The organism is Microcoleus sp. Pol11C2 (assembly GCF_036701505.1).
Taxonomy (GTDB): domain Bacteria; phylum Cyanobacteriota; class Cyanobacteriia; order Cyanobacteriales; family Microcoleaceae; genus Microcoleus.
The window spans coordinates 1-90,963 of the sequence record NZ_JAUBQX010000013.1 but is presented as its reverse complement, the minus strand read 5'-3'; the positions used below and the strand labels follow the sequence as shown (position 1 = coordinate 90,963).

At 45.8% G+C, this 90,963-nt stretch carries 81 protein-coding genes and 2 pseudogenes; 43 read left to right on the top strand and 40 right to left on the bottom strand.

Annotated features, from left to right (window positions below; translation table 11 throughout):
* On the bottom strand, nucleotides 1–3,803 hold a 3,803-nt coding region (locus QUA42_RS10630), incomplete at its 3' end, for a cadherin-like domain-containing protein (protein WP_333137258.1).
* A gap of 1,417 nt (nucleotides 3,804–5,220) precedes the next feature.
* Here QUA42_RS10630 and QUA42_RS10625 point away from each other — a divergent pair.
* The 4 genes from QUA42_RS10625 to QUA42_RS10610 all read left to right on the top strand — a co-directional run bounded on the left by QUA42_RS10625 (nucleotide 5,221) and on the right by QUA42_RS10610 (nucleotide 9,654).
* Complete coding sequence (locus tag QUA42_RS10625) at nucleotides 5,221–5,475, top strand: hypothetical protein (RefSeq protein ID WP_333035660.1); 255 nt, start codon at nucleotides 5,221–5,223, stop codon at nucleotides 5,473–5,475.
* A 4-nt stretch (nucleotides 5,476–5,479) separates the two neighbouring features.
* A complete protein-coding gene (locus QUA42_RS10620) occupies nucleotides 5,480–7,180 on the top strand; it encodes a CHAT domain-containing protein (RefSeq protein ID WP_333137257.1) in 1,701 nt (566 codons plus the stop codon).
* A 1,506-nt stretch (nucleotides 7,181–8,686) separates the two neighbouring features.
* Nucleotides 8,687–9,097 (top strand): AbrB family transcriptional regulator, encoded by a 411-nt coding sequence (locus tag QUA42_RS10615; protein ID WP_172184952.1) that lies wholly within the window; start codon nucleotides 8,687–8,689, stop codon nucleotides 9,095–9,097.
* An 89-nt stretch (nucleotides 9,098–9,186) separates the two neighbouring features.
* Nucleotides 9,187–9,654, top strand: a complete 468-nt coding sequence (locus QUA42_RS10610; protein WP_445301303.1) for a regulatory protein RecX — start codon at nucleotides 9,187–9,189, stop codon at nucleotides 9,652–9,654.
* A gap of 101 nt (nucleotides 9,655–9,755) precedes the next feature.
* Here QUA42_RS10610 and QUA42_RS10605 read toward each other — a convergent pair whose 3' ends face one another.
* Nucleotides 9,756–10,271, bottom strand: a complete 516-nt coding sequence (locus QUA42_RS10605) for a DUF4385 domain-containing protein (protein ID WP_190663473.1) — start codon at nucleotides 10,269–10,271, stop codon at nucleotides 9,756–9,758.
* Complete coding sequence (locus QUA42_RS10600) at nucleotides 10,268–10,693, bottom strand: DoxX family protein (RefSeq protein ID WP_015177615.1); 426 nt, start codon at nucleotides 10,691–10,693, stop codon at nucleotides 10,268–10,270. Before QUA42_RS10600 ends, QUA42_RS10605 begins: the two co-directional genes overlap by 4 nt.
* Nucleotides 10,694–11,563: 870 nt before the next feature.
* Here QUA42_RS10600 and QUA42_RS10595 point away from each other — a divergent pair.
* The 4 genes from QUA42_RS10595 to ureG all read left to right on the top strand — a co-directional run bounded on the left by QUA42_RS10595 (nucleotide 11,564) and on the right by ureG (nucleotide 14,397).
* Nucleotides 11,564–12,055: a DUF4168 domain-containing protein gene (locus QUA42_RS10595; protein WP_333137255.1), complete on the top strand. Its 492-nt coding sequence runs from the start codon at nucleotides 11,564–11,566 to the stop codon at nucleotides 12,053–12,055.
* Nucleotides 12,056–12,485: 430 nt separating this feature from the next.
* Entirely contained in the window at nucleotides 12,486–12,923 is a 438-nt protein-coding gene (ureE, locus tag QUA42_RS10590; RefSeq protein ID WP_333137254.1) for an urease accessory protein UreE, read from the top strand.
* A 109-nt stretch (nucleotides 12,924–13,032) separates the two neighbouring features.
* Nucleotides 13,033–13,746, top strand: a complete 714-nt coding sequence (locus QUA42_RS10585; protein WP_333137253.1) for an urease accessory protein UreF — start codon at nucleotides 13,033–13,035, stop codon at nucleotides 13,744–13,746.
* A gap of 51 nt (nucleotides 13,747–13,797) precedes the next feature.
* Nucleotides 13,798–14,397, top strand: a complete 600-nt coding sequence (gene ureG / locus QUA42_RS10580; protein ID WP_333137252.1) for an urease accessory protein UreG — start codon at nucleotides 13,798–13,800, stop codon at nucleotides 14,395–14,397.
* Nucleotides 14,398–14,467: 70 nt separating this feature from the next.
* On the opposite strand, the gene murG is transcribed toward ureG, so the two are convergent.
* Nucleotides 14,468–15,532 (bottom strand): undecaprenyldiphospho-muramoylpentapeptide beta-N-acetylglucosaminyltransferase, encoded by a 1,065-nt coding sequence (murG, locus tag QUA42_RS10575; protein ID WP_333137251.1) that lies wholly within the window; start codon nucleotides 15,530–15,532, stop codon nucleotides 14,468–14,470.
* 221 nt (nucleotides 15,533–15,753) lie between these two features.
* Between murG and QUA42_RS10570 the strand changes: the two genes are divergently transcribed.
* Together QUA42_RS10570 and QUA42_RS10565 are read left to right on the top strand one after the other, a co-directional pair.
* Nucleotides 15,754–16,659 (top strand): nuclear transport factor 2 family protein, encoded by a 906-nt coding sequence (locus QUA42_RS10570; protein ID WP_333137250.1) that lies wholly within the window; start codon nucleotides 15,754–15,756, stop codon nucleotides 16,657–16,659.
* A gap of 178 nt (nucleotides 16,660–16,837) precedes the next feature.
* Nucleotides 16,838–17,626: an SDR family oxidoreductase gene (locus QUA42_RS10565; protein WP_333137249.1), complete on the top strand. Its 789-nt coding sequence runs from the start codon at nucleotides 16,838–16,840 to the stop codon at nucleotides 17,624–17,626.
* Nucleotides 17,627–17,835: 209 nt separating this feature from the next.
* Here QUA42_RS10565 and QUA42_RS10560 read toward each other — a convergent pair whose 3' ends face one another.
* From QUA42_RS10560 to QUA42_RS10545, 4 genes are all read right to left on the bottom strand, one after another.
* The gene (locus QUA42_RS10560; RefSeq protein WP_333137248.1) at nucleotides 17,836–18,054 is read right to left on the bottom strand and encodes a hypothetical protein; all 219 of its coding nucleotides are present in this window, start codon (nucleotides 18,052–18,054) and stop codon (nucleotides 17,836–17,838) included.
* 937 nt (nucleotides 18,055–18,991) lie between these two features.
* Nucleotides 18,992–19,213, bottom strand: coding sequence for a hypothetical protein (locus tag QUA42_RS10555; protein WP_006634386.1), 222 nt, complete (start codon nucleotides 19,211–19,213; stop codon nucleotides 18,992–18,994).
* Nucleotides 19,210–20,979 (bottom strand): S8 family peptidase, encoded by a 1,770-nt coding sequence (locus tag QUA42_RS10550; RefSeq protein WP_333137247.1) that lies wholly within the window; start codon nucleotides 20,977–20,979, stop codon nucleotides 19,210–19,212. The genes QUA42_RS10555 and QUA42_RS10550 overlap by 4 nt, the downstream gene beginning before the upstream one ends.
* A 49-nt stretch (nucleotides 20,980–21,028) precedes the next feature.
* A complete protein-coding gene (locus QUA42_RS10545; protein WP_333137246.1) occupies nucleotides 21,029–21,184 on the bottom strand; it encodes a hypothetical protein in 156 nt (51 codons plus the stop codon).
* Between the two features lie 50 nt (nucleotides 21,185–21,234).
* On the opposite strand from QUA42_RS10545, the gene QUA42_RS10540 reads away from it, so the two are divergent.
* Both QUA42_RS10540 and QUA42_RS10535 read left to right on the top strand, forming a co-directional pair.
* Nucleotides 21,235–21,651 (top strand): hypothetical protein, encoded by a 417-nt coding sequence (locus tag QUA42_RS10540; RefSeq protein WP_333137245.1) that lies wholly within the window; start codon nucleotides 21,235–21,237, stop codon nucleotides 21,649–21,651.
* A gap of 287 nt (nucleotides 21,652–21,938) precedes the next feature.
* The gene (locus tag QUA42_RS10535; protein WP_333137244.1) at nucleotides 21,939–23,648 is read left to right on the top strand and encodes a pentapeptide repeat-containing protein; all 1,710 of its coding nucleotides are present in this window, start codon (nucleotides 21,939–21,941) and stop codon (nucleotides 23,646–23,648) included.
* 272 nt (nucleotides 23,649–23,920) lie between these two features.
* On the opposite strand, the gene QUA42_RS10530 is transcribed toward QUA42_RS10535, so the two are convergent.
* The 7 genes from QUA42_RS10530 to QUA42_RS10500 all read right to left on the bottom strand — a co-directional run bounded on the left by QUA42_RS10530 (nucleotide 23,921) and on the right by QUA42_RS10500 (nucleotide 33,672).
* On the bottom strand, nucleotides 23,921–24,991 hold the full coding sequence (locus QUA42_RS10530; RefSeq protein WP_333137243.1) for a patatin-like phospholipase family protein: 1,071 nt from the start codon (nucleotides 24,989–24,991) through the stop codon (nucleotides 23,921–23,923).
* 226 nt (nucleotides 24,992–25,217) lie between these two features.
* Nucleotides 25,218–25,748, bottom strand: a complete 531-nt coding sequence (locus tag QUA42_RS10525; RefSeq protein WP_333137242.1) for a peptidoglycan-binding protein — start codon at nucleotides 25,746–25,748, stop codon at nucleotides 25,218–25,220.
* Between the two features lie 300 nt (nucleotides 25,749–26,048).
* The gene (locus QUA42_RS10520) at nucleotides 26,049–28,142 is read right to left on the bottom strand and encodes a HEAT repeat domain-containing protein (protein ID WP_333137241.1); all 2,094 of its coding nucleotides are present in this window, start codon (nucleotides 28,140–28,142) and stop codon (nucleotides 26,049–26,051) included.
* Between the two features lie 216 nt (nucleotides 28,143–28,358).
* Nucleotides 28,359–28,718: a nitrite reductase small subunit NirD gene (gene nirD, locus QUA42_RS10515; protein ID WP_333137240.1), complete on the bottom strand. Its 360-nt coding sequence runs from the start codon at nucleotides 28,716–28,718 to the stop codon at nucleotides 28,359–28,361.
* Nucleotides 28,719–28,915: 197 nt separating this feature from the next.
* A complete protein-coding gene (nirB, locus tag QUA42_RS10510) occupies nucleotides 28,916–31,480 on the bottom strand; it encodes a nitrite reductase large subunit NirB (RefSeq protein WP_333137239.1) in 2,565 nt (854 codons plus the stop codon).
* Between the two features lie 301 nt (nucleotides 31,481–31,781).
* Nucleotides 31,782–32,570 (bottom strand): ABC-2 family transporter protein, encoded by a 789-nt coding sequence (locus QUA42_RS10505; protein WP_333137238.1) that lies wholly within the window; start codon nucleotides 32,568–32,570, stop codon nucleotides 31,782–31,784.
* Between the two features lie 121 nt (nucleotides 32,571–32,691).
* The gene (locus QUA42_RS10500) at nucleotides 32,692–33,672 is read right to left on the bottom strand and encodes an ATP-binding cassette domain-containing protein (protein ID WP_333137237.1); all 981 of its coding nucleotides are present in this window, start codon (nucleotides 33,670–33,672) and stop codon (nucleotides 32,692–32,694) included.
* Nucleotides 33,673–33,869: 197 nt separating this feature from the next.
* On the opposite strand from QUA42_RS10500, the gene QUA42_RS10495 reads away from it, so the two are divergent.
* A complete protein-coding gene (locus tag QUA42_RS10495) occupies nucleotides 33,870–34,679 on the top strand; it encodes a calcium-binding protein (RefSeq protein ID WP_333137236.1) in 810 nt (269 codons plus the stop codon).
* 60 nt (nucleotides 34,680–34,739) lie between these two features.
* On the opposite strand, the gene QUA42_RS10490 is transcribed toward QUA42_RS10495, so the two are convergent.
* Together QUA42_RS10490 and QUA42_RS10485 are read right to left on the bottom strand one after the other, a co-directional pair.
* Nucleotides 34,740–35,747: an NAD(P)-dependent alcohol dehydrogenase gene (locus tag QUA42_RS10490; RefSeq protein ID WP_333137235.1), complete on the bottom strand. Its 1,008-nt coding sequence runs from the start codon at nucleotides 35,745–35,747 to the stop codon at nucleotides 34,740–34,742.
* 176 nt (nucleotides 35,748–35,923) lie between these two features.
* Entirely contained in the window at nucleotides 35,924–36,727 is an 804-nt protein-coding gene (locus tag QUA42_RS10485) for an SDR family oxidoreductase (protein WP_333137234.1), read from the bottom strand.
* Between the two features lie 289 nt (nucleotides 36,728–37,016).
* Between QUA42_RS10485 and QUA42_RS10480 the strand changes: the two genes are divergently transcribed.
* Nucleotides 37,017–37,943: a DMT family transporter gene (locus tag QUA42_RS10480; protein WP_333137233.1), complete on the top strand. Its 927-nt coding sequence runs from the start codon at nucleotides 37,017–37,019 to the stop codon at nucleotides 37,941–37,943.
* Nucleotides 37,944–38,106: 163 nt separating this feature from the next.
* Nucleotides 38,107–38,964 (top strand): Hpt domain-containing protein, encoded by an 858-nt coding sequence (locus QUA42_RS10475; protein ID WP_333059334.1) that lies wholly within the window; start codon nucleotides 38,107–38,109, stop codon nucleotides 38,962–38,964.
* 138 nt (nucleotides 38,965–39,102) lie between these two features.
* Here QUA42_RS10475 and QUA42_RS10470 read toward each other — a convergent pair whose 3' ends face one another.
* Complete coding sequence (locus QUA42_RS10470; protein ID WP_333035615.1) at nucleotides 39,103–39,477, bottom strand: hypothetical protein; 375 nt, start codon at nucleotides 39,475–39,477, stop codon at nucleotides 39,103–39,105.
* A gap of 488 nt (nucleotides 39,478–39,965) precedes the next feature.
* On the opposite strand from QUA42_RS10470, the gene QUA42_RS10465 reads away from it, so the two are divergent.
* From QUA42_RS10465 to QUA42_RS10455, 3 genes are all read left to right on the top strand, one after another.
* The gene (locus QUA42_RS10465) at nucleotides 39,966–42,488 is read left to right on the top strand and encodes an ATP-binding protein (protein WP_333137232.1); all 2,523 of its coding nucleotides are present in this window, start codon (nucleotides 39,966–39,968) and stop codon (nucleotides 42,486–42,488) included.
* A gap of 123 nt (nucleotides 42,489–42,611) precedes the next feature.
* Entirely contained in the window at nucleotides 42,612–44,075 is a 1,464-nt protein-coding gene (locus tag QUA42_RS10460) for a CIA30 family protein (RefSeq protein WP_333137231.1), read from the top strand.
* A gap of 308 nt (nucleotides 44,076–44,383) precedes the next feature.
* On the top strand, nucleotides 44,384–45,262 hold the full coding sequence (locus QUA42_RS10455; protein ID WP_333137230.1) for a sugar ABC transporter permease: 879 nt from the start codon (nucleotides 44,384–44,386) through the stop codon (nucleotides 45,260–45,262).
* Nucleotides 45,263–45,420: 158 nt separating this feature from the next.
* Here the strand turns inward: QUA42_RS10455 and QUA42_RS10450 are convergent, their stop codons facing one another.
* Nucleotides 45,421–46,122: a DUF4079 domain-containing protein gene (locus QUA42_RS10450; protein ID WP_333137229.1), complete on the bottom strand. Its 702-nt coding sequence runs from the start codon at nucleotides 46,120–46,122 to the stop codon at nucleotides 45,421–45,423.
* A gap of 628 nt (nucleotides 46,123–46,750) precedes the next feature.
* On the opposite strand from QUA42_RS10450, the gene QUA42_RS10445 reads away from it, so the two are divergent.
* Complete coding sequence (locus QUA42_RS10445; RefSeq protein ID WP_333137228.1) at nucleotides 46,751–46,945, top strand: winged helix-turn-helix domain-containing protein; 195 nt, start codon at nucleotides 46,751–46,753, stop codon at nucleotides 46,943–46,945.
* A gap of 93 nt (nucleotides 46,946–47,038) precedes the next feature.
* Here the strand turns inward: QUA42_RS10445 and QUA42_RS10440 are convergent, their stop codons facing one another.
* Both QUA42_RS10440 and QUA42_RS10435 read right to left on the bottom strand, forming a co-directional pair.
* Complete coding sequence (locus QUA42_RS10440; RefSeq protein WP_333137227.1) at nucleotides 47,039–47,461, bottom strand: DUF6335 family protein; 423 nt, start codon at nucleotides 47,459–47,461, stop codon at nucleotides 47,039–47,041.
* Between the two features lie 239 nt (nucleotides 47,462–47,700).
* Nucleotides 47,701–47,907, bottom strand: a complete 207-nt coding sequence (locus QUA42_RS10435) for a hypothetical protein (protein ID WP_190734170.1) — start codon at nucleotides 47,905–47,907, stop codon at nucleotides 47,701–47,703.
* 165 nt (nucleotides 47,908–48,072) lie between these two features.
* Between QUA42_RS10435 and QUA42_RS10430 the strand changes: the two genes are divergently transcribed.
* Nucleotides 48,073–48,486 carry a peptide chain release factor 1 gene (locus QUA42_RS10430; RefSeq protein ID WP_333137226.1) on the top strand — a complete coding sequence of 138 codons (414 nt, stop codon included), beginning with the start codon at nucleotides 48,073–48,075 and terminating at the stop codon, nucleotides 48,484–48,486.
* 234 nt (nucleotides 48,487–48,720) lie between these two features.
* On the opposite strand, the gene QUA42_RS10425 is transcribed toward QUA42_RS10430, so the two are convergent.
* Entirely contained in the window at nucleotides 48,721–50,232 is a 1,512-nt protein-coding gene (locus QUA42_RS10425) for an FAD-dependent oxidoreductase (RefSeq protein WP_333137225.1), read from the bottom strand.
* A gap of 101 nt (nucleotides 50,233–50,333) precedes the next feature.
* On the opposite strand from QUA42_RS10425, the gene QUA42_RS10420 reads away from it, so the two are divergent.
* On the top strand, nucleotides 50,334–51,182 hold the full coding sequence (locus QUA42_RS10420) for an ABC transporter permease (protein WP_333137224.1): 849 nt from the start codon (nucleotides 50,334–50,336) through the stop codon (nucleotides 51,180–51,182).
* Nucleotides 51,183–51,217: 35 nt separating this feature from the next.
* Here QUA42_RS10420 and QUA42_RS10415 read toward each other — a convergent pair whose 3' ends face one another.
* Nucleotides 51,218–53,278: a dynamin family protein gene (locus QUA42_RS10415; RefSeq protein ID WP_333137223.1), complete on the bottom strand. Its 2,061-nt coding sequence runs from the start codon at nucleotides 53,276–53,278 to the stop codon at nucleotides 51,218–51,220.
* A gap of 94 nt (nucleotides 53,279–53,372) precedes the next feature.
* Here QUA42_RS10415 and QUA42_RS10410 point away from each other — a divergent pair, with 94 nt between their 5' ends.
* The 3 genes from QUA42_RS10410 (at nucleotide 53,373) to QUA42_RS10400 (ending at nucleotide 56,649) form a co-directional block, all read left to right on the top strand.
* Nucleotides 53,373–54,224, top strand: coding sequence for an ABC transporter permease (locus tag QUA42_RS10410; protein WP_333137222.1), 852 nt, complete (start codon nucleotides 53,373–53,375; stop codon nucleotides 54,222–54,224).
* Nucleotides 54,225–54,276: 52 nt separating this feature from the next.
* Complete coding sequence (locus QUA42_RS10405) at nucleotides 54,277–55,338, top strand: spermidine/putrescine ABC transporter substrate-binding protein (RefSeq protein ID WP_333137221.1); 1,062 nt, start codon at nucleotides 54,277–54,279, stop codon at nucleotides 55,336–55,338.
* 222 nt (nucleotides 55,339–55,560) lie between these two features.
* The gene (locus QUA42_RS10400) at nucleotides 55,561–56,649 is read left to right on the top strand and encodes an ABC transporter ATP-binding protein (protein WP_333137283.1); all 1,089 of its coding nucleotides are present in this window, start codon (nucleotides 55,561–55,563) and stop codon (nucleotides 56,647–56,649) included.
* A 274-nt stretch (nucleotides 56,650–56,923) separates the two neighbouring features.
* Here QUA42_RS10400 and QUA42_RS10395 read toward each other — a convergent pair whose 3' ends face one another.
* Nucleotides 56,924–59,011 carry a thioredoxin domain-containing protein gene (locus tag QUA42_RS10395; protein ID WP_333137220.1) on the bottom strand — a complete coding sequence of 696 codons (2,088 nt, stop codon included), beginning with the start codon at nucleotides 59,009–59,011 and terminating at the stop codon, nucleotides 56,924–56,926.
* A gap of 127 nt (nucleotides 59,012–59,138) precedes the next feature.
* Here QUA42_RS10395 and QUA42_RS10390 point away from each other — a divergent pair, with 127 nt between their 5' ends.
* Together QUA42_RS10390 and QUA42_RS10385 are read left to right on the top strand one after the other, a co-directional pair.
* On the top strand, nucleotides 59,139–60,713 hold the full coding sequence (locus QUA42_RS10390) for an outer membrane protein assembly factor BamB family protein (protein ID WP_333137219.1): 1,575 nt from the start codon (nucleotides 59,139–59,141) through the stop codon (nucleotides 60,711–60,713).
* A 221-nt stretch (nucleotides 60,714–60,934) separates the two neighbouring features.
* Complete coding sequence (locus tag QUA42_RS10385) at nucleotides 60,935–61,081, top strand: hypothetical protein (protein WP_333137218.1); 147 nt, start codon at nucleotides 60,935–60,937, stop codon at nucleotides 61,079–61,081.
* Nucleotides 61,082–61,089: 8 nt separating this feature from the next.
* On the opposite strand, the pseudogene QUA42_RS10380 reads toward QUA42_RS10385, so the two are convergent.
* Nucleotides 61,090–61,320: pseudogene (locus tag QUA42_RS10380) on the bottom strand (DUF255 domain-containing protein); the annotation flags it as partial.
* A gap of 862 nt (nucleotides 61,321–62,182) precedes the next feature.
* Here QUA42_RS10380 and QUA42_RS10375 point away from each other — a divergent pair.
* From QUA42_RS10375 to QUA42_RS10360, 4 genes are all read left to right on the top strand, one after another.
* Complete coding sequence (locus QUA42_RS10375; protein WP_333137217.1) at nucleotides 62,183–62,464, top strand: hypothetical protein; 282 nt, start codon at nucleotides 62,183–62,185, stop codon at nucleotides 62,462–62,464.
* Between the two features lie 368 nt (nucleotides 62,465–62,832).
* Nucleotides 62,833–63,504 carry a PEP-CTERM sorting domain-containing protein gene (locus tag QUA42_RS10370; protein WP_333137216.1) on the top strand — a complete coding sequence of 224 codons (672 nt, stop codon included), beginning with the start codon at nucleotides 62,833–62,835 and terminating at the stop codon, nucleotides 63,502–63,504.
* Nucleotides 63,505–64,537: 1,033 nt separating this feature from the next.
* Complete coding sequence (gene crtA, locus QUA42_RS10365) at nucleotides 64,538–65,374, top strand: cyanoexosortase A (RefSeq protein WP_333137215.1); 837 nt, start codon at nucleotides 64,538–64,540, stop codon at nucleotides 65,372–65,374.
* Between the two features lie 169 nt (nucleotides 65,375–65,543).
* Complete coding sequence (locus QUA42_RS10360; protein WP_333035588.1) at nucleotides 65,544–66,041, top strand: 2TM domain-containing protein; 498 nt, start codon at nucleotides 65,544–65,546, stop codon at nucleotides 66,039–66,041.
* A gap of 189 nt (nucleotides 66,042–66,230) precedes the next feature.
* Here QUA42_RS10360 and QUA42_RS10355 read toward each other — a convergent pair whose 3' ends face one another.
* The 10 genes from QUA42_RS10355 to QUA42_RS10310 form a co-directional block, all read right to left on the bottom strand.
* Nucleotides 66,231–67,313 (bottom strand): hypothetical protein, encoded by a 1,083-nt coding sequence (locus QUA42_RS10355; RefSeq protein WP_333137214.1) that lies wholly within the window; start codon nucleotides 67,311–67,313, stop codon nucleotides 66,231–66,233.
* Nucleotides 67,314–67,539: 226 nt separating this feature from the next.
* Entirely contained in the window at nucleotides 67,540–68,553 is a 1,014-nt protein-coding gene (locus QUA42_RS10350; RefSeq protein WP_333137213.1) for a CHAD domain-containing protein, read from the bottom strand.
* Between the two features lie 421 nt (nucleotides 68,554–68,974).
* A complete protein-coding gene (gene petJ, locus QUA42_RS10345) occupies nucleotides 68,975–69,313 on the bottom strand; it encodes a cytochrome c6 PetJ (protein ID WP_333137212.1) in 339 nt (112 codons plus the stop codon).
* Between the two features lie 125 nt (nucleotides 69,314–69,438).
* Nucleotides 69,439–69,939, bottom strand: a complete 501-nt coding sequence (psbV2, locus tag QUA42_RS10340) for a photosystem II cytochrome PsbV2 (RefSeq protein ID WP_333137211.1) — start codon at nucleotides 69,937–69,939, stop codon at nucleotides 69,439–69,441.
* A gap of 154 nt (nucleotides 69,940–70,093) precedes the next feature.
* A complete protein-coding gene (gene psbV, locus QUA42_RS10335; RefSeq protein ID WP_333035576.1) occupies nucleotides 70,094–70,582 on the bottom strand; it encodes a photosystem II cytochrome c-550 in 489 nt (162 codons plus the stop codon).
* A 145-nt stretch (nucleotides 70,583–70,727) separates the two neighbouring features.
* On the bottom strand, nucleotides 70,728–70,919 hold the full coding sequence (locus QUA42_RS10330; protein ID WP_333035575.1) for a translation initiation factor IF-2: 192 nt from the start codon (nucleotides 70,917–70,919) through the stop codon (nucleotides 70,728–70,730).
* 380 nt (nucleotides 70,920–71,299) lie between these two features.
* Nucleotides 71,300–72,250 (bottom strand): acetyl-CoA carboxylase, carboxyltransferase subunit beta, encoded by a 951-nt coding sequence (gene accD / locus QUA42_RS10325; RefSeq protein WP_333137210.1) that lies wholly within the window; start codon nucleotides 72,248–72,250, stop codon nucleotides 71,300–71,302.
* A 129-nt stretch (nucleotides 72,251–72,379) separates the two neighbouring features.
* Nucleotides 72,380–72,601, bottom strand: coding sequence for a hypothetical protein (locus QUA42_RS10320; protein WP_333035572.1), 222 nt, complete (start codon nucleotides 72,599–72,601; stop codon nucleotides 72,380–72,382).
* Between the two features lie 61 nt (nucleotides 72,602–72,662).
* Nucleotides 72,663–73,493, bottom strand: coding sequence for a prepilin peptidase (locus QUA42_RS10315; protein ID WP_333137209.1), 831 nt, complete (start codon nucleotides 73,491–73,493; stop codon nucleotides 72,663–72,665).
* Between the two features lie 421 nt (nucleotides 73,494–73,914).
* Nucleotides 73,915–74,175: a hypothetical protein gene (locus tag QUA42_RS10310; protein WP_333035570.1), complete on the bottom strand. Its 261-nt coding sequence runs from the start codon at nucleotides 74,173–74,175 to the stop codon at nucleotides 73,915–73,917.
* 88 nt (nucleotides 74,176–74,263) lie between these two features.
* Between QUA42_RS10310 and QUA42_RS10305 the strand changes: the two genes are divergently transcribed.
* From QUA42_RS10305 to ssuC, 9 genes are all read left to right on the top strand, one after another.
* A complete protein-coding gene (locus tag QUA42_RS10305) occupies nucleotides 74,264–75,841 on the top strand; it encodes an adenylate/guanylate cyclase domain-containing protein (protein ID WP_333137208.1) in 1,578 nt (525 codons plus the stop codon).
* 729 nt (nucleotides 75,842–76,570) lie between these two features.
* Nucleotides 76,571–77,620, top strand: coding sequence for an aliphatic sulfonate ABC transporter substrate-binding protein (locus QUA42_RS10300; RefSeq protein WP_333137207.1), 1,050 nt, complete (start codon nucleotides 76,571–76,573; stop codon nucleotides 77,618–77,620).
* 164 nt (nucleotides 77,621–77,784) lie between these two features.
* Nucleotides 77,785–78,612 (top strand): ABC transporter permease, encoded by an 828-nt coding sequence (locus tag QUA42_RS10295; RefSeq protein ID WP_333137206.1) that lies wholly within the window; start codon nucleotides 77,785–77,787, stop codon nucleotides 78,610–78,612.
* A 52-nt stretch (nucleotides 78,613–78,664) separates the two neighbouring features.
* Nucleotides 78,665–79,417, top strand: coding sequence for an ABC transporter ATP-binding protein (locus tag QUA42_RS10290; protein WP_333137205.1), 753 nt, complete (start codon nucleotides 78,665–78,667; stop codon nucleotides 79,415–79,417).
* 275 nt (nucleotides 79,418–79,692) lie between these two features.
* Nucleotides 79,693–80,514: a class I SAM-dependent methyltransferase gene (locus QUA42_RS10285; protein ID WP_333137204.1), complete on the top strand. Its 822-nt coding sequence runs from the start codon at nucleotides 79,693–79,695 to the stop codon at nucleotides 80,512–80,514.
* Between the two features lie 63 nt (nucleotides 80,515–80,577).
* Entirely contained in the window at nucleotides 80,578–81,786 is a 1,209-nt protein-coding gene (locus tag QUA42_RS10280) for an acyl-CoA dehydrogenase family protein (protein WP_333137203.1), read from the top strand.
* Nucleotides 81,787–82,126: 340 nt separating this feature from the next.
* Nucleotides 82,127–83,209: a sulfonate ABC transporter substrate-binding protein gene (locus QUA42_RS10275; RefSeq protein ID WP_333137202.1), complete on the top strand. Its 1,083-nt coding sequence runs from the start codon at nucleotides 82,127–82,129 to the stop codon at nucleotides 83,207–83,209.
* A 22-nt stretch (nucleotides 83,210–83,231) separates the two neighbouring features.
* On the top strand, nucleotides 83,232–84,413 hold the full coding sequence (gene ssuD / locus QUA42_RS10270; RefSeq protein ID WP_333137201.1) for an FMNH2-dependent alkanesulfonate monooxygenase: 1,182 nt from the start codon (nucleotides 83,232–83,234) through the stop codon (nucleotides 84,411–84,413).
* Complete coding sequence (ssuC, locus tag QUA42_RS10265; protein ID WP_333137200.1) at nucleotides 84,410–85,195, top strand: aliphatic sulfonate ABC transporter permease SsuC; 786 nt, start codon at nucleotides 84,410–84,412, stop codon at nucleotides 85,193–85,195. Before ssuD ends, ssuC begins: the two co-directional genes overlap by 4 nt.
* A 103-nt stretch (nucleotides 85,196–85,298) precedes the next feature.
* Here ssuC and QUA42_RS10260 read toward each other — a convergent pair whose 3' ends face one another.
* The 4 genes from QUA42_RS10260 to QUA42_RS10245 form a co-directional block, all read right to left on the bottom strand.
* Complete coding sequence (locus tag QUA42_RS10260; protein ID WP_333137282.1) at nucleotides 85,299–85,772, bottom strand: acyl-CoA dehydrogenase family protein; 474 nt, start codon at nucleotides 85,770–85,772, stop codon at nucleotides 85,299–85,301.
* Between the two features lie 50 nt (nucleotides 85,773–85,822).
* On the bottom strand, nucleotides 85,823–87,031 hold the full coding sequence (locus QUA42_RS10255; RefSeq protein ID WP_333137199.1) for a YeeE/YedE family protein: 1,209 nt from the start codon (nucleotides 87,029–87,031) through the stop codon (nucleotides 85,823–85,825).
* A 187-nt stretch (nucleotides 87,032–87,218) separates the two neighbouring features.
* Entirely contained in the window at nucleotides 87,219–88,196 is a 978-nt protein-coding gene (locus QUA42_RS10250; RefSeq protein WP_333137198.1) for a sulfurtransferase, read from the bottom strand.
* A 498-nt stretch (nucleotides 88,197–88,694) separates the two neighbouring features.
* Complete coding sequence (locus tag QUA42_RS10245; protein WP_333137197.1) at nucleotides 88,695–88,820, bottom strand: hypothetical protein; 126 nt, start codon at nucleotides 88,818–88,820, stop codon at nucleotides 88,695–88,697.
* 138 nt (nucleotides 88,821–88,958) lie between these two features.
* On the opposite strand from QUA42_RS10245, the gene QUA42_RS10240 reads away from it, so the two are divergent.
* The 4 genes from QUA42_RS10240 to QUA42_RS10225 all read left to right on the top strand — a co-directional run bounded on the left by QUA42_RS10240 (nucleotide 88,959) and on the right by QUA42_RS10225 (nucleotide 90,748).
* Entirely contained in the window at nucleotides 88,959–89,333 is a 375-nt protein-coding gene (locus QUA42_RS10240; protein ID WP_333137196.1) for a carbonic anhydrase, read from the top strand.
* Nucleotides 89,237–89,560, top strand: a complete 324-nt coding sequence (locus tag QUA42_RS10235; protein ID WP_333137284.1) for a hypothetical protein — start codon at nucleotides 89,237–89,239, stop codon at nucleotides 89,558–89,560. The genes QUA42_RS10240 and QUA42_RS10235 overlap by 97 nt, the downstream gene beginning before the upstream one ends.
* A gap of 87 nt (nucleotides 89,561–89,647) precedes the next feature.
* The gene (locus tag QUA42_RS10230; protein WP_333137195.1) at nucleotides 89,648–90,040 is read left to right on the top strand and encodes a carboxymuconolactone decarboxylase family protein; all 393 of its coding nucleotides are present in this window, start codon (nucleotides 89,648–89,650) and stop codon (nucleotides 90,038–90,040) included.
* 36 nt (nucleotides 90,041–90,076) lie between these two features.
* Entirely contained in the window at nucleotides 90,077–90,748 is a 672-nt protein-coding gene (locus tag QUA42_RS10225) for a 2-oxoglutarate and iron-dependent oxygenase domain-containing protein (RefSeq protein WP_333137194.1), read from the top strand.
* Here QUA42_RS10225 and QUA42_RS10220 read toward each other — a convergent pair.
* Nucleotides 90,745–90,963, bottom strand: a pseudogene (locus tag QUA42_RS10220) (IS630 family transposase); the annotation flags it as partial. The gene QUA42_RS10225 and the pseudogene QUA42_RS10220 overlap by 4 nt on opposite strands.

The following is a 90,963-nucleotide window of genomic DNA, read 5'->3' as shown; positions in this document are numbered from 1 at the left end:
ACGAACTCTTTGCCAGTAATGTCAGGAGTTGAACCGCTCACACCGTCAAAGTTAGTCGTAGTCAAATTGCCGAAAGCACCGCTGACAAACTGGAATTTGTCAGTTCCAGCAGTAAAGTCAGTAATCGTATCACCGCCTTCACCTGCTGCTTTGTAAACAAACAGATCCGCACCAGCACCGCCAGTCAGAAGATCTGCACCGCTGCCGCCGCTGAGGATGTCAGCAAACTCAGTACCAGTGACGCTGTTAGCATCAGCATTTCCGGTAAACAAGACAGGAGTGGTGAAATTGTAACCGCCAGCACCTGAACCGAAATTGTTAACTCCGGTCGGGTAAGTGTTCCCAACAGCAGTTAAATCAACAACGCTGCCTGAGTTGGTAGTAGTACCAGCAGGAGAGGCGATCGTACCTGTAAATACAAAGTCCGCCGTTCCCAGATTGCTAGCAGCCGTACCCAGATTCGCAATCAAGGTAGAACCACCCGCTTCGGTACCGTTCGAGTCAAAATACAACACCGTTTCGTTCGAGGCATTAGTAAATGCGAAGAAACCAGCAGTTGTAGAATTGCCCAGGGCTGTAGCTTGTGCAGCTTCCAAAGAGGCATAACTTCCGCCTGTGAAAATCACTAACTCTTTGCCAGTAATGTCAGGAGAAACCCCGCTAACACCGTCAAAGTTAGTCGTAGTCAAATTGCCGAAAGCGCTCGCGCTAAACTCGAATTTGTCTACCCCAACAGTAAAGTCGGTAATTTTATCGCCGCCTTCTTTAGTTGTCCTGTAAACAAACAGATCCGAACCAGTGCCGCCGCTTATGACATCCAAACCGAGGCCGCCGGTGATGGTATCGTTGCCGTCGCCGCCCTTGAGGCTATCGTTATAATTGCTGCCGACAATCTTGTCATCGCCTGCTAAACCATCGTAATTAACTCGGGCCGGAGAAGTGGTGAAATCCACATTGTCAGGGCCGGCAGTACCGACAGGAATATTTAGTGGCGGGCCCGTGAAGACAAAGTTCTTGACATCCAGGCGAACGCTCAGCGAGAAACTCGCCAGAATATCCAAGCGCCCCTGAACACCATATACCATCACGACACGGCCGGTCTCGGCATCTATAAACTGACAGAAAACAGGCACGTCTGGGTTGCCGCCCAACTGTGCAAACCGCAATACCAAAGTCGCGATGCTGCGAACAGTGATATCCGTGGTGAAGTCGAGGAAATTACCGAGGCCGATCGACCCAGGAGTAGAAGTAGCAGTAATCTCCACTTTGGTCAAGATAGAAGCGCCGATACTAAAAGCTGCGTTAGAAAGCTCTAAAACATCCTCATTGACATCAAAGTCAGCAATAAAGTCAGCTTCTGCAACTGTTTGAATGTCTTCCCGGGAAGTCAGGTAACGAACGACATCCCGTCCAGGACCCACAATTATAGTATTGGTTCCTAGGCCGCCTTCGATCGTGTCATTGCCCTCATTTCCTGTTAATACGTCATTCCCAGCACCGCCTATTACTGTGTCATCGCCGATGCCACCGTCGATCTCGTCATCCTCATCGTCGCCGTCGATCTCGTCAGCGCCATCGCCGCCTTTAACTGTGTCGTTGCCTTTGCCTGCTTTTAATGTGTCATTGCCGCCGCCAGCTTCGATATTGTCATCGTCATCGCCAGCTTCGATATTGTCACCATCATCGCCGCCGATGATTGTGTCCTTACCTTTGCCGCCGATGATTGTGTCCTTACCTTTGCCGCCTGTAATGTTATCGGCACCATCGCTGCCTACGATGTCGTTATCCAGGGTCGCAGAACCGACAATAACTTGAGGTTGTGTAGTGCCAGCAAAATTAAAGAAATTTGCCTCGACATTGAAGCTAAAACGCTGGTTGATGAGATCTCTTGTGCCGTTGCTAACTTTAAAACCAAAACCAGCCTCACCCTGATAACCTCGTGTCGCTTTGAACCTTACCAAGCCTGCGTTAATGTCTGCTTGAGTGAAGGTAAAACCGACTTGTGTTACGGCGACTCCGTTAAAGAATAGTTGGCCGGTTGTAGGATCGGACAGCTCGGTTACTGTGTAGACTGTGCCGCCAGGACCTTGCTCGTCTGCGACAACCTGCAACAAATCAGGAGTAATAATTTGCTCGTCGCCGCTGGAACCAACAGTCAAGGGCTTATTAGCTCCCACTTGCGGAGGGTTAGAAATCGGAGTGAGAGTTGGAGTTGGAGTTGGACTTGGACTTGGAGTGGGAGTTGGAGTTTGAGGATTAAGTCCCACAAAGTCGTTAGCATCGATAACCTTTGCGTCGACCTTCGCCAATCGCGCCAGCGTCTTGTCATTGAGCCGAATTTCGGTATCCTCACCGGCTTGTACAAACTTCAACTCGCTAAAGTTCAAGTCGCCAACCAGCACAAACTTGTCCTTGCCATCTTCGTAGTCAGTGATCACTGCTGAACCGCTGGCAGTAGTAGGTCTACCGATGACAAAAACGTCATCTCCAGCACCGCCGACACAGGTATGGTTGCCAGTACCGCCCATCAGCGTATCGTTGCCGTTGCCGCCCATCAGCGTATCGTCGCCGTTACCGCCGCCGCTAACGCTGTCGTCGCCGTCGCCGCCGTCTGCCGTGTCATTGCCGTCGCCAGTAACGAGGGTATCGTTGCCAGCACCGCCCATCACGCTGTCGTCGCCGGCACCGCCCATCACGCTGTCGTCGCCGTCGTCGCCTGCACAGTTGTCGCTGCCGTCGCCGCCCATCACGGTATCGTCGCCGATGCCACCGCTAACGCTGTCGTCGCCGTCGTCGCCTGCACAGTTGTCGCTGCCGGCACCGCCGAGCACGGTATCGTCGCCGGCACCGCCCATCACGCTGTCGTCGCCGTCGTCGCCTCCACAGTTGTCGCTGCCGGCACCGCCGCTAACGGTATCGTTGCCGTCGCCGCCGCTAACATTGTCGTCGCCGTCGTCGCCTCCACAGTTGTCGCTGCCTACACCGCCGCTAACAGTATCGTTATCTTTGCCGCCGTTAATGGTATCGTTGCCTGCGCCGCCCTCACAATCGTCGTTGCCCTGATCGCCCCTGACGACATCGTTGCCTTCGTCGCCCTCACAATCGTCGTTGCCTTTGCCGCCATAGACGGTATCGTTGCCGGCGCCGCCCTTAACGTCATCCTCTCCTTCGTTGCCGTGGGCCGAGTCATCGCCGTCATCACCTTCGCAGGTGTCATTGCCGGTACCGCCAAAAAGGCTGTCGTTATCTTTACCGCCATTAACCTTGTCGTTGCCTTGGCCGCCCTTAACGGTGTCGTTGCCACGATCGCCCCTTACTTCATCATCCTCATCGCCACCCTCGCAATCATCGTCATTTTTACCGCCGAAGATTTTATTTTTTTTGCGAGGGTTTCCTTTGATTTTGTCCTTGCCTTTTTTACCGTATACCTCCTCGTTATCGTCGGTGGCGACAATTACGTCATCATCATCGCTACCTTCGAGCGTCCGGCGGCGATTGATGCCGCTGCCATCGTCTAAGTCATCTATGTCGCCCACACCTTCTTCTAGTACGCCGGTAGATTCCGCCATTTGGCTGTCATCAGTAGTACCTTCTTCCTGTACGCCGTTAGACGGATCTGGAGATTGAGTGGTGTTAAAGCCGTCGGTCTTTTCGGCGAGCGCGTCGTTAATTAACTTGGCTAAATCATCATCGGAAATTGTAGAGCTGTCGTCGCCTAAATCCCCGACAGGATTTTGTGTTTCATTTTGAGCGGGAGAACGTTTTCCCGGTGTTTCTTCTAATTTCAAGTTTTCGTCTGCCATCGTTGATATTTCCCAAAAAATGGTAAGCTTCTTAGAATCAATTTATCAGCAAACAGGAGGCTGCAGAAGAAAAATTTTTAACTTCATGCTTTCGCCTGCTAGAGGAGCTGGTTTCCTCATCTTTACTATTATAGATGCCACTTAAACCGCAAGGTTTTTTTCGCTCTGTTGCGAGTTTTATATTCGGCAATTGCGTACCAAAATTAATTGAGCCGCAACCTACACTGTAATTACTGCGCCGAAGCGCCGAGCATTTGAGATGTTCTCGGTATTTTCTACAGTAAGCTGGGCTGAATGGCCCCTGATTGTAGATTTTCTACGTAATTTCTACAGTGAATTAGCTGAACTTAAACTCGCAACTGACAACTCCTAAATAACTACCCAAAACCTGTATCCCCCAAATTTTTCCCTTGCATTTTTTCCGAGCTTTGCTGGGTGTATTGAATTTTTGTAACACTCCCAGCTTTCACAAATCCTTCCCTGACTTAGGATTTGAATCTCTTGACTAAACGACAGCACCTTCTTAATTTTAGTTCCCGATGATTAATTAAAAATTTAGATAATTCGTCCGGGCAAATATTTGTTCTAATTTTCAGTTGCACAAATTTTTCTCGATTTGAGTAAACCTCACGAACTGAGAAAAATTTTTTTTCGGATCAATACTAAGAATTATGCCAAAATATATCTATCTCAAGAAGGATTGCAAAATTTGCCAAAAAGTAGTAAAGGAGCAGAATTCGTTTTTGGTGACAGTTGCAAGCTCGATCGGCATTTTGAGCGGGCACGACCCACGGCGAGGCTGCCCAACCCTGTTGTTTTGTAAAGGCTTCGCTACCAAATCCAATAATTCTCCGAGAAACCGGCCTGATGAGGCATAATCCTCTAGATGCCAAAAATCATGGTTGCTGGAGAGTACCGGAATAATTTGATTGCCGTTGTATTGTTGAGAGTTCTTGGCTGCTGACGTTTATTTTTGCTGCTTAACTTTAACTAGATTAAGAGAGTTAAATTAAAAGTTTTCTATATCATAAAAGCGGGAAATTAGCAATAAGTTATTAGCAATTATCGATGATCAACTATCGATTACCGATCGCCACTGAGGTCTTAAGGATGAGGGCGGAGGGCTTACGGATGAGAGGCTAGGGCTGACCAATTAATTAATTGACACAAAATCAAGATTACACATGGGGGGTTGGTGGTAGAGGATAAGCGGTAAAGACCGATCGACCGATCGCCAAAAAAAATAAAATACTCAACTTTCCCTGCGATATTACCCTGAAACCGGTTGGCGAGAGCCGAAGTAATTTTAATAAGAACTAGAGATCCGCCTGGTAAAGTGCCTCCAATTTAACTTTACTCAGCAATGAGAAACTCAAGTTCACGACGAATCTAAAGGGGTCTGCGGTAGAGGTGCAAAATGTTAAAGATACAAAGATTGCAGAAAATTCGGCTTTCACCGAGCCACAGGGCAATCAAAACTAATAAACTGTTATTAAAGTACAACTTTTATATCCTCAAAGTGTTTGAACAAATATATATGACCCTAGCGATCGCCCGATCGGGGGAAGCGCATTCAGAAACTTTGATTGAAAAAGTAAAAATTATTTTGCCGATCGCTATTGCTAGCCGCAAAAACGCAGGCAAATTCAGAATTAAGGCGGGAGGGCGCTAAATCCGTGAGCCAGGAATTTCAACTCTCAGTCACTCCAGTTGGAGACGACGAATATCTAGTGCGGACTGAAAGGGTTGCACCCGGTGTACCCTTAGCCGAACAACAAGTCCGCTGGCCCATCAATGAATGGCTTGCACTCTCTGCTCAACTGATGAACGACCCGCTGGTGGGCTTGCTCCAAGGAAAAGCAGTACAGGGAAGCAGTTTTGCTGGTCGCGGGATCTCCCGTTCGGGACACAACTCAGGGCCGAATTTAGTAGCCCTCGGGCAACAATTATACAGCGGGCTGTTTCAAGGAAACTTGCGCGATAGCTGGACTTGCGCTCAAGGCATCGCCCAGCACCGTCGAGAAGTCCTGCAACTGCGACTCGGACTCAAAGGCCGGCGCTTGCCGCGGCTGCCGTGGGAAGTTCTGCACGCCGGCGATCGCCCTTTGGCAACCGGCACCGATGTCGTGTTTTCTCGCTACCAACCAGGTACAAGTTTGTTCAAACAAACCCGGATACTGCCTAGTAGCGGGCCGCTAAAAATTTTAATGGCGATCGCCTCTCCGAGCGATCGAGACAGCTTGCAGCTCAAGCGAGAAGTGCTTCACCTGCAACAAGAACTCCAAAACCGCAGCGCTAATCCTCTCAAAAACAGCCCGCATTCTCCGGAAATTCAACTGACTATTCTCGAACAGCCCGATCGAGAACAACTTACCCAAGCCCTAGAACAAGGACACTACCAAGTCCTGCACTACGCAGGCCACAGCAACTTAGGTTCCAGAGGTGGCGAACTCTACCTAGTCAGCAGCCGCACCGGCTTAACCGAAACCTTGAGTGGCGACGACTTAGCTGGATTGCTTGTTAACAACGGTATTCAGATGGCCGTGTTCAACTCCTGCCGCGGCGCCTACGGCGACCCCTCAGATCTCGCGGACGACAGCCCGGAACGGAACTTAACCGAAGCTCTAGTGAAGCGGGGCATTCCGGCAGTGCTAGCAATGGCCGAAAGCATCCCCGACGATGTCGCCCTAACTCTGACGCGGTTGTTTTACCGCAACCTCAATCAAGGCTATCCAGTTGATCTCAGCCTGAGCCGGGCCAGAGCTGGGCTAATTTCTGCCTACGGTTCTCACCAGCTATACTGGGCTTTGCCCATTCTCTACCAGCACCCGGACTTTGACGGCTATTTGATCGGCGCCCCAGCCCACAGCGGGACATCCGGTTCTATGGTGCACATAATCGCGTCGGGAACGCAACCGGCGCTCGCGGGTACAGAATGGAAGGCTCCGTCTTCGGTTTCGGCGATCGCCCAATACCCCCCAATCCCAGCCAATCGATCGCATGAGTCAGACAATTCTGACGGCGAAGTCTGGGAATACTTTCCCGACCAATTAAAAGATCGCAGGGATTGGGTTCACCAGAACGAGCGACCCGATGCTACTAATTCACCAAACTCACCGACGGCTTCGCCGTCCTCTATTCCTAATTCTGAGTGTTCGGCGATCCAAGCAACTCGCGCCGCTGCAGCGACTCAGAAACCGTTAAAAAAACCGGGGTTGAAAAAATCTGTCGCCCTGATGCTTTGCTTGTTCCCCGTTGCTTTGAGTGCTGGCTTTTTTGGGTGGCGGTACTCGAACCAGCGAAGCACGAAACCAGAAGAGTTACTGCCGGCGGTACGGACTCCCCTGTCGCAAAATTACCTGCAACAACGTCACTAAAAGCGATCGCCCACTGCAATGCGGAATTTAGACCCTCTTGGCATAGCTCCAAAGTGGGTGGGGTTTTTGCTGGCCGTTCGTTATAGGCTCCCGCTGGAAAAGTGATCAAAAGTATGCTGCTCGATCGAATCTCGGACTTACCTTCATCAAGCCGGTTTTTACCGAAAATAAGCAGCAGCGCAACCAAGCATCTAGGAAGAAACCGGGTTCTCGTCGAGAGAGTAAGCCCGGGACTGCTTGATATGAAATTAGTCAGTAGATTGTAGATTTTAGACTTCGGCTTGAAGCCTGAGTCGAAGGATTGGAGATTTTAAATTTACTCGACAGACAAATATGGGAACTGGAACAAGACTCTAAAATTTTGATCTCTCCACGACAGGAGTCGGTGGCTTGTATGTGTTTTTGGGCGGGCTGATTCGGCACCAGGAGCATTCGTCATTCGGCACAAGACAATAAAAGCCATAGTTGCAACCATTAAGAACGTCCTCACCGTCACCGCGCTTGCTATATTTCACAATAATTAATTATGGAAGTGGCTGTAAGTTTGACGCGCCCCTCAAGTTGGTACATAAATTTTGAGAGTATGGCAGTTTACAGGCCACGAGTCGAAACCAATACATTTCCATCGAAACTCCATGCCGGGAACCGCCGCTAATTTGTAGTGCATCAAACATTTAAGCAGTTGTGCATTTAACTCGGTCTTTTTCAATTCCCCTGTGGAAATAACCTCAAATTCTCTGGATTGGGGCCGGAGGAGGAGGATTTTCCCGAGTTCCCCCTAGAGATCTACAGATTCCTGGCGAAGTGTTAAGAGTCGCCAAGCAATCTCACCCGATCAAAATTATTCCCCTCTTAGTGGCTGCCCGATGTTTCTGCCGCGCCCATTGAGTCGGGTTTTAGCTTCAACCCGTTCAAAGAAGAGGTGAAATTTCCTTCAATTTTTACCTAATTGCCTTCCCCACACTGCGTTCTGTAGAAGTTATATGCTCAACACCTTAATAGAAGATTGCTCGTTGGTATTTGGGGTTTTGAGGGGATTTCCAGCCCGAAAAATAGAATTTACAAGTAGCTGGCAGTGACATTGAGAACAAGTGCTGCCTCGTCTTGTTGAGGTAAAAGTTAACCCCGCGCCGGTAAATGCTTTCGGCAGATTTGCAATGGCCGCGTTCTAGGTATTTCCATTCAGGGCTGTCTTATTTTGACCTTGACCGCAGACACAATCGGGGATTGGTGAATGCAGGGAACAGACTTTAGTGTAAAAAAGTAAAGCATTTAATTTGCGACAATAATTCCCCGCGCGATCTGTCCGAGGCTTAGACAAGCATTTGGGCCGCGAGGTGCAAATTGATCGCCCTTCGAGCATCCTTACTTGCACCCCCGGTCTTGAGGCCACAGAAATTTATCCAGAATCTTAATATTCAGAATTCTTAGTATTGACAGTGAAACAAAGTTAATCTAATGTGTTGTAATTGATATAAGTAAAGTCCAATAAGCGAGGTACGGTCAATGGCAGAAACAGCTACAGCACCCTTAACAGGAAAAGGTCTGCTTCAAAAAATCAAAGGCAGTGATTTGCCACGCAGAGAACTTGCAAAGCTTTGCGGCTACTTCACGGTCAGCAAAAGTGGAGAAACCCGGATTAATCTGGCTGAGTTTTACGATGCAGTGTTAGCTGCTAAGGGCATTGAGCTAGAGAAGTCTAAAGCAGACGGACGCGGGCGAGAAGCAAGTTATCGAGCTAGCGTTCACAAGAATGGTTCGATCGTGATCGGGGCAAATTATACCCAAGAAATGGGATTAAAGCCGGGAGACGAGTTTGAAATTAAGCTCGGATACAAGCACATTCGCTTGATTCAGATCGATGTGGACAGACCGGATGTGGATGTGGATGATGAAGAGGAGGATACAGAAGAATAGAGGCGATCGCGATGCAGTCAGCCGATAGCAAGGCGACTGGATTTGGCTTCGCTACATGAGTATTTGCGCGCCACCCTTCGATTTAACTGATGAGCTGTCTTGACTATTTCTATTTTCTCTTGTCCCGCAAAGACTACAGTGCCTCTGAACTTCGCAAAAAGGGGCAAGAGAAAGGTTTTGGCAATGAGGAAATATTGGAGGCGATCGCGCAAATTCAAGACCGCGGCTATCAGTCCGACACTCGCTTGGTGGCAAACTCGATCGCCTCTGCAGCAGGCAAATACGGGAAGTCAGCCATCAAGCGCAAGTGCCTGCAAAAAGGAATTACCAACGATTTGTTCGAGCAAGTCTGGGAAGAAGAACTTGCCGAAAATCAGGACTCCGAAGCAGAAAAACTGGCCGAATTAAAAGCCAAAGTCATGCGGAAATACAAGATCGATACTTGGGGTAAAGCAGATCCGAAAACCAAGGGCAAAGTCTTGAATTACCTGCAATACAGGGGCTTTAATGCCTTTGAAATTTGGCGACAGTGGCAAACAGAAGAAGATGACGAGTAAATAGTAGGGCCACGCAAATAGGTGTGGCTCAGATAGGCAAGCACAACTACACTGCTGCCGACGGGGCTAAAGTGTAAGTTCTGAGTTTTTGTAAATGTATGTCAATCCTCAGCGTTGACTAAATAAGATTCGTACATCTGTCGGTGTCTGGCTAAAAGCTCGAGATATTTCTCGTTGATTTTGGCAAGCATCCATTTCTCTTGAAAAATGGCGGCCGATTCTGCTTTCACCGGATCTGCTTGTAGCGGCAAAATATCTTTTCGAGCTGCGGTTTGCTCTGCAACAGACTTCAGCTTCTGAGGGTTTTGCTGGTATTTTCGACCGCTTTTGTGGTTGGCGTAGCGACGCGATCGAGTATACCCCATCTGCAAGAACTTGCGGGCCATATCGGCTCCCACAAAATCTTCGCGATCGAGATACTCTAAAAACAAGGAGTAAATTTTGCTGCTGGACTCTCTGGCAATTTCAGGAGTCTTAAATCTCCAGAAAGGCAGAATTTCTCCTTTGTAGGGTTCCACCAACAGCACTCCCTGTTCTCCTTTCCCTACCCGATAAAGTTCCGGGTGCTGTCGAAAGTCGATGTTCTTAAAATCCAAAGAGTAGTCGAACTGCTTCATCGGGCATTTTCTGTTCTATCGGGAACTATAGAAGCCCGGGGTTTCCCTTCGTCTGGTTGGGTATAAACCCAGGCCCAAGCAATCAAGACAGCTTGAAAAGGCAGCCTGAACCAATACAGTAATTGGTTGTGGGGAATCCCTTCTATCGGAATGTTGTTGACGGCTTGATTGATATTAGCTGGAAACACGGCAATAAACAAGGCAATTAATCCCCACGCCGCCGCCCTGCTCACAGGAGGAACTAACAGCCCAATTCCGCCCAAAATCTCGAAAAAACCGCTGATATAAACCAAGGCTTCCGGGTAAGGAAGCTGGGGTGGCACAATTCTGATAAAAGGTGCGGGTACTGCAAAGTGCAGCACGCCTACAATACTGATAGCTACTGCGAGAATAACTCGCCAAATTTCTTTTTGACTTTTCATGGGCAAGGGGTAATTAATAACTGTTAAAGTTCTGCGATAATGCTTGCCAAAATTCGCTATCTGCGAGCGATATGACAATAAAACTGAGGCACAAAAATTCCAGCTTTCCGGGTTTGTCTGCTCTTGCTGATGGCTGTAACGATTTTATTTCGTATAAACACCAGGTTTCTGGGTAACTCCCAGACAATTTTTCACCCCCCCAAACTGGAGGACGTGAGAAATGGAATCGAAGGCCTAGGCGTTGACTGCCAAAAACAGATAGCGCACATTTTGATAACAAGATTTTAATCTCTAGTACCCTGTTGCTGTCTCTATCTTCGGGTAGTGAAACATGATTTTTGTTCTGGCTTTGGCTTCGTCACCAGCCAAACCAGTGGGGGATTTTCTTGATCGACAAATGCACCATCGCTTAACATTAAATAAATCATCGCCGCAATTGATGAGTGCGATTGCTGCTAAATTTGACCTAGCCTTCCAGGCGCTTCCCTAACCTTGGGGAACCCTAGCGGGAAGATAGCTTTGCTAGCCCGTACCTTGAGTAGCTTAATTAAGGCGAGTAATTTGTCAATAACTTTTAGAATTATTTAATATTTGCGCTTTTAGAATTATTGGGAGAGGCAATTCGGGAACGCTCTGTAATTAAAATGACTATCTAAAGTTTGAATTTTGTCAACTTCCGACAGATGTTATAATGAATGAAATTATTGAATTTGCTAAAAAGTCGATCGTCGTAGCAACTCCCCAACCATCCTGCTGGAATTCAAAATAGTCACCCACGGCAGGAACTTTTTACCCAACACATTATTCAAAAAGATTGAGCCTCCAAGCGCTGTGTCATTTTTATCTACACGAAATCAATCACCGACGACCATGAACACCTCACTAAACACCTCTAAATTTGGCATAAACCGGATGCTGCGACAATCGCTGTTGCTTGGCATCTTTTCAGCAGCAGCTTTAGCTAGCGGATGGGCGCCCGGTTTGTATGGACAATCCCCAAACCTCGTTTTCGGATCTGCTGCCCAAGCTCAAGAAATTAGCAGCGAAGAAATTACTAGCTACGCTCGCGCTGTGTTGGCAATAGAACCCAGACGGGTGGAAGCTTATAACGAAATTAAAGGAATCGCTGGGGGCTCGGTTCCCAGAGTAGTGTGCAACGAAACTCAGGAAATTAATAGGTTGTCTGGAGGTGTTCGCGGCATCGCGGTGAATTACTGCCAACAAGCTAAAAAAGTTATCGAAACCAATGGTTTGACAGTTAGTCGCTTCAACCAGCTTACTTTGCTCCAGCAAGCGGATCCGGCAGTCAAACAGCGAATTCAAGCCGAGCTCCTGCGACTGCAACAAGCGGGCAATCAATAAACTTGATGGTTTGAGTCTTTCTTCCTCTCCCGTTCTATTAGACTTCTCCATAAAAGCTTGTTCAGGGCAAGCAGGATGCCTAACCGCTACCTCCCCCCAACAATATATTGGAGATTTAAATTGTTCGAGTTCCTAGACGGTAGGCAAAATTTTTTGAAAAAAAAGCGATCGTCTGTGTTCAAGTGCTTGACAAAATAACATAAATTTGGTAATTAGACCAGAACGGGAGCGGTCAGAGAGATGAATATTTTTCAACTGGCTGTAAATCGCAATGAGATATAGCGATCGCCAACACGATTAAGACATTTTTAATTTCTGAAACATGAGCTGAAGATGGGAACTTCTGTCTTCCTTATTCCTTCGGCTATAAAAAAGATATTCCTCAAAAACTCAATGTCAAGTGAATTGCTCTGAGGAATAGAATATAAAAATGCTAACTTTCACCAAACATTTACCTGCCAATCCCGATGCTGTTGTCAGCTTTACTGTACCAATGACAGCGGACGATCGCACTCGCAGTCGCCACCGATTCGAGACAGAAACGGGGGAAAGACTGCACCTGAGTTTGCCCAGAGGTACGGTACTGCGCGATCGAGATTTATTGCAGTCGGAAGACGGTAGCTGTTTGGTACTGGTAAGTGCAAAACCAGAACTGGTGCTGACAGCCCGGGCATCAAGTCCGCTGCTACTGATGCGGGCGGCTTATCATTTAGGAAACCGCCACGTAGCTTTAGAAATTGCCGATAATTATTTAAGACTTTCTCCCGACTCTGTGTTGCAGGGAATGCTCGAAAAAATGGGTTTGGAAGTAACAGAGGAAATTGTGCCGTTTCAGCCGGAAATGGGCGCTTACGGGCACAGCCATTAGATTTTAGATTTTAGATTTTAGATTTACTCCCACCGATGAGTCCGAGGGCTTATGAATAAATTGCTTTCGGCCATTCAAGAAGCAAGAAGTAAACAGTCAACAGTCAACAGTGAACAATCAACTTTTATCTTTGTTGCAGCTAGCTTTTGCACCTGTGGGAGCTTATAGTTATTCTGAGGGAATCGAAAGTCTGGTAGAAACCGGTGCGATCGACAGCGAGATTACTTTGAGAAATTGGTTAGAAAATTCGCTGCAATTCGGGGCTGTTCGAGTAGAAGCCGCTGTGGTGGTACGGGCTTTGAGGGCGGCAAAGATAGGGGATTTGACTGCTTTGAATTACTGGAATGCTTGGGCGACTGCTACTAAGGAAACAGAAGAGTTGCGCTTGCAAAGTTGGCAAATGGGGCGGACTTTGGTCAGGTTGCTGCTAGATTTGCGTGAAGCGAAGCTATCCCGCAGGGAATCGCCCGTTTCTTCTGGGTTAACAACAAGTGTAAAAGATTTGGTGGAATTTGGTGGCAATCCGTGCAATTTTGCGATCGGCTTTGGCATTGCCGCCGCCAACTGGCAGATAGAAGAGGAAGCGGCCGTGTTAGGATATTTATACAGTTGGGCTGCAAATTTGGCGAGTGCAGGTGTTAAACTGATTCCCCTAGGTCAAACAGCGGGTCAACAGTTACTGTTAGATTTGCAGTATCAAATTAGCTGTACGGCGCAAGAAGTTTTAAAATTAGAAGATGATGACCTTGGCAGTTGCAGTTGGGGATTAGGACTGGCTAGCATGGCGCACGAAACTCAGTACACTCGGTTGTTTCGCAGTTGAAAATCAGAAAATATAAAATCTGAAATCTGAAATATAAAATATAAAATCGCTATGGGTGCTTTTCGTGTAGGAATTGCTGGGCCAGTTGGTTCCGGGAAAACAGCTTTACTGGATGCTTTGTGCAAAGCGCTGCGACAGCAATACCAGATTGCGGTTGTTACTAATGATATCTATACTCAGGAAGATGCCCAGTTTTTGGTTCGGAGTCAAGCTTTGGAGAGCGATCGAATTTTGGGCGTAGAAACGGGAGGCTGTCCCCACACAGCCATCCGTGAAGATGCTTCCATTAACTTAGTAGCTATAGAAGAGTTAGAACACAAATTCACTGATTTAGATTTAGTGTTTGTAGAAAGTGGCGGCGACAATTTGGCTGCAACGTTTAGCCCGGAGTTAGTAGATTTAACAATTTACGTGATCGATGTCGCTGCAGGCGATAAAATTCCACGCAAAGGCGGGCCAGGAATTACTAAATCTGATATGTTGGTAATTAATAAAATAGACCTCGCCCCTTATGTAGGAGCAGATTTGAGCGTGATGGAACGGGACGCTAAAAAAATGCGCGGCGACAAACCTTTTGTTTTTACTAATCTGAAGACCAAAGAAGGATTAGAATCAGTAGTTAAATTCATCCACTCCCATATCGTCGTGTAAAACATCAGCCTTCATCTGCGTTAATCTGCCTTCATCTGCCTTCATCTGCGGTTAAAAATCCTAAAAAATATCACCTCACCACCAATTCTTTGACCAAATTAGCCAAACGTTCTGTACTGTCTCTCACTGCTAATTCAGAAGCTGCTTGAGACATTTTTGCCAAATATTCGGAATCTCTTAACAAATACAACACTTTGCTTTGCAACACATCTGCTGTCAGTTCGCTTTGACGGAATACCACGGCGGCACCGGCTTTAGCAAATACTTCCGCATTAAATCTTTGGTGGTCGTCAGCGGCGTGAGGAAAAGGAATTAAAATAGAAGGTACTCCCGTCACTGCTAATTCTGTCAGAGCACTCGCGCCCGATCGACTAATTGCTAAATTTGCTCGCTGCAACAAACTCGCTACATTGTCGTAAAATGGCATTGACAAATATTGCTCGTGTTTCAAACTCTCAGCATCCGGGTCATTATTTCCGGTGAGGTGAACCACCCAAGCACCCGCCTCAAACCAAGCCGGAGCGCACTCGCGCACTAACTTATTGACTGCGACCGCACCTTGAGAGCCGCCCATGACTAAAATAACAGGTACGCTGTCAGGAATTGACAAATTTAGAGGTTGGCGAGTCAGGAATTGCGATCGCACGGGTGTACCAGCAACCACGGTTTTTGCGCGGGGTAAATGCTGGGCTGCTGCTTCAAATCCGATCGCCACAGCAGTGCACAAAGGACTAAACCAGCGCGTCACCTTCCCGGGAATTGCATTAGATTCGTGGAGGATTACCGGCAAACCCAAAGAACGGGCCGCTAGAATTGCCGGTGCTGCGATGTAACCGCCAGTAGTAAACACTCCCTGAAAATTTCCCGCTTTGAGCAACTTCCGCACCTGAAGGACCGAGCCGGCGAGTCCGCCCAAAATTCGCAGTGTACCGAGTCCAAATCGCTGCTGAAAGCCTTCCACGGCAATCGTGTGGAGGGGGTAAAGGGATGAAACTAACTCGGTTTCCATGCGGTCTGGGACTCCTAGCCATTCGATCTGACAGTCGTTCAACTGACTAGCGGTGGCGATCGCAGGAAATAAATGTCCACCAGTGCCGCTAGCTGCAACCAACAACCGGAGGGGGGCTTTTGTCAAGGTTTTTGTTTCTTTTTTTACAAGTACAAGTTCCACAGGTCGATCAATTTTATATTTGAGGTTTTAGATTATTATGCTTATTATTCCGGCAGTTTCAGCCAATTTTCAATCAGCAATCTAAAATTAGATTGTGCCGTGTCCCTCCTTCCGTTGTCAGTTTTCGTTGCAGGCGAACAGTTGCCCGCGCCACGACTCCTGACAAATAACCAAATTATCATCTAATGCGTAATTTTTTGAATTTAGTGCCGAGTGTATCTCAGTATTTTTCCAGCCGTCGGGGCGAAAAAGCCGATCGGGCGAGCGTTTTTGGCTTTAACGGCGGGCAGTCGATCGCTCAAATGTTGTTATGTTTAACAGTGGTAAGTGCTGGCGTGCTGCATCCGAGTGCGGCAAGAGCGATCGGTGCGATCGCGGCGACTCCCCAAACGATCGCCCAAACCCCTGCAAATGCGCCTGCCCCACTCACAAAAGTGCTAACAGAAATAGACGCAGCGGCCAACCGGCGTGATGTCAAAGCAGTTATGGCATTTTACAGCCCGAATTTCACTCATTCTGACGGCTTAAACAGCCAAAGCATGGAAAAAGCCCTCACCCAACTCTGGGATCGATATCCGAGTTTAAATTACCGCACCGAGATCAAATCTTGGAAAACCGAAGGTAGCGCGATTCTCGCAGAAACCATAACTACAATAGCCGGCACTCAAAAAAAGGATGGCAGAGAATTAACTCTCAAAGCTACCATCCGTTCCCAGCAGCGCTTTGAAGGTGAAAAAATAGTTAGTCAAGAGATTTTAGCAGAACAAACTCAGCTTAGTTCGGGGCAAAATCCTCCCACAATTCAAGTGAATTTTCCGGATCAAGTTAAGGTGGGCGAAGAGTATCATTTTGATGCCATTGTTAGAGAACCCATCGGCGATGATATTTTAATAGGGACTGTTTTGGAGGAACCCATTAGCGAAAAAACCTTTTTTAATCCCTCAGAAGTCGAGCTGGAGTTGCTAAATTCCGGGGGAATTTTTAAAGTAGGTAAAGCTCCGGCTACGCCCGAAAATCGGTGGGTTTCAGCAGTTTTGATGCGACAAGGTGGAATTGCAACAGTTAGTGTGCGATTGCGGGTTGTCAAGTAATAACATACGTGTTATGGGTTATTTGGGTAATTTCTGTAGTGGCGGTTTAAGTAAAATCTCTAATACCAATGAGAGAACTAGCTAAACCTGCCTCTACAATAATTATGGTTAATTGACCAGACTTAATCTTATACCAACTCAAAATTTTTTCTCTTTTCCCTCTTCCTTATTATTAAAAATGATTTCTATCCAAAACCAAATTGTTTTCATTACAGGTGCGAGTAGCGGTATCGGAGCAGCCTGTGCCAAGATATTCGCCAAAGGTGGAGCCAAACTAATTTTAGCAGCCCGCCGCCTTGAAAAACTCGATCGATTGGCAAACGAACTTGTAGAAACAAAATTGATTGCGTCGGCGAAGGAGATTTATTTGCTAGAATTGGACGTGCGCGATCGCCCGCAAGTCGAATCGGCGATAGCTGCGCTTCCCGATGCGTGGAAAAGCATTGATATTCTAATTAACAATGCTGGATTGAGCCGCGGTTTAGACAAACTCCACGAAGGCAACTTTCAAGATTGGGAAGAAATGATTGATACCAATGTTAAAGGCTTGCTTTACATGACTCGCGCGATAGTGCCGGGAATGGTAAGCCGAGGCCAGGGCCACGTAGTGAATATCGGCTCCATAGCAGGCCGCCAAGCTTATCCGAAAGGTAATGTTTATTGCGCTTCCAAAGCAGCAGTGAGAGCTATTTCTGAAGGGTTGAAACAAGACCTTTTGGGAACACCAGTACGCGTGACGGAAATAGAGCCGGGTTTGGTGGAAACAGAATTTAGCAATGTCCGGTTTCACGGCGATGCAGAAAAAGCCAAAAATGTCTATCAAGGATTGACACCGCTGACTGCTGACGATGTAGCAGATGTCGTGTATTTTTGCGCGACGCGATCGCCCCACGTCAATATTAGCGAAGTCTTGCTAGTTCCGACAGACCAAGCTAGTGCAACTCTGGTTCACCGAAAAGAGTTGTGAGTTTTTAGTGGTAAGTGTCCGGATGGCGCTGGAATTCTCAGGAAGCTTAATTGGTAGATGCACCCTGATTAATTAACTCCCGACCAATTTTGGCCGGGTTTTTTTTGGCGATCGCACGCTGAGCAAAAAATTCTCCCAAATTCTGCCAAAGTCTCCTGAAAGAGGTTCTGTGATTCGGGAGACTAAATTAGTAGATGCACCCTGATTAATTAACTCCCGACCAATTTTGGCCGGTTTTTTTTTTGCGATCGCACGCTGAGCAAAAAATTCTCCCAAATTCTCTCAAAGTGTCCTGAAAGAGGTGTTTTGAGGCGGGAGATTAAATTAGTAGATGCACCCTGATTAATTAACTCCCAACCAATTTTGGTTTGGGTTTTTTTTTTGAGCGATCGCACGCCCTCGCCACACATTATCCTAAATTCTGCCAAAGTGTCCTGAAAGAGGTGCTGTGAGACGGGAGACTAAATTAGTAGATGCACCCTGATTAATTAACTCCCGACCAATTTTGGTTTGGGGTTTTTTTTTGCGGTATCGACGGTGATGCTGAATAAAGTTTGAGGTTGTCCGGATTGCGCTGGAATTCTCAGGAAGCTTAATTGGTAGATGCACCCTGATTAATTAACTCCCCGCCAATTTTGGTTTGGGGTTTTTTTTTGCGGTATCGACGCTAATGCTGAATAAAGTTTGAGGTTGTCCGGATGGCGCTGGAATTCTCAGGAAGCTTAATTGGTAGATGCACCCTGATTAATTAACTCCCGACCAATTTTGGCCGGGTTTTTTTTGCCTATCGCACCCTAAACCACGAATTTTCGTAAATTTTCGCAAACTGTCCGGAACAGGTATACCTTGAACCGGAGACTAAATTAGTAGATGCACCCTGATTAATTAACTCCCGACCAATTTTGGCCGGGTTTTTTTTTGCCGATCGCAAGCTGAGCCACAAATTTCCGCAAAGTCTACCAAAGTGTCCTGAAAGAGGTGCTGTGATACGGGAGACTAAATTAGTAGATGCACCCTGATTAATTAACTCCCGACCAATTGTGGCCGGTTTTTTTTTTTGCCGATCGCAAGCTGAGCCACAAATTTCCGCAAAGTCTACCAATGTGTCCTGAAAGAGGTGGTGTAAAGCCGGAGACTAAATTAGTAGATGCACCCTGATTAATTAACTCCCGACCAATTTTGGTTTGGGGTTTTTTTTTGCCGATCGCACGCCCTCGCCGCCAATGTTCGCAAATTCTGCCAAAGTGTCCTGAAAGAGGTGTTTTGAGGCGGGAGATTAAATTAGTAGATGCACCCTGATTAATAAACCCCAGCCAATTTTGGCCGGGGTTTTTTTTAGCTCAAAAGCTGCATTAACCAATTAGGCTAATTCGCCTCAAAAGACTGCACCTCAAGAACCGGGCCGATCATAGCAAAAGTCATCACATCCTTACGCACTTCACCTTTAACACTGACTTTCAAACCAGCTTTTTTCAAATCAGAAGGAGCATCCTTAAGTTCGTAAGTTTCCCCATCTTCGCCGACCAAAGCCCAAGTACCGGGACCCAATCCTTTGCGTTCAATTACACCTTTGACAGTAATACTCATGCCGATCGCACCTCTGTTTTAATTGCTAAACGCGCCAGTCCCAAACACAGTAAAGCATTGACAATCAAGAATGTTTGTGATACCAAACCTGTACCCAATCCCCAGACTGCGGGCGATAGGAAAGCATTCACCGCTAAACTGCTGGCAAAACCGATCGAAATTGCGATCGCGATCCACTTCCACTGTTGATGTCCCAACAGCAAAGCAATCAAAATCCCAGGAATCAAAACGCTAGCAAAAAAGGGATTCAGCATACTGCTGCCATTAATTGCACCGCCGAGTTCGGGAATAGAACTGCCCATCACCCGCAGCGGCCACTGCGGCAAGTCAAATACAAACAAGTTCCGCAGGAAAAAGAACCCAGAACTACCAGCAATCAAACCGCCGGAAAAGCCCCAACTCCAGGCGAAGGGGAAATAATTCCGCATCAAGAAAGCCAGCAGGTAAGAACCGAGCACCATTGCAATTTTAGGCAACAGGGCGACTGCACCGCCGTCAATCCAAAAGCGGGGGTTGAGATAGCCGTTATCGCGCAGCCAGCGGAAGAAATCGCGGAAGTTGATTTGTCCGCGCTGGGCTAGCTGAACTGCTGCGGCTGCGTCTAGGTGTCCCGAACCAAAATGGTTTAACGGATCTTCAGTGACAGTTCGCGAGGACTGCAAGAGTACGCTGCGAATTTCGTTTGGTTCTGTGATACCGGAGGCCTTGACAAGGGCTGCAACGGCTGCAACGTGGGGAGAAGCCATGCTAGTGCCTTGGTAGCCTTCAAAGACTTCGGCGCCGGTTTCCGGGTCGATCGTACTTTGCAGGATCTTGCCCATTTCTGAACCGCCGGGGGCTGCAATATCAACCCCTGCGCCGAAATTGGAATAAGTGGCTTTTTCGTCGTCGGGGCCGAGGGCGGAAACGCCGATGACATGGGGATAGCGGGCGGGATAGGAAGCGGAACTGTCGCCGGAGTTGCCGGCGGCTGCGATGATGACAACGCCTTTAGAGTGGGCGTAGTCGATCGCCTCTTCCATTAACTGACTTTCGCCACCGCCACCTAAACTCATGTTGATGACATCTGCGCCGTTGTCAGCAGCAAATTTGATCGCTTCGGCAATGTCGGAAACCGTGCCGCCACCGCTGCCGCTTAACACTTTTAGTGGCATTAAAGCTGCTTCGTAGGCAATGCCCGCAACGCCGTAATTGTTGTTAGTTGATTGGGCGACTGTACCTGCGACGTGAGTACCGTGGCCGTTGTCATCGTAGGCTTCGGCGCGATCGTTTACAAAGTCGTAGCCCGGTACAAATTTGGTTTCTTTTAAGTCAGCGACTGGAGTAATACCCGTGTCAATTATCGCTACTGTTGTGCCGCTGCCTTTGGTTTCGTTCCAGGCAGATTCTACGTTGATACTGCGGAGATTCCACTGCTTGGTATACATGGGGTCGTTGGGAATCTCGAAAGCGCTGTAGACGTAGTTCGGTTCAATGTATTCGGTATCTTTAGCCAAATTTGATTTTCTCAGGGCGTTTAGCAAAGTGCGATCGCCCTTAACTACATATACATTGTCGCCCGCTGAGAATTCGCTGTTGAGTTGGGGTGCGACTTGGTACTGTTGGGCGATCGCATTTACTTCTTTCGCAATCTCAGCAGCACCCAAATCTTCGCGGAAATCCAGCACAATCGAGTCGTAAGTGCCTTGAGTAGCAAGTCCTGGGAAATTAGAAATCGCCCAGCCGAGCCCGATTAAAAATAAGCACAGAAGGAAAAACTTTTTCATAGCCGATCGTCCGTTTAGGGAAGGCGTGTTCACCACAATAACCCAATTTTCACCACCAGCGCCAGTTTTCCTTGCTGCGACTTGTGGATATCTCGCACGCGGGCGTTTGGTATTTTTCGGCTGTGGCTGTTGCTAGAAGCAAAATTGCTCTAATTTCTAGTTGAAATTGCAGAGCAAGTTTTAGGAGTTCAATTAATTGTATCATTAGAGAAGATGAGAAACAGAACAAGCGAGTATTTTTAACAAGGGTATTGCATGGAAAGAGGTTTAATGTGGCTGCCACTGCTGGCAATTTTTATTGGGCTGGCTTGGGCTGGATGGAACGAGTATCAAAAGCTGGAAGCGTATCGCGTCTGGGCAGAACAATTCGCTAAAGCCAAGTACGATATTTATGCTGTACTCGGTCAGCAAGAAGACAGTTTAACTTGGGGAAAACCTACTCGCAGCGGGCCAGTGAATTTGCAAACTTTTTCTTTAAAAGACGTGGAGTCGCTGCGGTTGTTAGTCAACTCTCAGGCAGTGGATTTAGAGTCGCCCCCGAGTTCTGGAAGTCCAATCGCCCTCGAATTTTTGTTGAAAGATGCTGCTGCGGTGCAGGTTCCTTTTACAGAAATTCCTCTAGCGACTAAATGGGGAAAACACTTGCAGCAAGAATTGCAGCGCTTTAGGTAAAAACAGTCTCCGGCGGGGGAGCGTATCACATATAAAATCGGCTACTTGAAGTTACAAAAGTCTGTAAAACTGGTAGTAGAAATAGAACTTACGCAACAAATCCTTTGAACTGCCATCTATAGGGGTAAAGTACCCACGGATCACCCGGAGAACATGAGTTATTGCAGTAAGTAGTAGGAGTAGTGTCCCCGTGCCTAGCCCGCTCGTGTTCCGTGCGTACCTTACAGTTAAAGTTATTGACCAGCGTGTCCTAAAACAGCTAAATTGCCAGCCCCCCAATCAGCGGAATGCAAACACAAGAATTTTTACAGCGCTATCAACAGGGAGAGCGCAACTTTGGTCACATTGACCTTAGCGGCGCTAGTTTAAGCGGTGTTAACCTGCGAGAAATAGACCTCACTGGTGCTAACTTGACCGGTGCTAATTTGAGCTGGTCTTTTTTGAGCAATGCCAAGTTGATAGGGGCTTGTTTGCGGCGCGCGGATCTCCGCAGTGCAGGGCTGGCTGGGGCTAATCTGAGCGGGGCAAATTTGAGCGGGGCAAATCTTGCTAAAGCGGATTTGCGCCTTGCTTGTTTGGAAGCAGCAGAACTCAATTGGGCCGCGTTCCCGGAAGCGGATTTGGGCGGTGCTAATCTTCAGGGAGTTAAATCTGACCAGATTAATTTTGCCGGGGCTAAACTCGACGGCGCGAAGTTGATGGTGGCGGAATTGATGGAGGCGAATCTCAACCGCGCCAGTCTTGTTGGTGCTAATTTAACGGGTGCTAATTTGCGGGAAGCGCATTTAGTGGAAGCGAATTTGCGATCGGCAATTTTAATCGGTGTAAATTTGATTGAATCTGACTTGAATGGCGCTCAAATGCGATCGGCAAATCTGACGGGCGCTGACTTGCACCGAGCTGTGCTGGCGGGGGCGGATTTGACTGAGGCGGTGCTGGATAACGCTGATTTGAGTCGAGCTAATCTGGCGGGTTCTTATTTATTGAAAGCGAGTTTCAAGAAGGCCCTTTTGCTGCGAGCTAACCTGCAAGGAGTGTATTTGCTGCGGGCGGATTTGAGCGAAGCTAATTTACGCAGTGCAGATTTGCGGAAAGCAGATTTGAGCGGCGCTTATTTGATGGACGCGATGTTGGGTGAGGCGGATTTAAAAGAAGCTTGTTTGATTGAGTGCCGTTTGATTCGGACGAATTTGGAGGGGGCCCAGCTTACGGGTTGCTGCATTCAAAATTGGCAAGTTCAAGATGTCGATCTGTCGAGAGTTGACTGCAGCTATGTTTTTACTAAGTTTGATTATACTGCGAAAGTGGCGGCCAATCGCTTTCCGGTCGATCGCGATTTTGAGTCGGGGGAATTGGGGCGGCAGCATCAAGAGGACAGTTCTATTGTCAAGGTGTCTTTTGAGAAAGCTCCTAATTGGGAGGCTGTGGTTTTTACGCTGCGTCGGGTGGAGTTGGAAAGCCGCGAACTCAAATTGAATGTTCAATTTTTTGAGTCTGCGGGAGAACAAAATTTACTGAGGCTGAGCGCGAATCGTTTGGTGAACGGCAAGATTTTGGGCGATCGCATTTTGGAGCTTTATCCAGATATGTTGGAAAAGGTTTTAGCCAAGGGCGCTGAAATTTTGAGTTTGCTCGACTTGGCTGTTCCTAGTAACAATGCAGAGCCGGCGGAGCCGAGTCACAAAGAAATACTGCTCAGAAGACAGGAAATCTACCAGCGAATGGTGCGCCAAATTTCGTTTATTTTGATGTCTCAGACGCCGGATAAATTCTCCGAAAGCGTGCAGCGGCTGTTGGATTATTTGAAGCAGCAAGGTATCCCGACAGAGCAGATTCAAAAGAAAGTCATCAGTCAGGCGATCGTGCAGCGGGCAAAGCAAGACCCGGCTTTTCGCGAGCAGTTGCTCGCGTGGGAGAAAACGGCGTCCGATCGGGTTCGCGGTTCGATGATGGGGGAAGCGGTGCGGTATGCAATTACCCTTTTGAGCGATTATTAACAGTTAATCGTTAACACTTGAAGCCGGAAAGCGGCTAATACCCGCACTTGCTCTTGTGCGTCGGAAATTGCAAGCATCGTGCATTACTGCCAAGCAATACCAAGTTTTTCGGGAACAGTTGCTCAGGTGGGATAAAACGGCTTCGGATTGCGATCGTTGTTCGGTAATGGGGGAAGCGGTGCCGTTTGGGATGCCCTTTTGTGGGAATGAATACCCACACAATCTTACCCCCATTCAAAATCTTACAACCGTATATCGATTTAACGGTGCGGTTAATTAGAATATAGTTCAGGCTCCTCCTTCAAAAGCTTACACAACTCATCCAAATCTTTCTTACTGTGTTCAATGAGTTTTTCACCTCGGTTCTCTAGGTACTCAATATTACTGGGACTTGCGTTGTCGATTTGATCGTGACCATTATCGCTACTCAATTGAAGTTGAAAACGATAGTAGTTGCGGTTATTTTCTTGATCTCTTTTAGTCACCATTAGCTGAGCGAGTTCATACGCAACCGATTCACTTTGGCCATCTAGAACAACGTTAAGTAAGGGAATAGCCCATTTTATTTGACCCCAAGTTTTTGCTTCTTTATACTTATATTTCTTAGTGAGTGATCCTGTACCCAAAGAAACAACAAGGGTCTCAGTACGTTGTAGTTCTTCACCAGTCTTTTTCTTGTAAGAAATCATCGCCTCCATCATTGCAAGTGAGGAAGGATTATTTGCAAAAATTCCGCCGTCTACCAAAGCGTAATATCCCTCCTCGGTATGATGTCCCGTTTCGAGTTGGTAGGGTGGAAAGAATGTCGGTGCAGCAGAAGTTGCCATTGCTGCTTCCCACATTTTGAATCCCGTACATACTTTCCGGCTATCAAAACTCTTGATTTCCTCTGCGTCGCGATTGCTTGTAAAAAAAATTGGTGCTCTGAGTTCGATATCATAGCTCGGGATGAAAATTTCTCGTAATGCCTCTTCAACCTTAGCTTCACCTAAAAGATCCTTTAAAACTTGTTGCCTACCTTTTGGGTTGTGCTTGGGTTGTAACAAATCATCAAAATCCAGTGGAACATACTCATTAAAAATCTTTTTTCCATATTTGCGATAGAAATTTACAAGTTCGGCAGCGGTATACTCTGGCTCACTATTGATGCTAGAGTCTGAGTTCTTTCTAGTTAAACCCAGTGCTAAAATTCCTCCTGTTGAAGTGCCTGCAATAAAATCAAACATTGTTGCTATGCGTTTTCCTGTGCGCTCTTCAATGTAGTTGAGAACGATCGCAGGAATAATACCCCGGATACCACCACCATCAATTGAGAGAATTCTTCTCTTGAATTTAGTAGCCATCACATTTACTCCTTTAGATATTGCTTAAGTTGTCAAGATCAAACAAACTCATACAGCATCAAAATACCAATAACCAACGTCATCATATGGTTTCCGGTTGCATCGGGATCAGAAAATCGAGTCAACAGTTAACACTCAACCCTTCAGTTTTTGGCTCTATACTAAACAGTAAACAGTCAACAATCATGAGGAGTGCAACCGGAATTGATATGAATCCAACCCGTTATTAGTGCGGTAAATTGCTGAGGGCGTGCCAAGTTCTATAGCCTACAATTCCATCTTGCGGTAAAGCCTTGCTCAGTTGTAATTGTCGCACGGCTACATCTGTCATCGGCCCGAAGAATCCGTCAATGAATCCGAAATAGTATCCATTGATTTTCAAGACATTTTGAACAATTTTAACAGCATTACCAGAACTCCCCTTCATGACAACCGGCATATTCACAGGTGCACCAGAGTATAGTGCTTCCCAAGTGATAGGGCCGACAATCCCATCTTCTTTTAAAAAGACGCGGTGTTGATAGCCTTTGACCGCGTTTTGAACTTGGACCCCGAAGATACCGTCAATCGGGCCAAAATAATAACCCCAATGATATAGAAGCTGTTGTAGTTCTTTGACAGCTTGACCTGTTGAACCCATTTGTAAAGTGGGTTTGTTTACTCCCGTGGTTTCAGCAAATGTAAGACTTGATTGAGCAGTAGTATCGGCGACGAGAGCCATAGTTTCATTGTTCAAGCTTCTTTCTTCGGTGTACATAATGTGCTTCCTCTCAACATTTAAGTTTTGATGTTTGATATTTCAGGTATAACTGGTGGAATTTGTGGATGCACAGTCACTTTTTCGAGTGTCACTCATGTGAGTGTCACTCGTTTGAGTTAGTCCCAGTGTTAACTGTTAATATCTCTTCCGGCTGCGGCGGAATGATATACTGAAAGAATGTTAAGAGTGCAAGGAGGACAAGTTATGTCTAAACGCCTAAAGTTGGAGCCTCCTCAAACTCCAGAAAGAAGAGCAGGCATGATGAATTTTCCAAGGTGTCTAAAGGATTATTTCCACTTACCAGTCTTGGCTACGTAGCCGGCGACCCGCTAATGCCCGCACTTGCTCTTCTGCGTCGGAAACTGCAAGCGATCGCAACAGCGGCACAACTCCCGGATTTTCGGGATAATGTTCGATAATCGCTTCGAGCGCTGTAAATCTGGGATTGTAAGGAAAAGAACCGTTTTGATTGTCAGGATCGCTCAAAGTTCGATCGCGCAAAAACTCAAACATTCCCGGCTCATCTTTCCATCCCCGCATTAACTCTACCAGGGCGATCGCCCGCACCTGCGAATCTTCATCCTTTTGAGATCTACTTTTGAGCCACTCGAAAGTTTGAGACTGATTTGTCCGCGCCCGGGCTAACTTTTGCAAAGCAATTTGCCTGACAGCGGGACTCTCATCGCCCTCTGCTTTAGCCTCCAGCAGCATCCAAGTTTCAGGATTGTCCGGCCAGTTGTAAGCGAGTTCAAGCACCGCCGCTTGCCGCACCAGCGCTTCCCCAGAATCGAGCTGAATTTTCAGCCAAGACAAGGTTTCCGGGTCGTCTGACCACCCCCGCACGATCGAGCGCACAAGCACGCTCAGCAAGTGAGAATCATGCTCCAACTCGACCCTGCTTTTGAGGAAAGGCAGCGTCTCCCCCCGGTGAGACCAGCGTTTTGCGATCTCTTCCACCGCAGTTTCTCGCACGTTGAGGTGTCTGTCAGACGCGGCGAGATTTTGCAACCAGCCAAAGACTTCGAGACTTCCTGACGCCAGTGCGGCGACAGCCTCCACTACTACTTGTCGCACAGTCCAGTAATCCTCGGAATCAGCTATTTTTTGCAGCAGGGGCAGGGTTTCTGGATGGTCGGGCCAACCTGCGGCTATCTGTTGTAGGGCTATTTCGCGCAGGTCGGCGTCGCGATCGCCCAATGCTATATTTTTCAAAAAAGTCAGAGTTTCGGGGTTCCCGGGCCAGCCAGAGGCAATTGCTTGCACTGCGGAGCGCCGGACACTCGAACTCGCGTCGGACTCGGCTTTAGTCTTCAGCAGTGGGTAAATGTCGGGTTCGTCGGGCCAGTGCGAGGCCAATTCTTCTAAGGCTGCTGTTCGCACTTCTTTGCTGCTGTCGAATTCGGCTAGGCTTTTCAGCAGCAGGCCAACGTCGGCTGCGACGGGCCAACCCGCTGCCAACTCCCGCACCGCTAAGGTTCGCAGGATAGAACTTCCTGTCTGGGCAAGGTTTTTGAGCAGGGATGCCGTGCCTAAAAGGCTGTGCCAACCTCTGGCTATTTCTTGCCACGCACAGACTCGCACTCCCAAATTTTCGTCGGATTCGGCAGCGGTTCTCAGCAGCAGCAAGGTATCTGTGCGATCGGGCCAATTAGAGGCCAATTGTTCGAGTGCTGCGGTCCGAACTGCGGGACTTTGATCAAACTGAGCCAAGGCAGTCAGCAGCGGCAAGGTATCGCTCGTGTCTGGCCAACCACAAGCCATTTCTCGCACACAGGTAGATCGCACTGCCCAGCTTCCATCGGATTTGGCGAGGTTTTTGAGCATCAGGTAAATTTCTGGCTGCTCTGGCCAACCACGGGCTATTGCTTCGACTGCTGTAGCCCGGACTTCGCCACAGTCGGTGGAGTGAGCGAGTATTTTCAGCCAGGGCAGGGTTTGCGGGTCGTTTTTCCAAGTTTGGGCGATCGCCGTGATCGATCGATTGCGAATTTGATAAGTTTCCTGCAATTCTTGAGCGCTTTGATAAAGAATCAGGAAACCCGTACCGTATTGCGATAACTTTTTTAAAGCATTTAACAGTTTTTTGGCGGTTTTTTTATTAACATCATTTTTAACTTTTAACAGGCATTGCGCTGCTAAAAACAAATTAATAAATTTTTCTTGTTGACCGTTTTGATCTGTGAGATATTCTATAATTTGGCTCGCTGTTTCTTTGTCGAGCTTAACTGCAATTTCTCTGAGGACTTCGTGCAAAGATTCATCCCGCCAGTGCTGGCCGAAAACTTGTATGTTGAGTTCGCCCCAAGTCAGTTGACCGATTTTGAGTTGGGCATGGATTAACTCTGCTACAGTCTGGGGATTATTTTCGGAAACAAGTTTTTTTAACAACATACCGATACCCTGCCCCTGAAGTTTGTTTGCATTGACAATCCTCGCATGAGCTCGGATATTAGTTGAGATTTTTTGAGCGATGCTGGAGTATGAAACCAATTGACTCTATTTTATACGAAAAATACTGAGTCGGGAGGGCCCCAATGCAAAATCCGCCAGCACCTACAGGAATGTTAGTTGGTGGCGGATGGCGATCGAACAATTAAGCCGCTGAATCTAACTAACAGCTACTTGGACGCGCTCGGCTACAACTCGAACCCCAAAAGTAGGAATCTTTACCGTTTCATCGTCCAGACATTGCCCGGTAGTCAGACTAAAGTTTTGCTTGTAAATGGGAGAAGCAACTTTGAGAGTGCCGTTGCGATCGCCCACAAGTCCCCGCGACAAAACAAAAGCTTTGCTAAACGGGTCGTAATTGCTAAGCGCATAAACTTCATCCGCGTTTCCCACTCGGAAAATCGCGACTTGTTCGCCTTTAACTAAAGCGCAAACTCCAGTATAAGGGGCGATCGCATCGAGAGAACACACATCTACCCAAGTTGTTACTGTATCGGAAACTTGTAATGATTGAACCATCTTCTTTTCCTGTTAATTTACTTTAATCTCGTTCCCAGTCTCCGGCTGGGAACGTAGGTTTTGAGGCTATGCCTCACGGTTCGAGGATGCCTCGCCTCGCGGAAGGAGGCAGAGCCTCCCGAAATTCATTCCCAGGCAGAGCCTGGGAACGAGATTCTTGCTCCCTCCCCTGATTCAAGGGGAGGGCTGGGGAGGGGTTATTCCGAAACTCCAACCAGAGCCTTTTCATGTTCGTTAGCAGGCCGCGTTTGTCCCCGTTCCGCAACACGAACAATACTCGGATCTGGCAAATCGGAATTCACAAAATGCTGGAACCGCTGCACCTTTTGTGGATCTTCAATCGTCGTTTTCCACTCACATTGATAAGTGTTCACTAAATGTTCCATCTGCGCTTCTAATTCAGCACAAATGCCAAGAGAATCCTCAATTATCACCTGTTTCAAGTATTCAATCCCGCCCTCAAGCTTATTCAACCAAGTAGCAGTGCGTTCCAATCTGTCGGCGGTGCGGATGTAAAAAACCAAGAATCGATCGATATACTTAATCAGCGTTTCCTTATCGATATCCGTCGCCAGCAAAACCGCGTGCTGTGGCTTAATGCCGCCATTGCCGCACACGTACAAATTCCAACCATTTTCTGTCGCAATTATCCCAAAATCCTTGCTTTGAGCTTCCGCGCATTCGCGAGTGCAACCAGAGACAGCAGATTTGAGCTTGTGGGGCGATCGCAAACCACGATACCGCAATTCAACCTCGATCGCCAAACTCGTTGAATCCTGCACCCCAAAGCGGCACCAAGTGCTACCAACACAAGATTTTACAGTACGCAGAGCCTTACCGTAAGCGTGTCCCGACTCAAATCCCGCATCAATCAATCTACGCCAAATATGGGGTAATTGATCCACGCGAGCTCCAAACAAATCAATCCGTTGCCCGCCAGTAATCTTAGTATAAAGCCCAAAATCCCTAGCAACTTCACCCAAAACAATCAACTTATCGGGAGTGATTTCTCCCCCCGGTATTCGCGGCACCACCGAATAAGTACCGTCGCGCTGAATATTTGCCAAAAAGTAATCGTTCGTATCTTGCAAACCGACGTGAGGCTTCTCTAAAATATGGTCATTCCAAGTAGAAGCCAGCATCGAACCAACAGCCGGCTTGCAAATTTCGCAACCCTTACCTTTGCCGTGTTTTTCAATCAACTCCTCAAAAGTTTGAATTTCTTGAGAGCGCACTAAATGGTACAATTCTTGACGAGAATATTCAAAATGTTCGCAAAGATTATTTTTGACTGCAAACCCAGCTTTCTTCATCTCCGCCTTGAAGATATCCGTCACCAAAGGCACGCACCCGCCGCAGCCAGTACCAGCTTGAGTGCATTTCTTGACGCTGGCAACATCGGTTAAATTGCGATCGCGAATCGCTTCACAAATCTGCCCTTTGGTAACATTATTGCAAGAACAAATTTGAGCCGAATCCGGCAAACTGTCTACTCCAAAACCCGCCGGGACTCCCCCTTCTCGCGGTGGCATTAACAAATCTTCGGGATGTGGCGGCAGAGCAATTTCATTTTGCATGAATTGCAGCAAAGTGCCGTAAGCCGAAGCATCTCCCACGAGAATTCCGCCTAAAATTAGGCTGCCGTCTTGATTTAAAACTAATTTTTTGTAAATGCCTTGGAAGGTGTCAGTGACAACAATTTCTTTAGCATCGGCCGACTTGGGAAAAGGATCTCCAAAACTAGCGACATCCACCCCCAATAATTTGAGTTTAGTGGACATATCCGCACCTATAAAAGTGCTTGTAACGGGGGCATCCTGCCTGTCATCGGCTGCACGGCTCAAAATATCTGCTGCTACGCTTGCCATTGTATACCCAGGCGCAACTAAGCCGTAGATGCGATTTTGATAAAGCGCACATTCTCCGATCGCATAAATGTCAGGATCGGAGGTTTGGCAGCTATCATTTATGATGATGCCACCGCGTTCTCCTACTTCTATACCGCAACTTCTGGCAATTTCGTCGCGGGGGCGAATGCCAGCAGAAAACACTATCATATCTGTTGCCAATTCCGAACCGTCAGCAAACAGCATTTTAGTAACTTTACCATTTTCGCTGACAATTTCTGTGGTAGATTTGCTGGTATGAACCGAAACCCCCAACTCTTCTATTTTGCTGCGGAGAATTGCACCGCCCATCTCGTCAACTTGCACGGGCATCAGCCGCGATGCAAACTCAACAACGTGAGTTTTTAGACCCATATTTTGCAGAGCATTAGCACACTCTAGACCTAACAAACCGCCGCCAATTACTACACCTGTTTTGCAACTTTTAGCGTAATCTGACATCGCTTCCAGGTCGTCAATTGTCCGGTAAACAAAAGTTCCTGTAGCATCTTTGCCTTTAATTGATGGCACAAATGGATAGGAACCCGTCGCGAGAACAATTTTGTCGTAGGGAACTTCTAAACCGTTGGCTGAAGAGACTATTTTGTGTTCCCGCTTAATGGCGACTGCTTTGTCGCCGATGTGAATTTGGATGCCGTTTTCTTGATAAAATCCCGGTGCAACTAAAGATAAATCTCCCGCTGTTTTGCCAGAGAAAAATCCGCTGAGGTTTACGCGATCGTAAGCAACGCGCGGTTCTTCACAAAAAGTAATTAAATTCCAGTGTTTGGCAGCATCCGAGCTGACCATTAACTCTAGGAACTTGTGACCTACCATGCCATTGCCGATTACAATGAGGTTTTTTTTGGCTGTCATTAGAATCTCTTTTATCCCGTTTATCAGTCGTTGGGTTTATTAATATAAGACTTTATTGTAAACTTTTGTACTTATATATACAAAAAATGGATGTTTATGCAATTGTCGAATACTCCCGATTGCATTTTTGCATGATGTGTGCGATCGACTTAACTAGGTGCGTCAGTTCATTTTAGATTTTAGATTTTAAATTTTAGATTTTCTTCACAGTTAAAAATGGTGCGTCAGCTAAGTTTTTTTGACAAAACGATTAACATTTTACTGTGACGCACCTTACAATTTTCTAATTTTTAATTATTATTTAAGCCCCCATCCCCGAATACTGCTTTAAGCCCTGCCGCCAAAGCCAGCGATTCCATACAAAAAACACCGCACCCCAACTCAACATTACCAACAAACCGCGGCCTACATCTACGGGCAATCCGATCAAGATTGAAGCGGGAAAATGAATCAAATAAGGAAAAGGCGTCCACAAAACTACTTCCCGCACGGGTGCGGGAAACACTTCTAGCGGCGCGATAAGTCCCGATAAAAATAGGTAAATTAGAAACCAGAATTGCTCGATCGCACTTGCCCTTTCCAGCCAAAAAGCAAACAGCGCAAAGGTATACTGTATCAGGAACCGCAAGCAAAAAGCCAAGACGACAACCAACAAAAACAGCAAAAACCTGCCCAAACTCGGCAGCCAAAAAGACTGCGGGTAAAGTGCAAAAAATACTAGCACTAATCCGAATACAAAGGGCAGCCTTGCAAACCTTTCGGAAACGTGAGATACGAAATGGTGCCATACGGGATCTAGAGGCTGCAACAATCTATTAGATAGCCTGCCTTGGACTACTTCCTTTTCAAACTCCCAAATCACCCAAACTACATTTGTTTGCCTGACAATGAACGCGGCTAAAAAATAACGGGCAAAGTCGATCGAAGTTAGCCCAAATTGACGATTTTCGGCCGCCTGCATCCAGACACCCATCAAGATAAACGGCAGAGCTCCCGACAGGGCCCACAAAAACAATTCTGCCCGGTATTCGAGCATATAAGCGTAGTAGGTAACTAGCAAAGTTTTAGCAATTTTGATTAATTTTGTCATATCAATTTTAGATTTAGTTTGTCGGTGTTAGCAACGGGCAAGATGCCCGTTCCACAAAACATTGAAACTTTAGTGGAACAGATATCTTGCCTGTTATGGAGAATGAAGCCCGCCAAAAAAATTACACTTTTCCCGTGCGAAAAACTCGACCGATTACCTCTTCAATTGGCGGGTCAGTAACAGTCAAATCTATCACCTCTAAATCCGCCAAAATCTTCGCCACGCTCACCGTCAACTCTTCCCTTTTCACTAAAAAACGCACCGATTGTCCCTCAATAGATTCTACCTCCCCGTAAGCAAAAGCACTATCTTTTGCCAGCGGCTTAGCTAATTTTACTTGAACTTCTCGATAAGGTGCAAACCTGTCGAGCAATCCGTCTAAACTGCCATCATAAACTAATTGCCCTTCATGGATTAACAAAACGCGTTTGCACAAAGCAGTAATGTCAGCCATGTAGTGGCTCGTCAACAGCACCGTTGCTTGATAGCGCTCGTTATATTCTCGCAGAAATTGCCTGACGCTAAACTGTGCGTTTATATCCAAACCTAAAGTCGGTTCATCTAAAAATAATACCTCTGGCTGGTGCAGCAGCGCCGCCATCAATTCAGCTTTCATGCGTTCGCCTAAAGAAAGCTTTCGTACCGCTTGATTTAACTTGCCTTCTAGTGACAGCATCTCTGTCAATTCTCCGACTCGCCGCCGATAATCTGTATCGGGAATCCCGTAGACAGCGGCATTGATTCGCAGAGAATCAAGCACTGGTAAATCCCAAATTAACTGCTGTTTCTGCCCCATCACTAAGGTGATTTTTTGCAGAAAATCTGCTTCCCGACGGAAAGGAGTACGATCGCACACTCTCACTGTACCCGCAGACGGATAAATCAAACCCGTCAGCATTTTCAGCGTAGTAGTTTTGCCCGCACCGTTAGCACCGAGAAACCCCACTACTTCCCCAGGTTCAATACTGAAAGAAACGCCCTCAACTGCTTTGACATTGCGGTAAGTGCGACTAAAAAAGTGCCGCACTGTTGCTTTAAGCCCCGGTTCTTTAATCGCTACCGGATAAACTTTGCTCAAGTCTTCAACTAAGATAATTGGCATCGGCTCAAATTTTAACTTTTATTTTAATCTAGGGTATTTCCATCAGGCTTGTGCCAAGATGGAGCGATCGAGCTGTCTAGTAGGGTGCGCCAGCGATTGCTCGATCGCTCGGAGGAAGTAACAGTGTTCTGGCGCACCCTAATAAGCTGTAGAATATTGCACAATATCTTTGCTCACATCGCACAAAGTTTACAAATATGGTACTCACCCCAGATAATTCAGACATCCCTCGTTTGGTAGGAGACAATTCTCCTGAAAATATTACACTTGCACCAGGACAACTTGCTAGTTTTCCTGGGGGACTTTGGATGGTGGGCGGCAATGATACTGTCAGGGGCTCGTCAGATGCAGAACGGATTTTCGGCAACGATGGTAAAGACAGTCTGTTAGGTGGTATCGGCAGTGATTCTATTTACGGTGGCAAAGATGATGACGATGTTTTGGGAGAAATTGGCGAGGATTTCTTGACAGGAGATAGAAATAGCGATTTCCTTGATGGGGGTGCGGGAAATGATTTCCTGCGCGGAGGACAAGGTGTAGATTTGCTAGTTGGCGGTGACGGTAATGATACTTTAATTGGGGACAGAGACGTTGATATTTACCAAGGTGGTGCAGGTAGCGATGTATTTGTTTTGAGAGTCGATCAAGCGGGAATCAGAGTAGTTGGAATTGAAGTTCCTGACGCGCTAATTGTGGATTTTGATAAATCTAGCGATTCGATTGGAATTAGTGTGGACTTTACCAGCAGCAATATCTCCTTGGAAGAGGTAAGTTATAGCTTGAACGATCCGAGACTGCTGCTGATCGATCCTGCAACTGTAACGGGGGGAACGAGTTTGTTAGCCAAGGGCGGGATCTCGCGGCAAAGTCTCGATCCCGATGCCAACGGCCGTGTGGAAGCTACTAATATTAGATTTGGTTTTACTAATGCTTTGTTGGGTACTGTTTTGAATGTGACCCCAGCCGATTTAAACGGTCGTTTTATTAATGCTAGTTCTTTGCTTTAATTCGTGGGTTATATATCCCTAGTAGGGTGCGCTAGGCGCACCTTACCGATTACTCATTATCTAACTCACCGTCAAAACTGCTCGATAGCGCACTTGATTGTCCCGGACTTTCTGCATTGCTTCATTCGCTTGTGCGATCGCAAAAACTTCGATAATCGGCTCAATCCCAAACTTCTCTGCAATTGACAGCATTTCATTAATCATAGCGCGACCGCCGATCGGCGAAGCCATAATTCGGCGCCGCTTTGTCAGCAACGGAAACAAGGGAATGCTCAACGGTGCGTCGGGAACTCCCACAAAAGCAAGGGCACCGTCAGAATCGAGAAAATCAATGTACGGAACCCAATCTAAAGCAGCAGGAACAGTGCTCAACAAAATATCTAATTTGCTGCTGGGGGCTTGAGGAATTTCGCCTTTTCCTACTACAATAGCTTCGTCCGCCCCCATTTTCTGTGCAAATTCTGCCTTATCTTGGGAAGTAGTAAAAACTGTAACGCGGTTGCCTAATTTTTTCGCAAATTGCACCGCCATGTGTCCCAATCCGCCGATGCCGAGAATGCCAATTTCTTGCCCGGAACTCATCCCCGCATTCCGCAAACCAGCGTAAACCGTAATTCCGCCGCACAACAGCGGCCCCGCTATTTTGGAATCGATGCCTTTGGGAATAGGAAAAGCAAAGCGGGAATCTACCATCAAATAATCGGCAAAACCTCCCGGGCCTGTAACAATTAATCCCTGGTTTTCATCGCAGAGATTTTCGTTACCGCGCAAGCAGTCGCGGCACTGCAAACAAGAGGACCTTTGCCAGCCCACACCAACGCGATCGCCCACTTTTAAATGAGTCACTTGCGGCCCTATTTCTGCCACTTCTCCGATAACTTCATGGCCCGGAACGAGGGGATATTTTGATTGACCCCAATCGTTGTCAATCATGTGCAAGTCTGAGTGACAGATGCCGCAAGTTAACACTTTTATCAGACATTCATGTACTTTGGGAGGTTCGACATCGAATTTGTATTCTTCAAGCAATCCCCCGGTTTTTTTAACTGCCAGTGCTTTGATTTGCATGGTGGTGTTTCCTGGTTTGTTTGCCATTATAGTGTTCGGGGCGGGTTTAGCAGTCTCTTTCTTTAGTTGTATATATTCAAGGGAAGCTGCCACTAGGACTCAGGCGTGTTACTAATAATTTGTCTGGTGCGCCCTGGGTACCTTACCAATTACCAATTATCCATTACCAATTAGTCTCACAACTTGCCCTTTTCCATTGCCCACTGCATCAAACCGGGGAACAAACGATAAGCTTCTGATGCCAAAAAAGCAGGGCCGACGGTAACTTCTGCACGCTGATTTTTCACAGCATCCCAGATAGCTTTAGCAATATCTTCTGGCTGAGTTGCCCACTCAGATTTCAGCATTTTACTCATTTGCTGACGGCGCAATTCGACTGCGGGTTCGTCTCGATCGCGAAATTGAGCTCTTTCTAAAAAATCGCTGTTAATCAAGCCAGGATGCACGGCGCAAACGTGAATTCCTTGAGGCGCTAATTCCAATCGCAAAGTTTCTGTTAAACCGGTTACTGCATATTTGCTGGCACAATAAGCAGTCATTTGAGGCAAAGGCATTTTGCCGCCAATGGAACCAACATTGACTATTGTCCCAGTTTTTCGTTCCAAAAAATGTGGCAAGATTTCTTGAATTGTGTTAACGCAGCCCCAAAAATTGGTATTCATTAATTGCTGCCAGTCTTCGGAGGTAGTGTGCTCGATCGCCCCCGTGAGACAAATGCCAGCATTGTTAACTAAAACATCGATGTTGCCGCAGGCATCTAGGGCTTTTTGGACGATCGCGCGCACTTGGTGAATGTCGCCGACATCCCCCGGAATAGCTACAGCAGAAGTGCCTTCTCGCTGCACTTGAGCGACTGCTGCTGCCAATCTCTCTGGCTGGCGAGCTACCATCACTACATCGTAACCTTTACTTGCAAATAAAATTGCTGTTGCTTTGCCACTTCCTTGAGAAGCGCCTGTAATCAAAACTGTAGGAGCCATAGATAGTTATAAATTGTAAGTGGGTAATTGGTTTTTTACGATATTGAAACTATAACAGAGGTCTGGTAATTTTAGGGGCGATCTATATTAATAATTATTGAGTATAGGAATTCTTTGTGCTTCGGAAATGGGCTTTTTTTAACGAACCGCGAAGGCGCGAAGGACACGAAGGAAGAGAGGAGAGGAGAGGAGAAGAAGAGAATAGAAATTATTCATAATTTGTGCGAAAATTGCTTTGTAAATTTTCCCAATGCCCAATGCCCAATGTCCAATGCCCAATGGCTAAAAAATGAATCTTCCGAAACAACCGCCGAATTGGTCGATCGCCCTAGTGTTAATTATCGGCGTTTTAGCCGTCTCAACTTCCTCAATCTTAATTCGGCTGGCTAACTTTTCAGCAGGGACGGGCGGTTTGGGTTTCAGTTTGGTACTCGCGGCCTCTCGTCTGACTTTATCTGCTTTAATTCTGCTTCCGGCTTGGCGGAAAATTCAGTGGAACGCCCTGCAACCGGGAACTCGGCGCTATGCTGTTGCTGCGGGTTTGTGTCTCGCCCTGCATTTTGCCCTCTGGATTACCTCACTTTCTTATACTTCGATCGCCGCCTCGACTGCCCTCGTCACCACTAATCCTGTCTGGGTAGCGCTTTTGTCGCGCTTCTGGTTCGGCGAAAAACTCAGCAAAATGTCGATCGCCGGCATTACTATAGCCCTGACAGGGGGAATGGCGATCGCTCTGGGAAGTGCCGGCGCAGCCCATGCTGGCAGCAGCGAACTGCTGGGCGATTTCCTGGCTCTGGCTGGTTCCTGGGCTGTCAGCTTGTATTTGCTGCTGGGCCGGGAAGCTCAGCGGCGGGGACTGGGAATTGGTGGCTATATCGCGATCGCCTATACTGTTGCTGCGATCGTCCTGCTGCCTCTCCCCTTCGCCTTCGGCACTACTTATACTAATTACCCCAACATTGTATATTTTTATATTTTGTTAACGGCTGCTTTGCCTCAGTTAGTCGGCCACACCATTTTGAACTGGGCGGTAGTGCAGATTTCCCCAACTCTGGTAACTCTTGCCATATTGTTTGAACCGGTTGGGGCGAGTTGGTTGGGTTATTTGCTGTTTGGGGAAGTGCCGGCGCCGGCGGTACTCGCAGGTGCTGCGGTGCTGCTGTTGGGGGTAGCAACCGCTACCCTCGGAGCAAAAAAAATTACTGTCAACAGTTAAGAGTTAACAGTTTTCGACATTGCCACTACAGTTGCCGTAAGTCAGAATAAAACAAATTAGGGCTTAAAAACCCCAATAACTCATCAGTGAAATATCGATTCAAAACTATCAAAGGTCTGAGTAATGACTAATAATACTCGGCTGCCTTTAGGAGAATAAAATTATGCTGCCAGAACAACTACAGCGGATCATCGGCTACTTTATCGAAGAAGCCACAGAACAGATCCAAATTATCGAACCCGGCTTGCAAGGTTTGCAAAACACCGTGCCAGAACCCCAAAGAATACACCAGCTCATCCGAGCCTCACACTCGATTAAAGGGGGAGCAGCTATGCTCGGATTTAGCAGCATTCAGCGCATTGCTCATCGGTTGGAGGATTATTTAAAGCTGCTGAGAGAATGTCCGATCGCCATTGATAGCAGGCTACAATCGCTCTTAACCGAAGTTTTTGATATTTTAGCCGCCCTCGTGTCCAAGGTTTCTAAGGGTTTTGGGCTCAACCACGAAGACGCAAACCAAATGCTCTCCCTCGCCGAACCGGTTTTTGACGAACTCGACGCTTACCTGAGATTGCGAATTCCTACTCGCCTGACTGTGAGAGCTACTACGGACGAACATATTCACGTTTTCTCCGGTTACTGCACCTCCCTGAGCGAATTTTCCTCGGCTATCGCTTCGCGCGTTGGTTTGCTGGGAGGCACTATTACCCGCCACGATCAGGATAGCCAGGGGATACGCCTGTGTATTGACATTTACCTGCCGCCTTACACCAGGATCGAAAACATCCGCCAAGCTGTCGAACTCTCGGGCGCTATTATCGGGAATGTTCAGACGCAGCGGGACTTTTCGCTGCTGGCGACTGCGGATTATCCGGTTTACCAAAGTGCGATCGAACCTCCCGCAATTTGCATCGGATGCCGCTACTATTACGGCAGAAGCGATGGCGGCTACCTGCTCAACTGCACGATCCATCCCCGCGGCCCGGAAACAGAAGATTGTCGCGATCGCGAACCGGAATAAGCGCTGAAAACTCAGCCCTCGGAACTACGATTGGTCACCCGAAAAACTTTCTTCTGAAACCAATATTTTCCCGGAAACATTTCACATTACCCCCTGCCTATTTTTTTTTGAGTTGCTAGATAATTAGATCTTTCTCTGTTAGACAACTAAATCCTTGTTCCTTCTGAAAGCTCCCCTAACAACTGATACCGCAACTCTAATTAATTGCATCATGCTTGCAGGATGAGCTATCGCCCAGACATTGATTGTCAGACAAGTGATTCCCATAACTAGCAAGATGTATGTCGGAGGCATGACTACCCCGATCGCGAACCAGGTAAAAACATGAAATATCATTGCTGTAGCCCAAAGGCTGGCGACAACTACAGACGCCCAAATTTGCATTCGAGGTCGGTTTAGTCCTATCAAAATCGCTGTCTGCAAAGTAGTCAGCAAGTTTGCCGGAACTAAAAAGGCACAGATAGCTATGCAGTAGGTATGAGAAAATTCAGTAACTGTATTGAAGTCGATCATCAGTCTAATTGTCGGGCCTGTTGGGTATACTTAAAGAGCTTAGCGTGACTTGACTTTCAGATCTTGTCACCCTTACCTTAACTTAATATTTCAGTAAGTAGGCCGCTCTGGAGACGCATTTCTCTCCCCCTTTTGCAGCAGGCAAAATCTTACCACAAATATTAAAGTTTTGGGAAATTATTAAACCTACTTGAAGAATGGCAACAATTGCTATGATAATTAACATCGGGAAACGATAGTATAGAAGAGCCAAGTCGATAAAATTTCTAGAAGGCTGAGGCGGCTTGAACAGCCACACATAGGGCAGGCTGATTTTCGACTAAATCATTTTGATGCGCTGATTCTCGGATGATTGATTCTCAGTGTCCGTCCAGGGCTCGATCCATTATGCGATCGAACAATATGAGATTATTATGGAAAAGCCAATTTGCTCTCAAATCTCCAATCATTAGAACCCTCTCGACATTTTACAGCGGAAGACAAAGAAAATGGATCTACAAATCACAATTCCCGCACTCGAAGAAGTTGACTTGACAAACTGCGACAGAGAACCCATTCACATATCGGGGCACATTCAGCCACACGGAGTGCTACTTGTTGTACGAGAACCTGAACTAGAAATACTGCAAGTCAGCGAAAATACGCAAGATTTGTTAGGAGTAGAGCCGGAAAGTGCGATCGGTCGAAATTTGAGCTTATTCTTCAATCGAGTTCAACTAAAAAAACTCAAGCTTTGTTTGTGTAATGAAAACTTAAAAACCGTTAATCCCATTAAACTTTCTGTCATAAACAAAGGTAAATATTTAGAATTTGACTGCATCCTCCACCGAGTAGAAGAAGTATTGATGGTCGAGTTGGAATTAGCCACCAGCCCCGAAAATCTTTCTGTTTTTAGTTTTTATCATTCAGTGAGAGCCACGATCAGCAAAATTCAAAGCGCCCAAAATCTCAAGGAATTATCTCAAATAACTGTAGAAGAAGTCAGAAAAATATCTGGTTTTGATAGAGTGATGGTCTATCAATTTGACCACGAAGGCAACGGCGCTGTAATCGCTGAAGACAAAGCAGAAATGCTGAGTCCTTTCTTAGGATTAAACTACCCAAGTTCAGATATTCCAAAACAAGCCAGACAACTGTATGCGTTAAATTGGCTGAGGTTAATCCCAGATATTAATTATCAACCAGTCCCCCTTGTTTCAGGAAATAATGCTGTCACGACCCAGCCCCGAAACCTGAGTTTCAGCGTATTGAGAAGCGTTTCTCCCATTCACATAGAATACCTGCAAAATATGGGCGTTGCAGCTTCGATGTCAATCTCATTAATCAAAGACAAAAAACTGTGGGGATTGATTGCTTGCCACAACTATACACCAAAACACCTCAACTATGAATTGCGCGCCGCCTGCGAATTTATCGGGCAAGTAATGTCCTTAGAACTGCAATCAAAAGAAGGAAACGAAGACTACGACTACAAACTATACTTAAAATCCATTCAAACCAAGATTTTTGAAGACATATCCACGTCCGAAAACTTGTCAGAAGTGTTAGTTAAATGTCAGCATAATTTGCTAGAAGCAGTCAACGCCCAGGGAGCAGCAATAGTATTTGGAGACAATTGCTATCAAGTAGGGCAAACACCTCAAGGAGAAGCGCTCAAATACTTAACTAATTGGGTGCAAAACCATTTAAATCAAGAAATTTTTTATACAGACTCGCTCACAAAATGCTATCCAGAAGCTGAGGAATTTAAAGACACAGCCAGCGGGTGTTTGGCCATAGCAATATCCCCGACTCAGAAAATATACGTTTTGTGGTTTCGCCCGGAAGTAATTAAGACCGTAAATTGGGCGGGCAACCCCAACAAACCAGTTGAAACCGATGAAGATGGCAACCCTCGACTGTCTCCTCGGAAATCCTTCGAGCTGTGGAAAGAAAATGTGAGGTACAAATCGTTGCCTTGGAAACAATGCGAAATAGACGCTGCATTGGAACTGAAAAAAGCAATGATTAATATAGTGCTGTGTCAAGTCGATAAACTCGAAAAATTAAATAGAGCACTAGAAGAATCAGTCGCCAGGGAACGGGAAAAAACTGCTAATTTAAAAACAGCGATGTCCGAGCTTAAGCGGGCGCAAACTCAATTGGTGCAAAGCGAAAGAATGTCAAGTTTGGGACAGTTGGTGGCGGCGGTAGCTTATGAAGTTACTAACCCGATTAACTTCATCTACGGCAATCTTAGCTATGCTAATGAATACAGTCAAAAAATGATCAATTTATTGCAGCTTTACGACCAGCACTATCCGTCGCCTTCGCCAGAAATTCAAGCACAAATAGAAGCAGTAGAATTAGAGTTCATAGTTGAAGACTTACCGAAGTTGCTGGGTTCAATGAAAGTAGGAGCTAACCGCATCCGCGAGATAGTTCAGTCGCTGCGAAATTTCTCTAGAATTGACGAAGCAGAGATTAAACCCGTTGACATTCACGACGGATTGGACAGCGCTTTGCTGATTTTGAGCAATCGACTCAAACCGAAGCCCGATCGCCCTGCAATTCATCTCATCAAAGAATATGGCTCTTTGCCTTTGGTGGAGTGTTACGCAGTTCAAATCAACCAAGTATTTATGAATGTACTGGCCAATGCAATTGATGCTCTCGAAGAGGCCTTTGTCAACAATAATTTATCCTCGCAAGCCGGGGACAAAGAAGAGCCAGTTAAGTACGGACAAATTCGGATTGTGACTGAACTTTGTCCGGGAAAAAAAGCCGTAGCAGTTCGGATCGAGGACAACGGTTGGGGTATGACCCAAACAGTTCACCAGAAAATTTTTGAGGCGTTTTTTAGCACAAAACAGGTGGGCAAAGGTGCGGGGATAGGTTTGGCGATTAGCCACGAAATTGTGGTAGAACAACACGGTGGCAAATTGACTTGCATTTCTGCCCCCGGAGAGGGAACCGAGTTGATTATTGAGATTCCCTTGAGCCAAATTCATCCGACACCAATTGTCAAGTGAAAAAAAGTCCGCGCTAGCGAAGCTATCCCAAAGGCTAGGAAATCGACCAAATTCAAAAATCGAAAATTAGATTAAAATACAAAAGCAGCTAAGTAGATTTGAGCCAATTCAGAGGAAGCTAGTATGACTGAAAAAAAAACCGCCCAATGGGATGCCGGCCGGTTTCTCAAAACCTTGGCTTATTTCGGCGTCATTCCCTTCATTGGCAGCATTAGCTGGCTGCAACAACTCTTTGGAAGCAGCAGCAAAACTAAAAAAGACCAACCCAAACTGGTACTGGTAGCCGGTGGCACCGGCGGCGTCGGGAAGCGAGTTGTCAAGCGGCTGCAACAGCGGGGATATAAAGTACGCTGCCTCGTCAGAGATGCTAAAAGAGCAACAGAAATTCTCGGCAAAAATGTCGAGTTAGTCGAAGGAGATATCACACTCCCAGAAACCCTAACACCGCTAGTAACCGAGGGCATAGAAGCAGTTATCTGCTGTACCGGCACCAAAGTTCAACCGATAGAAGGAGACACCCCAACCCGGGAAAAATATTATCAAGGCATCAAATTTTATATGCCGGAAGTTGTGGATGTTCCCGAAATAGTCGAATACAAAGGCATCAATAATTTAGTCCAAGCTGTTCGCAGCCAGGTAATTAAAGCAGGCGACAAAACAATTTTTGACTTCACAAAACCCAGCCAAGATTTGAAAGAAACTTGGGGTGCGCTAGACGATATCGTGATGGGTGGCACCAGTGAAAGTTCGATCGTACTTACAGACAATACGGCTATATTCACAGGCAATGTTTCTACTGCAAACTCGGGCGGCTTTGCTTCGGTGCGTACCCGCAACTTCGCTCCTCCGCTCAATCTCACAGGATTTAGCGGCCTCCAACTACGTGTAAAAGGGGACGGCAAGCGCTACAAATTGATTGTTCGCAACGAAGCTAAATGGGATGGAATTGGCTATTGCTATTCGTTTGATACTGTTTACAATATCTGGATTACTGTCACTGTTCCCTTTGATGAGTTAATTCCAGTATTCCGCGCCAAAACTGTCAAAGATGGCTCTAAATTTGATGCCAGCAGTATTTTTTCTTTTCAGTTAATGTTGAGTAAGTTTGAATATGATGGCGCGCTCAACCCGAAATTTACACCTGGTATTTTTCAACTGGAGTTAGAGTCTATTAAAGCTGATGGGGGACAGACTTTGCCACGATTGGTGATGGTGAGTTCGGCAGGAGTTACCCGCCCTGGCCGCCCTGGAATTAACTTGGAAGAAGAACCGCCTGCTGTCAGAATGAATGATATGTTGGGGGGGATTTTGACTTGGAAGTTGAAAGGGGAAGATTGTGTGCGATCGAGCGGCATACCTTATACTGTTGTCAGACCCTGCGCTTTGACTGAAGAACCGGGAGGCAAAGCTTTAATATTTGAGCAAGGAGACAATATTAGGGGCAAAGTCAGTCGGGAAGATATTGCAGAATTGTGCGTGGAGGCCTTGGAACAACCTCAAGCTTGCAACGTTACTTTTGAGGTGAAAGAGGGGGAAAATGCCAGTTCTCCCGGAGAGTGGCCGGCTTTGTTTTCGGGAGTTAAATAACATATCCCACTTCTTAGTAAAATGAGGTAGCCTTGCTGATTGGTAATTGCTAATTGCTAATTGAGAAAAAGTATCTCACCTGTCAGCATACCTCATCTATTTGAGAAATGCTATGTGACAATTAATGTTGAGTAAGATTAAATGAACCGCGAAGACGCAAAGGACGCGAAGGAAAAGAAAGAAGAAGATGCAGTTCTTCCTTCGCGCTCTCGGCGTCTTCGCGGTTTAATCATTCCGAGGTAACTGGATTTGGTATGATGAGTAAAACAATCACCAATAATTAATAACCAATAACTAATAACTAATTTATGTCTGTGACTTTTTCCCGACGCTCCTTGACGCCTTATTTGTTTTTGCTGCCGGCTTTATTTATTTTGATCTTGACTGTTTTATGGCCGGCGGTGCAAGCTTTTTATTTGAGTTTTACCAACTACGAATATGATTTAACTCAAATGCCGCAGTGGGTGGGTTTAAAGAATTTTAACAGGTTGTGGGCCGATCGCACATTTTGGCAAACTTTGACGAATACGCTGCTGTATCTCACCTGCGTTGTTCCTGTATTGGTTGTTCTACCGTTGGGAATGGCGATTTTGTGCAACCAAAAACTCAGGGGAATGAACTGGTTTCGAGCAGCATACTACACGCCGGCGGTGATTTCAATGGTTGTCGCCGGGATTGCTTGGAAGTGGCTGTTTGCTGAGACTGGACTGCTGAATCAGTTGGGGGAATTGTTGGGTTTACCTCCGGTTTCTTGGCTGGCTAATCCGAAGTTAGCAATCTTTAGCGTCATGGCGGTTACTATCTGGAAAGGATTGGGCTATTACATGGTGATTTATTTGGCAGGGCTGCAAGCTATTCCGGCAGAACTTTATGAGGCTGCTGCTATTGATGGTTCTGATGGTTTGGGAAAGCACTGGGATATTACTGTGCCGCTGATGAAGCCTTATTTAGTTTTAGTTGCGGTAATTTCTGCGATTTCTGCTACTAAGGTTTTTGAAGAAGTTTATATTATGACTCAGGGCGGGCCTCGCAATAGTTCTAAGACTGTGGTTTATTATCTTTACGAACGGGCTTTTAAGGATTTGGAAATTGGCTATGCTTGTACGATAGGGCTGGTTTTGTTTTTGCTAATTTTGGGTTTGTCGATTTTGCAAGTTAGCCTTCAGGGTTTGACTCGCAATGATTAAGATTTATGACGAATTAGAACTGACGCACTCCGGGCATCATAAACTCGGTTTCTCGTTCTCACTCCTGTTGCTCCCAGAACTTTCTTACATTCAGAAACCGGGTTGATTGGTCTAATTTATACTAATTTTAGAGTGAAATCTCCAAGTAATCCGATTGCTCACGGCTTTGGACAGGTCTTATTGGTGAAATCACAGGTATAAATATAGGGTTTCTGCCAGTTCAGAGGAATTTCTAATAAATCCCTGGTTCCGGTCATTCCCTGTCCCAGAAAGAGCAGCACAGCGATCGAGTTCAAGATCACATGGATAGTGCGCCAGCGATTTGAGCGGTCTTTGTAAATGTCTTGAATGATGGCAAGGGAGAAAACCATAATTAGCGCAGCGGCGATGCCAATGTAGTAGTGAGACCAATACCATTCATTGGTTCGCCGATAAACCCCATCTTGAGTGCCAAGAATCACCAAACCCGTACCTGTTAGGGTCGCAAATATGCCGCGCCATAAAGCAGGTGTCGCTCGATATAGCATGACCAAAGAGGCGACAGTTGCCACAAACATCAGGACAATGAAAATGACCTGAAAGGAGTTTTTACTCCAAACCTCCTTGCTCAAAATATGCTCAAAAATCGGGTAGGCTAGACCCAACAACGTCACTCCTACCACCGAACCTGACAGAATTCGACCTGCTTTGACGTGTTCTGAACCGACTACAGGTGGAATTTTGCTCTTGGTGTCGATCGCAATTTGCTTCCGACGCTGCATGGTTTGCCACGCCATATTGAGAACAATACCAAGCATAGGAAAAACAATCGCTACAGCTAAAATAGGATGCAGCAAAGCCAGAAAATCTTTAAATTCCATAAATCACCTTTTTGTTGAGGAGGGTTGGCTTCATCAACCCGGTTTTTGCGCTACATAATATCATACCCGGTGCTCTAAGCACAGTAAGTTTGTAGTCAGGACTAATAGCCATTATTCACCCTCATAGAGAGGATAGAAGCCCTGACTACAAACACGCTTTATGAAGGGTAACTCACCGGAAATGTTGATAAATCAGAAGATATATAGCCATCCTCGCATCATTTGTGAATTTTTTACTCCCTCCCCTTGATAAGGGGAGGCTTGGGGTGGGGTAAAAAATTTACGACTCCTGCAAGGATTGCTCTAGCAGTTGTCTATTGGGTGAGGTACAACTTTCTCAATTACGCAATTACAATTACCTTGTTCTCAGGGAAATGAAAACCGCTCGCGGTAGTGTCAGTGCCGGTTAGCCACTAATTACCTGCATGACTTTGAGCCTATATGTTACTAGCCTTTCAGTATTGAAGAACTCCTAGCGAGAGTGAAAGCACGTCTGCGCCGAACTCAAACAAATGACCCGGATAAGTTTTAATTTGAAGATATAATTTTGAACGGTTTAACCCGTGAAGTTTATCGAGGCAATCAATTAATTAAACTCACTGGAAAAGAGTGTGATTAGTTAGAATTTATGCTACGAAATCCCCATCAAGTGATTACCCGCTACCGAATTATAGAAAAAGTCTGGGATTACGATTTTATGGGCGAGTCAAACATTATTAAAGTGTATATTCGTGCGTTACGGATTAAATTAGAAGCAAGTAACGCCAAAGACCTGGTGCCTACTGTTCGGGGAGTTGGATACGTGTTGCGAGAGCAAAAGTGATGAGGGGCGGATTTACAAATACTTTGCCGATCAAGTATGGATAATGGTGAACCCGCTCCTATTCTACTACCTATTTTTTTGTAATAAATCAACCTAGAAATCCGGTCGTTCCTGATAATCTTCCGCAGAACTAGGGTCTAACTCCCAGCGACTTTCATCTCGATGTTCAAGCATATTTGTTGTGTTCAAAATAGCGCCATCGGCCATCTCTATGCCCGCAGCGGCTCCGAGTTCGTCAACCATATCCATGTCGGGAGTAGGTGCGGTTCCGCCCACCGATTGCTCACCAGTGGCACTTTCTTGTTCCGCAGCAGGATCGGCATCTTCGCCGCCGATTTGGGAACTGGTGGAAGAGTATTCCGAACTGTTGTCCTGCAAGGTTGTTATGTCGTCTTGGCTCAATCCCGGTTGATCGATGACGCCGGTACCGTAAGATTCGGTAATTTCTTGAGGCAATTCGCCCAAATTATCGCGTTCTGTTGTTTTTTTTGTGTTGCCTTTCTTTTGCTGTGCCACGAGACTTGCTCCTGTTTGTTTTTGAACTCAATTAAATTAAATAATGTCCGAATTTCGCTTGAGCTGAAATATTTTTATTAATTGCCAATGGGTGTTATTAAACGACATTATAAGGACTCTTTAATCTTTTAGCTTCTGTCCCAGGAAATATATTGATTCTGAGCAGCTATTTCATTGGGAATACAAAAAGCGATCGCCCTTTTCAAACGGGCGATCGCTTTTTAATGGAGAGGCTAATGCTATTCGGGAAAATCAGGAATTACCCATTTGGGGGGTTCCATCCGTTTCCTTCTCACCGCTTCCTCTGCTATTTCTAGCATTTTATCCAGAGAAGTATTTTCAATAAAGTTAGACGTTGCTTCTGCGTATTCCCGCTTCGGGCACTTGTCGCCCAGAACGCAGCCATTGACGCAAGCTACAGCACAATCGACAGTGTTCTCCACCATAACTTTTTTCCTTTCACGGTTCCAACAACTAGCAGGCAGATGCTCTGGGTTAATTTGTCAAGAGACTGCTCTACATCTTTATTTTACTTTACAAATTGTCATCCAAGGTCGATCGCTAGGGCAAAACTGTTATAAAATCAAAGCAACCTACCTAATCTGCCGATCGTGAGTAATTTTCTGCGGCGCTTAAAACTTTTACCTTGGCGAGAAATGCTGCAAATTGCCGCCCTCGTCAACTGCATCGTGGTTGGATTGGAGTTATTTTTAGCCTGGGGTTTCACGCAATCGCGGCCAATCCGCAAGGTCGTGACGCTTCTTTACGGCCCCTCCCTCGGGACATTGATACCTTTCGCTGCTGCAGTGGGAATGGGAGCTTTAGCAGTGTACTTTTTAGAGTATTGGCAACAACAATTTTTGCTCAACCGAATTAGTTTGTGGGTTTTAGTTTTCTGCGTGCTCTTGGGTTTGGTGGTAAAGTCATTCCTGCCCATACCTCCTTTATTAGCAAGTTTATCTGAAGCTGCACTAATCGGAGTTACGGTGGGAGTTTTTTGGAAGGGTCGGCCTTATTGGCGATAGTTATGCCATTTTAGATTTTAGATTAGCCATGACTGATGAATCTCGTGGTTTCGAGCTTGTCTAAAGTGGCATTCTTTTTTGAAGATAGTATCATTAGTAATTCGTCATTGGTTATTAGTCTATATGTAGGGTGCGCCTCGGCGCACCTTACCGCTTAAAACAAGAAATTCCTTCTTCCTTGTTCCTTCCATCCGTTAAATGCGTTACCGAATCCGTTGCCAAACTTCCTTCTGCTTATGGCAGCCAAAAATCGGGAATGAATGTTTTAGTCAAACTGCGAGTAAACTGATTAATCTTTCTCCCGATTTGAATGTGCGGTTCGTCAGCTTCCACGGAAATAATTGTCGCTTTTTTCCCAAGTCCGAAACGCGAAATTACTAAATTGGCCGCCTCCAAGCCAGTAACATAAGCCTTTTCCTGCGACCAAGAACCGTGCCGGGTCACAACCCAATCGCCGCTCATCAATACATTATCATAACTTGTTACCGCAGGCAACAAATACTGATAGCTGCCCGGGGCAAAATGCGTCACCGCCCGCGACAGCCGAATCGCGCTGCTGTCAATTACTTTTGCCTCCCGAAAAGCCGGAATGCAAGTCGCTAAATCCCGCTGAACTAAGGAAACAATTTCCTCATCTTTCAGGGGAATTAATTGATTTGCGTGATAAAAGTCAGCTTCCACAACTGTTCCCGGTTCGTCTCGAAATTCGTCGTGCAAAGCATTCAAATCAAAAAACGTCCAACCTGTAGTTGAACTAAATCCAAAACAGGCATTAGAAGGCAGCGGAATGTCAATTTTTCGGTCAAACCACAGGCGAACAGCTAACACGTCAACTGCACCCAAGTTCATCGCGTCCCGAAACTCTTGGCGACTTTGCAATGCTGGGCTGCTGCTGATAATTTTTTGCATTCCCGTGACACCAACTGCAAAAATAACTGCATCGGCATCGAAGGTTTCTTCGCCACAAACAACGCCTGTGGCTCTGTTGTGGCTGTCAACTACTAAGTCAGTAACTCGCTGCTTGGTCAATACTTTTGCGCCTAGTTTTTCCAGGCGATCGACCCAGGGACGAAAGATTTTTTCTCCCACAGTTCCGCGACACCAAACTACATCAAAATCCGGTTGGTGTGCTAATATGAAATAATAGAGCATTCCCAAAGCGGCGGCAGCAGAACACTGTTCTCCTGGTGCAAATAACCCTACTAATAACATCGGTTCAAAAGCATCACGGTACAGTCTTGCAGAAACGCCAAACTGTTTGAATAGTTCGCGGGCTGTGACGCGATCGTACCTGCGCCAAGCTTCGTCGGAATTGTCGAAATCGAGGACGGCGTAAAGTAAGGGCAAGGCTGAAAGCCGATCGACTAATGGCAGCCTTTTAAATCTGGTGTAAAGAAAGGTTCCTAACGGTGTGGGAAGCCGCGGTTCGTCTTGAAAAATCGGCGATTCTACTTCCAATCCGGCCGGTGAATACTGACAAGAACGAGTCCAAGGCGTGAAGGGATCGAGTCCTAATTGCTTGACTAAGGAAAAGATATTTTTGTAGGGATACCAGAAGCCATGAATGCCTGCTTCTACGGAACGCCCGCCGGCGGTTTTCCACCCTGCAACTAAGCCACCCGGATAAGGGCCAGCTTCTAACAGGGTGACATCATAGCCTTGCTGGGCTAGGTGATAGGTAGCGCCTAAACCGGCCCATCCCGCACCGACGACGACTATTTTTGGAGTTGACGATTCTGCTGACATTGCGTACCTCTGGATAATTTATTAATGATGACATAATTCATAAAATGCGGATTTGATATAAAATGTGTTGCATTATGTGCTAAATTTCGCTTGAGTGAATAATGAGTGTCAAAAACCGCCAGCAAACTAACCTGTTGCTGCTCTTATTTCCCGCTACCGCATGGCTGATGGTTTTCTTCATTTTGCCCGTGCTAATTGTACTGTTGTACAGTTTCTTAGAACGCGGTACATACGGCGGCGTTACTTGGATATTTACTCTCAGCAACTACCAGCGTTTGTTCAGTGGACTTTTCTTAGGAGTAATTGGACGATCGCTCTGGCTGGCTTTTCTGACAACCGCCGCTTGCTTGTTAGTTGGCTATCCCCTAGCATTCTTCATCGCCACCCGTTCTCCTCGCTGGCGAAATGCTTTGCTTTTGCTGGTAATTATTCCATTTTGGACTAATTTTTTAGTGAGAACCTACGCCTGGATCATACTCTTACGCAGCGAAGGAGTAGTTAACACAGCCCTGCAAAGCCTGCAAATTATTAGCGAACCGTTAAATTTGCTTTTTACGCCTTTCGCTGTGGCGATCGGTCTTATTTACGGCTATTTACCTTTCATGGTTCTGCCTTTATATTCTAGCATAGAACGCTTCAATTTTTCACTGGTAGAAGCAGCTCACGATTTAGGAGCAAATGATATTCGCACTTTCTGGCGGGTATTTTTACCATTAACAACTCGCGGTATTGTTGCAGGATCTATTTTAGTTTTTGTTCCCGCAGTCGGCGCTTTTATCACACCGGATATATTGGGCGGTTCTAAAACTGTTATGGTGGGAAATTTGATTCAAAATCAGTTTATGAAAGCCCGCGATTGGCCTTTTGGCTCGGCGCTTTCGATGCTGTTGACGGTAATCATATTGATTCCGGTTTTAATTTACTTCCGCGTGTCTGACGAAACCCAATAGTAAGGTGTGAAATGGGCACCTTACTTGGATTTTAGCTAAAGAAATCCACCTACCAACTCAATTTGCTGCAATTGAGACAAGATATCGGCTTCCAAGTCTTTCAGACGTTTAGTTTCAGCGAGTATGTCAATTTCTCGCGATTGTTTTTGAGCGAGCAAACTATCTAACTCGGCTTTGCGAGAATTGATATCAGCATTCACGCGATCGCACACCTGTTCTTCGTAAGTATCAAAACATTTCCTGACTGCTTGATAAATATATTGCGACTGTTCTTGAGCAATTTGTGGCAGATATTTGACAAACTCTGTTTTAGTCGCAGAAATGAACTGTTGGCGAACATACTCTGCTTGCAATGCTACAACACCTGTAACTACCAGAATTCCACCCAAAACAGAAAGAGTTAAAGAGGCAAAAACTACACCTATAATATTTAGCACAAGCGTCACCATGACACAAGCCAAGACACTCTGCCAAAACATATTGAAAGAATGGATACCTCTGTTGAGGTTGTCGGGAATCGAGGAAAACATATCTATTGCCACCTCAGCCCAAGTCGAGTTTTCTTCATGCTTGTAGCTATGTCCGACGGCGTAGAACCGGTAGCCTAACAGCTTCTTATTCATAGCCTCTACTACTCGTTCATATTCAATTCGAGAATCGGCTGCTTTTTCCTCCAGTTCAGAGAAAGCAGAGGCTATCTTCTGTTTGGCAATGAATTCCCAAGCAGCGAGGCGATCGTTCATATATCGCTCGAAAGCACGTTTGAATGAGGTATAGAACATGGCCCGGTTGTTTTTGTCGAGAAATTGCATGAAATCTAAATCGGGCTGAGTGCTTAAAAAATCCTGTTCAAAGGTGTTCTCTAAATCCAGGATATAGGTACGGAAAGAATCACCTATTTCTTGGGAAGTTTGCTCGCGGGCAGTTCTAATTTGTTGCTGGAATTTATTACCAATTTCAGACAAATTTGCGAAGTCAGACTGAATCGAATCAATTTTCTCTTTCAATTGATCGACAGTTTCATCTAACAAAGGAATGCGGCGGGAGATTGCTGCTTGAAAGCGATTGCAAGCTTGAAGGGCGATCGCTCTTGCTTGTTCCCGTTCAGCAGCAGCTCGTTCCCCAGTCAGAAAATGATTGAGAGCCGCAAGAAACTCTACAAAGCCAGTGCCTTCTAAAGTAGCTTCTGAGTTTTTCAAACGACTACGCAAGGCATTGAGAGCAGAAATCTCAAATACTCGATCCTGATAAATATCCCGGCCCCGATCCTGACAATATTCACTCAGATTAGTCTGGAAAACTCGACGCAGTTTGTCCTCTGCTACTTGCAGTGCCTCAGTGTCTTCTGGATCGACCAGTCCCTCTCGAATTCTATCCCAAGAATTGACTATGAAGAAGATAGTTAAACCTCGGTCTTTGAGGTAATTCTGGAGATAGCGGCGTTCCTCCAGCGTGCAAGGTTGAGACGCACTCAACACAAAAAGTATGGCGTGACAGTTGTAGATATAGTCGAGAGTAAGCTGGTTTCGCGCTTCCGTATCATTCAGTCCGGGGCTGTCCACAAATTCGATTCCTTTGGCTAGCAGCGGTAGCGGATGTTCTACCACCGCATGACTGATATCTGGAAAAGCTAACTGTTTGCCTCGCTCTAGAATTTTTGCTTCTTCTGGAGCAATTGTATAGCGCTGCTTAAACTGCTGAAAATCTATTTCCTCTGGTTGTTTGCTATCGTTATAGTAAATCGTCGCTTTCTCTGCTGTACCGTATTTCAGCACCGTTAACAAAGCAGTACAGGGAGTGACATCACTGGGAAGTAAATTTTGCCCTAGCAAAGCATTGAGAAATGTACTTTTTCCCCGCTTCATATCCCCTAATACTAAAAACCGAAAGACTCCTTGGCGCAAATTTTCACTTTGCTGGATGAGACGTTCAATCTCTTTAGAGAGTCCTAGTTTTCCAGATGTATTTTCTGCTTGTGATTCAGCTTGGGTGAGATTTTGGGCGATATCCTCCAACAAAGCTGCTATCTCGTTGCGAACTCTGACAAGGCGATCCAAGTTATGAAGCCAACCAGCCGCTTTTTCTTGACTGCTCATGGGTCTTCCCTCGAGTAAGGTCTAATTCGATATTATCACCTTGACAGATCTAAATTTAGGGTAAGATGCCCAAATGACTAATGACTAATCACTCATGACTAAACTAGACTTGCTCGTGCGGGCGATCGGCAAAAAGTGGCTTTGGGTACAAGCTGTACTAGCATTAGCCTTTCTTTACTTGCCAATTCTCATCTTAATTATTTACTCCTTTAACGCCTCCAGATTCAATGCCGTTTGGCGCGGCTTTACCCTCGATTGGTACCGCAGTTTGTTTAGCAATGCAGGCACGACGATTGCTACCAGTAGCAGCGCCGGAATCTGGACAGCACTCAACAACAGCTTGCTAATTGCAGCTATTTCGACTGTGTTAGCAACCGTTTTTGGTACAACCATCGCGCTAGCACTGGAACGCTTTCATTTCCCGGGGCGCAAAGCAGTAGAAGCTTTACTGTTTTTGCCGATTATCATGCCCGAAATTACGATCGGCATTTCGCTGCTAGTTTTCTTTACCCTAGTATTTCGGATCCTCGAAAATCTCACGGGAATTCGCCTCAACCTCGGCTTACCTACTGTAATTATCGGTCACGTTGTCTTTAATATTTCCTTTGTGACTATTACTGTCAGGGCGCGTTTGGCAGAACTAGATCCTCAATTAGAACAAGCAGCTTTTGACTTGGGCGCTAACGAATGGCGGACTTTTTGGCGGATCACTCTCCCTCTGATTTGGCCCGCTATTTTCAGCGCGGCACTGCTGGCTTTTACTCTGTCGCTAGACGATTTTGTCGTGACATTTTTTACCACCGGTGTCGGTTCCATGACGCTGCCGTTATTTGTTTACGGTCTGATAAAATTCTCAGTGACACCAGCGATTAATGCCATTTCAACTTTGATGTTGTTGGCTTCCTTGTTGCTAGTTCTATCATCGTTAAAGGTTCAGAAAACTTAAAATTTTTACTTTTATGTGTCATAATTATTTTCGTCTGCAACTAACACAACCTATGAAACGCCTGCTGACTTTCCTACTTTTGTTTGTGATGAGTGCAACGGTGGCTTTCGGCTGTAGCCCCACAGGTGGCAACCAGCAGCAAGTGCTCAGCATTTACAATTATGCAAGTTATATCGCCCCAGAAGCGATCGCCCAATTCGAGAAAGAGAACAATGTTAAAATTCAATATGACACTTTCGAGAACAGCGACGCACTCTATGCCAAACTCAAACAGGGAAACCCCGGTTACGACTTAATATTTCCCGCCGATTACATGGTGAAAATCATGATCGCAGAAAATATAATTGAGCCGCTGAATTTAAACAATATTCCCAACCAAAAAAACCTAGAACCTAAGTTTATTAATCAAGCTTTTGATCCGGGGAACAAATATTCCCTGCCCTACCAGTGGGGAACGATGGGAATTGGCTACAACTTGAAAGCAACCACGGGCGATATCAACAGTTGGGCGGCGATGTTCGACCCGAAATATACCGGAAAAGTCGCGTGGCAAGACGACGCCAGATACACATTTGCAGGAGTTTTAATGTATTTAGGATTTGATCCAAATACAACCAACCCCGAAGAGATTAACAAAGCTCGCGATTTGCTGATTAAAAGTAAAAATATCATTGCAGCTTTTGTCCCCGACACGGGGCAAAATATGCTAGATCAAGGAGAAGTTAATTTGACAATGGAATGGAGCGGCGATATTTTCCAAGTGATGACAGAAAATCCTAATATCCGTTACGCTATTCCCAAAGAAGGAACAATCATTTTTTCTGACAACATGGCAATTCCCAAAGGTGCGCCCCAGAAAGAGTTAGCGGAGAAATTTATTAACTTTATTTTGCAGCCCGAAGTCGGCGCCCAAATTTCCAATTTTACCCACTTCGGATCGCCGAACAAAGCAGCAATCGATCAAGGTTTAATCGACCCGAACGATTTGAAAAATCCTCAAATTTACCCGCCGGCTGACGTGTTTGGCAAAATGAAATTATTGCAGGATGTCGGGAAAGCAACTGCATTGTACGATCGAGCTTGGACGGAAGTTAAAGCAGGGGCCGGAAAGTAGATATAAAACAGGTTTCTGCCCGGGCTGGTTCACTTAAATTTTTAGTTTGCATTGAAGTTGCACCATCGTCAAGAACGGGCTCTCCGGCCCGTTCCACAAAACTTAATTTTCTTGTGGAACCAGCCGGAGAACCCGTTCCTAAACAAGTAATTGAGAATGGTGCAAGATATCAGTTTAACGGGACTCGAACTCAAATTTTTATTACTCACACATACTAACACAATGCACTCTGTCGAGGTTTTAGAAGTTTCCAAAATATTTAAAAGTGTCCGCAGTAAAGATTTCTTAGCTGTAGATAACATCAACCTAAAAATTTACGATCGAGAATTCTTTTCTTTACTCGGCCCTTCTGGCTGCGGCAAAACTACAACTTTGCGAATGATCGCTGGTTTTGAAATTCCCACAGCCGGGGAAATTTACATTCACGGCCAACCGATGCAAAATCGCCCGCCATTTCACCGCCCAGTAAATACGGTATTTCAAAACTATGCTTTATTTCCGCACATGACAGTAGCACAAAATGTCGCTTTTGGGTTGGAAATGGAGAATATGCCTCAGACAACAATTCGCGATCGCGTTGCTGATGCTTTAGCATTAGTACAGTTAACCGAGGTAGGAAAACGCTATCCCCGCCAACTGTCAGGGGGACAGCAGCAGCGAGTAGCATTAGCAAGAGCATTAGTCAAACAGCCGTCTGTTTTGCTATTGGATGAACCCCTAGGAGCGCTGGATTTGAAATTGCGTAAAGAGATGCAATTAGAATTAAAAAAAATGCAGCGAAAATTGGGAATTACGTTTATTTATGTAACTCACGATCAGGAAGAAGCGCTAACGATGTCGGACAGAATTGCAGTGATGGATGGAGGAAAGCTGCAACAAGTCGGCACGCCTGTTGATATTTATGAATATCCTAAAACGCGGTTTGTTGCTGATTTTATTGGCGACAGCAATTTTTTAAGTGGTCGAGTAGTAGAAAAGCAAAACGGTAAAATAATCGTGTTGGTTGACCAGCAGTTGCCAGTGTTAGTTGCGACAGCAGAAGATATGCCCGCTGGCAAAGTTGTCACCCTGGTGTTGCGTCCAGAAAAAGCTGCTATTTATCCGGCTAATTATGACGATGAAAATAGCTGGCCGGGAATAGTAGAAGAGGCTATTTATATTGGCACTGATACGCGCTATACGGTGCGGTTGACTGCTAAAAGTTCGATCGCCCTTCGCCGACAAAACTTGCACAGAGATGACTTGCAGCGACACCAAGTCGGCGACAGCGTTCGAGTCGCAGTGCCGCCGGAAAGTATCTACATCGTTTGACACTCAAGCGGGCTGAAGCCACTGAGATTATGCAGACAGAGTAAGATTAGGTACTGTCCGAAGTCTAACTATCGCTACGGTCGTCAAGCACCGTCTAACCCGTAAGGTTAAGTCCAAGCTACATGACAGTAGAAGACTTAGTTGAGATTTTGGAAGATTGAGGGGCAGACTGAAGATACGATTCCTTCCCGGTAGAAGATAATCTACTTCTTACTTCTGCTTCCTCCTTCTTCCTTCGTGTCTTCGCGGTTCAATAATATAGACAGTATTGGTGCTAAACTCGCGTTTGACTTTGCAAAATTTCCTCCAACAGTCGCTCTTGACTTTTCGCAGGTTCCTTGCAAGTTAAACACTCGCAAACTAACCCGATAACACCTTCAGGCAAATCAGCCTCAATCTGACAGACAGCAGTCGGATAATACTGCGAAATCAACCCGGAAATCTGGTCTGGTGACGTGCGAATCAGGGTAGAATGCTGATACCAGTCGATCGCCGAAAGTAGACTCGGACAAGCTTGCGGAGCATCTTGCACAATACTGCTGAAAGCTTGCAAACCTTGCTCCGCGCGATCGAGATATTCTAAATTCGGGCCCAGCAGTGCGAGACGAACCAAAGAACCGATCGCAATTCCATTCGCCGCCGGAGTTGCATTGTCTATATAGCTGCGTTCCCGCACCAACAAATCTCCGCTAGCATCCTTAGCAGTATTGTAATACCCTCCCAATTCCACGCTCCACAAAAACTCATCAAACTCTTCTTGCACCTGCACAGCTTTCTCCAACCAAAACTGAGAGTTCGGCAACTGTTTTGCCTCTTCGCCGTTTCCTAAAGTCAAACTCGCTTGATGCAAATCCAACAAAGCTTTCACAAACAAAGCATAATCTTCCGACTGCGCGGTTACAGCAGATTGTCCGTCATAATTCAACCGCTGAAATCGGCCATCCGTCCACTGATTTTCTAAAATAAAATTAGCAGCTTTCACAGCTAATTCCAAATATTCCCAATTTCCAAAAACAGCCGCAGCGCGGGCCAAACCCGAAATCATTAAGCTATTCCAAGCAGCAATCATTTTCGTGTCCGTAACTGCGGGAATTCTACCCGGCCAACTGTCGTTTTTAGCTTCTTGATTGTTGCGGGCTGGCGGAAAGGTTTTTACAGTCTCGGGATTGCCACCGTAGCGAACAGCAAAGAGTTTAGCCAAAGCCGTTTCTACCGTGTCGCTCTGTTTTCCCGGATGGCGGCGCTGCAATACATTTTGACCTTCAAAATTGCCGCTGCGACTAACAGTAAACTGTGCTTTTATTTCCGTTAGTTCCTCAGCCGTTAACAGTTGTTCCAGTTCGGCATAAGTCCAGACATAAAATGCTCCTTCTTCCGGTTCAAGTTCTTCCGAAGTGTTAAAGCTGTCAGCATCCTGTGCGGCATAAAAATAGCCTGTTGGCGCGGTCATTTCTCGCTTCAACCATTCTACTGTCCCCGCGATCGCAGTTTCAAAAGCAGGCTCTTGTATTCCCGCACTCCACAAATTCGCTAAATACTCAACAATTTGACCGTTGTCGTAAAGCATTTTTTCAAAGTGTGGCACCGTCCAAGTCGCATCAACCGTGTAGCGGTGAAATCCGCCTGCTACGTGGTCGTAAATGCCGCCCAATGCTAAGTCTAATCCGCGCTGAGTGCAGACTTGTTTGCTGTCGTATTTTGATTCAAAATTAAATCGGGTTCCCCGCAGTGCTAGTTCAGCATAAGGTATCATCGGAAAACTGGGGCCTGGGTTGTGGCCGGCAACAATTCCGGTGTTGATTTCTAAGCCTTTTTGAAAGATTTCGCGATTTAATTCTGCCGTTACTCCTGACAGCGCTGCCGTCTGTTGGAGGTTGCCTAAAATCTCTGCTTTGAAGGATTCTACTTTGCCTTTTTCTGTGTCGTAAAAGCGGCGAATTGCTTGCAAAACTTCTAAAAATCCCGGCCGTCCGTAGCGCGGTTCTACAGGGAAATAAGTGCCTCCGTAGAAGGGAACTCGCTCGTCTGGAGTCAGAAAAACGTTGAGCGGCCAACCGCCTTGACCGGTCATCATTTGCAAGGTTTGCATATAAATGCTGTCGATATCCGGGCGTTCTTCGCGATCGACTTTTATCGGTATAAAATGCGAATTCATGTATTCGGCGATCGCGCCATCGGAAAATGCTTCCCCTTCCATCACAGTACACCAGTGGCAGCTAGAGTACCCAATTGACAGGAAAATCGGTTTATTTTCGCTCCGGGCCGCTTCTAGGGCTTCGTCGCACCAGGGCCACCAGTCGATCGGATTTTCGGCGTGTTTCCGCAGGTAAAGGCTTTGGGATTGAGCAAGACGGTTGACCATAATCAAATATACTTTTACTCGTGCTGGGTAAGCTTGTCAGTCCTCTAGCAGTTTAGCGCGAGATGTTTTAGTTGAGTTGTTGCTGATAATTATGTTTTAATATTATGGCTGAGTATATCGATTTAATATGAGCTTATCATCTCGGAGAACCTTCAATCAACAGCTCGGACAATTTTTGTTGAGTGCTGCTGTTCCTCCTGCTGTTATCAAACTGATCCAAACTGAATCCTCGGAACAAGCTTTAGTAGAAACTAATCTTAACAATTTTCTGGCTAAAGCAGACCCAGAAATAGAATTATTAGTCCCAACATTTTTAGGTAATGACAAGCGCCGCTTTTACGGCAGAGGTGTTCCGAAAAGCTTGAATTTAATCGACAAATTTCAACTAGGCGGCGGCCGGACTTTTCTGGGAAGGCGGTCTGTATTTTGGAGCGGTGCCGGTTGGACAGGACAGCCGACAATTACCAGAGACGGGGGAAAAACTTATTTAATTATAGGTGCTTATGACCACAATTTGCGAAAAATAGATATTGCTACCAATAAAGAAGTTTGGCGCTATAAATTTGATGATGTAATCAAAGGATCATCAACAATTTATATCGATGAAAAAGGGAGCGCTGAAAACAGAATTGTGATTTTGCAAGGCAGCCGCAGTGGGGGTGGTGGCAAAAGTGTCGTGCCGAGTTTTAGGGCAATATCTTTTAGAACTGGCAAGGAACTTTGGAAATTAGACATCAGGAAAACGCCCAGCTACAGCCGGGATAATGACAGCAGCGCTTTGGATCTCGGCGGTGGCGTTTTGTTCAATGCGGGGGAAAATGCGATCGGCTATTTTCTCGATAGTTCCACAAGCAATGCAAAAATCAAACAAGGCATCAAGCAGCCCAATATCTTGTCGGAAGTACAGCTTTATGCAGCAGCAGATATCAGCAAGCACCGCGGCAACTTGGTAGCGGAATCATCGCCATCAAGGCTCAAAGATAGAATTTTTATAGCTGCTGGTTCCGGTCATATTTACGGTATTAGCATTGAAACTAAAAAGATAGTCTGGGATTTCTATACAGGTTCTGATTTGGACGGAAGTGCTGTAATTTCTAAATCAGGTAAACTGTTTTGTGCCATTGAGAAACAATACATTCAGGGCAACGGCGGAGTGCTGAAGTTAAATCCAAACAAGGAACCGAATGCCAGTGTTGAATGGTTTTTGCCGACTGGAAATCGCCGAGTTTCTAGCTGGGAAGGCGGGATAATTGGCTCGGTGGCGTTGAATGACGAGTACAATTCAGGGGAGTTTCCGGCGCTGTTTGCCACAAATGCACTCGACGGCAATTTGTACATCGGTTCCCAAGATATGATTACAGGTAAAAAAACTTCTGTGCCTTGGCGAAACCAGTCTTACGATACTCCGGTAATAGTCTTTAAAAAAGCGATTGGTTCTTCAATTTCGACTCCGATTTTTACCGATGGCAATAAACTGATCAGTGCGGGATACAACGGTGTTTATTTGTTCAATTTGAATTGGGAAAGAGCGAAGTCGGGGGATCAGAATGCTTTGAAAAATGCTAAAGGGGAGTTTTACCGTTTGAAAGTAATAGAATCGGGGAGATTTAAGCCGGGTTTGTCCTTTGAGGCGACGCCTGTAGTTTGGGACGGAATTGTGAGGATTTGCGCGAGGGATGGCTGGATGTATACTTTGGGGTGAACTACCTACAGTCTTGGCGACTGTCGGAAGTGCGATCGCATCCTCATTTTCTAGATGTTGAAATCCGCCAATGCCACTACCTGCCGTTTAACTGCGCTTATCGGAAACCTGTTATAGCAATCCTCGCATCATTTGTGAATTTCTTACTCCCTCCCGTTAGTAAGGGGAGGGTTAGGGTGGGGTAAAAAATTTACGCCTTATTTAGGATTTATATCGCAGCAGTGCACGAGCTTGATTGGTCGCTGTTGATTTTACGAAGGTGGGGCTTGGGATTGTCGCTGAATGCTGGGAATGTCGATCGAACTGAAGGGGAAGAGTACGAACAAGCGTTTCAGCGGCGGCGGTTGAAGAAACAGGTGGGACAGTGAAAAGCGCTTTTTATCGGTATAAAGTGCGAATTTATGTATTGGACGGCGCGATCGCAAAATGCTTCACCTTCCATCACCCTAAACCAGTTGCAGCTACAGTAGCGAATTGAAAGAAAAATCGGTTTATTTTCCCTGCGGGCCCTTTCTCAGGCTTCGTCGCACCAGACCCACCAGTCGATCGGATTTTTGGCGTGTTTTCGCCGATAAAGGGTTTGGGATTGAGCAAGACGGTTGACCATAATCAAATCCACTTGAACCTTTGCTGGGTCAGCTTGTCAGTTCTCTAGCAGTTTAGCGCCAGATGTTTTAGCTGAGTTGTTGCTGATAATCCTGTTTTCAGATGAGCGCTGATCATTTATATGTCAAATTAGTCGATCATGTCGGAGAACCTTCAATCAACTCCTGGGAAAATTTTAGCTGACTGCGACGGTTCCTCCTGCTGTCCTCAAACAGTGCCAAACTGAATCTGGGAATTGACGAGTGAGAAACCCGCTTAAACCTTGATAGTTAGAGGGTTTAGGCTCTTGAACCTCCCTCAATAGAGTAGTAATTATCACAAGTTTATTGACCATTTTGATGGTAGCGAACACGAACAATCCTGATTAGACCCTGCAAAAAGTCTAAAAATTAGCGATCGCACACACACATTTTTTTGATGACAAGCTACTCAAACTCTTACTGCGTCAAGTATTTCTACTTGCTTATCACCCGTTAAATCTTGGAATCGAGCTTTTTCGGAAAAATAATATTAACCAATTTTTAGCGAAAGCAGACCCAGAAATAGAATTATTAGTCCCAACATTTTTAGATAACGACCACCGCGCCTTCTACGGTAGACGCAGGACAGTTTCATTCTCTTGTAGGGGCAGCAAAGAGTGGCTGCCCCAATCCCACCAAATGCCTAACAAATCCTGGATGGGTCTGGTCGGCATTCTGGGCACGACCCGTACAAAAAGCTGGTTTCCGTGAGAATGAAACAGCCCTGACGGTAGAGGTATTCCGAAAACTATGTCCCAGAAAGTCGAGTCGTCCCTTTACTTGGCCAAAGTTCCGGCGTCACAGATAATAACGACCACCGAAACCATTGGTCTCTAAACTGAGATGTTGCACCATGATCAACAAGCCTGTTTTGGGCGGCCTCTCCTGCCCAACCCCTACTCCCCACAAGAAAACTCATTCTTTGTGGAACGGGCCGGAGAGCGGGTTCTTGATAATGGTGCAACATATAAGTCTAAATGGCGCTGGTTGCTGAATCCGAAAGCGAGAATCGACGCACCGAATATGATCCAAGATTTTGTCCTGAGTTATAGTCCAGATTCCGCAGCTTCAACTGTCACCATCGGTTATTACCTATTTTTACCCAGCAATCAAGCTAGCACTTAAACTTTTATACCGTACATTAACGGATAAAAAACTTTTTAAGGGCATAAATTAGAGCTTTAAAACACATTTGTCCGTAATTATGCTGTGTGAAAACTCAGGTTAGGAAGGTGGGTTATAGCTTTTTGAAAGAGAGAAAAGTCAGGAGTAAAATCCGGGTGGCAGCACCCCTATTTTTTGATGCACGCCATAGGAAAGAGCTAGCTAGAAGCCATCAATTTAGGCATTTTGCCTAAATCCAATCAGCGTATTCTCAATCTTCATCGAATCTTTATCAAACCTACTTGCATTAACTTGTGCTTCGGTTTAAATTGAATATGTGAAGGAAAAAAACCTGCTTCCAGTCAACTTAAAAAATAAAGGTGTCAACCATGAAATTCCAATTAAACTTAGTCAAATCTATTTTAGCTGTTGCCGGTGTCGCCGCTGTTAGTGCAGTCTCAGCAGCACCTGCCTCTGCCTTTAGCTTTGGTAATATCGTTGGTGGGGATACGCCGGGAGATGCCTATGCAAATAGCTTTTCATTTGACGTAATTGACGAGGGTACATCAGTTCTTTTTAACATATTCAACTCGGGAAATACTGATGCCTCTAGTATGTTTATCGGTAAAGTTCTCTTTGATGATAATGGCTATCTGTCTAATGCCGTCGCTAACATTAATAACACTGGCAATGTAGCCTTTACTGGTGGTGCTAGTAGCGATCAATTGCCTCAAGCTGGTACTGGCTTCACCACAGACTATTCCTTCACAAGGGATAATGGTGGTGGTAATAAATGGGCTGTCCAAGGTAGCGAAAGTTTGGGCGTGAGGTTTACTGGAAATTATGCTAACGTAGTTTCCGCTTTGAATACCGGTGCCTTAAAATTAGGTTTGCACGTTCAAGCCTTACCAGGTGGTAAAAGCGATTCTTACATCAGCACCATCAGCACTAGCAACACTGAAGCTACTCCTGAACCTTTAACAATGCTTGCTGCTGGAGCCGCTGTTGGTTTTGGTGCTATGTTCAAAAAGCAACGCGCTCAGGCTCAAAAAGCTGAATAGGCGATCATTTGAACTGGTTTTCGATTCTGGCTTGATGCCAAACTAATTATTTTATGTTCGAGCTAAAAACCTGGTTTCACCAAGAAACCAGGTTTCTTAGTATCTGATAGCGCGCCACCGTGAAAACCCGAGACTTGAAAGCCTATCTCAAGGGAGCATCTCATATTTGTTGTAAAAACACTTCTTCTGGCTCCTTCCTTCTTCCTCTTTTCTCCTAGCTCCTGGCTCCCCTTTCTAGCTTTGCTGCAAAAGTGAGATGCTCCCCATCTCAGTCAAATCCCCCTAGACAGCGCATTTAAGAACTACCGTAAGGCTGTTTCTGAAGCATTTTCGATATATACCAATCCTTGCAGGAGTCGTAAATTTTTTACCGCACCCCAACCCACCCCGAACCCGCTCTGAGGAAGAAATTCACAAATGATTTAGGATTGCTATAAAGACACTGAGATTCTTGAAAAGCAGAGAATCACCCTTGAGCATGGCTCGAACTCTAACTCGCTCAGCCGTATTTACTCAAACCTCAGTGTCACACCATGCGCGGTGCTAATTGCGTCTACTCTCAAGAAATCCCACCCTCAATGAGGCTACTTATTTTTAATTTTTGTTGATTCACTCCCTTTTTAGTATTTGCTTACAGGGGCCAAGTAAGTAAGCGCTAGGCATCCAACAAATCATTTCCAGTAGCAGTCTTTTCAATAGGTGTCCTAATGCTGAGCTATGCGTGGCCTCTGAGTCTCACCCTCCATCAAATTCCCGAGTGTCTACTAACATCATCTCCCAGATTTACGGCTTTTAAAATCCCCGATTCCTTTCCGTAGGAGGGCTTCAATCTACTGAGTTGTCCACATCACCTACTATTTTTATGATATGATCTAACAAGAGTCTGGACTGTTTTTAGTTCCTAGTCTGAAACCCTAGATTTTCCGTTGGTACTTCGATTGCCGAATCGCCGGGAAACCCTTATTCTAGGGTTTGCAATCAAAAACTGTCCCCAGCATGGCTCTCCTCAATCAACTAATAACTAATATCTAAAATGTTCAAGAGAAAACTTTTTTGGCTCATCATTATCGCCACAGCTTTAGTAACTCTGAATATGACACTCCTGTGGAAACTGGGTGATGTTGCTCATTTTTGGATGAGTATAGTTTTTTGGTTCGCTGTGGGTTCCCTGCTTTGGGACAACCACCATCTTCTCAAACAGAGTGAGATAAAAAGTGACTTATTATCGAGAGTAGCAGGGACGCTATTAATAGCTTTTATTTTATTTAAAAGTGCTGGGATTTCCAGTAAGTTTGATCATTTTTTAAGACTTGCACCTTTTTTGTCTGGTTTAGGTTTGAGCCTAATTGCGGTAGGTTTTCAGAACTTAAAACTATATTGGCGTGAATTGGTAATACTATTTTTTCATGGCACCCCCAGTGTCATTACGTTACCTTTAGTGGATTTTGTTACCTCGCTTACTGCTAAATTTGCTTATTATTCTTTGTGGTATGTCGGTTTTGATGTAACACGTGACGGTAATTATGTTGCTTTACCGACAGGAAGGGTGTTGGTAAATGGGGGTTGTTCGGGTATAGAGGCAATGAATTACTTATTAGGTTTAGCTGTAGTTTGTTTGTTGATGTTTCCTACTAAACAAAATAAAGCTTTGGTAATAGGTGTCGCTGTCATTTGTGGTTTTATTATTAATGTTTTTCGAGTGGCGGGAATGGCATTGTTAGTTGCATCTCATCGCCTAGATTTGTTTAAATATTGGCATGAGGGTGAAGGTTCTTTAGTAGTGGGAATGATTGCGGTGGTGTTGTTTGGGATATTTTATCAATTTATGTTGAAACGAGATAGCAAACTTAGTCAAAGTGCGGGAAATTAATTAGTTGCACTTTGAGGAAATATATGGGTTCTTCGATTTCTCCACCCAGAGTCAGGGGTCTCGCTCACTCAAATCTCCGGGTGTTGAAATCCGCCAATGTCACTACCTGTCGTTTAACGGCGTCTATATCTATCATAGAAAGGATGTCAGAAATTATAGGAAACCTGTTATGGCGACAAATGAAAGTCAAATAAATCAAATTTACGGTTCAGAGGATGCTCAAGGTATTTTACAGCTTGCGATCGCGCGGCGACAGGATGAGGGGGAATTATCCAGAGTGCAGCTTTTCGAGATTGCAGCGGAATTGGGCATTTCCGAACAGGATATTGTAGCGGCGGAACAGCAATGGTTAGCAACTAGAGGAGAATTTCAAGAAAAGCTGGTTTTCAACACTTTCCGTCGTCGCAAATTGCAGAAAAATGTAACAAAGTACGGCATTATCAATACTTTTTTAGTTTTGTTTAATCTAGCAGGAGCGCACGAGCTTTCTTGGTCACTGTTCATTTTACTAACGTGGGGATTGGGATTGTCGCTAAATGCTTGGAATGTTTATCAAACTGAAGGAGAAGACTACGAAAAAGCGTTTCAGCGGTGGCGGTTGAAGAAACAAGTCGGAGAGTCTATTGGTACTGCGACGAATAAGTTTATGAAGTGGTTGCAGTCGTGATTTTCTCTTAAGAAAAAAGCGATAGCTTTTTCTTCAAATCAACTACCGCGCATACAAATAACTAGCAAAAGATAACTATTATGCCGGAAAAAAATGGGGGAAATGATTAATAACTGCTGTAATTTTATCCGATATTTAAGTTAGCTCCGACATTCTTAGCTGCCCTTCTCTCGCCATTTTTATACATCATTAGTTCGTACTTTTGGCAATTATTTCCAAACTCCTGAGAACAAAATTGTGAGGGAGTAGCTGATCAAAAGCAGCGCGAGATTTCCGGCAGGCCTCAGCAAAATCGTCATCCGAAAGTTTATCGTGAAAAGCTTGGACATAATCTCCAATCCGATGCACTTCCGAAAAAGGAACGATCACGCAAAAATCTTCCCATTTCATACCTCTCAACTCCGGTAACGATTTATTGGTATCAATGAAAACCGGAATTCTCCCTGCTGACATCACCTCCCCGAGATGGTAACAGCCATTATCGTCTCCCCTCATCGCCAAGATATAAGCATTATTCTCGATATTTTCGATATACTCGGCTCTTTGGCGGTTTCTTTCTTCCACTGGGAGACTAAAAAAATCTCCCTTTCTTTCAATCACAGATATTTGTAGATTTTTTGCTTTTCGCACTTCTTTAATTATTTTTTTTCTGACTAATCGTGCAATCAACCTTCGCATTCCCAAATTCAAATTACGATTAACAAAAAGGTTGCATGCCATCCAGTTAACCATAGAATCCGAAAATTTAATATAACGTAATATCAAGGTATTTAGTCGGGAGGGATATTCAACATTTCCCACAAAACCGACAGTAGGTATTGATGGTTTTGGCATATTTACCTTCTCTCCCAGGTCATAAATCCATGGGGGTGTGGGTATAGATTTTTCTTTTTTATCACGGTAAGTTGCCGAGGCAAACAAGATTTCTCCTGGATAAGCCTGACACTCCAAACAGTTTGCAAAGGTGACGAGCGTCCTTTTTGATCCTAATACTTGGCGCCGGAATTTATGTAATTCAGCTTCCTTATGAAGGCCATAATAACTTGAAATAAAATGTGGAGTTACCACAATCTTGCCTGCATCTGCCAAGTCTGTAAATCGGTGAATCTTGACTAGCTCCGGTAATTTATCCCTGAGCAAATTCCAAAACTGTAACTGTGGATTAGTGTCCGGCGGGCTGAGGTGCATTAGCAGTGGGGCTGGGCGTACTCCAGGAAGTAGTAAATCTTCATTGATCCATATTTCCAGAGGTTTGTTAAGTTGGTCACTCATTTTTTTTCTTCAGAGTAAAATTTTGTTTACTTTCAGCCCAAATCTTGACAGGAGGGGGACTCTCCCCGCCGCCACTGAATTTTAACATAGTCAATCAAAATTTTAAGAGCAGGGGGTAGGGTACCGCTAGTATAAAGCGTCTTACGTTTAATTAGAACGAGCTACTTCTGTGTTGCTTGCAGTTGCACCCAAAGTGCGCCCAAGTTTAACTGCAAACCCACTAAAATTACTGCGGCGAATCTTGCTTAGCCGCATCTTCAACCACAGGATGAATTAAAGCAGATCGCAAACCTTGCCGCATTTCCGAATTCAAATACCTGCGTTGCAAAACCTGCCATTTTTGCCAAGCTGCGTAGCGATTTTCGGCCAACAAACCCGCCAACTTCGGCAACTCTTTTTTCAGATCGCGATCGACAAAATCTGTCAGAAACTCGCCTAAAACTTCACTGTCTTGAATATCGCCCAAACATTCCTGAATAGCTTTCACATCTTCGACATAAACTTCGTAAGTCTCGCTGTAAAAATCCCCAAACAGATTCATCAAATAGCGAACCCGCTTCGCTTGCTTCCGCAAATCGTGCAGAATAGTTCCCTCGGCTGCTAATTTCTCTTCGACAGCCTCAGCATTTAAATCATCAACAACTTTAACTTTGCCATCTTCATATTCTGTACCCAACAGCCAAGCCGGATGTAGGAAAAACTCGCTGACTTGAGGTAACAGTAAATCTGGCAAAACCTCAGCAATTGGCAAATGTTCGATCGCGTGAAACTTCGGTTTTTCCAGCCAATCCTCGATCGACTGCTTCAGCGATTCGTAGCTTTTGTGTTCTAAAATCGCCCTCACCCCTTTTAAAGCCCGGTGGCGGTGTTTGAGCAAATTCGACAAAGCCTTATCCAAAACTTCCTGTTCGTCAGTCGGCAAATTCGGGTAATAGCGGTTTTGGAGACTTTCGAGCATCACATCCAAATCCCTGAGCGTTCCCAGAATCCGCCCCACCTTACCAATTTTGCTTTCCGAAGCCTCTTTTGGCCAATCTAAAACCGGAGCAAAACCAGTCACAGCCGATCGCAAACGTCTCAATCCCACGCGCATTTGATGAAGTTCTTCCGCGTCTTTGTCTTTGATAACTTCAGCTTCGTGTGCTACACTTTTGCGGAAATATTTCTCAATCGCTCCAGATGCAGCGTCTCCGAGAGTTTTAACTTGAGTTTTAACTTTTGCTGATGTTTTTACGTTCATGGCAGGTGTAGATTCCACTTTGCAGATCGACTTTAATCTCGATTTCAAAGCTTTGCTAATCAGGGGTTATATCCTAGCACACACTTTTAATTTAGGAAGCGCAACCCGAATAAATCTTAATATAAAGTGCTTGACAATTGATACAAAATCAGCATGAAGCTCTCTCCAATCTTCAATCTAAAATCTCCAATCTTCAATCTTCAATCTTCAATCTTCAATCTTCAATCTAAAATTTAAAATAGAATTACCCTCCCTCGCCCTTGAGCTAATAAAAATTGGATTTCTGGCGCGCTTTCCCCAATAGGTTAAGATCGCTGCAAACCGATATTTATTCGCCAAAGGGTGAGAGAGGGTGCGATCGGGAGGACAAGTTTTAAATTAAATCAAACCCGCCTCGGCTGCCCGACTTCAAAGAGGCAGTTTAGCCTTTCCAGTCTTTCTCAGATTGCGAGAGCACGTAGGTTGCTACATCCTCAATTTGTTGGGGCTTCAACTTGGCGCCGAAAGCAGGCATAGCATTTTTGCCCTTAGCTACCTGAGTGGTAATAGCTTCCAGAGAATTCATACCGTACTTCTCAAGAGCTTCCTTTTTCAAGGTTTTCATGGCCATAACCACGTTGCCGCCACCGATGTGACAAGCAGCACAGTTCGAGCTAAAGATTTTAGCTCCGTTAGCGGCATCTCCTGCCAAAGCAGGGCGGCCAAAGCCGACGGTAAAAATTGCGATCGCTAACAGGGCGATCGATAAGAGTCTTTTCAACGCAGTTCTCCTCTAATGGACACGCAAAGGGTGATTCTTTAGATATTTTACCTGTTAAAACAGGCGCGATCGCACACTCGTATCGCCTTCTTCCGAGTAATTTACCACTTTTTGGCAGTGGCAGTTCAACTCTCAAAATTCTCCACGCCCCAGCCCGGAGCTTTTTGAGCAGCCCGGATCACAAAAGCCGCTAAATTTTCAATCTCAGCCTGCGGCATCCAGCTTTCCGGCACTTGGCGGCACCAAAAAGTCTCCTCAGTACCGTCATAAGCCATCGGTTCTCTCAGATACGCCACCAAACTATTGATGTTGTTGCGGGGAGGCGTTGCCCCCTGGAGGTCAGCCAAAGACAGAGATATCGTCGGATCGGGCAAATTAGCTCCTCCGACGTGACAATTGAGGCAATTCTGCTCGAACAATACCTTGCCCGCAGACAAATCCTGAGCCGAAAACAAGCGAGTATGTCCCTCAGAGTCCAACTCCAGAGGCACAGGTTCGCTGGCTTGTAAATACCTATTCACGTAAGAATCGGCAGCAGCCAAAACAGGTTGAGGAGCCCACAGCACGAGTGGCAAAATAATTAACATCCCCAACAGAAAGCAGACAAAAGCACCACGACGCAGCATGAGGGACTACAACCTTTTGCGATAATCAATGAGCAGGAGGTAAATTTTAGATTTCAGATGTTAGAGCGAAAAACGACCAGCCAGCAATTCTTGCCGAACTTCAGCCCTCTCCCAATCCAAAATCCAAAATCTAAAATCTAAAATCTAAAATCGATTAGCGAGCGCCTTTGCCACCAGCCCACTGCTTGGAGACAATTTTCGGCTGCAACAGAATGTGACCGGCAATCGCGTACAAATCGTCATCCGAGAGATTTCTCATCTCAGCGAAAATATCTGCACTCTTCATGCTCGGATGCAGTTCCGAAATTTCCTCAAACCCGTCATAAGTGGTGGGATTTTTCATAAAGTCCACCAGCGACTCAATATTATTCCGGGGCGGGTTTGCCAAAGCCAGAGTTTCCGGGCTCAAATTCACGTTCGGGTCAGTTTTGGTCATCCCCGCAGCGTGACATTGAGCGCAAGCCGAATTGAATAGGCGTTTGCCTTGCTGAACTTGTTTGAGGCTCAGCACCACTGGAGCACCCTTGTCATTCAAAGTCACAGTGCGAAGTTCAGGACTCAGTTCGACAGCCATCGCACTGCTGACAAATAACTGAAAGCTCAAGAATACAGCGGTCAGAGCAATGAAATATCTTTTAAGCATGGTTCTCCTTAAAAAAATCCGGCAAATTATTGAACGCTAAGAGAGTATAGCTGGCAAACAGATTTGTGTTCAAAATTCCCTCTTTCTGCAACAACTGGCGAAAGTTGGTGCAGCCATACCTTTAAAGGTAGAGGAATTTTGCGATCTAATCTGCACGAAGTTTTGAGTCGCGCCTTTTTTCGAGAGTGGACATAATTGCCTTAACATCCTCCAAAGCCAAACGGGTTTGAGGGTGCTTGTAGGCAATTTCCAACTCATCGCACAAGCGGATCACATCTTCAACAGGGACGTTGAAGTCCTCTGCTATTTCTGCGATGGACAGGTCTGCAAAACCCATAATTTTTAGGTCGCTGACAGGTCAAAATTGAGTTGACGGCTATTAACTGAAAGCCGGACAATTTTAGAAAGCGCTGTTAGCTTGTTCTGTTAGTTTGTTCTGAGATTTTGTTCGATCGCAAGCTAACTAACCGCTAACTGCGACTAGGCATTTTTGCCCAGCCTAACTTCAGGGCCAATCAACTTCCGATCAATATCATCCCACTGCTGCGTCGTTATTACCAATAGGACTTGCGCGGGCGGGGTTAAAAACCCGGTGTCTGCGTGAACGTCTCGTTAACAAACTCAATATTTTTGGTATAAGCCGGGTTTTTCGCAATTCCTCAGAAATTTCCCTCTGTGCCCGGGACTCACCAACAGACAATCCTCCGGCGCCGCAGCTTACGGAGAAAGTTTGAAAGCGTGAGTCTGCGGGGGCAAAGCGTGGTTATCGCTGGCTTCGAGGGCGGGGAATTCCGAGTCAGCCAAGAAAGGCTGGGGCTGGTGGAGGCTGATGAGCTGACCAAGAGTTTTCTTTAATTGAGTCCGGGGTACAATCAAGTCTACAAAACCGTGGGCGAAGGAGTATTCGGAAGTTTGATAATTTTCCGGCAGCTTTTCCCGCAGAGTTTGCTCGATTACCCGGCCGCCCGTAAAGGCCACAGTAGCTTTTGGCTCTGCAATTATAATGTCTCCCAGCATGGCAAAACTGGCGGTGACGCCGCCCGTGGTCGGGTGGGTCAAAATCGGGATGTAAAGCAGTCTCGCTTCCCGGTGGCGTTCCAGAGCCCCGGAAATTTTAGCCATTTGCATCAAGCTGAGCATTCCTTCTTGCATTCTTGCACCACCGGAAGCGCAGACAATGATCACAGACAAGCGTTCCCGCGTGGCGTGTTCGATGAGGCGAGTCAGCTTTTCTCCGACAACTGAGCCCATGCTGCCGCCGATGAACTGAAATTCCATGACTCCGAGGGCGACTGGCAAATTTTCTAGTTTGCCGGTGCCTGTTTCTACGGCGTCTAGGTGGCCTGTTTTTTCTTGAAATTCTCGGAGTCGATCGCTATATTTTTTTCGATCGCGAAATTTCAGGGGATCGGTGGCGTGCAGTCCTTCGTTAAGGGGCACCCAGGTATTGGGATCGATCAACTGCTCGATGCGATCGTCACTGTAAACTCTGATATGATGCCCGCATTCCAAGCAAACCATTTGATTTGCTCGCAGGTCTTTGGTATAACTCAGGGCATCGCAAGCTTCGCATTTATTCCAAAGTCCGTCCGCAATTTCTCGTTCCGGCCGTTCTTGGGAGTTCGGTACTGATTTTCGTCGATTTGCAAACCAATCAAATAGAGACATTAAAACTTGGTAATTGGTAATTGGTAATTGGTAATTGGGAATTGGTAATTGGTAATTAGTAATTGTTAGTTGTTAGTTGCTAGTTGTCAATTGTTAGTTGTTCAGTGACTAATGACTAATGACTAATGACTAATCACCAGATTCAGGCTCATCTTCAACTGGACTGATGAGGAGCGATGCTGTTCGCTGGTGTTCTGGAAGAACTTGCAGGGCTGTAGCACTTCCAGCCCCGAAATAAGATGCTATGCCCAAGTCTACAATCCGGGCCGGGATTTCATGAGCAGCTAGGAGCTGCTGCATTAATTCCGCTTCCCAACGAAAGCTAGTAGTTGTAAGTGTAATCCAAGACACGGAACAATTTTACCAATTTTTGAGACAATGTTATGTTCGATCGCACCTGACTACGGGCACATCAGAAACTAAAATTCGGGAAAAACAACTGCCAGTAACTAGATAAGATCGCTTCGCCCCACAGAGCAGTAATTGCTGTACCGAGAGCCAGAAACGGGCCGAAAGGCATGGGTTGACGCCGATCGAGTAACCCGATAGCGATCGCCCCGCCACCGACAAAAGCCCCGGCGACACAGGCGATAAATCCCGCTAGCAGCAAGTATTTCCAACCCAGCCAAGCTCCCATCAAGGCGGCCAATTTTGTATCTCCGGCGCCCATAGCATTCTGCCCCAGCCCGATCGTCCCCACAACTCCGATCGCGTCAAACAGCCACAACCCGACAACTGCTCCCGCGATCCCATCGAGTACCAGATAGTGTATCGAGTCGATCAAACTAAATGTCGGCCACCAACCTTTCGCCACCTGGAAAACCAATCCGAGCACCAAACCCGATCGAGTTAAAGAATTAGGCAAAGTCATTGTATCGCAATCAATCAAAGACAAAGCCAACAGCCAGCTAAACAAAGCCCAAAAACCAAGAGTTTGCACTGTTACGCCAAACCGCCAAAAGATTACCAAAAATAGCAAACCCGTAGCTGCTTCCACCAGTGGATAACGGGCAGAAATCCCACTGTGGCAGTGATTGCAGCGTCCCCGCAGCCATAGCCAACCGAAAACGGGTATATTTTCGTAATTTCTGAGTTGATTTAAACATTTGGGACAGCGAGAAGGAGGGTGGATCACCGACAAACCCGCAGGCAACCGATAGACTACCACATTTAGAAAGCTGCCAATAGCAGCTCCGACAATAAAGACGATCGCCGTAACAAGGCAATTAAAGATTATTTCCATTAAGTTGACTGTTGACTGTTGACTGTTGACTGGGGTTATGTATCAGTTGTCAGTTGTCAGCAGCGCTGTTTCATTCTCTTGTTGGGGCAGCAAAGAGTGGCTGCCCCAATCCCACCAAATGCCTAAAAGATCCTGGATGGGTCTGGTCGGCCTTCTTCGCACTACAAGAGTCAAAACGTGGGTTTTCCTGAGAATGAAACAGCCCTGAGTTGTCAGTTGTTAGAGCCTGTACGGTCAATTACCCATCATAAAAGGTATTAATAGTCAAAAATGCAAGTTTTCATAAAATCCTGAAAACATGGCTCTTCACTAGAAACCTATTTGAGTGCGAGCGTTCGAGCGGACATAATATTAGTTACTAATTACCAATTACCAATTCCCAATGCTCAATTATCAATTATCACCAATGACCAATTAGCAATTAATACATTTGAGATTCAATTTCGTCAAAAGTAACAAAACGTTCACCGGGCAATAAAATCGGCTGCGAAGCAAAAATTACCTGGCCTCGATCGCTTCCTTGACTGACAACTACACCCGCCGGACGCTGCATCTGCTCGGAATGCACTTTCAGATACATACCATAGGCCGATCGAGCAGCTCGGATCAAATCGGGAGCTAGCAAGCTGTGAGTTTCGGAAGTTTCTATAGTGGGTTCTGGGTTTGGCTGGTATGGAGTCACTGGAAACCTATCATAATGGTATAGGTCGAGTTATTGGTGTAGCATCTCGATTGATCGAACTTACCCTATTTTTTAAGAATAAACTTAGGTGGAAATTATTAATAGATTAACCTACAATCCTCCCTTGGCTGCGATCGAACTGCGACTGCGATCGCTCCTTTCGGCTCAACTGTACGCTGCTGCGTGGGTAGATCCGTCCCCCGCAACGCTAATGGGGGTTTTCGATCACCTGCGAACTCTGCGCTACATCCTCCACGACTACGTGCCCAGGCCAGTGTCCGAATCTCCGCCCAACCCGGGCGAGGTGCGCTACCAGTGGCAAACAGGTACATTGCTATTCACGGATTTGGCAGGGTTTACCTCGCTGTTGGAAGCAAACGCGACCCAGGGGCGCAAGGGAGCTGAAAGCCTGCTGGGCGTGATTAACGACTATTTTGCCTCAATGATTGAAATTGTGAGCAAATCGGGCGGGGATTTGCTGGAGTTTACCGGAGATGCGATGCTTGTGCAGTTTCTATCAGGAGTTTACCAAGAGGATACAGCGAGGGCGGTGCGGGCGGGTTTGCGGATGCAGCGGGCGATGGCTGAATTTGCCAATATTGAAACGGCGCGGGGTGTTTTTTCTTTGAGGATGCGGGTGGGCATCCACTGCGGCCGGTATATTAGTGCTGACATCGGTACCCCGCTGCGGATGGCCCACGTACTGCTGGGGCATTCAGTCCAGCAAGCCAAGCAAGCTGAGGGTTCTGGAACTGTGGGGCGGGTGTGTGTGACTGAAACTGCTAGAGAGTCTTTGGGAGAGCAATTTCGTGTTGAACCTGGGAAACAGGGTTATTTTTTAGTGGCGGACGATTTAACGGACGATCGACTCGGAGAGTATGATATCACTTTGACTGGGCGGCGGATGCCGAGTTCGGTATTGCTCGATCGCAGCGTTGCGGGCTTGGTAAAAGAAATCGGGGAAGCTGTGAATCGGCTTGAACCCCTTGCTAGTTATATTCCCAACACTATCCTGAGACTGCTGGTGGAAAATGCAGACAGGCGGAAAATTCCGCCGGATTTTCCTGAACCGACGGTGATGTTTGTCAACTTGATAGGTTTACCGGAGTCTGTGGAGAAAGCTTCGCCGGAGGAAGAAGTCAATCTGGTAGTGGGTTTTTCTCGGGTGTTTGCGTCGATCGATGCTGTAGTCTCAGCTAAAGGGGGCGTGTTGCAAAAAGTAACGGCGCACTTAGATGGTTCGGATATGCTGATTTATTTTGGCGTGCCCGACGCTCACACGGATGACACAAGCCGCGCGGCTAGTGCCGCGATTGCGATCCGAGATATCATTGCAGGTTTGCCTCTGGTAATTATCGCGGGTGAAGAAATAAAAGTAAGCTGTCAAATTGGGCTGTCCCTGGGGCCGGTGTTTGCTGCTGAGGTTGGGGAACCCCGAGGGCGCAGGGAGTTTAATATCCTCGGGGATACGGTGAATACGGCTGCTCGGTTGATGAGCAAGGCGGGGGAAAACCAAATTTTGATTGCTGAAAGGGTGTATGACTCGATCGAGCTCAACTTCATTTGTGAGGCTTTGGGATCTGTTGCTCTGAAGGGGAAATCTGCTCAAACTCCGATTTTTGCTTTGCAAGGTGCAAAAGGGGAGAAGGGAAAAGGGGGCGTTTAAATAACTTTGCTGGGTAATAATGGCATACTACTGGTCAATTGAGAGCATGACAAACCATTACCGCATCATTAATAATGAATGATGCGCGAGCGTACCCCAAAATATTTAAATACGGTAAATCGATAAAATTAGCGTATATAGCGTGTAATACTCCACAAACGATCGCGATCTTTTGTGCTGGCTTTAGTGGTTCTCTAGTAGCGACTAACCTGTTAAACGGAACTTACCCCATGCGGCGGTAGTTCTGGGGGCTGTATTCTTTGTCCCGTCTCGGTTTTAGCGACTTGACTGCCGACAAACCGTAGTCATTTATTTAAGATTTTCTTAATATTTAGGCCCAGAGTATTGTTCTCTGATGAATTTAAGTAAAAACTCCGCCACATAAGGGTTGTAAGAAATTGTAGTCATGTAAAAGACTTGGACGCTCCGGGCAAGTCTCACCTCGCAATGGTTTCAGACGGAACTTACCCCGCACACGGGGTAAGTCCCGGTTAAAAACAGCTAACCGCCCCCTGCTAATCAAGCTGATTGAGCGCGATCGCCATATTGGCGAGGGAGTTGGCTATAGCACCACCAACAGTCGAGTTGGTCTTTTTAACCATTGATCTTGAGTGTGCCTTGCTGTAAGATAAAACTCAGATATACTACGGTAAACCAATCGATTTATAGTATAAACTGCGTAAGTCCTAATGAAACGAGACATTTAGCAAGGAATTGAGGAGACCAATCATGAGCAAGTGGTTTGCCATTGCCAGACGTAGGTTGCTGCTATTTTTTATTTCTGGGCTGTTTCTAGCGGTATTAGTCAATGCCTGTACTAATTCTGCCTCTCCTGGAACTGGCACTACAGCAGCATCGCCAGGCTCATCTGCTACGCCAGTTCCTACGGTAGTACGTTTAGATTATGCCTACTACAATCCGCTCAGTCTTGTGTTGAAAGAGAAAGGCTGGCTGGAGGAAGACTTAGCCAAAACCAATATCAAAGTGGAATGGGTACTCAGTCAAGGTAGTAACAAGGCATTAGAGTTTCTCAATGGCAGCAGCATTGACTTTGGCTCGACTTCTGGTGCTTCCGCACTGATTGCCAAAGCCAATGGCAATCCCATCAAGTCTATTTACGTTTACTCGAAGCCCGAATGGACAGCATTAGTAACTACGGCGAATTCTTCCATTCAAAAAGTCGCCGATCTAAAAGGCAAGAAAGTTGCAGCAACGCGCGGAACAGATCCGTTTATTTTCTTGTTGCGTGCCTTGGATCAAGTCGGTTTGACTACCAAAGATGTAGAAATTGTGCCTTTGCCGCACGCTGACGGTAAAGCTGCCCTTGAGAAAGGCGATGTCGATGCCTGGGCTGGTCTCGATCCATTTATGGCACAGACAGAAGTAGAAAAAGCCTCGAAACTCTTCTTCCGCGAGCCCAAACTAATTAGTCAAGGCTTTTTGAATGTCCGCGAGGCATTTGCCAAACAATATCCTGAACAAGTTAGTCAAGTGCTAACCGCCTATGAGAAGGCACGGAAATGGGCGATCGCAAATCCTAGTGAACTCAAGCAAGTGGTGATTAAAGCATCGAAGCTGACAGAAGCGGTAGCAACTAAACAATTAGAGGAGCGAACTGATCTATCAAACTCATCGATTGGTGACGAACAAAAAGCCGTTATTAGTGCTGCTGGAGATGTCTTGAAAAAAAGCGGCGTGATCGAGGATTCCGTTGATGTCATTACAGTAGTTAACAATTTAATCGATCCGCAGTATGTGGCAAAGGTTGCCAAATCCTAAGTAAAAAAAATCTGCTGTGGATATACACCAACTCACCAACGCCTATCCGAAAATTAAAATTTAAAAATTGAAAATTGAAAAATAAATTCATCATTTTTAATTTTGCACTTTTAAATTTTACTTCCGAGCCAAAGCTATCTATGCAGAACAGCAAACACTAAGTTATGGAACAAAGACTTGCGCTCGCAATACCAAGCGCACAAACAGGTAATATTTGGCAATTTCTCAGTCGTCTGGGCAGAGCAAAAGGCTTGCTCTTGCCAGTTTTTCTCTTAATATTGTGGGAAAGTCTGTCTAGGTTTGGCTTGGTTGCTCCTAACTTGTTACCTGCTCCCTCAACTATTCTTACAACAGTTTGGCAACTCGGTGCAGCAGGGGAACTATGGCAGCACCTCGGCATTACACTCTATCGAGTCTTTGTTGGCTTCCTAATTGGTACAGTTTTTGCCACTCTTCTAGGAGGATTAACAGGCTATTCTTGCCTAATTCACGATTTACTGGACCCGCTTTTGCAATCACTTCGTAACATTCCTTCGCTGGCATGGGTGCCACTATTTATCCTCTGGATGGGAATTCATGAGCCTTCCAAAATTGCTTTGATCGCCGTTGGAGTCTTCTTCCCCGTTTACTTAAATCTGATGAGCGGCATTCACAATGTCGATCGCAAATTGGTTGAGGTTGGCAAAATCTATAGACTTAATGATTGGCAGCTTATCAGTCGCGTGTTATTACCCGCGACATTGCCGGCATACATAGTCGGTTTGCGAAGTGGCTTGGGTTTGGGCTGGATGTTTGTCGTAGCGGCTGAATTGATGGGAGCCAGTCAGGGCTTAGGCTTCTTATTGATCGATGGGCAAGCGACTGGACGACCCGCCATCACCCTCGCCAGCATTCTCTTGTTTGCGATTTTCGGAAAAGTGACTGACTCAATTATTGGCCTTGCATCGCATTGGCTACTCCATTGGCAGGATGTTCACGCTTCCAACCATTAGTTCAAAGCATTAATTTCAAGCATTCATTCAAAGCGCCAAGGAGGAAACATATATGCTACTCATCGAAGGACTGCATAAGCGATTTAAAAATGGTTTTGTAGGATTAGAGTCTATTAATTTAACTGTTGATCGTAGCGAGATTGTTAGTTTAATTGGGACGAGTGGTTGCGGCAAAAGTACACTTTTACGGATCGTTGCCGGATTAGATATGCCAACTTATGGAGATGTCCAAATTGACGAGATTCGCATTAACAAACCTCATCCGGAAATTGGTGTAATATTTCAAGAACCTCGGCTGATGCCTTGGTTAACCGTCTGGGAAAATGTGCAGTTTGGTTTGCATCATTTACCGAAGGATGAACGCAAGGCACGGGCAAGTGATGCTCTAGTTAAGGTTGGATTACAAGATTTTACTCGTTTGCTGCCGCGCCAATTATCAGGAGGAATGGCTCAACGGGTGGCGATCGCGCGTGCCCTCGTTACTAATCCTTCTATTTTATTGCTAGATGAACCCTTTAGTGCTCTCGATTCCTTTACTAGAATGCAATTACAGGATCGTCTGTTAGAAATTTGGCAATCCGATCGCCAGACCATTATTCTTGTGACCCATGATGTTGAAGAAGCACTGATTTTAAGCGAGCGCGCGATCGTCATGCGTGGCAACCCTGGACGTATCCATCTCGAGCTAAATATCGATCTTCCCCGTCCCCGCAGGCGTACCGATCGGGATTTGCAATATTGGAAAGAAAAGTTATTGAGTACCTTGGATTTATCCAATACGCAAACGGTTCCCTTAGAGGTTTAAATCCCAGGCTGATATCGCAATCAACATCTAAATATAGGCAAGGGAAACGCCGCTCCGATCTCTCGGCATGAGCGAAAGCCAAGGGCTGATATCTAATCCGTTGACATCGGAATTATTCTCTCTCTCTTCTCTTTCTCTGTGTCCTCTGTGCCCTCTGTGGTTTAATCATTCCGATACAACCGGAATTGATATGACGCACCCGACAATCGTTTTTTAAACGTCGAACAGCTTATCTCAAAACCTAAATCATAACTCAGCAAAAATTGACTTCAATCATGACTACTAAAATACTCCCAAGCTACGATCCCACTCTCTTTCAAGGAGCCATTTCTTATTACCTACAATATCGACCGCGCTACCCAAATGCTCTTTACGATTTAATCTCACAGGAATTTCAATTAGATGGGCAAGGCAAGCTTCTCGATCTCGGCTGTGGGATTGGCTTGGTAGCGATCGCCTTACACGATCGATTTAAATCTGTTTTGGGTATCGATCCCGATCCAGAAATGCTCGAAGTGGCCAAGCAAGAAGCTAAACTGGCTCATGCTTCAAATATCACTTGGGTAAGGGATTTAGCAGAAAATATTTCCCCGGCAATTGGTACATTTTCCCTAGTCACCATTGGTCGTGCTTTTCATTGGATGGATCAAGAACTGGTGCTACAGCGTAGCTACGATCTGCTCGAGCGCACCAGTAACGCTAATAGGGGGATAGCGATTATTCAAACTGAAAAAGATATTTGGTCAAATGACTCTGTTTGGGCGCAAAATGTGCTAGCTACGATCAAACGGTGGCTAGGAGAAGAGCGGCGTGTGGGATCGAGCAGCGTTCCTTTGCTCTACAAGTCTGATTTAGAAGTTTTGGATCGATCGCGATTCGTTCGGATTAAACGCCATAAGATTGACTTTCAAAAACACTGGACGATTGAGAGTTTTATTGGTTATCTCTACTCCACCGCTTACTGCCGTCGTGATTACTTTAATGGCGATACTTCCGTATTTGAGGCGGAAATTAAAGTAGCAATTCTCAGTGCAGAACCTTCAGGTAAGTTTGTTGAAGATGTACCGATTTCTGTTTACTTGGGTTTTAAGGACTGACGAACCTCTAGGAATCCTCAATCATTTGTACCTCATTACTTCCCTCAATTTTGTATCATCAATATGAAAACATCCCTTGTAGACTCGAAAAGCACAACACAACAAGACAGCAAGCAAGATTATGTAGCGATCGCGAAATCACTTGCTCAAGAATTTGCTGCTACTGCCATCGAACGAGATCGTGTTGGCGGTACGCCAAAGTATGAACGCGATCGCATTCGCTCTAGCGGTTTGCTCAGTTTGATTATTCCTAAAGAATATGGCGGTATTGGCGAAACATGGCTCGCTGCACTCCAAATTTCCCGCGAGTTGGCAAAAACTGATAGTTCTCTAGCCCATGTTTACTCCTATCACCATTTAGGGGTTGTTATCCCGCATCTTTTTGGCACAGAGGAACGCAAGGCGCAGTTCTACAAAGATACGGTGACAAACAATTGGTTCTGGTGCAATGCTCTCAATCCCCTCGATCGCCGTGCGACTTTAACTCCTGATGGTACAGGCTTTTTACTGAACGGTACAAAAAGCTTTTGCTCAGGTTCTAAAGATTCTGATATCTTACCCATCACTGCGGTTCGTCAAGATACCTCCGAACTCACAATTATTGTAATTCCCACTCAAAGAGAGGGAATACAAATTCATGACGATTGGGATAACATCGGGCAACGTCAAACCGATAGCGGTAGTATTAGCTTTGACCAAGTGCGCGTTTATGACTCGGAAGTGTTTGGCGATCGCACCCGTGCTGATATTCCTTTCCGTACTTTACGAGCTTGCTTGACGCAAATAAATCTTGCCCATATTTATCTGGGTATTGCCGAAGGAGCATTTGCTGCTGCCAAAGACTATACTTGCACTCAAGGACGACCTTGGTTGACTTCCAATGCTCCTAATGTGACGCTTGATCCCTACATTCTGAAACACTACGGAGAAATGTGGGTCGATCTGCAAGCGGTTAGCAGTTTGACGGATCGAGCCGCGGCCATTGTGCAAGCAGCTTGGGAAAAAGGCATAGATTTAACAACAGAAGAACGTGGAAAATGCGCGATCGCGATCGCAACGGCAAAAATTGCTGCCACAAAAATAGGTTTAGATGTGACTACTCGCATTTTTGAAGTGATGGGGGCGCGTGCTACCACCAGTAAATATGGTTTCGATCGCTACTGGCGTAATCTGAGAACGTTTACGCTACATGATTCTGTTGACTATAAAATTCACGATCTGGGTAACTGGGTACTCAACGATCAGCTTCCCAATCCCAGCTTTTATACGTAAAAAACATCCTTTTTGAAGGATGTTTTATCTTCACTCGGCGGTATCTCAGCTTTTTATGCAAATAGCAGCAGGGCTAGATGCTACTTTTTCTTCTGCGCGTGCAACTGATACATTACCACGGAATATTAATCATTCAAGTAACTAGATAAGTCAGACAAGCAACAATTTACACAATCTGCTTGCATTTTTGAAGTCCTTTGTGGAATAATAGGAGCTTATTAGCATAAACTACGGTTTATCGGTCGATTTATTGTAGCTTGCTCATCCATAATGATTAGTTCAGCTTTTACATGGTTATTGCGTTTTTTTGTTTTCAATACTTGAAGCTTAGGAAGGAACAGTGTTCACCAGATTAAGAGAAAACCCATTTTTAGCTAAATTGAGGCATTTTGGGAGCAAACTCAAACCTAGTTCAATCAAGACCTTTGCTTTCCTTTTTGCAGTTGGCTTCAGTTTGAGTTTAACCGTTTATGCCTGTACTCCTACTCAGCAAACAGATACAACTACTGCCCCGACTTCTGCTGCCACATCGGTGGCTAGTTCTAAATCACAACAGAGCAATGTAATTAGGATCGGCTATCAAAAATATGGAACCCTAAGTATCCTTAAATCACGGGGAAGTTTAGAGAAACGTTTGGCTTCCCAAAGCACTTCTGTACAGTGGCTTCAATTTCCCGCTGGCCCTCAATTACTGGAAGCTTTGAATGCAGGCAGTATTGACTTTGGCCATACAGGAGAAGCGCCACCTATTTTCGCACAAGCTGCTGGCGTACCATTGGTATATGTTGCTAATGAGCCTCCTAATCCTAAAGGTGAAGCTATCTTAGTACCGAAAGATTCTCCTATTCAAGATGTGGCTGGGTTGAAAGGCAAAAAAGTTGTATTTAACAAAGGTTCAAATGTGCAATACCTCGTGGTAGAAGCATTAAAAGCAGCCGGATTGAAATATAGCGACATTCAGCCTATTTATCTGCCCCCAGCAGATGCGCGGGCAGTTTTTGAACAAGGTAGTGCTGATGCTTGGGCAATTTGGGACCCGTTTTTTACAGTAGCGAAACGAGCTACAGAATCTCGCGTTCTTAAGGATGGAGAAGGGCTGGTAGCTAATCGAGAATTCTATCTAGCTGCCCAACCTTTTAACGAGCAATATCCTGAGCGGATTAAGGCAATTTTAGAAGAACTTCAAAAAGTAGATGAATGGGCGGCAGCTCAACCAACTGAAGTGGCAAAACTGCTGTCTCCTGAGCTTGGTATTGATGTTCCAACTTTAGAGGAAATCTCACGGAGACGGCCTTACGGTGTGCAGCCCATTACGGATGAAGTCGTTACTTATCAGCAAAAAGTTGCTGATACTTTCTTGAATTTGAAGCTGCTTCCCAAACAGGTAAAAATTAGCGAAGTGGCTCAGGTAACTAAACAATAAGTAGTGATGGAGACAAAGGAAAATGGAATTATTTTGGTTTATACCAACTCACGGAGACGGACACTATTTAGCTTCAGGAATTGGAGGGAGAGCTTGCAGTTTCTCCTACTTAAAGCAAATCGCCCAAGCCGTTGACCATTTAGGATTTATGGGTGCTCTGCTGCCGACTGGACGCTCATGCGAAGACGCATGGGTAGTAGCTTCATCTCTAATGTCTGTAACGGAAAAAATGCGTTTTTTAGTTGCGATTCGTCCGGGATTAATGTCTCCTGGGGTAGCAGCACGGATGGCAGCAACGTTTGACCGGTTATCGAACGGACGCTTATTGATTAATGTGGTGACAGGCGGCGATCCGGTAGAATTAGCAGGAGATGGAGTGCATCTCAGTCACGATGCTCGTTATGAATTAACGGATGAATTCTTGACAGTTTGGAGAGCGCTGCTTGAAGGTAGTAACTCCAATAATGTGCGAGATAAAGAAGTCGATTTTAGCGGTGAATATCTCCAAATTAAGGGCGGTAAAGTTCTCTTCCCACCTGTACAAACTCCCCATCCTCCCTTGTGGTTTGGCGGTTCATCGCCCATAGCACAACAAATTGCGGCTAAGCATATTGATGTTTATCTTACTTGGGGAGAACCGCCGCAACAAGTGGCAAAAAAAATTGAAGCTGTCAAAAAATTAGCAGCAGAACAGGGTAGAACTGTGCGGTTTGGGATTCGCCTTCATGTCATTGTGCGCGAAACTGAAAGCGAAGCTTGGGAGGACGCAAATCGGTTGATTAAATATGTCGATGAAGATGCGATCGCAGCCGCCCAAAAAGCTTATGCCAGAATGGACTCTGAAGGGCAAAAACGGATGACCGAACTGCACGCAGGCAACCGCGAAGCTCTAGAAATTAGCCCCAATTTGTGGGCTGGAATTGGGTTAGTAAGAGGCGGTGCCGGTACTGCCTTAGTGGGAGATCCCGATACCGTTGTTGCGCGAATATTGGAATATTCCGAATTGGGGATTGAAACTTTCATTTTTTCCGGTTATCCCCACTTAGAAGAAGCGTATCGAGTCGCTGAATTGCTATTCCCCCGCTTGCCGTTGAAGAACCAACCACCTGCAAATCAACCGCAAATGTTTAGTCCTTTTGGCGAAATTGTTGCCAACGATAAGTTTCTCCAACAAAAACAAGTTATTCCTACGAGCGCATCATGAACAAAAAATGGCTTAAAAACCCCTATTTTCAGCAGGTAATTCCCTGGATTGTACCGATTGCGCTAATTGTTAGCTGGCAACTTTTAGTGCAGGTGGGTTGGCTTTCGACAAGAGTTTTACCCGCACCAACAGGGGTTTTAAGTGCAGGAGTTAGATTGGCAATTACCGGGGAACTGTTTCACCATATCGGAATTAGTGCTTGGCGTGCCGTCGTTGGTTTCATCATCGGCGGAGGAATTGGTTTAACTCTTGGTTTCCTCAGCGGTCTTTCTCCACTCGCTGAAAAGCTGCTAGATACTTCTGTACAAATGGTTCGTAATGTTCCTCACCTCGCCTTAATTCCCCTAGTAATTTTATGGTTTGGAATTGGCGATGTAGCTCGGTTATTTTTGGTTGCTTTGGGTGTGTTTTTCCCAATGTATATCAATACATTTCATGGCATCCGCAGCGTCGATGCCGGATTGATTGAAATGGGAAAAGTCTATGGTTTGAGTCCTACATCTCTTTTGTGGCAAGTTATTCTGCCTGGGGCTTTGCCTTCAATTTTGGTAGGCGTGCGATATTCTTTGGGGATTATGTGGCTGACGCTGATTGTCGCAGAAACAATTGCTGCGGATTCTGGTATTGGTTACATGGCAATGAATGCTCGCGAGTTCTTGCAAACTGATGTTGTGGTGTTGAGCATTATTATGTATGCTTTGTTGGGTAAGTTTGCAGATGCGATCGCCAGGAAGTTAGAAGAGAAATGGCTTGCTTGGCATCCCAATTATCAGCCAGCTTAGCTAGAAAAAACCACGAATAAGAAAGAAAAATGAGAGTGTCCCCTTTTTCTTTCTTAGTTCCTCTAGAAATGCTGTACTTCACGATCTGCTCAGTTAGTGTTTTTTACGTATAAAAGCTGGGATTGGGAAGCTGATCGTTGAGTACCCAGTTACCCAGATCGTGAATTTTGTAGTCAACAGAATCATGTAGCGTAAACGTTCTCAGATTACGCCAGTAGCGATCGAAACCATATTTACTGGTGGTAGCACGCGCCCCCATCACTTCAAAAATGCGAGTAGTCACATCTAAACCTATTTTTGTGGCAGCAATTTTTGCCGTGGCGATCGCGATCGCGCATTTTCCACGTTCTTCTGTTGTTAAATCTATGCCTTTTTCCCAAGCTGCTTGCACAATGGCCGCGGCTCGGTCCGTCAAACTGCTAACCGCTTGCAGATCGACCCACATTTCTCCGTAGTGTTTCAGAATGTAGGGATCAAGCGTCACATTAGGAGCATTGGAAGTCAACCAGGGTCGTCCTTGAGTGCAAGTATAGTCTTTGGCAGCAGCAAATGCTCCTTCGGCAATACCCAGATAAATATGGGCAAGATTTATTTGCTGCCAAGAAGGTTGCTATAAGTTCCTTGACGCTAATTGGGTAGCCCAAACAAAGGTCGTAACCGCACCCCGATCGCAGTTCCCAAGAGTGCAGCCACAATCCACAGCCAGCCGTGCAAACTGGTAGACGCGATCGCCCCAAAGAAACCACTCACATTGCAACCATAGGCAAGAAATGCACTGTAGCCCATCAGTAAGCCACCTAATATCGCCGCCCCCATAATCTGTTTGGAAGGCCCAAAAGTTGGAGCCCATCGCCCTGCTAACCCTGCCGCTAGCAGTGCTCCTATAACGATTCCACCATTCATCACCGAACTTACATCTGCAAACACGCCATTTGTGAGGGCAGCCTGAGCGTTGGCAGTCTTCCAAAATGGGCTGTTGGTGGAGTCCCACCCCAAAAACGATGCAATCTCAGCCGCCCACAGCGCAAAGCCCCAGGTAATCCGCCAGGGTTGCCCAGACAGGATCAGCGTCAGCCAGTTGAGCAGTGACAGCGCGATCGCACCTGTGAGTAGCGACCAAGGGCCGTAAATTAGCTGAGTTAGCGAGGAGGGGAAAAGCGGAGGGGAAGAAGTTAGGGCAGGAGAAGAAAGAGCTTTTGCAGAAGGGAAAATGCGCTGGAGGGCAACAAACAAAGCAGCGAAAATTGTCAGTTGCAAAACCACTGCCCAAAACCAGCCAAGATTATCTGCCAAAGAAATCGCCGGCAAAGCAGGCAAATTCACCCAAAGCTGTCGGGTTAAGCTGGCTGCAAATGCTCCAATGCAAAATGTCACCAGCGTCACCAGCAGAGTGAGACTACCGGAACCAACGGTATACAAAGTGCCACAGCCGCAGGCTCCCCCAAGCTGCATCCCAATCCCAAACAGGAAGGCACCGATCGCCCCTTGAACGCCTACAGGCGCAACAGCACCCCGCACCGGCTGCCCAAATACTGTTCCGGCTGCCAGAGTCGGCGCAAACAGAACAGTAGCGATCGCCAGCATGATAATTTGTGCGATCGCTCCCCGCGCGTCTCTATGCACAAGTAACTTGCGATAAGCACTGGCAAAGCCAAAGCTAGAATGGTAAAGTGTTAGCCCCAGCAACCCACCAATCAAGAACAATAGGCTTTGCTGCCAACCATAACGATTCAGTGTAATTGTCCCAACAGTAAAAAATGCTAAGGCGATCGCAATTATCAAGCGATGGGAACGAAAAGGAGCCCATAACGGCTCACCAGAAACTGATGAACTCATTTTTACTACTTCTTAGGTGGGTTCTTCGTTTGTTCCGGTGGCGGATCGCAACTGCCTAAAGCGGGTTGACTTAGCTGTACAAAATCAAACCCAAATATTACTGCCACAGTAGCAAAAACAACAAGTGATGAAATCAAAACTTTCATACATTAGACCTTTAAATGTTGAACAGCTTAGCACCAAATAACTAAACTTTTTCCGGTCCAGTTTCAACTGGCAAATTAGACGTACTGTACTCAGTCCAAGAACCGTCGTAGATCCGAACTTTAGGATATCCCAAAAGATGTTTTAGCACGACATACTGTAATGTTGCTTCACGCCCTGTGCTGCATGACACAATCACATCATCTGAAGGCTTAATCTTCTTGTCCGCCAGGATTTTGCGAATCGCATCCAGTGACTTCAACTGATGAGGGTTTTTGAGATAATCCTGAGAGTTCTCGGCTTCCGTAAACGCAGGCCATGGAATATTTTTCGCACCAGGAATGTGCCCATTGCGTACCCAGATATCTTTCTCACCTCGGAATAAATCACCTGGTCTAGGATCGATAAAAACAACACCTGGTTTACCAATTAATTCTCCAACCTGTTGAAGGTTAACGCGAATTGAGGGATTATCTTGAACCGCAAACTGTGTAAACTTGTATTTGGGATATTCCTTAACAACAGGTTGCCCAGAGGCTTTGTATCCTGTATATCCCCCATCTAAAACGGCAATATCTTTTACTCCAGATCGCTCTAGTAAATAGGCAACCATTGTCGCTCCCAAAATATCTCGTGCATCGGAATAAACGAGAACGCGACTGTTACTGCTAACACCAGATCGAGAAAAGAGCGAAGCTAATTTCTGGGTATCCCAATACTGCACGGGCAAAAATCCGTCGGGGCCACGAAATGCAGTATCTGCAATGTGTACTGCGTTTGGAACATGGCCTCCAATATACTCCAGAGGCGCATTTCGCACATCCAAAATTCGCAAATTTGGATCTTTTACGTTGGCTGTTACCCACTTGGGAGAAACAAATTGAATTTTGGCACTGGGGGTTGCAGTCAGCGGTGAAATCGAGAAAAGTGAAACTCCCAGCAAGGTTGCGATCGCTGCTATTACCAAAACAGAGGGCTTGAGGGAGCTTTTCCAGATTCCCCGAAAAAATCTCAACTTCATAACTATAAATCTCCTTAATCAGATGGCATCAACAAGTCAATAACCCAACATTCATTAACGTCAAAAGAAGGCAGGAGGCAGGGGGTAGTTCGTTAGAAACACCCCAGAAATCAAAAATAGCAGTAACCTACGTCTGGCAATGGCAAACCACTTGCTCATGATTGGCCTCCTTAATTCCTTGCTAAATGTCTCGTTTAATTAGGACTTAGGCAGTTTATACTATAAATCGATTGGTTTACCGTAGTATAGCTGAGTTTTATCTTACAGCAAGGCACACTCAAGATCAATGGTTAAAAAGACCAACTCGACTGTTGGTGGTGCTATAGGCAACTCCCTTGCCAATATGGCGATCGCGCTCAATCAGCTTGATTAGCAGGGGGCGGTTAGCTGTTTTAACCGGTGAGTCGCTACTAGAGAACCACTAAAGCCAGCACCGACGGTCGCGCGCTCGTTGTTGGAGTATCAGAAATCATCAATATTGTCGGAACCATATCAACATCAAATAGAAGAGTTCGGCTTGTCAGTATTTTCGGTATTTGAAGTTGTCACAGTCATTAACTGACCGACACCCCAAATCGACGGTGTTTTGCCGATCGCTTGCAGAATAGGGTCGTGGGCTGCCATCACTGCCCTCAAGATGCAAAAGATATCTATAGGAACATTCTAATAACGGTAATAGTGGTAAAATACGGTTTACTTACCGAGATACAGTATTTTAATATTGCTTGCAATCATAATTCAACAATTTGGGAAAATTCAAGCATGAGTCAAGTTCTGCAAGAAGTGCTGTCTGCTAACCGAGAATATGCTGCAAACTTTGATGACAAAGGCAATTTGCCCCTACCTCCGGGTCGTCGCTTTGCCATTCTGACCTGCATGGACGCTCGCCTCGATCCAGCAAAATATGCTGGGCTGGCAGAAGGGGATGCCCATGTCATTCGTAATGCTGGAGGACGGGCAAGCGATGACGCAATTCGATCGCTCGTAATCTCTTACAAGCTATTGGGAACTCGTGAATGGTTGGTTATTCACCATACGGATTGTGGAATGCAACTCTTTACCGACAGCATCATCCGAGAACTATTGACAAACAGCCTGGAAACCGCTGTAATGACGAAAATGGTTGGCGAGATGTAGGGCAGGGTTCAGGTTCGACAGAAGGTGAATTTGTCGATTGGTTAACCTTCAAAGATTTGGCAGAAAGCGTGTTTGTGGATGTCAAACGAATTCGCAACCATCCCCTTGTACCACCAACCATTCCGATTTATGGCTTTATCTACGATGTGAAAACAGGGCAATTGATTGAAGTCCCCAGCGCAACTGAAGTCGGTCGGGCAAGAGTTCCAGCGATCGCGTCATCGTAAGGGAGGAACGCAAAAATGCAGAATGCTTTGCGGTTTTCTCAACTATGAATTAGTGCTTCTCACCCTCTCACCATTATTATTGCAGCTATGACCCATTTGATTGAATACGAAGACGCAAATGATGAAGTACGCGCAGTGTATGACGATATTCGTGCGACACGCAAAACGGAGTATATCAACAACTTTTGGAAAGCGATCGCCAACCATCCGCCTACCCTGCAACGTACCTGGCAGAATGTGAAGGAGGTGATGACGGGTCCGGGAGAACTCGATCCCCTGACCCGCGAGTTAATCTACATTGCTGTCAGCGTTACAAATAATTGCCTATACTGTATTTCATCTCATACAGCCGGAGCGCGAGCCAAGGGAATGGATGATGCCATATTTGGGGAACTGATGGCGATCGTGGCAACCGCAAACGCTACCAATCGACTGGCAAATGGCTATCAAATTCCGGTGGATGAACAATTCAAATTATAAAAGGCGTTCAATCTTAACGACTTATAAACCTTCTCTATGGCAACTGAATTAACAGTAGATGTTTCTCAGATTCCCGTTATCGATATTAGTTCGCTGGTATCGGATAATCGCCTAGATACTGTTGCTAACCAAATCCGACAAGCTTGCTGCGGCACAGGTTTTTTTTACATTGTCGAGCATGGTGTAGACCAAGGCTTGCAAAACCGTTTGGAGCAACTGAGCCGTCAGTTTTTTGCTCAAGATTTAGAAACTAAAATGCAAATTCGGATGGCGCTGGGAGGTCGGGCATGGCGCGGCTACTTTCCGGTGGGAGGTGAACTGACGAATGCTAAACCAGATTTGAAAGAAGGAATTTATTTCGGATCTCAATTGAATCAAACCCATCCGGCTGTTCAAGCCGGTGTTCCCATGCACGGAGCAAACCTGTTTCCAGATATTCCTCTTTTTCGCGAAATAATACTAGAATATCTGGCGGTGATGACTCAACTGGGTCACGCAGTAATGGCTGGAATTGCCCTGAGTTTGAACTTAGAAGCATCTTACTTCCGCGATCGCTATACGACAGATCCCCTGATTTTATTTCGCATCTTCAACTATCCACCACAAAGCAATCCGCAAGGGCAATCCTGGGGAGTGGGAGAGCATACCGATTACGGTTTGCTTACTATAGCAATCCTAAATGATTTTCTAGACCCAGAGGAATCCTAATTAATTTTTTCCGTGCAATTATATTTATGTATTTTGGGGAAATCAAATTTATGTTCGTTAGTAAAAAATTCAAACAAAAATTTCACAATCTTAAAAGACCTACATAAATACCAATACTTTCTTAAAAAGTTTTTAGCCTGTAACCAAATATCTTCAACGGGATTTTGTTGGGGAGCATTTGGAGCAAATAAAATACAAGTAATTGACCACTCATC

Excerpts from the sequence above, each read along its gene's own strand:
- QUA42_RS10625 (WP_333035660.1), top strand. The coding sequence starts at position 5,221 with ATGTTAAAGATACAAAGATTGCAGAAAATTCGGCTTTCACCGAGCCAC.
- QUA42_RS10615 (WP_172184952.1), top strand. The coding sequence starts at position 8,687 with ATGGCAGAAACAGCTACAGCACCCTTAACAGGAAAAGGTCTGCTTCAA.
- QUA42_RS10610 (WP_445301303.1), top strand. The coding sequence starts at position 9,187 with ATGAGCTGTCTTGACTATTTCTATTTTCTCTTGTCCCGCAAAGACTAC.
- QUA42_RS10605 (WP_190663473.1), bottom strand. The coding sequence starts at position 10,271 with ATGAAGCAGTTCGACTACTCTTTGGATTTTAAGAACATCGACTTTCGA.
- QUA42_RS10600 (WP_015177615.1), bottom strand. The coding sequence starts at position 10,693 with ATGAAAAGTCAAAAAGAAATTTGGCGAGTTATTCTCGCAGTAGCTATC.
- QUA42_RS10595 (WP_333137255.1), top strand. The coding sequence starts at position 11,564 with ATGAACACCTCACTAAACACCTCTAAATTTGGCATAAACCGGATGCTG.
- ureE (WP_333137254.1), top strand. The coding sequence starts at position 12,486 with ATGCTAACTTTCACCAAACATTTACCTGCCAATCCCGATGCTGTTGTC.
- ureG (WP_333137252.1), top strand. The coding sequence starts at position 13,798 with ATGGGTGCTTTTCGTGTAGGAATTGCTGGGCCAGTTGGTTCCGGGAAA.
- QUA42_RS10570 (WP_333137250.1), top strand. The coding sequence starts at position 15,754 with ATGCGTAATTTTTTGAATTTAGTGCCGAGTGTATCTCAGTATTTTTCC.
- QUA42_RS10565 (WP_333137249.1), top strand. The coding sequence starts at position 16,838 with ATGATTTCTATCCAAAACCAAATTGTTTTCATTACAGGTGCGAGTAGC.
- QUA42_RS10555 (WP_006634386.1), bottom strand. The coding sequence starts at position 19,213 with ATGAGTATTACTGTCAAAGGTGTAATTGAACGCAAAGGATTGGGTCCC.
- QUA42_RS10550 (WP_333137247.1), bottom strand. The coding sequence starts at position 20,979 with ATGAAAAAGTTTTTCCTTCTGTGCTTATTTTTAATCGGGCTCGGCTGG.
- QUA42_RS10545 (WP_333137246.1), bottom strand. The coding sequence starts at position 21,184 with ATGATACAATTAATTGAACTCCTAAAACTTGCTCTGCAATTTCAACTA.
- QUA42_RS10540 (WP_333137245.1), top strand. The coding sequence starts at position 21,235 with ATGGAAAGAGGTTTAATGTGGCTGCCACTGCTGGCAATTTTTATTGGG.
- QUA42_RS10535 (WP_333137244.1), top strand. The coding sequence starts at position 21,939 with ATGCAAACACAAGAATTTTTACAGCGCTATCAACAGGGAGAGCGCAAC.
- QUA42_RS10530 (WP_333137243.1), bottom strand. The coding sequence starts at position 24,991 with ATGGCTACTAAATTCAAGAGAAGAATTCTCTCAATTGATGGTGGTGGT.
- QUA42_RS10525 (WP_333137242.1), bottom strand. The coding sequence starts at position 25,748 with ATGTACACCGAAGAAAGAAGCTTGAACAATGAAACTATGGCTCTCGTC.
- QUA42_RS10520 (WP_333137241.1), bottom strand. The coding sequence starts at position 28,142 with ATGTTGTTAAAAAAACTTGTTTCCGAAAATAATCCCCAGACTGTAGCA.
- nirD (WP_333137240.1), bottom strand. The coding sequence starts at position 28,718 with ATGGTTCAATCATTACAAGTTTCCGATACAGTAACAACTTGGGTAGAT.
- nirB (WP_333137239.1), bottom strand. The coding sequence starts at position 31,480 with ATGACAGCCAAAAAAAACCTCATTGTAATCGGCAATGGCATGGTAGGT.
- QUA42_RS10505 (WP_333137238.1), bottom strand. The coding sequence starts at position 32,570 with ATGACAAAATTAATCAAAATTGCTAAAACTTTGCTAGTTACCTACTAC.
- QUA42_RS10500 (WP_333137237.1), bottom strand. The coding sequence starts at position 33,672 with ATGCCAATTATCTTAGTTGAAGACTTGAGCAAAGTTTATCCGGTAGCG.
- QUA42_RS10495 (WP_333137236.1), top strand. The coding sequence starts at position 33,870 with ATGGTACTCACCCCAGATAATTCAGACATCCCTCGTTTGGTAGGAGAC.
- QUA42_RS10490 (WP_333137235.1), bottom strand. The coding sequence starts at position 35,747 with ATGCAAATCAAAGCACTGGCAGTTAAAAAAACCGGGGGATTGCTTGAA.
- QUA42_RS10485 (WP_333137234.1), bottom strand. The coding sequence starts at position 36,727 with ATGGCTCCTACAGTTTTGATTACAGGCGCTTCTCAAGGAAGTGGCAAA.
- QUA42_RS10480 (WP_333137233.1), top strand. The coding sequence starts at position 37,017 with ATGAATCTTCCGAAACAACCGCCGAATTGGTCGATCGCCCTAGTGTTA.
- QUA42_RS10475 (WP_333059334.1), top strand. The coding sequence starts at position 38,107 with ATGCTGCCAGAACAACTACAGCGGATCATCGGCTACTTTATCGAAGAA.
- QUA42_RS10470 (WP_333035615.1), bottom strand. The coding sequence starts at position 39,477 with ATGATCGACTTCAATACAGTTACTGAATTTTCTCATACCTACTGCATA.
- QUA42_RS10465 (WP_333137232.1), top strand. The coding sequence starts at position 39,966 with ATGGATCTACAAATCACAATTCCCGCACTCGAAGAAGTTGACTTGACA.
- QUA42_RS10460 (WP_333137231.1), top strand. The coding sequence starts at position 42,612 with ATGACTGAAAAAAAAACCGCCCAATGGGATGCCGGCCGGTTTCTCAAA.
- QUA42_RS10455 (WP_333137230.1), top strand. The coding sequence starts at position 44,384 with ATGTCTGTGACTTTTTCCCGACGCTCCTTGACGCCTTATTTGTTTTTG.
- QUA42_RS10450 (WP_333137229.1), bottom strand. The coding sequence starts at position 46,122 with ATGGAATTTAAAGATTTTCTGGCTTTGCTGCATCCTATTTTAGCTGTA.
- QUA42_RS10445 (WP_333137228.1), top strand. The coding sequence starts at position 46,751 with ATGCTACGAAATCCCCATCAAGTGATTACCCGCTACCGAATTATAGAA.
- QUA42_RS10435 (WP_190734170.1), bottom strand. The coding sequence starts at position 47,907 with ATGGTGGAGAACACTGTCGATTGTGCTGTAGCTTGCGTCAATGGCTGC.
- QUA42_RS10425 (WP_333137225.1), bottom strand. The coding sequence starts at position 50,232 with ATGTCAGCAGAATCGTCAACTCCAAAAATAGTCGTCGTCGGTGCGGGA.
- QUA42_RS10420 (WP_333137224.1), top strand. The coding sequence starts at position 50,334 with ATGAGTGTCAAAAACCGCCAGCAAACTAACCTGTTGCTGCTCTTATTT.
- QUA42_RS10415 (WP_333137223.1), bottom strand. The coding sequence starts at position 53,278 with ATGAGCAGTCAAGAAAAAGCGGCTGGTTGGCTTCATAACTTGGATCGC.
- QUA42_RS10410 (WP_333137222.1), top strand. The coding sequence starts at position 53,373 with ATGACTAAACTAGACTTGCTCGTGCGGGCGATCGGCAAAAAGTGGCTT.
- QUA42_RS10405 (WP_333137221.1), top strand. The coding sequence starts at position 54,277 with ATGAAACGCCTGCTGACTTTCCTACTTTTGTTTGTGATGAGTGCAACG.
- QUA42_RS10400 (WP_333137283.1), top strand. The coding sequence starts at position 55,561 with ATGCACTCTGTCGAGGTTTTAGAAGTTTCCAAAATATTTAAAAGTGTC.
- QUA42_RS10395 (WP_333137220.1), bottom strand. The coding sequence starts at position 59,011 with ATGGTCAACCGTCTTGCTCAATCCCAAAGCCTTTACCTGCGGAAACAC.
- QUA42_RS10390 (WP_333137219.1), top strand. The coding sequence starts at position 59,139 with ATGAGCTTATCATCTCGGAGAACCTTCAATCAACAGCTCGGACAATTT.
- QUA42_RS10375 (WP_333137217.1), top strand. The coding sequence starts at position 62,183 with ATGTTGCACCATGATCAACAAGCCTGTTTTGGGCGGCCTCTCCTGCCC.
- QUA42_RS10370 (WP_333137216.1), top strand. The coding sequence starts at position 62,833 with ATGAAATTCCAATTAAACTTAGTCAAATCTATTTTAGCTGTTGCCGGT.
- crtA (WP_333137215.1), top strand. The coding sequence starts at position 64,538 with ATGTTCAAGAGAAAACTTTTTTGGCTCATCATTATCGCCACAGCTTTA.
- QUA42_RS10360 (WP_333035588.1), top strand. The coding sequence starts at position 65,544 with ATGGCGACAAATGAAAGTCAAATAAATCAAATTTACGGTTCAGAGGAT.
- QUA42_RS10355 (WP_333137214.1), bottom strand. The coding sequence starts at position 67,313 with ATGAGTGACCAACTTAACAAACCTCTGGAAATATGGATCAATGAAGAT.
- QUA42_RS10350 (WP_333137213.1), bottom strand. The coding sequence starts at position 68,553 with ATGAACGTAAAAACATCAGCAAAAGTTAAAACTCAAGTTAAAACTCTC.
- psbV2 (WP_333137211.1), bottom strand. The coding sequence starts at position 69,939 with ATGCTGCGTCGTGGTGCTTTTGTCTGCTTTCTGTTGGGGATGTTAATT.
- psbV (WP_333035576.1), bottom strand. The coding sequence starts at position 70,582 with ATGCTTAAAAGATATTTCATTGCTCTGACCGCTGTATTCTTGAGCTTT.
- QUA42_RS10330 (WP_333035575.1), bottom strand. The coding sequence starts at position 70,919 with ATGGGTTTTGCAGACCTGTCCATCGCAGAAATAGCAGAGGACTTCAAC.
- accD (WP_333137210.1), bottom strand. The coding sequence starts at position 72,250 with ATGTCTCTATTTGATTGGTTTGCAAATCGACGAAAATCAGTACCGAAC.
- QUA42_RS10315 (WP_333137209.1), bottom strand. The coding sequence starts at position 73,493 with ATGGAAATAATCTTTAATTGCCTTGTTACGGCGATCGTCTTTATTGTC.
- QUA42_RS10300 (WP_333137207.1), top strand. The coding sequence starts at position 76,571 with ATGAGCAAGTGGTTTGCCATTGCCAGACGTAGGTTGCTGCTATTTTTT.
- QUA42_RS10295 (WP_333137206.1), top strand. The coding sequence starts at position 77,785 with ATGGAACAAAGACTTGCGCTCGCAATACCAAGCGCACAAACAGGTAAT.
- QUA42_RS10290 (WP_333137205.1), top strand. The coding sequence starts at position 78,665 with ATGCTACTCATCGAAGGACTGCATAAGCGATTTAAAAATGGTTTTGTA.
- QUA42_RS10285 (WP_333137204.1), top strand. The coding sequence starts at position 79,693 with ATGACTACTAAAATACTCCCAAGCTACGATCCCACTCTCTTTCAAGGA.
- QUA42_RS10280 (WP_333137203.1), top strand. The coding sequence starts at position 80,578 with ATGAAAACATCCCTTGTAGACTCGAAAAGCACAACACAACAAGACAGC.
- ssuD (WP_333137201.1), top strand. The coding sequence starts at position 83,232 with ATGGAATTATTTTGGTTTATACCAACTCACGGAGACGGACACTATTTA.
- ssuC (WP_333137200.1), top strand. The coding sequence starts at position 84,410 with ATGAACAAAAAATGGCTTAAAAACCCCTATTTTCAGCAGGTAATTCCC.
- QUA42_RS10255 (WP_333137199.1), bottom strand. The coding sequence starts at position 87,031 with ATGAGTTCATCAGTTTCTGGTGAGCCGTTATGGGCTCCTTTTCGTTCC.
- QUA42_RS10250 (WP_333137198.1), bottom strand. The coding sequence starts at position 88,196 with ATGAAGTTGAGATTTTTTCGGGGAATCTGGAAAAGCTCCCTCAAGCCC.
- QUA42_RS10245 (WP_333137197.1), bottom strand. The coding sequence starts at position 88,820 with ATGGCAGCCCACGACCCTATTCTGCAAGCGATCGGCAAAACACCGTCG.
- QUA42_RS10240 (WP_333137196.1), top strand. The coding sequence starts at position 88,959 with ATGAGTCAAGTTCTGCAAGAAGTGCTGTCTGCTAACCGAGAATATGCT.
- QUA42_RS10230 (WP_333137195.1), top strand. The coding sequence starts at position 89,648 with ATGACCCATTTGATTGAATACGAAGACGCAAATGATGAAGTACGCGCA.
- QUA42_RS10225 (WP_333137194.1), top strand. The coding sequence starts at position 90,077 with ATGGCAACTGAATTAACAGTAGATGTTTCTCAGATTCCCGTTATCGAT.